Origin of the sequence: Gimesia alba (assembly GCF_007744675.1) — a bacterium.
GTDB lineage: Bacteria > Planctomycetota > Planctomycetia > Planctomycetales > Planctomycetaceae > Gimesia > Gimesia alba.
The window spans coordinates 3,319,364-3,434,706 of sequence record NZ_CP036269.1 but is presented as its reverse complement, the minus strand read 5'-3'; the positions used below and the strand labels follow the sequence as shown (position 1 = coordinate 3,434,706).

The 115,343-nt window shown below is 46.3% G+C and carries 89 protein-coding genes and 1 tRNA gene (1 of these 90 cut by a window edge); 51 read left to right on the top strand and 39 right to left on the bottom strand.

Going from position 1 to position 115,343, the window contains the following annotated elements; translation table 11 throughout:
• Nucleotides 1-307: 307 nt before the first annotated feature.
• Nucleotides 308-1,480 (bottom strand): prolyl oligopeptidase family serine peptidase, encoded by a 1,173-nt coding sequence (locus tag Pan241w_RS12830; protein ID WP_232107441.1) that lies wholly within the window; start codon nucleotides 1,478-1,480, stop codon nucleotides 308-310.
• Between the two features lie 194 nt (nucleotides 1,481-1,674).
• Between Pan241w_RS12830 and Pan241w_RS12825 the strand changes: the two genes are divergently transcribed.
• A complete protein-coding gene (locus Pan241w_RS12825) occupies nucleotides 1,675-2,592 on the top strand; it encodes an alpha/beta hydrolase (RefSeq protein WP_145216106.1) in 918 nt (305 codons plus the stop codon).
• A 78-nt stretch (nucleotides 2,593-2,670) separates the two neighbouring features.
• Here Pan241w_RS12825 and Pan241w_RS12820 read toward each other — a convergent pair whose 3' ends face one another.
• The gene (locus Pan241w_RS12820) at nucleotides 2,671-4,191 is read right to left on the bottom strand and encodes a hypothetical protein (RefSeq protein WP_145216103.1); all 1,521 of its coding nucleotides are present in this window, start codon (nucleotides 4,189-4,191) and stop codon (nucleotides 2,671-2,673) included.
• A gap of 159 nt (nucleotides 4,192-4,350) precedes the next feature.
• On the opposite strand from Pan241w_RS12820, the gene Pan241w_RS12815 reads away from it, so the two are divergent.
• Nucleotides 4,351-6,075, top strand: a complete 1,725-nt coding sequence (locus tag Pan241w_RS12815; protein ID WP_145216100.1) for an FAD-dependent oxidoreductase — start codon at nucleotides 4,351-4,353, stop codon at nucleotides 6,073-6,075.
• Nucleotides 6,076-6,084: 9 nt separating this feature from the next.
• On the opposite strand, the gene Pan241w_RS12810 is transcribed toward Pan241w_RS12815, so the two are convergent.
• Together Pan241w_RS12810 and Pan241w_RS12805 are read right to left on the bottom strand one after the other, a co-directional pair.
• Nucleotides 6,085-7,221, bottom strand: a complete 1,137-nt coding sequence (locus Pan241w_RS12810; RefSeq protein ID WP_145216097.1) for an NAD(P)/FAD-dependent oxidoreductase — start codon at nucleotides 7,219-7,221, stop codon at nucleotides 6,085-6,087.
• Complete coding sequence (locus Pan241w_RS12805) at nucleotides 7,218-8,564, bottom strand: SAM-dependent methyltransferase (protein WP_145216094.1); 1,347 nt, start codon at nucleotides 8,562-8,564, stop codon at nucleotides 7,218-7,220. Before Pan241w_RS12805 ends, Pan241w_RS12810 begins: the two co-directional genes overlap by 4 nt.
• Before the next feature lie 558 nt (nucleotides 8,565-9,122).
• On the opposite strand from Pan241w_RS12805, the gene Pan241w_RS12800 reads away from it, so the two are divergent.
• The 8 genes from Pan241w_RS12800 (at nucleotide 9,123) to Pan241w_RS12765 (ending at nucleotide 18,697) form a co-directional block, all read left to right on the top strand.
• A complete protein-coding gene (locus Pan241w_RS12800) occupies nucleotides 9,123-10,463 on the top strand; it encodes a DUF1501 domain-containing protein (RefSeq protein ID WP_145216091.1) in 1,341 nt (446 codons plus the stop codon).
• Between the two features lie 113 nt (nucleotides 10,464-10,576).
• Nucleotides 10,577-12,403 carry a DNA helicase RecQ gene (gene recQ, locus Pan241w_RS12795; RefSeq protein WP_232107440.1) on the top strand — a complete coding sequence of 609 codons (1,827 nt, stop codon included), beginning with the start codon at nucleotides 10,577-10,579 and terminating at the stop codon, nucleotides 12,401-12,403.
• Nucleotides 12,404-12,774: 371 nt separating this feature from the next.
• The gene (locus tag Pan241w_RS12790) at nucleotides 12,775-13,647 is read left to right on the top strand and encodes a DUF1559 domain-containing protein (RefSeq protein WP_145216086.1); all 873 of its coding nucleotides are present in this window, start codon (nucleotides 12,775-12,777) and stop codon (nucleotides 13,645-13,647) included.
• Between the two features lie 86 nt (nucleotides 13,648-13,733).
• Nucleotides 13,734-14,228: a hypothetical protein gene (locus Pan241w_RS12785; RefSeq protein WP_145216083.1), complete on the top strand. Its 495-nt coding sequence runs from the start codon at nucleotides 13,734-13,736 to the stop codon at nucleotides 14,226-14,228.
• A 40-nt stretch (nucleotides 14,229-14,268) separates the two neighbouring features.
• Nucleotides 14,269-15,051 (top strand): DUF3386 family protein, encoded by a 783-nt coding sequence (locus Pan241w_RS12780; protein WP_145216080.1) that lies wholly within the window; start codon nucleotides 14,269-14,271, stop codon nucleotides 15,049-15,051.
• 39 nt (nucleotides 15,052-15,090) lie between these two features.
• Nucleotides 15,091-16,740: a DUF4198 domain-containing protein gene (locus Pan241w_RS12775; RefSeq protein WP_145216077.1), complete on the top strand. Its 1,650-nt coding sequence runs from the start codon at nucleotides 15,091-15,093 to the stop codon at nucleotides 16,738-16,740.
• Nucleotides 16,741-16,911: 171 nt separating this feature from the next.
• Nucleotides 16,912-17,343 (top strand): RrF2 family transcriptional regulator, encoded by a 432-nt coding sequence (locus Pan241w_RS12770; RefSeq protein WP_145216074.1) that lies wholly within the window; start codon nucleotides 16,912-16,914, stop codon nucleotides 17,341-17,343.
• Nucleotides 17,330-18,697 (top strand): outer membrane protein assembly factor BamB family protein, encoded by a 1,368-nt coding sequence (locus Pan241w_RS12765; protein ID WP_145216072.1) that lies wholly within the window; start codon nucleotides 17,330-17,332, stop codon nucleotides 18,695-18,697. The genes Pan241w_RS12770 and Pan241w_RS12765 overlap by 14 nt, the downstream gene beginning before the upstream one ends.
• Before the next feature lie 553 nt (nucleotides 18,698-19,250).
• On the opposite strand, the gene Pan241w_RS12760 is transcribed toward Pan241w_RS12765, so the two are convergent.
• From Pan241w_RS12760 to Pan241w_RS12750, 3 genes are all read right to left on the bottom strand, one after another.
• Nucleotides 19,251-20,702 carry a hypothetical protein gene (locus tag Pan241w_RS12760; protein ID WP_145216069.1) on the bottom strand — a complete coding sequence of 484 codons (1,452 nt, stop codon included), beginning with the start codon at nucleotides 20,700-20,702 and terminating at the stop codon, nucleotides 19,251-19,253.
• 62 nt (nucleotides 20,703-20,764) lie between these two features.
• A complete protein-coding gene (locus Pan241w_RS12755; protein WP_145216066.1) occupies nucleotides 20,765-21,178 on the bottom strand; it encodes a hypothetical protein in 414 nt (137 codons plus the stop codon).
• Between the two features lie 72 nt (nucleotides 21,179-21,250).
• Nucleotides 21,251-22,219, bottom strand: a complete 969-nt coding sequence (locus tag Pan241w_RS12750; RefSeq protein WP_145216063.1) for a DUF1559 domain-containing protein — start codon at nucleotides 22,217-22,219, stop codon at nucleotides 21,251-21,253.
• Nucleotides 22,220-22,533: 314 nt separating this feature from the next.
• Between Pan241w_RS12750 and Pan241w_RS12745 the strand changes: the two genes are divergently transcribed.
• The 3 genes from Pan241w_RS12745 (at nucleotide 22,534) to Pan241w_RS12735 (ending at nucleotide 25,374) form a co-directional block, all read left to right on the top strand.
• Complete coding sequence (locus Pan241w_RS12745; RefSeq protein WP_145216060.1) at nucleotides 22,534-22,983, top strand: GNAT family N-acetyltransferase; 450 nt, start codon at nucleotides 22,534-22,536, stop codon at nucleotides 22,981-22,983.
• Between the two features lie 104 nt (nucleotides 22,984-23,087).
• Nucleotides 23,088-24,491, top strand: coding sequence for a 30S ribosomal protein S6--L-glutamate ligase (rimK, locus tag Pan241w_RS12740; RefSeq protein ID WP_145216057.1), 1,404 nt, complete (start codon nucleotides 23,088-23,090; stop codon nucleotides 24,489-24,491).
• Nucleotides 24,492-24,585: 94 nt separating this feature from the next.
• Nucleotides 24,586-25,374: a hypothetical protein gene (locus Pan241w_RS12735; protein ID WP_145216054.1), complete on the top strand. Its 789-nt coding sequence runs from the start codon at nucleotides 24,586-24,588 to the stop codon at nucleotides 25,372-25,374.
• 4 nt (nucleotides 25,375-25,378) lie between these two features.
• Here Pan241w_RS12735 and Pan241w_RS29395 read toward each other — a convergent pair whose 3' ends face one another.
• The 3 genes from Pan241w_RS29395 to Pan241w_RS12725 form a co-directional block, all read right to left on the bottom strand.
• Complete coding sequence (locus Pan241w_RS29395; protein WP_198000498.1) at nucleotides 25,379-26,125, bottom strand: outer membrane protein assembly factor BamB family protein; 747 nt, start codon at nucleotides 26,123-26,125, stop codon at nucleotides 25,379-25,381.
• Nucleotides 26,100-26,699: an outer membrane protein assembly factor BamB family protein gene (locus tag Pan241w_RS29390; protein ID WP_198000497.1), complete on the bottom strand. Its 600-nt coding sequence runs from the start codon at nucleotides 26,697-26,699 to the stop codon at nucleotides 26,100-26,102. The genes Pan241w_RS29395 and Pan241w_RS29390 overlap by 26 nt, the downstream gene beginning before the upstream one ends.
• Before the next feature lie 131 nt (nucleotides 26,700-26,830).
• On the bottom strand, nucleotides 26,831-27,580 hold the full coding sequence (locus Pan241w_RS12725; RefSeq protein ID WP_145216052.1) for a 3-keto-disaccharide hydrolase: 750 nt from the start codon (nucleotides 27,578-27,580) through the stop codon (nucleotides 26,831-26,833).
• Between the two features lie 286 nt (nucleotides 27,581-27,866).
• Between Pan241w_RS12725 and Pan241w_RS12720 the strand changes: the two genes are divergently transcribed.
• The 4 genes from Pan241w_RS12720 to treZ all read left to right on the top strand — a co-directional run bounded on the left by Pan241w_RS12720 (nucleotide 27,867) and on the right by treZ (nucleotide 34,962).
• Nucleotides 27,867-28,070 carry a hypothetical protein gene (locus Pan241w_RS12720; RefSeq protein WP_145216049.1) on the top strand — a complete coding sequence of 68 codons (204 nt, stop codon included), beginning with the start codon at nucleotides 27,867-27,869 and terminating at the stop codon, nucleotides 28,068-28,070.
• 73 nt (nucleotides 28,071-28,143) lie between these two features.
• A complete protein-coding gene (locus Pan241w_RS12715) occupies nucleotides 28,144-30,372 on the top strand; it encodes an HAD-IIB family hydrolase (RefSeq protein ID WP_145216046.1) in 2,229 nt (742 codons plus the stop codon).
• Entirely contained in the window at nucleotides 30,369-32,336 is a 1,968-nt protein-coding gene (locus tag Pan241w_RS12710; protein WP_145216043.1) for an alpha-amylase family glycosyl hydrolase, read from the top strand. Before Pan241w_RS12715 ends, Pan241w_RS12710 begins: the two co-directional genes overlap by 4 nt.
• Before the next feature lie 16 nt (nucleotides 32,337-32,352).
• Entirely contained in the window at nucleotides 32,353-34,962 is a 2,610-nt protein-coding gene (treZ, locus tag Pan241w_RS12705; protein ID WP_145216040.1) for a malto-oligosyltrehalose trehalohydrolase, read from the top strand.
• 158 nt (nucleotides 34,963-35,120) lie between these two features.
• On the opposite strand, the gene Pan241w_RS12700 is transcribed toward treZ, so the two are convergent.
• Nucleotides 35,121-35,519, bottom strand: a complete 399-nt coding sequence (locus Pan241w_RS12700; protein ID WP_198000496.1) for a DUF1353 domain-containing protein — start codon at nucleotides 35,517-35,519, stop codon at nucleotides 35,121-35,123.
• Between the two features lie 238 nt (nucleotides 35,520-35,757).
• On the opposite strand from Pan241w_RS12700, the gene Pan241w_RS12695 reads away from it, so the two are divergent.
• From Pan241w_RS12695 to Pan241w_RS12685, 3 genes are all read left to right on the top strand, one after another.
• Entirely contained in the window at nucleotides 35,758-36,378 is a 621-nt protein-coding gene (locus tag Pan241w_RS12695; protein ID WP_232107439.1) for an SOUL family heme-binding protein, read from the top strand.
• 40 nt (nucleotides 36,379-36,418) lie between these two features.
• Nucleotides 36,419-36,859 carry a hypothetical protein gene (locus tag Pan241w_RS12690; protein ID WP_145216034.1) on the top strand — a complete coding sequence of 147 codons (441 nt, stop codon included), beginning with the start codon at nucleotides 36,419-36,421 and terminating at the stop codon, nucleotides 36,857-36,859.
• A gap of 313 nt (nucleotides 36,860-37,172) precedes the next feature.
• Entirely contained in the window at nucleotides 37,173-38,105 is a 933-nt protein-coding gene (locus tag Pan241w_RS12685) for an alpha/beta hydrolase (protein ID WP_232107438.1), read from the top strand.
• Nucleotides 38,106-38,263: 158 nt separating this feature from the next.
• Here the strand turns inward: Pan241w_RS12685 and Pan241w_RS12680 are convergent, their stop codons facing one another.
• A complete protein-coding gene (locus Pan241w_RS12680; protein WP_145216030.1) occupies nucleotides 38,264-38,743 on the bottom strand; it encodes a transposase in 480 nt (159 codons plus the stop codon).
• Nucleotides 38,744-39,203: 460 nt separating this feature from the next.
• On the opposite strand from Pan241w_RS12680, the gene Pan241w_RS12675 reads away from it, so the two are divergent.
• Nucleotides 39,204-40,478 (top strand): carbohydrate porin, encoded by a 1,275-nt coding sequence (locus tag Pan241w_RS12675; RefSeq protein WP_198000495.1) that lies wholly within the window; start codon nucleotides 39,204-39,206, stop codon nucleotides 40,476-40,478.
• 199 nt (nucleotides 40,479-40,677) lie between these two features.
• Here Pan241w_RS12675 and Pan241w_RS12670 read toward each other — a convergent pair whose 3' ends face one another.
• Both Pan241w_RS12670 and Pan241w_RS12665 read right to left on the bottom strand, forming a co-directional pair.
• The gene (locus Pan241w_RS12670; protein WP_232107437.1) at nucleotides 40,678-45,798 is read right to left on the bottom strand and encodes a PVC-type heme-binding CxxCH protein; all 5,121 of its coding nucleotides are present in this window, start codon (nucleotides 45,796-45,798) and stop codon (nucleotides 40,678-40,680) included.
• Nucleotides 45,799-46,844: 1,046 nt separating this feature from the next.
• Nucleotides 46,845-47,549, bottom strand: a complete 705-nt coding sequence (locus Pan241w_RS12665) for a hypothetical protein (RefSeq protein ID WP_145216025.1) — start codon at nucleotides 47,547-47,549, stop codon at nucleotides 46,845-46,847.
• A 237-nt stretch (nucleotides 47,550-47,786) separates the two neighbouring features.
• Here Pan241w_RS12665 and Pan241w_RS12660 point away from each other — a divergent pair, with 237 nt between their 5' ends.
• Nucleotides 47,787-48,863: a tyrosine-type recombinase/integrase gene (locus tag Pan241w_RS12660; RefSeq protein ID WP_145216022.1), complete on the top strand. Its 1,077-nt coding sequence runs from the start codon at nucleotides 47,787-47,789 to the stop codon at nucleotides 48,861-48,863.
• Here the strand turns inward: Pan241w_RS12660 and Pan241w_RS30035 are convergent.
• From Pan241w_RS30035 to Pan241w_RS12620, 8 genes are all read right to left on the bottom strand, one after another.
• On the bottom strand, nucleotides 48,751-48,984 hold the full coding sequence (locus tag Pan241w_RS30035) for a helix-turn-helix domain-containing protein (RefSeq protein ID WP_145216020.1): 234 nt from the start codon (nucleotides 48,982-48,984) through the stop codon (nucleotides 48,751-48,753). The genes Pan241w_RS12660 and Pan241w_RS30035 overlap by 113 nt on opposite strands.
• 247 nt (nucleotides 48,985-49,231) lie before the next feature.
• The gene (locus tag Pan241w_RS12650) at nucleotides 49,232-49,630 is read right to left on the bottom strand and encodes a hypothetical protein (RefSeq protein WP_145216017.1); all 399 of its coding nucleotides are present in this window, start codon (nucleotides 49,628-49,630) and stop codon (nucleotides 49,232-49,234) included.
• A complete protein-coding gene (locus Pan241w_RS12645) occupies nucleotides 49,630-51,318 on the bottom strand; it encodes a serine-rich family protein (protein ID WP_145216014.1) in 1,689 nt (562 codons plus the stop codon). The genes Pan241w_RS12650 and Pan241w_RS12645 overlap by 1 nt, the downstream gene beginning before the upstream one ends.
• Before the next feature lie 622 nt (nucleotides 51,319-51,940).
• Nucleotides 51,941-52,165, bottom strand: coding sequence for a hypothetical protein (locus Pan241w_RS12640; protein WP_145216011.1), 225 nt, complete (start codon nucleotides 52,163-52,165; stop codon nucleotides 51,941-51,943).
• Nucleotides 52,166-52,179: 14 nt separating this feature from the next.
• Nucleotides 52,180-53,295 (bottom strand): HesA/MoeB/ThiF family protein, encoded by a 1,116-nt coding sequence (locus Pan241w_RS12635; RefSeq protein WP_198000494.1) that lies wholly within the window; start codon nucleotides 53,293-53,295, stop codon nucleotides 52,180-52,182.
• The gene (locus tag Pan241w_RS12630; RefSeq protein WP_145216006.1) at nucleotides 53,217-54,191 is read right to left on the bottom strand and encodes a hypothetical protein; all 975 of its coding nucleotides are present in this window, start codon (nucleotides 54,189-54,191) and stop codon (nucleotides 53,217-53,219) included. The genes Pan241w_RS12635 and Pan241w_RS12630 overlap by 79 nt, the downstream gene beginning before the upstream one ends.
• Nucleotides 54,192-54,193: 2 nt before the next feature.
• Complete coding sequence (locus tag Pan241w_RS12625; protein WP_145216003.1) at nucleotides 54,194-54,556, bottom strand: hypothetical protein; 363 nt, start codon at nucleotides 54,554-54,556, stop codon at nucleotides 54,194-54,196.
• A gap of 61 nt (nucleotides 54,557-54,617) precedes the next feature.
• Nucleotides 54,618-54,827, bottom strand: coding sequence for a hypothetical protein (locus Pan241w_RS12620; protein ID WP_145215999.1), 210 nt, complete (start codon nucleotides 54,825-54,827; stop codon nucleotides 54,618-54,620).
• A gap of 652 nt (nucleotides 54,828-55,479) precedes the next feature.
• Here Pan241w_RS12620 and Pan241w_RS12615 point away from each other — a divergent pair.
• Together Pan241w_RS12615 and Pan241w_RS12610 are read left to right on the top strand one after the other, a co-directional pair.
• Complete coding sequence (locus tag Pan241w_RS12615; protein WP_145215996.1) at nucleotides 55,480-56,763, top strand: RNA polymerase sigma factor; 1,284 nt, start codon at nucleotides 55,480-55,482, stop codon at nucleotides 56,761-56,763.
• Between the two features lie 125 nt (nucleotides 56,764-56,888).
• Nucleotides 56,889-57,437 carry a hypothetical protein gene (locus tag Pan241w_RS12610; RefSeq protein ID WP_145215993.1) on the top strand — a complete coding sequence of 183 codons (549 nt, stop codon included), beginning with the start codon at nucleotides 56,889-56,891 and terminating at the stop codon, nucleotides 57,435-57,437.
• Nucleotides 57,438-57,587: 150 nt separating this feature from the next.
• On the opposite strand, the gene Pan241w_RS12605 is transcribed toward Pan241w_RS12610, so the two are convergent.
• Nucleotides 57,588-57,920 (bottom strand): DUF2958 domain-containing protein, encoded by a 333-nt coding sequence (locus Pan241w_RS12605; RefSeq protein WP_145215990.1) that lies wholly within the window; start codon nucleotides 57,918-57,920, stop codon nucleotides 57,588-57,590.
• A gap of 277 nt (nucleotides 57,921-58,197) precedes the next feature.
• Between Pan241w_RS12605 and Pan241w_RS12600 the strand changes: the two genes are divergently transcribed.
• From Pan241w_RS12600 to Pan241w_RS12575, 6 genes are all read left to right on the top strand, one after another.
• The gene (locus tag Pan241w_RS12600) at nucleotides 58,198-59,148 is read left to right on the top strand and encodes a DUF4007 family protein (RefSeq protein ID WP_145215986.1); all 951 of its coding nucleotides are present in this window, start codon (nucleotides 58,198-58,200) and stop codon (nucleotides 59,146-59,148) included.
• 1 nt (nucleotide 59,149) lies between these two features.
• Nucleotides 59,150-62,641 carry a hypothetical protein gene (locus Pan241w_RS12595; protein ID WP_145215983.1) on the top strand — a complete coding sequence of 1,164 codons (3,492 nt, stop codon included), beginning with the start codon at nucleotides 59,150-59,152 and terminating at the stop codon, nucleotides 62,639-62,641.
• Nucleotides 62,642-62,674: 33 nt separating this feature from the next.
• Nucleotides 62,675-63,475 (top strand): phosphoadenosine phosphosulfate reductase family protein, encoded by an 801-nt coding sequence (locus Pan241w_RS12590; RefSeq protein ID WP_145215980.1) that lies wholly within the window; start codon nucleotides 62,675-62,677, stop codon nucleotides 63,473-63,475.
• 30 nt (nucleotides 63,476-63,505) lie between these two features.
• Nucleotides 63,506-65,914 carry a sensor histidine kinase gene (locus Pan241w_RS12585; RefSeq protein ID WP_145215977.1) on the top strand — a complete coding sequence of 803 codons (2,409 nt, stop codon included), beginning with the start codon at nucleotides 63,506-63,508 and terminating at the stop codon, nucleotides 65,912-65,914.
• Nucleotides 65,911-67,695 (top strand): hypothetical protein, encoded by a 1,785-nt coding sequence (locus Pan241w_RS12580; RefSeq protein WP_145215975.1) that lies wholly within the window; start codon nucleotides 65,911-65,913, stop codon nucleotides 67,693-67,695. The genes Pan241w_RS12585 and Pan241w_RS12580 overlap by 4 nt, the downstream gene beginning before the upstream one ends.
• 123 nt (nucleotides 67,696-67,818) lie before the next feature.
• On the top strand, nucleotides 67,819-68,964 hold the full coding sequence (locus Pan241w_RS12575; protein ID WP_145215972.1) for a cysteine desulfurase family protein: 1,146 nt from the start codon (nucleotides 67,819-67,821) through the stop codon (nucleotides 68,962-68,964).
• Nucleotides 68,965-68,986: 22 nt separating this feature from the next.
• Here the strand turns inward: Pan241w_RS12575 and Pan241w_RS12570 are convergent, their stop codons facing one another.
• Together Pan241w_RS12570 and Pan241w_RS12565 are read right to left on the bottom strand one after the other, a co-directional pair.
• Nucleotides 68,987-69,928: a DUF4365 domain-containing protein gene (locus Pan241w_RS12570; protein ID WP_145215969.1), complete on the bottom strand. Its 942-nt coding sequence runs from the start codon at nucleotides 69,926-69,928 to the stop codon at nucleotides 68,987-68,989.
• A gap of 123 nt (nucleotides 69,929-70,051) precedes the next feature.
• Nucleotides 70,052-70,276, bottom strand: a complete 225-nt coding sequence (locus Pan241w_RS12565) for a helix-turn-helix domain-containing protein (RefSeq protein ID WP_145215967.1) — start codon at nucleotides 70,274-70,276, stop codon at nucleotides 70,052-70,054.
• A gap of 213 nt (nucleotides 70,277-70,489) precedes the next feature.
• Between Pan241w_RS12565 and Pan241w_RS12560 the strand changes: the two genes are divergently transcribed.
• Nucleotides 70,490-71,983 (top strand): hypothetical protein, encoded by a 1,494-nt coding sequence (locus tag Pan241w_RS12560; protein WP_145215964.1) that lies wholly within the window; start codon nucleotides 70,490-70,492, stop codon nucleotides 71,981-71,983.
• 43 nt (nucleotides 71,984-72,026) lie between these two features.
• Nucleotides 72,027-72,596, top strand: a complete 570-nt coding sequence (locus Pan241w_RS12555; RefSeq protein ID WP_145215961.1) for a hypothetical protein — start codon at nucleotides 72,027-72,029, stop codon at nucleotides 72,594-72,596.
• Nucleotides 72,597-72,767: 171 nt separating this feature from the next.
• Here Pan241w_RS12555 and Pan241w_RS12550 read toward each other — a convergent pair whose 3' ends face one another.
• The gene (locus tag Pan241w_RS12550) at nucleotides 72,768-73,925 is read right to left on the bottom strand and encodes a site-specific integrase (RefSeq protein ID WP_145215958.1); all 1,158 of its coding nucleotides are present in this window, start codon (nucleotides 73,923-73,925) and stop codon (nucleotides 72,768-72,770) included.
• Between the two features lie 998 nt (nucleotides 73,926-74,923).
• Between Pan241w_RS12550 and Pan241w_RS12545 the strand changes: the two genes are divergently transcribed.
• From Pan241w_RS12545 to Pan241w_RS12535, 3 genes are read left to right on the top strand one after another with little or no spacing between them, the layout of a single operon-like run.
• Nucleotides 74,924-75,808 (top strand): zinc ribbon domain-containing protein, encoded by an 885-nt coding sequence (locus tag Pan241w_RS12545; RefSeq protein WP_145215955.1) that lies wholly within the window; start codon nucleotides 74,924-74,926, stop codon nucleotides 75,806-75,808.
• A complete protein-coding gene (locus Pan241w_RS12540) occupies nucleotides 75,808-77,307 on the top strand; it encodes a hypothetical protein (protein ID WP_145215952.1) in 1,500 nt (499 codons plus the stop codon). The genes Pan241w_RS12545 and Pan241w_RS12540 overlap by 1 nt, the downstream gene beginning before the upstream one ends.
• Nucleotides 77,304-81,134, top strand: a complete 3,831-nt coding sequence (locus Pan241w_RS12535; RefSeq protein ID WP_145215949.1) for a WD40 repeat domain-containing protein — start codon at nucleotides 77,304-77,306, stop codon at nucleotides 81,132-81,134. The genes Pan241w_RS12540 and Pan241w_RS12535 overlap by 4 nt, the downstream gene beginning before the upstream one ends.
• Here the strand turns inward: Pan241w_RS12535 and Pan241w_RS12530 are convergent.
• Both Pan241w_RS12530 and Pan241w_RS12525 read right to left on the bottom strand, forming a co-directional pair.
• Nucleotides 81,131-83,788, bottom strand: a complete 2,658-nt coding sequence (locus Pan241w_RS12530; RefSeq protein ID WP_145215946.1) for a tetratricopeptide repeat protein — start codon at nucleotides 83,786-83,788, stop codon at nucleotides 81,131-81,133. The two genes, Pan241w_RS12535 and Pan241w_RS12530, sit on opposite strands and share 4 nt — an antisense overlap.
• Nucleotides 83,789-84,111: 323 nt before the next feature.
• On the bottom strand, nucleotides 84,112-84,327 hold the full coding sequence (locus Pan241w_RS12525; protein WP_145215943.1) for an eL24 family ribosomal protein: 216 nt from the start codon (nucleotides 84,325-84,327) through the stop codon (nucleotides 84,112-84,114).
• A 171-nt stretch (nucleotides 84,328-84,498) separates the two neighbouring features.
• On the opposite strand from Pan241w_RS12525, the gene Pan241w_RS12520 reads away from it, so the two are divergent.
• The 9 genes from Pan241w_RS12520 (at nucleotide 84,499) to Pan241w_RS12485 (ending at nucleotide 93,475) form a co-directional block, all read left to right on the top strand.
• Nucleotides 84,499-84,879: a hypothetical protein gene (locus Pan241w_RS12520; protein WP_145215940.1), complete on the top strand. Its 381-nt coding sequence runs from the start codon at nucleotides 84,499-84,501 to the stop codon at nucleotides 84,877-84,879.
• A gap of 544 nt (nucleotides 84,880-85,423) precedes the next feature.
• The gene (locus Pan241w_RS30030; protein WP_390621010.1) at nucleotides 85,424-85,657 is read left to right on the top strand and encodes a YegP family protein; all 234 of its coding nucleotides are present in this window, start codon (nucleotides 85,424-85,426) and stop codon (nucleotides 85,655-85,657) included.
• 259 nt (nucleotides 85,658-85,916) lie between these two features.
• Complete coding sequence (locus Pan241w_RS12510) at nucleotides 85,917-86,315, top strand: hypothetical protein (RefSeq protein ID WP_145215934.1); 399 nt, start codon at nucleotides 85,917-85,919, stop codon at nucleotides 86,313-86,315.
• A 27-nt stretch (nucleotides 86,316-86,342) separates the two neighbouring features.
• A complete protein-coding gene (locus Pan241w_RS12505; protein WP_145215931.1) occupies nucleotides 86,343-87,020 on the top strand; it encodes a DUF6338 family protein in 678 nt (225 codons plus the stop codon).
• 529 nt (nucleotides 87,021-87,549) lie between these two features.
• Entirely contained in the window at nucleotides 87,550-87,705 is a 156-nt protein-coding gene (locus Pan241w_RS29385) for a hypothetical protein (protein ID WP_198000492.1), read from the top strand.
• 266 nt (nucleotides 87,706-87,971) lie between these two features.
• Complete coding sequence (locus Pan241w_RS12500) at nucleotides 87,972-88,166, top strand: YegP family protein (protein ID WP_145215928.1); 195 nt, start codon at nucleotides 87,972-87,974, stop codon at nucleotides 88,164-88,166.
• A 1,249-nt stretch (nucleotides 88,167-89,415) separates the two neighbouring features.
• Nucleotides 89,416-91,977 (top strand): ATP-binding protein, encoded by a 2,562-nt coding sequence (locus Pan241w_RS12495; protein ID WP_145215925.1) that lies wholly within the window; start codon nucleotides 89,416-89,418, stop codon nucleotides 91,975-91,977.
• 150 nt (nucleotides 91,978-92,127) lie between these two features.
• A complete protein-coding gene (locus tag Pan241w_RS12490; RefSeq protein ID WP_198000491.1) occupies nucleotides 92,128-93,249 on the top strand; it encodes a radical SAM protein in 1,122 nt (373 codons plus the stop codon).
• A 10-nt stretch (nucleotides 93,250-93,259) separates the two neighbouring features.
• On the top strand, nucleotides 93,260-93,475 hold the full coding sequence (locus Pan241w_RS12485; protein ID WP_145215919.1) for a hypothetical protein: 216 nt from the start codon (nucleotides 93,260-93,262) through the stop codon (nucleotides 93,473-93,475).
• Between the two features lie 201 nt (nucleotides 93,476-93,676).
• Here the strand turns inward: Pan241w_RS12485 and Pan241w_RS12480 are convergent, their stop codons facing one another.
• From Pan241w_RS12480 to Pan241w_RS12465, 4 genes are all read right to left on the bottom strand, one after another.
• Entirely contained in the window at nucleotides 93,677-94,591 is a 915-nt protein-coding gene (locus tag Pan241w_RS12480; RefSeq protein ID WP_145215916.1) for a hypothetical protein, read from the bottom strand.
• 575 nt (nucleotides 94,592-95,166) lie between these two features.
• Nucleotides 95,167-95,240 (bottom strand) — tRNA-Arg (locus Pan241w_RS12475).
• A 196-nt stretch (nucleotides 95,241-95,436) separates the two neighbouring features.
• Nucleotides 95,437-98,748: an outer membrane protein assembly factor BamB family protein gene (locus tag Pan241w_RS12470; protein WP_145215913.1), complete on the bottom strand. Its 3,312-nt coding sequence runs from the start codon at nucleotides 98,746-98,748 to the stop codon at nucleotides 95,437-95,439.
• Between the two features lie 59 nt (nucleotides 98,749-98,807).
• Nucleotides 98,808-100,202 carry a neutral/alkaline non-lysosomal ceramidase N-terminal domain-containing protein gene (locus Pan241w_RS12465; RefSeq protein ID WP_198000490.1) on the bottom strand — a complete coding sequence of 465 codons (1,395 nt, stop codon included), beginning with the start codon at nucleotides 100,200-100,202 and terminating at the stop codon, nucleotides 98,808-98,810.
• Between the two features lie 449 nt (nucleotides 100,203-100,651).
• Here Pan241w_RS12465 and Pan241w_RS12460 point away from each other — a divergent pair, with 449 nt between their 5' ends.
• Nucleotides 100,652-101,602, top strand: a complete 951-nt coding sequence (locus Pan241w_RS12460) for a zinc ribbon domain-containing protein (protein ID WP_145215907.1) — start codon at nucleotides 100,652-100,654, stop codon at nucleotides 101,600-101,602.
• Between the two features lie 13 nt (nucleotides 101,603-101,615).
• On the opposite strand, the gene Pan241w_RS12455 is transcribed toward Pan241w_RS12460, so the two are convergent.
• Nucleotides 101,616-102,638 (bottom strand): hypothetical protein, encoded by a 1,023-nt coding sequence (locus tag Pan241w_RS12455; protein WP_145215904.1) that lies wholly within the window; start codon nucleotides 102,636-102,638, stop codon nucleotides 101,616-101,618.
• A gap of 457 nt (nucleotides 102,639-103,095) precedes the next feature.
• Here Pan241w_RS12455 and Pan241w_RS12450 point away from each other — a divergent pair, with 457 nt between their 5' ends.
• Both Pan241w_RS12450 and Pan241w_RS12445 read left to right on the top strand, forming a co-directional pair.
• Nucleotides 103,096-103,980 (top strand): DUF1559 domain-containing protein, encoded by an 885-nt coding sequence (locus Pan241w_RS12450; protein WP_232107436.1) that lies wholly within the window; start codon nucleotides 103,096-103,098, stop codon nucleotides 103,978-103,980.
• 104 nt (nucleotides 103,981-104,084) lie between these two features.
• Complete coding sequence (locus Pan241w_RS12445; protein ID WP_145215901.1) at nucleotides 104,085-104,375, top strand: hypothetical protein; 291 nt, start codon at nucleotides 104,085-104,087, stop codon at nucleotides 104,373-104,375.
• Nucleotides 104,376-104,399: 24 nt separating this feature from the next.
• Here the strand turns inward: Pan241w_RS12445 and Pan241w_RS12440 are convergent, their stop codons facing one another.
• Nucleotides 104,400-105,407: a WD40 repeat domain-containing protein gene (locus Pan241w_RS12440; RefSeq protein ID WP_198000489.1), complete on the bottom strand. Its 1,008-nt coding sequence runs from the start codon at nucleotides 105,405-105,407 to the stop codon at nucleotides 104,400-104,402.
• Nucleotides 105,408-105,716: 309 nt separating this feature from the next.
• Here Pan241w_RS12440 and Pan241w_RS12435 point away from each other — a divergent pair, with 309 nt between their 5' ends.
• On the top strand, nucleotides 105,717-106,661 hold the full coding sequence (locus Pan241w_RS12435) for a dienelactone hydrolase family protein (RefSeq protein ID WP_145215896.1): 945 nt from the start codon (nucleotides 105,717-105,719) through the stop codon (nucleotides 106,659-106,661).
• 21 nt (nucleotides 106,662-106,682) lie between these two features.
• Complete coding sequence (locus tag Pan241w_RS12430; protein WP_145215892.1) at nucleotides 106,683-107,810, top strand: M20 family metallopeptidase; 1,128 nt, start codon at nucleotides 106,683-106,685, stop codon at nucleotides 107,808-107,810.
• Between the two features lie 15 nt (nucleotides 107,811-107,825).
• Here Pan241w_RS12430 and Pan241w_RS12425 read toward each other — a convergent pair whose 3' ends face one another.
• Nucleotides 107,826-108,800, bottom strand: coding sequence for a hypothetical protein (locus tag Pan241w_RS12425; RefSeq protein ID WP_232107435.1), 975 nt, complete (start codon nucleotides 108,798-108,800; stop codon nucleotides 107,826-107,828).
• A gap of 515 nt (nucleotides 108,801-109,315) precedes the next feature.
• Here Pan241w_RS12425 and Pan241w_RS12420 point away from each other — a divergent pair.
• Entirely contained in the window at nucleotides 109,316-109,591 is a 276-nt protein-coding gene (locus tag Pan241w_RS12420; protein WP_145215887.1) for a hypothetical protein, read from the top strand.
• Nucleotides 109,592-109,690: 99 nt separating this feature from the next.
• Here the strand turns inward: Pan241w_RS12420 and Pan241w_RS12415 are convergent, their stop codons facing one another.
• Nucleotides 109,691-111,016: a Gfo/Idh/MocA family protein gene (locus Pan241w_RS12415; RefSeq protein WP_145215884.1), complete on the bottom strand. Its 1,326-nt coding sequence runs from the start codon at nucleotides 111,014-111,016 to the stop codon at nucleotides 109,691-109,693.
• Nucleotides 111,017-111,340: 324 nt separating this feature from the next.
• On the opposite strand from Pan241w_RS12415, the gene Pan241w_RS12410 reads away from it, so the two are divergent.
• Nucleotides 111,341-112,945, top strand: a complete 1,605-nt coding sequence (locus tag Pan241w_RS12410; protein WP_145215882.1) for an N-acyl-D-amino-acid deacylase family protein — start codon at nucleotides 111,341-111,343, stop codon at nucleotides 112,943-112,945.
• On the opposite strand, the gene Pan241w_RS12405 is transcribed toward Pan241w_RS12410, so the two are convergent.
• From Pan241w_RS12405 to Pan241w_RS12395, 3 genes are all read right to left on the bottom strand, one after another.
• The gene (locus Pan241w_RS12405) at nucleotides 112,933-113,304 is read right to left on the bottom strand and encodes a response regulator (RefSeq protein WP_145215879.1); all 372 of its coding nucleotides are present in this window, start codon (nucleotides 113,302-113,304) and stop codon (nucleotides 112,933-112,935) included. The two genes, Pan241w_RS12410 and Pan241w_RS12405, sit on opposite strands and share 13 nt — an antisense overlap.
• 61 nt (nucleotides 113,305-113,365) lie before the next feature.
• Nucleotides 113,366-114,469, bottom strand: a complete 1,104-nt coding sequence (locus Pan241w_RS12400; RefSeq protein WP_145215877.1) for an HD domain-containing protein — start codon at nucleotides 114,467-114,469, stop codon at nucleotides 113,366-113,368.
• 136 nt (nucleotides 114,470-114,605) lie between these two features.
• Nucleotides 114,606-115,343 carry the final stretch of a prenyltransferase/squalene oxidase repeat-containing protein gene (locus Pan241w_RS12395; RefSeq protein ID WP_198000488.1) on the bottom strand. 1,413 nt of this gene lie beyond the right edge of the window, so only the last 738 of its 2,151 coding nucleotides appear in the window; the start codon falls outside the window, past its right edge; the stop codon is at nucleotides 114,606-114,608.

Genomic DNA, 115,343 nt, shown 5'->3' with positions numbered 1-115,343 from the left:
TCAGCTTCATTATTTGCCACAAGGATAACGAAAAGCAATTCTGATTTTCATGAAATCGCGACACACCTGAGCTGTATTCAAACAACAGCCTCTATTAGAACAGACGTCACTCAACGCCCAAATGTGTGTGACTTTTTCTGTGTTTCACTCATTTTTCCATTGATTTAGCGATAAAACCGCCCCAGAGATAACTACGTGTACATATACCCAACATATCACTTTCCACCAGGCAAGAGCGATCCTTTACCGCACTGGTAGTCATACTGAGCCACCAATGACCATTGACCCCAATCTGTATTGAGATGATTTAAGGCGTTGATGATTGCTTGAGTACGTTGGACTTCAACCAGTACTCAAAGAATCGATACATCTGCTCGTTTGATTCCGGATTGGGCGAGTGCTTTTCTCGATTGGTCATCGCCACCCGATTTTCATAACCCAGAAAGTGATTCACGGCGACACTATGATTCAGTGCCCGCCACTGCTTTGGACGATCTTCTGCTCCGCCGGAAACCAGAAACGGGCGGGGGGCCATCAATGCGTGCAGCTCATGCAGATCGTAGCCCTCTTTCACAAGTTGCTTATACAATCCGGTGCGCGGATTCTCGTTCGTCGGCAGCCCCCGCTTACGAAAATCAGGGCCGGCATAACCCAGGTACCAGGGTTCCCAGTAATTCACACTCGGCCTGCTTTCATCGAACACAATCCCGCCATCCGACCAGGCGGCACAAGCAAATTTATCATACAGGCAGGAAGCAAACATCGCCCATTTGCCCCCATACGAATGCCCGACGATTCCAATACGTTCCGGGTCAACCTCTTTTCGATTCGCTAGCACATGAAACGCATTCGCGGCCCCGTAAGCCAGCGCAGACAAAGGCTGAATCTCCGCTTTCTCCCGATTGGGATAGTAGAGAGAGTAATCGTGTCCAACCGAAAAAGTGACTAAACCACGTTTCGCTAACGCCAGCGCGAAATCGCGATCCTTGCCTTTCAAGCCCACGCCGGTCTCTGGTTCATAATAGACCACGAGCACAGCGGGCGTGTTATGATCGGGCTTAGCACCATCGGGAATCAACAGATAACCGGTATTCGGATGACCCGGCGCAATGTCAAATCGCACCGTGTACTGCGTGAAATTATCCCGGTGTTCCTGCTTCAGATACTCCACTTGGGGATGTTCATTCACGGGAGGCCACTCACCCATCATCGCATGCCAGGTTTTCAGAATTTCCTGACGCCGGGCCTGCCAGTCGCTGACTGTTTTGACCGGGCGACCATCATAGAACTTCAACGGCGTTTTATAGTTTCCCAGATCTTGCTTAAATTCATCCGGCGGCTCAAAAAACGGTGCAATCTGCTTCCAAAGTTTTTTTTGTGTTTCCGATGGAGCACTGTCTGCCTTTTCACCAGACCAGACAAAGGACAGAGATACCGTGAGAAATAGACTTAATATTCCGCAGGAAATCAGTTTTTTCATATTCATTCACTCCACGCAACGCTGTCGTAATCAATGTCGATTCTTCATCAAACCCGAAGTTCACATCATAACTTGTTGATACGTGTAAAGAAACTCCCCACAATAGATTCTTGATTTCGATCACAGAACAACTCATGATGAACCATTATTCTGAGTCACCACTATTTCTGAGCCTTCTTAAAGGAAAGACCCTCATGCAGCGCCGAATCCTCGCCGTTCTACTGACGTTCACGTTTCTCGCTTCCGCGTCCTTCGCGGCTGACAAACCGAAAACTCCGAAACCAACACACGCGAATGTCGCCTATGGACCGCACGATAAAACCAAACTGGATTTCTGGGAAGCTAAAGGAAAAGGCCCCCGACCACTGTTGGTTTACATTCATGGTGGCGGCTGGATTGGCGGCGACAAAGGACGGGTTTCCAGCAACATCCAGGCTTATCTCGATAAAGGCATTTCTTATGCGTCGATCAACTACCGTTTGACAGGCGAAGCATCACTGCCGGTTCCCGTGCATGACGCAGCCCGCGCGATTCAGTTCATCCGTTCCAAGGCCAAAGAATGGAATATCGATAAAAAGAAAATCGCTTTGACCGGAGGCAGTGCAGGGGCCTGTACTTCAATGTGGCTCTTATGCCATGATGATCTGGCCGATCCCAAATCTAAAGATCCCGTCGCCCGGGAATCGACGCGTGTCATCGCTGCTGCCGTTGGGGGAGGTCAGACCTCGATCGACCCTAAAGTCATCGAACCCTGGCTCGGCCCGAACGTGCTCAAACATAACATGATCCATAAAGCAGTCGGCGGCAAAAGCATGCAGGACGTGATGGACAACTATGAAAAACACGAAGCACTCTACAAAGAGTTCTCTCCCTACAACCACCTGACCGCCGACGATCCGCCACTCTTAATGACTTACGGCAATAACATGAAACTTCCTTCTGAAAACGCCAGTCACGGAATCCATCACCCCGTGTACGGCGTCAAAATGAAAGAGAAAGCCGACAAAGTCGGAACGGAATGTCATCTGCTGATTCCCGGAGTTTCCAAATCAAAACAATACTCCAACTCCAACGAATTCTTGATGGACAAGCTGTTAGGCAAAGATTCCTGATTCAATCTCAGATCTTTTATAATTCAAGAACACAGAGAACAGACTGTTTGATCTCTGTGTTCTTTTTTTATTTCCCGTTCATTGTTGAAACAGCTCAGGTGCCAGACGCGGGTCCGACAAATCCAGTTGATACATGATCTGGTTATAATCATAACGGGGCGTTTTAACATCATTCCCCGAAAACAGCGTTGTGTAAGTCCCTTCAAAATAGAGCAATCGTCCGTTTTCTTCCGCAAACATCGGGTGCTGTTTCGGATTATAAAAACTGTATTTGTGATGCGTCACAATCTTGCGAGCCCACTTCCAGGGACCAAGCGGGCTCTCTGCTTCTGAATACCAGATTTCTCCCAACACAGAGGTGCCGAACTTCTGCGACGCAATCATCGTCCATTTTTTGCGATAGGGATTCCAGGCAACGGAACTGTTATGAATCTGAATCGCCTGTTTCGTCTCAATGTCACGTAGATAAAAATAGCCTTCCTCTGCGGCAATTTCCCCTCGTTGAATCAACTTCTGCTCCAGATCATAACTCAATGGAGGCAGGTTTTTCCGCCACTGATATCGCAGTTGACCTTCCGCATCCCGATCCACGGCCCATTCTTCCGTACCTGCCCCCGGTTTCAAATAGGTATAGGTTTCATACTCAGGCAAATTCGTCAACGCATCAGGCGTAGCGGGCACCCGAGTCAGCGGAGCCGCCAGACCAAACAAGACATATTCGACTCCCTCCATTTTATATTTCACCGGATGCCCTACCGGATAGAGCGGAGCATCGAAATCAAAGACCTTCCGTTTTTCGAACTGCTTTAATGCATCGTTAAATTCCACCAGTCCGCGCTCATAAACAGTCAACGGTGCTTTGACTTTAACATACTTCGCAAACATCCGTTCTGTGCCAGACTCAACTTTCAACGTCACCAGCGCATCTATCCAGGTGGGCCCCTCTCCGGGCATAGCACAAGTTTTCTTAGCAAAGCCGGTTTCATCCAGAAAATATTTCAGATTGACGCCTTGCTGAATCCGCAGTCTTCCTCGTGCAGGCAATTCGGAAACGGCGCCGGGAACATCGAAATTGCCCAGCGGATATTCCGGTTTGTTGGTATCTCCCCAAAACCAGTACACCTTATTTTTAAACAGCGTATTGACCACGCTATCCGACCCCAGCACACGCCCATTCAACACAGGCTCTTTCAGAGGAAACGGCACTCCGACCAGCAGACTGTCTCGATATATGCCCCCGCCGGTCACACGATAGAGCCGCCGCGCCACATTCACACGCTGCATCTTGAGCACCGCTTTACCCCCCGGCGTCACCTTCAGTTTTTTGCCAGTGAATCCAAAACCGTCTTGAGGATAGGTATAACCGTGACTGCGAATATAAAAATAGACTTCCTGATTCATCAAGCCCGGCTCATCAAAGGCAACGATGCCGTTACTGTCAGTCACATGCAGAATCTGATTCACCGTCTCCAGTTCCACCAATGGAATGCCGCGTTCGGTTTCCGCATCGATCACATGTATCTGAAAATAATCCGCCGCTAATGAAAAATGGGGAGTACAGACCACCATGCTGAGCAACAGGGCGTAATATCTTACCATCAAATTTCCTTTGTTTTTCCATCAAGGACAACGTACTGAGATAAAAAGAATCACTATCAACAGGGCTGGTATTTCACTCGCGATACTGAAAGAATAAGTATTCGGTTATCATAATCATCTACGCGTTATTAATCTCTTTAAATTCTGAAATTCAAGATCATGCAACGACGACGATTTTTACAACAGTGTGGCATCTTTGGCTCAGGAATCTTTAGTCTTCCCTTTCTGCAGGCTCTGCAATCAAGACCATGCTATGCATCCAGCTCCGGTGAACTTAAAGCCGACGTGGTCATCATCGGTGCCGGTCTCGGAGGCTGTGCTGCCGTGTTAGCCGCTTGTCGCAATGGAGCCCGCGTGATTCTGACCGAGCCGACTGACTGGATCGGCGGTCAGATCTCACAACAAGCGGTCCCACCAGACGAACATAAGTGGATTGAATCATTCGGACGTACAGAATCGTATGCCAAACTGCGAACTCTGATTCGTGATTACTATAAACAACATTACCCTTTAACCAGCAAGGCTCAACAAATCGCAAATTTGAACCCCGGCAACGGCTCGGTCTCGCGCATCTGTCACGAACCCAAAGTCGGCATCGCGGCACTGCAATCGATGTTGGCGCCGCTAGTCAGCAGCGGTCAACTGACTCTACTCTTAAATACACATCCCGTCAGCGCCTCTCAGACGGGTGACCGAATTGAAACCGTGACCTGTCAGACACTTGGTTCGGAGAAACCGGTCACACTGCACGCTACCTACTTCATTGATGCCAGCGAAGAAGGGGACCTGCTGCCGTTAACTGGAACCGAATACGTTCTGGGTGCGGAATCACAGTCAGAAACCGGCGAACCACATGCACCTGCACAGGCCAACCCAGCCAACATCCAGGCGTTGACGCACTGTTTTGCCATTGATCATCAGGAAGGGGAAGACCACACAATCGAACGCCCCGCCATGTACGACTTCTGGAAAGATCATGTTCCCCCGTTAACGCCTGCCTGGTCGGGCAAAATTCTTTCACTCTATTATTCCCATCCCCGCACATTGAAACCCAAAGAACTTTCCTTCGTGCCCTGTGGCAAAGAGACTGCGCCTCCCAAAACCAAATCGTTGAATCTTTGGCTCTACCGCCGGATGATCGACCGCAACAACTTCACCCCCGGCTCCTATGCCAGTGATATCACCGTCATCAACTGGCCTCAGAATGACTATATGCTGGGCAACATCACTGATGTCACACCCGCCGAACGAGAGCAGCATCTTAACGCCGCCAAACAACTCAGCTTGTCGCTCCTTTATTGGCTGCAAATCGAAGCCCCCCGACCGGATGGCAAGCAGGGCTGGAAAGGGCTGCGTCTGCGCAAGGATATCGTTGGCACCGAAGACGGGCTGGCAAAGTATCCGTACATTCGCGAATCCCGCCGCATCAAAGCCGAGCTGACCATCAAAGAACAGGACCTGACCTACACCGAACGGCTCAAAGTCATGGGTAAGGATCATAAGCCACTACTCGCCCAACCGTTCGCTGATTCCGTCGGGATCGGCTATTACCATCTGGATCTGCATCCCAGCACGGGTGGCGACAATTACATCGATATGGGCAGTGTTCCGTTTCAGATTCCTCTCGGAGCGATGATTCCGCAGCGTGTCGAAAATCTGATCCCCGCTTGCAAGAATATCGGCACCACCCACATCTCAAACGGTTGTTATCGCCTGCATCCAGTCGAGTGGTCGATTGGTGAAGCAGCGGGTGCCTTATGTGCCCACGCAATTTCCCAAAAAACAACACCACGTCAAATTCGCAACGATCAGCGGCAGTTGCAGGATTTCCAGACCACACTCACAAAGCAGGGGATCGAACTGGAATGGTCCAAGCTGAGTTAGCCGCTCGGATCAACCATGAACCAGCGGTGATACATGCTGTTGTAAGAACCAGCGATCCAGCAGCACCTTGCGCGTAAACCATTGGGTCGACATTAATTTTCGTCCCAGAAATTGACGGAGGGTCGCTGGAATAAGGCTTGCTTCCGGATGGTCGGACCATTCCCCAAACCGCTGAAACAGCTTGTCCTGATACTCGGCCAATCGAACCTTCGTATAATCCTGCTGGCAGCCACGAATCACATCTGCAGCAATGAACCCTGTTTCGATCGCAGGGCGAATGCCTTCTCCACTTTGCGGCGACGCCATGCCGATCGCATCCCCCACCAGCAAGACCCTCTCATCAACAATCGTCCGTTTTTGTAAACCATACAGACGGTAAGCGTGTCCTTTGAACTTCCCGAGGATCTCCTTAGGCACGCGTCCCTCTCGATCCAGATAGTCAGTAAACTCATCACGGACCGCCGACAGTTGTTTTTCTCCTTCGCGTCCCATTCCAACATTTAAATAGCCGTCTTTATAAAAACACCAGCCATAGCCTTTTAAGTCGCGACAGAAATACAATTCCGGAGTATCCGGTTTCACATGGCAGAGACTCTGCTGTTCAGGAGTCAGTTCAAATTCCGTTTCCTGTGCTAGGACGACGGACTTTTCCGACGAATGGTCTTGGTTCAATTCGCGGGCCACCGGACAAAAATGGCCGCCTGCTCCCACGACCAGCTTTGCCTGCAGGGAACCATTAATCAGCCAGCCGTTCTCATTGCACTCCATCGTTTTCAGAGGCGTTCCCAATTGAGTCCGGGCGCCACAACGTTTGAGCAAGTAGTTATCAAACTCACAACGACGGATTCCATAACTGACCGTCTTCCCGTATTCAGTTTCAATGGTTGTACCGCCGATAATGCCGGTTCGAAAACGAGTGATCGGTTGCAGAGCATGATCCCGGGCATAATCTGCCAGATCCAAGTCCAACAAATCGACAACCGGTGGAGTGATCCAGCCCGCGCAGACTTTATCCCGCGGGAACGTCGCCTTATCCATGATCAGCACATCCAGACCGGAATCACGCAGCCCCCTGGCACAGGATGAACCGCCTGGACCGCCCCCCACAATCAGTACATCACACGTCTCACTCTCAGTCGCGGTCATGATTCACTCACTGTCTGTGAAGGCTCAGCCTGATACAAGCCAGCACGGGTCCAGGGAATTTCGTTATTCCCCCCGTTTGTGAAGACCACTTGAAATAACTGCAAAGAACCAGCTCGAAAGGCAGCAACGGACGCTGCCAGATACAGGCGCCAGGTTCGAATGAAATCCTCGTCAAACATTTCTGTAACCCGGTCGATATTCTGTTCATAGCGATGCAACCAGTGCTCCAGAGTCATCGCATAGTGCAGGCGGATATTTTCGACATCCAGAATTGAAAATTTCTGGGGTTCGAAAATCTGCATCATTTGACTTAGACTGGGAACATGCGCGCCAGGAAAAATGCGTTTGGTGGTCCAGCTATCCAGCATTCGCGGCGAGTTACAACCAATGGAATGAATCAAGCCGCGACCGCGGGGGCTTTGACAACCGGCGATGACTTTACCCAGCGTTTCATAATTCTTCAGGCCGACGTGTTCCAGCATCCCCACCGACACGAAAGAATCATAACTGCCGGTGATATTTCGCCAGTCATCTTCGACGAATTCAACGCGGTCACTCAATCCTTCCTGTTGGGCACGTTCACGGGCATAGACAATTTGTTCGTGGGAAATGTTGAACGCTCGCACCTTGGCACCATAAAATTTGGCCATATGCAACGCCAGCGCGCCCCAGCCACAACCGGCTTCAACAACCGTATCACCTGGTTTCAAACCGACTTTCCGACAAACATGATCCATCTTGGCGATCTGCGCGGCTTCGAGCGACATCTCCGGATCGGAAAAATACGCACACGTATAAGCCAATTGCTGATCCAGCCAGAGTTTATAGAAATCATTTCCTATATCATAATGATGATGAATATTGCTGCGGGCCGCGTCGATCGTATTTCGCTGTAACCAACCCAGGCAACTCCGAATCCCATCGCGATAAAAGTGTTTGGTATCGGCTGTATGAGTGCATTGATCGATGGCTTCATTGAAGGCAATCAATCCACCTTCCACTTCTACGATTCCTTGAGAATAACCATCGCCAAAAGCCAGACTGGGATCAATCAACATTTTATACAGCGTGCTGCGTTGATGGATGAAGAGTCGCACAGCAGGGGACGTCGGTGATGTTGTGATGCTGGTGTTATCCCATAACACCACCTCGACTTTTGGATTACCCGCTTTCTGCAGCATGGTTCGCATCAGCCATCGGTCTAAAGCAGTCGCTTTGCCAGATGTACGTTGCGGGTCTGGTAAACGCGTATGAATATCAGAAAGTGCAACGTTACTTTCTGTATCAGAAATTCCGCCCGGTTGAGCATGTTTGGGTGTGGAGTCAGACTTAGTTGGATTCACGATGATTCTCCCGAACTGCGACCAGATTCTCACTCGATTGAAATACGCGTTATAAATCCTCAAACAAAACTATTTCATAATTTAATACCGCCTCTTATTTTCACTGAAGCAATTGAAATTTCAATTCATTTTTGAATTTCTGATCACTAATCTCAAAATTAAAAATTTTGTGGGAAGTTCAATTTGCTTATTTTTCCAACTCTCGATCTTCAACGCACAAGGATACAGGTATCGACTTCATAGCTATCATAGCTACATGAAAACAAAGCTGTTCCCCCATCATTGTGTTGACATTTTTTCTGTCCCTAACCCAAAAATTCGCAAAGTACGAATCCTCGATCCCGTTTTTCCGTTCCAACTCCTTTTCCCAGAATAAAACTTGTTCCCATTTTTTTCTTGATCCGGGGAGAGACTTTGACAATTTGGACTTGGAATTCCGCTGAGTCAGATGCTACAATTGATCACATCAGTGATTTTTTATCATTGAATTCACACCTACAAAGCTCACCAACCGATAACTACACTAAACTCCTGCCATTCCTTGAGAAGGTTACACCTATGCTGTCAATCTGGGGACCAGAAACGAAGCTCTGTGATCGCATTTCACGTCGGGAAATCCTGAAAATTGGCGGATTGGGTCTGGGAGGACTCAGCCTGCCCCAACTGCTGCAAGCAGAATCTGCATCCGGCAAAAGCAAACGCCATAAAGCTGTCATCATGATTTACATGTGCGGTGCTCCCTCGCATCAAGACATGTATGATCTCAAAATGGATGCTCCTTCAGAAATCCGGGGTGAGTTTCGTCCGATTAATACGAAAGTCCCCGGCTTTCAAATTTGCGAACATATGCCACGATTAGGCAACATCGCCGAGAAAATCATTCCACTCCGTTCGGTGCATGGTTCACCCAATGGTGCCCACGATTCCTTTATCTGTTACACAGGACGCACCACCCGCAATCAGCCCGCTGGTGGCTGGCCATCCATAGGGTCGGTTGTCTCTAAACTCTCTGGTCCCGCTGATCCTGCGGTACCTCCTTTTGTCGGCCTGGCTCCTAATACGGGGCATCCTCCTTACGGTTCTCCCGGTCTCCCCGGCTTTCTGGGAGTCAGCCATTCCGCATTCCGGCCCTCCGGACCTTCCAGTAAAAACATGGTGCTGAACGGCATCGACGAAGCCCGGCTCAATAACCGGAAACAGCTCCTGGCAACCTTCGATCAATTTAAACGCGAGGCAGACGCCAGCGGATCGATGCAGGGCATGGATGACATGAACCAGCAGGTCTTCAACATCCTGACTTCCAATAAACTGGTCAATGCCTTAGATCTTTCACAGGAAGATCCCGCCATCCGGGAACGCTATGGGAAAGGGGACCCCAAAAACTACGGAGATGGTGCTCCCCGTAACCTCGAACACTTTCTCATGGCTCGACGCCTGGTCGAAGCTGGTGCCCGCATCGTCACATTGAATTTCGGACGCTGGGATTTCCACAGTAACAATTTCGGCGGTTTGAAAGAAACACATCTTCCGCAATTCGATCAAGGCTTAGCCACACTGATCGAAGATCTGCACGAACGCGGCATGGCAGACGATGTTGCCGTTGTTGCCTGGGGAGAATTTGGTCGTACACCCAAAATCAATAAAGATGGCGGACGCGATCACTGGCCTGCAGTCGGCGGCGGCTTACTTGCCGGCGGTGGTTTCAAAACCGGTCAGGTCATCGGAGCAACAGACCGACTAGGCGCTCAGATTGCCAATCGACCGATTCATTTCGGTGAAGTTTTTGCCACGCTCTACCATCACCTGGGAATTGATTATAATTCCGCTCCCATGCACGATCTGGCGGGCCGTCCTCAGTATCTGGTCGATGACTACGAACCACTGCACGAAGTGATTTAGTCGCTTTCTTCAAGACGGCAAAATCCATCCTTTAGCTTTTCTGCCTGACCCGCTACGATATGTGTCTGCCTTGAGAAATTGATCAAACGACAGACCTATTCTTATTGGGACCAATGATGGCTAAAGCAGGGATGGATGACGCTTTACTCGACGTACTGCACGAATACTGGGGATACGCGGAATTTCGTCCGCTCCAGCAGGAAGCGATGACCGCGGTCCTCGAAGGTCGAGATTCACTCGTCGTCCTTCCCACAGGCGGGGGAAAGTCGCTCTGTTATCAGGCCCCCGCACTCTGTATGGACGGCATGGCGGTCGTCGTCAGCCCGCTCATCTCCCTGATGAAAGACCAGGTCGATGCGCTTCGCGTCTGTGGCATTTCCGCGGCTTACCTGAATAGCTCGCTGGAGCAAGAAGAATCGCGCCAGGTCATGAGAGATGTCCGCAAAGGGGAAATCAAACTGCTCTACGTGGCTCCCGAACGTCTGATGCTGGAAGGCATGCTCAGCATGCTGACTGAAATCAAGTTGGCATACATTGTCATTGATGAGGCCCACTGTGTCAGTATGTGGGGTCACGATTTTCGCCCGCATTATCACGCGCTGCAGGAACTCAAAAACATTTATCCGCAATGTGGCATTCATGCTTATACCGCTACCGCTACCGAACAGGTCCGCGACGATATCGCAGTCCAACTGGCACTGAAAGAACCGGATGTCCTCATCGGTTCATTTGATCGCCCCAATCTGACGTACTCGGTAGCACGACGGTCAGATCGTTTCGCACAAGTGTCTGAAGTGTTGGAACGCCACCCAAATGAACCCGGCATCATCTATTGTATCTCGCGCGCAGACGTCGAATCACTGAGCGAATCGCTCAACAATGCCGGCTATGAAACGCGTCCTTATCATGCGGGGCTACCTGATGAAGAACGTGCCTCCAATCAGGAAGCCTTTATCCAGGACCGTGTTGACGTGATTGTCGCCACGATCGCGTTCGGCATGGGCATCGATAAACCCAACGTACGGTATGTCATTCATGCGGGCTTACCAAAGTCACTCGAAAATTATCAGCAGGAAAGCGGCAGAGCAGGGCGGGACGGCCTCGAAGCCGAGTGCGTCTTACTCTATTCCGAACAGGACGCGATGATCTGGAAACGCATTCTGGACGATCAACCCGATGAATCAAAGGCGACTTCGTTTCAATCACTGCAGGCGATGCAGAACTACTGCCACAGTTTTGACTGTCGTCACCGCTATCTGATGCGGCACTTCGGTCAGGACCTGGAACAGGATTGCGAAACCGGCTGTGATTTGTGTCGCGGCGATTTTGAACAAGTCGATGAGGCGCAGGAAATCGGTCAGAAAATCCTGTCTTCTATTTTCAGACAGGATCAGAACTTTGGCTCTACTTATACGGCCGCTGTGTTGAAAGGCTCGAAAGACAAGAAAGTACTCGCAAATCGACACGATGAGCTAAGCACGTACGGCCTGCTTAAACAGGAAAGCCTGTCTACCATTCGTCACTGGCTCAATCAATTGATGGCCCAGGGCTTCTTAACCAAAACCGCCGAGTATCAACAGCTACGCATCACCGACTCCGGCTGGCAGTTATTACGGGGCGAAGTCACACCTCAACTCATGCGCACGTCACAGGACACCAAAGCAGACAAGAAACGTCGCACGAAAAATGAATTGGCTGATCTGAACTGGAAGGGGGTGGACCAGGAGTTGTTCGAAGAATTACGCAGCCTGAGAAAACAGATCGCGGGCGACAAGGGCTTACAACCTTACATGGTGTTCGGTGATGCCACACTCCGCGAACTGGCCCGACACAAACCCCAGACACTATCCCAGTTCCTTGAAATCTGGGGGGTTGGACAGAAGAAATGCGATGATTTTGGACAGCAGTTTCTGGACTGTATCGCCAGCTTTAACAGCTGATCCTGTCCTGCCAAACAGCTCAAATGCCCCCTGAAAGTGCACATCCTCACGCTGCCTGATGTTTCCTATTCATCTCTTACATATCCCAGCCAGCATACCCATACGACATATATCACTACAGAATATAATGTTACGTCATCTCTGAATTGAATTTTTCTATTTTTCGCAAAATCTGTTGCGAGAAATCTTGCAGGGCAGTCGATGGAAGTATAATATCCCTCGTATTGAGATTGAGTTTCAATTTCAATCAGCCAGCCAGCAATCGTGGTTTTCCGCTAGTAGCAAGCCAGCCAGAACAATTGGCCATTGAATTGGGTTCGAGCCCATTCAATATTTTTATTCTGGTAACCCGCTACAACTCAGGAGAAACCATGTTATCCCGCCCCAAACCAAGACGCGCTTTCACGCTGATTGAACTTCTGGTGGTCATCGCCATCATCGCGATTTTGATCGCCTTACTACTCCCCGCCGTCCAGCAAGCCCGCGAAGCCGCCCGCCGCTCCAGTTGCAAAAACAACCTGAAACAAATCGGCCTGGCAATGCATAATTACCATGATGCGTATACCTCGCTCCCCATGGGAATGAACTCCCGAATCTATAGTCCCTTTGTCGCAATCTTGCCATTTCTGGATCAATCCAATTTACAGAATCTTTACGACTTTAATTTGGACTATGATGACCCTGTCAATCAGGACGCTCTTAACCAAACTTTAGCCATCTATCTCTGCCCTACAATGGTTCTACCTCGCGCTGTTCCGTTCTTACCATGCGACGAACCTGGTGGCCCCACAAGTTATGGTGCGTCGATGGGACTTCACTATGGTAGCTCCGGTGATCCAGATGGTATGTTTGCTGGATATAACTACAGCACTACAAAACCAACACTTTTTCGAGATGTAACTGATGGTCTCTCTAATACAATTATGTGTGGTGAATTCAATTACCGCCTTGAAGATTATACCTGGTCAAGTTACACGTGCGGTGACGCTTCATACCATGGAAATCCCCGCTGGGGCAGCTACCGTTGGGGTGGTAGTTACCCGGGAGTTGCCCTTGGAGACACCAGTGGTGACTTCAATGTCAACCTCAGTGCGAACCGATACACATGGCGTAGTGATCATGTCGGTGGTGCCCATTTCCTTTTAGGTGATGGTGCTGTCCGCTTTGTCAGTGAAAATATTGATGCCGGAACACTAGACGCACTGGCTACCAAATCAGGTGGCGAAGTCATCGGCGAATTCTAATCGGTTGTTCCTTTCATATAGATATTGTTATCTCCAGTGCCTTGCAGAAGTGTCACTGTTTCTGCAAGGCACTAGAGGAGTTAAAGATGATCACAAAAACAGCATTAATCAAATATTGTTCTCCCCGTTTATATTCAACGAAATCTTGTCTTTTCCTTGGTTTACTAGTTCTAAGCTGTGTTGGCTGTAGCGGAACAAAAGATGACCCGCGTGGCGAGCGTCTCAGTGTATCGGGCCTTGTCTATTACGATGGCGATCCCATCACCAGTGCCCGCATTTTATTTATCTCTGACACTCCTGAAGGAAAAGTCAAATCGGCGGGCATCGTACAACAAGGCATTTATCAGATCCCCGAAGAAGGGGGTCCGGTTCCGGGGAAGGCCCGTGTCGAGATCTATTCCACCATTCCAGAAATGGAAGAGATGACTCAATTACAGGCCGAAGCCAAAAAAGCAGGAAAACCATTTGTCGATCCTTCCGATGTTAAAATCCCAGCCTCTTATAACAAAAATTCGAAGTTGACCGCTGAAATTACCAAAGACGGAAAAAACACGTTCGACTTTAAAATTGAATCCAAATAACCCAAGACTCCTTTTCATCGACCACACATGGAGAAATCTCATGAAGTGCTATCAAACAGTTCAACGGGAACTGAAACAATGGGGACTGGCCGGGCTGATCGTCCTGCTCACGCTCTCGGCGACCATGCAATGGACGCCCGCGAAAGATCAGACGAAAACCGAAACAAACCAGGAAAAAACTGCTGCCACAAAGCTCTATCAGGCAGCCCGAGAAGCCCGCGCCGTCTGGCGTGATTTTCCGGGTTTCACCGCTGACGTTACTGTGAGCTTTAATGGAAAACAGACTCAAGGAAAACTTTCCGCTGACAAAGACTTCAAAATCAAACTTACTTTGAAAGATGAATCGCTGTCCGAATGGAGCCTGCCAAAACTGCGATCGGTCATCGGCCACCGCAAGTACCGTGTGCAAAAACCAATCCCCGCGACGTTCGCTGACCAGCAGGTCAACCATCCGCTGGGGCGTCTGGTGAATATCGATGACAAAAATGTCTCCTTCCGTCTCCAGGACAATGTCATGACTGAAGTACAACGTCGCTCCGATAAAATGTGGTTCACGATTTCCACCCTGGATGTCTGGCGTACCAAAGAAGGTTCTGTTCTGCCACGTGACACATCAGTCACCTATCGCAATCCCAAAACAGGAGCGATCACATCCAATCGCAGTAACACATTCGCATTCACACGTGTTGGAAATTATGACCTGCCAGCAACCATGCTGACGGTGGAGTGTGGCGAGAACTTCGAGAGAAACATTGGTTCGATCAAACTTTCCAACCATCGTTTGCTCTCTCCCGAATCACTTTCACAAACAGAATCAAAATAACACGCAAACAATTACAACATTCAATTTAAGAGTACACATATGAAAACATTTCAATGGACCGCAGCCATCATCTGCCTGATAGCTGCCACAATGACAAATCAGGCATTTGCCCATTTCCTCTGGCTCCTTCCACAGGCTGAAGGCAAAAACAACGCCGCGAAAGTTCAACTCTATTTTGGAGAAGCCGCAGAACCCGATGACCCGGACCTGCTCAAGAAACTCACAGACATCAAAGTTTGGGAAAAGACTTCAAAAGGTCAACTGGAAACTTACAAATTGACCGCCGGCGATGATTCACTGTTCATCACCCCCAAACCCAAAGGGGCGGGAAGAGCAGCCTATGGTCTCAACCATACTTACGGCGTCATCACTCGCGGCGAGAGCCAGTTTCTGCTGAAGTATTATGCCAAAGCGTTCCCTCAAAAGAGTCAGCGTGTCTGGACTAAAATTGACTGTTCCATGCAACTGCCGCTGGAAATCGTGCCTGTCCTCAAAGGGGAAGAAGTCACGCTACAGGTCAACTGGAATGGCAAACCACTGGCAGACGCCGAGCTCAAAATCATTGGGCCCAAAACCAGCAGTGAAACTGTTACCGCGACTACAAATGCCAAAGGTCAGTTCCAGACGAAATTAACCGACGGCGTCTATTCCATTCGAACCAAACATGTCGAAGAGAAAAAAGGCGAACACGAAGGCGACAAGTACGACAGCATCAGACACTACTCCACACTGACTCTGCCATTCGTCGCTCTGCCAGATAACAGTAAGACAACAGCCGCTGAAGTAAACAGTAAATACCCTCAGCTTCCCGATGCGATCTCCAGTTTCGGTGCCGCTGTCAGTGGAGATTATCTATACGTTTACAGTGGCCACATCGGCCGCGCCCACGCACACAGTGCTGAAAACCTTTCGCAGAAATTTCAGCGACTGAACCTGAAACAGCCAAAGGCATGGGAATCTCTGCCATTCAAAACACCTCTGCAGGGCTTAGCCATGGCCCCCCATGGTGACAGCGTCTACCGAGTGGGTGGTCTCTCGGTTACCAATAAGAAAAAAGAAGATTCCCTGATGGAATCACTGCCAACGGTGGAGCGTTTTGCACCGGAAAAGAAAGCCTGGGAAGCTGTCACCCCCATGCCCACCGGTCGCTCTTCACACGACTCTGTATTCCTGGGAGACCAGCTATACGTTGTTGGTGGCTGGACCATGCGAAAAGGGGATGAATCGATCTGGCAGGATGAAATGCTTGTTCTGGATGCATCTCAGGCAGCCCCCAAGTGGAATGCCATTAAACAACCATTTCAGCGTCGTGCCCTTTCTGCTGCCGCTCATCAGGGGCAGATCTTTGCCATGGGAGGCATTGATGCCGACGGCGATATCAGTCATGAAGTCGACATCTACACTCCCGCAACCGGCAAATGGACCAAAGGCCCTGAGCTGCCCGGCAGCACGATGAATGGCTTCGGGACAACAGCCTGGAGTATCGGCGGAAATCTGTATGTCAGTGGAATGGACGGCGACGTCTTTCAGCTGGATAAAGAAAACAATGCCTGGAAAAAAGCAGGGGCGCTCAACACGCCACGATTTTTCCATCGCCTGTTGCCCGACGGTAACGGCGGTCTGCTCGCCATTGGTGGTGCCTCTCGCAAAGGGCACCTCAAATCCATTGAGCAGGTCAATCTGAATTAAAAGCATGTTTCCGTTTGATGAGACAAGAGCTCTGTTCTGGATACGCCCCATTTCCGGGAGCTCTTGTCTCTCTTTTTTCGATGATCGATATTCTTTCCCCTCAGTGAGAATACCAGAAACGCCCCAAACACGCTGAACCAGGCTCATAGCGTGCCTGAAAGAGTAACCATCATGATCTCTCAAACCGAAGAATATGCATTACGGGCGATGACCTGCCTGGCATTTCGTCATCCTCACTTTACGACACGCGATCAAGTCTTCGAGGTGACTCAGGTCCCGCACGCTTATCTCCCCAAAATTATGTTGGAATTAAATCGAACCGGCCTCATTCGTTCGCAGCGTGGGCAAAACGGCGGCTATGCCTTGATTCAACCCCCGCACAATATTTCTCTTCTGGAGATTATTAAATCGGTCAGATCGGGGACTGCAAAAAATGCGCCCTTATATGCCACGTCAAATTCAACTGAAATCAATCAATTATACGAACATCTGAACCAGACGTTTTCCATGCTGGAAACCGCTCTCGATCAAACAACATTGGCAGATATCATGTCGCCTCCTGTAAAACAGAATTTAAAGGAACAGCACTGTGTTCAAAAATAAACTGACAATCTTTTTCGCTATCACGATCCTTGTTTGCGTTGCAACTGTGGAAGCCGCTGATGTCTGGTCCGGTTTTCGTGGCAATGGTTCCAATATTTCACCGGCCGTGAATCTGCCTGTCAAATGGTCTCCCGAACAGGGAATTCGCTGGAAACAAACCGTCCCCGGTTACGGGCAATCCTCGCCGGTCGTCTGGAAAAACCAGGTTTTTGTTACATCCATCGAAGGGCCACAACAGGAAACCTGCTTGCTCCACGTGTACGACCTGACGAACGGACAGCCAGTCTGGTCGAAAGAATTCAAAGCCAGTCAGACCAAGAAAACCTCTTCAATGGTCTCCCGCGCTGCTCCGACGCCGGTGGTTGATGAAAACGGAATCTATGCCTTTTACGAAAGTGGTGATGTCGTCGCTTATACGCATTCCGGGACTCCACTCTGGCAGCGTTCTTTAGTCAAAGATTACGGTGCGTTTGTCAGCAATCACGGCATCGGCAATTCACTCGCACAAACTGCAGATCAGATCATCGTGTTAACCGCTCATGAAGGTCCTTCTTACCTGTTGTCTTTGGATAAAAAAACCGGCAAAACAAACTGGAAAACCGATCGCGAATCAGGTGTCGCCTGGACTTCTCCTACGATTGCCGATCGAGACGGCACTCCGGAAATCATCGTCAGTTCACGTGGTACCGTGAATGGATACCAGGGTCTCACCGGCAAGCTGCTCTGGACACACTCCGGCATCAGCGGCAATACCATCCCTTCTGCCTCCGTCTATCAAGATACGATTCTGATTGGCGCTTCAATGGATCGCAGAAATCCAAACGCCGCCAAAGCCAGTGCTTCCAACTGCTGTTTGAAACTGGTCACCAAAGAGGGAAAACCAACATTTGAAGTCCTCTGGAAAGCGAACAAAGCGGTTTCTTATTACTGTACTCCGCTCGCCTACGAAGGTTGTGCTTACTTTGTCAATAAGGTCGGCGTCGTCTACTGTCTCGACCTGCAGACAGGTAAACAACACTACGCCCAACGCCTCACTGGTCCCTGCTGGAGTTCCCCACTCGCTGCTGGAAACCAAATCTACTTCTTTACGAAAAAAGGAACGACCGACGTCCTCCGCCCGGGATCCGAATATAAATTACTGGCTTCCAATCCTCTCATTGCTGAAAAGGAGGAGCAACCGGAAACAGAAAAAACCGCAAAACCGGATACGAAAGCAAAGTCTGACAGTCGCGGCGCCGGCAGAAGCGGCTATCCTCAACTGGGGGCCACCGTGTATGGCACCGCCGCCGTCGATCAGTCCCTCCTGATTCGCACTGGAACGGAACTCTACTGCATCGGATCAACTGAAAAATAAAATCTCTCAAAAGAGTTTCCTCTCCAAATCAGTTTGATTGAAATTCAATGCCTCCGAATTCATTTCGGAGGCATTGTTGTTTGATGGGATATGTTTTTCACTGACCATTCCGAGCTTGACAGCATCCCGCCCTTGTGAATACTCCCTGTTATGCGTCGCGCGCGAGTGAAACGGTTTATGCACTGCTTATCTTCGCGTACTGAACCGATTCCCTCAATTTCTGACTGGTCATCCAACACATTTTCTTCGAACATGCAATTCACTGCCCCATTTTTTATGCGTATCGACACACTTCGACACGCTTCGACACACTTTGGATCAGCTTCGCCCGCGTACGAAAGCTTCTCGCGCCGGTACCAAACCATTTCTTTTGTCGCTTCCTCTTGACCTGCTGACGCCTTTGAGAAAAATACACGGAACATTTTGATTCTTTCCAGAAACAACTCTGATTCATAAAAACACAGGTGGTCGCACAGCACTCCGCCGCACGACCACCTGTTTTACTCGATCTGTTCCGATTGATGTTAGATAAAAACGCAGCACCGCTGCGCATTCAGTCACGTCGATCCTGCTGTCCCACAGCAATCACCTTTGTCGGCGTGCCAGACACCGTAAAAGATTCAACCGGTTCCAGACTTTTCAGAGAAAATGCCTGGATCATTCCCGCCCCCGGTTCTGTCCAGAAAGCATAACGGCCCGCTTGATCAAAGGTGACCGCATGATGCCCGTAATGTCCCTCCACTTTGCTCGGTCCCACCTTAATCTGTTTTAAAACTCGCGCATCCTGAAAATCCAGATCTGCATTCGGATCCAGATCGATCAGACTCAGATACTCATTTTGTTCCAGTTCCTGCGGATGATTATGAAAAACAAATGCCAGCCGCTTGCCCCATGCTGTTTTGACCACTTCCAGACCGGCGGGCGAATTGCCTTCTGCCATTTTTAAAGGAACTGAGATCAGAGCAGGCTCATCTAATCTGGCATTTAACAAACCCAGCCGCGCCGTATCACCCGTTCCTGAAACGAACAGGACATAATTTCGCTGGCTCGTAAAAGCTCCTGTTCGTCCCGCCTTTTTCGTCTCAGGATCTTCTCCCAGTGACAGATGTCGTACGTTTACTTTCGACTGTGAGCCGGGCAGGGGATTCAGATCTGCCTCACACCAGCAGATTCCGTCTGCCGGCGCAAAAAAGACCTTTCTCTCGCAGACAATCGCCCCATGAATGGCCCCCGACGGTAAGACAAACGAATAGGCAATCTGCTCATTCCCGTTGGGAAGAATTCGCGTCACGTCGACCATCCCTTTCTGTGGTCCGCCTCCATCGATCCAGGTAGAGTATCCGGTCTTTCCTGCAGCTACCGCCAGCGTAATATGATTTCCTCCTCCTCGATGAAAGCCGGTTTTGATGTTTGCCTGGGAATGATCTCGATACCATTGAGGGTCCAGACGCGTATAACCGGAATTGCGATCGTTGGCCAGATAGAATACCCCCTGATAACAATACAGATGAGCCGGATTCCCCTGAGCCGAATCCAGGCGTGACTCAATCACCTTTGGCTGTTTTTTAAAGTACCAGTGCGAATGATTACCGTGCGATTCTTCTTTTACTCCAGAATCCATAAAGACCCAGCCACTCTGATCCTGTCCCCCTTCCTGATCACGCACTCCCACCAGTAGTGTCCCCAGACTCTGCTCCATCTGCACCAGATTCTGCGCTTTCGCATCCAGTTCAGGAAATCCGTCAATCACTGTCGGCGTCTCCAGCCTGAGCGTTTTTGCCTTACGCACGTCGGCCCATTTCACCGTTTGCGTGGCGCGATCCTGAAAAAACAGGCGGCAAACAGTTCGTTTTCTGGATGTAGATTTCGATGCGTTTGACTGACTGTGAGACTTTGATTTCTTGAGTCCTTTTGTCTCAGCCTGCACTTTCAACGGCAGTAGCTCTAATAGCACCAGAACAAGCAATAAACTCAGTTTCGTGTGATGTAGGCGCAAAATCCCCATTTTGTTTCTCCTCAGTTGAAAAATGAATGAATGGAACGGCTTCTACAACAACTGTAGAGCCCTTACGTTGAATGGTCTCGCCAGGGTAATCCCGTACCTTCCAGAAACTGGAAGCGCCCCTGGTTGAATTGCAAACAGACCCAGGTTCGTCTCTCGCTGCTCCCCTGAATCCAGTAAAACCGGCGGCGATTTCGTGTGCCGTGATAAACGGCAGGGAGGCCCTGAAACGCAGGGCTGTCCGCCAGACTCGGATTAGCTTTAAAATAACGTGTCAATAACCGACTGTCGGAAGGTCCCAGGTTCTGCTCCCGGGTCCAGTTGACACCGGCGGCAGTAAACGTCTCCGGGTACTCCACTTCAGGCGGCTTTCGTTGTTCCCCACTTTCAGAAGCACAACCGCAAACACTTGCCAGACAGTAGAAGAACGAAAAAGAAAGTCCCCGTCGTATCCAGGCTTTGATCTCACAAGCCGACATGCTGCTTTCCTCTATTTTTGTGTGAATACTCTCAAACAATCAGGAAATTCCGTTTTCAAATCCGAACTGAAATCAAAATTCACCAATGACTTCGCCATCGGCTCTGCTAAAAAGATGACGCAGCGTCAGTAAATCGATATTTTCACCAACAAACCTCACACTGCCATCACACAACAATGCATTGACGCCGCCGGGGTGCAAACTTCGTGCTCCGGAAATCACTTCACCATGATGGGCAACATCCGGTTCTGTTGAATTGGGAGGATAGTAGCCATGCACCAGAGTGCTATAGCCCAACGTTCGAATCCAGGAGCCTGCGCGGCGACCTTCGTATCTGGTTGCCGATCGAGCTGCCAGATCATCCGAAGAGGCAGAGCAGGGACCGCCGCCACTCACCCGTTTCATCTGCCGGTCCGGATTCACTAACAACGTCGTGTCCGGCCCCCGGTCTCCAAACAGAGTTTCTGCCATGAAAATCGTATTCGTTGTACCATCGGTAATATCACGAAACTGAGTCGAGGAACCCCGCCAGAACAGGCCATCATTTTCAGAGGAACAATAATTCGTACTGAGTCCGGAACCGCCGTTAACCATATAATTCGAACCAGCCCAGACCGTTCCATTGTCATCCGTGTAATACACGTCTCCCGCATCACTGGGACAGAGAAAGACCGGCAGCACCTGTCGGGCCACAACTTCCAATGACGGATTGATCGTTGCCGCCCAGGCGGGCCCTGTCAGTAACGGCTCCCGAAAATCAATCAAATTCTGCAAATTAGCCTGATCGAGGTAGGGAAGCAGCTGCGCGGAAGGCGAATAACCATATAAGGAGTCAGAAGCCATCAGCGGGAGCCGGGAATGCGTTTCGTGATAATTGTGTAATGCCAGCCCCAACTGCTTGAGATGATTCTTACACTGCACACGACGTGCCGCTTCGCGCGCCATCTGAACCGCCGGTAATAACAGAGCGATTAAAATCGCAATGATGGCAATCACCACTAGTAATTCAATTAACGTAAAACCGCGTCGTCTCTTCATCATTCGCTCCCTTACTCGGATCAATAATCAATAAAGAATGCAATCGTCGTGGCAAATCGACACAAACCAATACCGCAACTCATTTCGTGTTGACGATTCGATCTTACCACATGCATTAATTATGTAAATACAATTTGTTTGCATTTACATAATTATTTTGATCATTAATTTTTCATGAACCTGTAAAGGCTGCTGGCTGTCATCGATAAAATGAATCCACGAAATACTTTGACTCAGGTCGTGGACAAGCATCAAATCAGACACTATTTTACGCATTCTTATTCATAACCATTCCCTCAATGACTTTTGTGTGAACCATGAACCAAATCACTGTCAGACAAGCCGTTCTCGCCGATATGGATCTTCTCGTGCCTCTGTTTGACAGCTACCGTCAGTTCTACGGACGCACCAGCGATCTTGCTGCCGCGCGAGAATTTCTCTCAGCACGATTTCAACATGGGGAATCAACCCTCTTTCTCGCCTTTGAGTCGGAGACTCCTGTTGGGTTCATGCAACTCTATCCCAGCTTCTCCTCGGTCTCTCTTGCCAGAACATTTATTTTGAATGATCTGTTCGTGAGTCCCTCAGGTCGTCGCAAAGGCATTGGCACTCAACTGCTGACCGCTGCCATTGATTATGCGAAATCCTTGCAGGCAGTTCGGCTCTCACTCGCAACAGAAATTACCAACGAGACGGCTCAAGCCTTGTATCAGTCGTCTGGCTGGAAGCGAGATGAGCAGTTTTATGCCTACCACTTTACACTGTAGCTCTGAGAGTAGTCTGAAAAAGCAATCGCGCAACACCTCACCACAGAGAGAGACTCCAAACGTACTACGCCCCAATCAGGTACCAGGAAAGATAACCAAAGACAATGAAAGAGACTGACCCCAAACTGATTGTTGGCAGTGAAGAATGGTGTGCTTTTCCCGATCTGGGAATTCCTGCCATGAAAGCACGTGTGGACTCCGGTGCCAAAACGTCCTCGATCCATGCCTTTAATGTCCAGAAATTTCGTAGACAGGGGGAAACCTGGGTCAGTTTTGAAGTCCATCCGCTGCAGAATAACCGGCGGGTCGTTGTGCGATGTGAGCGTCCGATTGTCGACAAACGCGTTGTCAAAAGCTCCAGCGGGATCTCGGAAACACGTTTTGTCGTGCTGGCCACGCTCAAGATAGGCACGGTCGCCTGGGAAATTGAACTCACGCTGGCCAACCGGGATTCCATGGGTTTTCGCATGCTCTTGGGCCGTGAAGCTATGAGCGGACGCATGCTGGTCGATCCTTCGATCAGCTTCTGCATGGGTCAGGTCTCCAGTGACACACTCGACAAACATTATGGCAAACGGGAACAAATCCGCAGCGGACTCAAAATTGCACTGCTCGCCAGTAACCAGGAACTCTATAGCAACCAGCGTATTCTGGAAGCTGGTGAAGAGCGCGGACATGAGATGGAGTTTCTCGACATTAAACAATGTTATATGAAACTCGATGCCGTCGAACCGGAAGCACACTACCGTGGAGGCAAGACGCTCGACGATCTGGATGCAGTCATTACGCGGATTCGTCCCAGTATCACTTATTACGGCTGTGCTCTGGCACGTCAGTTTGAAAGTATGAATGTACTGACTGCAAACACATCAACGGCCATCACACAATCCCGCGACAAACTCTATTCACTGCAATTGATGCTGAAAAGCGACATTAACATCCCCACCACCGGTTTTGCAAACTCTCCGATGGACACGAACGACCTGATCGAAATGGTTGGCGGGGCGCCCCTGATCGTCAAGCTGCTGGAAGGCTCACAGGGGCGCGGCGTTGTCTTGGCTGAAACCAGAAAAGCAGCCGAGAGTGTGATCAACGCCTTTAAAGCACTCCGCGCGAATCTGCTGGTTCAGGAATTTGTCAAAGAAGCAGACGGCAAAGACCTGCGCTGCTTCGTGATTGACGGCAAAGTCGTCGCCTCGATCCAACGCGAAGCGGCCCCAGGTGAATTCCGGGCCAACATTCATCAGGGGGGCACGGCTTCCATCGTCAAAATCACTCCCACGGAACGGAAACTCGCCGTCAAAGCCACCAAGGCCCTCGGATTAATGATCGCCGGCGTCGATATCATTCGCTCCAAAAACGGACCGCTTCTGCTGGAAGTCAACTCGTCCCCCGGTCTGGAAGGTATCGAAGCCGCCACCGGCAAAGACATCGCCGGCATGATGATCGCCGCGATCGAGAAGAAGCTCAAATGGAAACGCGAACTGAGCAGCAAACGAACGAAATAATTAAATGTTCTAGGAGTTCTCTGGAAATTCCGTTAAAATTGCACTCTGTCAGTTTAACGTTGCAGAATCGTTCGACTTCCAGGGAGGAGGACACATGCAAGATGGATTGTCCAGACGGATCACCGGACCGCAGCTGTTAGTTCTATTATTGCTCGTAACGCAAGCAACACTTCTCCCGGCACAGGAAGCCTTGGAAGCAAAGAAACCTCAGCGGGAACAAATCGGCACCGCCCTCGGCAAGCCTGTCTATCGCGATCAGCTTAATACTGAATCCACAGATAAACTCACGCACTCACTTCAGTCTCATTTCTCTGCAGTACTAGAGGAAGCTTATTTTGAAAAACACCGAATCCGGCTTGCACCAACCCAGCAGGAATTTGATGCGTATACAGAAGACGACCCCGACTTGAAGAAATTTAGTGTCACCCAGATTTCTTTGAGGCAAGCGAAATTGCGTCAGTTGGAACGCAGCCTGAAAACACCTGATCTCTCCGATCAACAACGCCAGAAACTTGAGAAAGTACGCAAAACTCTCGAGGATCAGCAGCAATTGGATCTCGCCTCGTTTGTATACGATCTGCTGATATACTGGAAAATGGAGGTGGAGATTTACCAGCGCTATGGCGGTGGCCGAGTCCGATCACACATGTTTGGTTTTGAGCCCCTTGATGCCAATCATCGCTGGTTGAAAGAGGAAGAGAAAAAAGGCCGTTTCAAAATCTCAGATCCGAAATTGCGTACGTTATTCTACGTTTACTGGACTGACACCTTCAGCGACGGATTTCTCATGCAGGATCAGGAAGAAATTCGCCGGGACTTCCTCGAACCAAACTGGTTGCGCCAGGCTCTTTCAGAAACGCCAGTCACGGCTAAAAAGCCCTGACCGCTCACTCAGCAGGTTGATCCGCACCGATACACACCAGCTCTTCCTGGCGTTTTCCACCCGACTGTGTGCCGACTCTCAAAAACAGTTCCCCATCGGCGACAGCGGGACTCGCATAGCAGTCACTTCCCAGCTGGTTCACGGCGACTTCCTCAAAACCGTCTTTCTGCGCCTTAAACACAAACGTTTCTCCTGACAGATTCGGCACATAGATCAGCCCGTTACACAAAATTGGCGAAGCGCTGAATGAACCACGCAGGCGATGTTTCCAGAGCACGTCGCCCGTCTCGGTTGACCAGCAGAAGACGATCCCGTCGTCCGTGATCCCGTAGAGCTGTTCTCCCTCAACCAGCATGGATGGTTCATAGATTTTGGTTTTATCAGACCAGAGCAGTTTCCCCTCGGCAGATAAACCCACCGTTTCACGTTTGGGATAACCACCACTGGCGAAAATTTTGTCATCCGTTGTGACAATCGTGCCGCACGTCGCTTCGGCCAGACAGGGAGTGCTCCAGTTTTCTTTCCCTGTCGCAGGATCAAAACTGGCAACCTGATCACAGCCGCTGATCAGCAATTGATCGCGGCCCCCGACATGCGCCACCACCGGACTGGAATACGTACTGACCGCAGGCCGCGAAACCCGCCAGGCAATCTTGCCCGATTTCCGATCCAGTGCGGCAATATAACCGCCGCCCCGGTTATCGGCGGCGATAATCACAAAGGATTTATAGAGCAGGGGGGGAAGGGGCATAACCGAATTTTGAGTTGAAGGCGCCCAGCTCTTTCTGCCAGAGTTGCTTGCCGTCTAAATCAAACGCCGTTGCGATGATCTTTCCTGAATTTAGAAAGACCGCATAAATGCGTTCTCCATCACACAACAACGTCCCGTTTGCATTCGTCCCTTTTTTGTGTAGTTCTCCCGGTGAAGGAAAGCCCCCTTTATGCAAGACTTTTTCCCAACGAACCGTTCCATCGGTACGATTAAAGGCCATGATCATCTGCTCCTGATTCTGGTCATCGGCAGTCGCCAGCAATACCAGATCATTCACAATCACAGGCGAGCCATGCCCGCGCCCGGGAAGAAACGTCCTCCACTTTACATTTTTCGTCTCATCCCACTCTGTTGGCAGTGCTTGATCAGGAGCGTGGCCGTTTCGCTGCGGTCCGCGCCAACCAGGCCAGACTGTGGAAAGATCCGGAATATCGGAATCACTTAATGAGACGCCACTCGACTGGACGGAGATTTCTTCTACCGGAGTCGTCTTCGTACAACCGGCAACCAATAGAACACCGACCAGGAACAAACGGCTGAAAAATGTAACCATCTCGAATCACTCCTCCTTGAAGTTTCTATTTTGAAAAGTCGATGGCGGGACATTTTTGATTCACAAAACTGGCACTGATTCTATGGGATTGACAGAATCAGTGCCAAGTTCAAAACACGATTCTTAATCGATTATAACTTTTTCAGAAAGACATTCTTAAAGCGAATTTCGCCGCCGTGAGTCTGTAACTGAATCGGGCCGGTCTCGTAGATGGGCTGATCTTTTTCATAATAGTTATCCATCTTTTTGTTGTCGACAACCAGCTTGTCGTTCATATAAACGGTGACCTTATCACCTTTCATAATGATGCGGAAATGATTCCATTCCCCAAACGGTTTATCGGCATGCACGAGTGGATATTTGCCTTCCCCCTTATTATTAAACAACCCACCGGAACCAAGATTCGCTTTGCGATCCCATTTGCCGCCTTCTTTCGTGGTGTCCCAGATCTGTACCTGAGGCACGCCACGCAGATAGATACCGCTGTCAGCTTTGGCGACGGTTTTATAATCGAGCAGTAATTCAAAATCACCAAAGTCTTCCGCCGTCGTCAGATAAACGCCTTTCCCGTCGTTGACGAGCTCACCATCTTCAACTGACCAGTGCTCTAAAACATCTTCCCAGTTCTTTTTCAGCAGTTCCTTGCGTTCGGCTTCCGACATTTTCTTGACAGCCAGAGGACTTCTGCCTTTGACTTTATGGTAATTCATCCCGATCCAGCCCGACAGATCCTTCCCGTTAAACAGGGCAATAAAACCTTCAGGCGGCTGATTCAGTTTGGAGTCCGCTTTTTTTTCGCCCGCGGATAACACGGAAGTCCCCACAAGTGCGAGAACCAGAAACGAACAAAGACGCTTTTGGAAACTGATCTTTGTATCCATAAATCATTCCTCTTACTGTCAAAGGTGTGAATTAATACTCTGGGGAAGATTCAGTAACCTTCCTAACTAATTACTCTAATTTCACATTCGAGGAAATACAATGTGCCCGCGCGAAAGTCATGCAGAATTCAAGAAAAGGGAACCGTCCTGTTACGGAAGTTCTGTTGTCACTTGATGCCTCAAGTCATTTATACAGTGGAATTTAGCCTGTAAATCCTTTTTTTCTATTCGGTACATCGTTTGCTGCCTTATATTCTCACAATGAATCAGGTACGATCAGTTCAGGATGAGCCAGTTTTACACGCCAGTAAACAACAACGCGCAGAAATGCGTTACGCGACAGTGGTCGCTCATCGATCACGGTGGTCGCTCAGCGACCGGTCTCTCTCAGGATCGTGCCATCCGATTCTTTTTCGCCGGTTCGTACGCGCTGTTACGAACCATGCTTTGTCGAAATTTTGCTCCGCTCTTCGCGCAGGACGGACTCTAACTACAAATTCATTTTCCCAGGATGCCGGAAAGTGTCACTCTCTTAAAGACCTCAAAGGAACAGGATGAAGAAAATGGCCCGAGATGTTTTAAAAAAATCATCCAAGCAGAAATCAAAATCAACCACTAAAACAAAAGCCGCGGCGTTTCCCGCCAAAAAACCGGATGACCTGAAAATCACACTCATCAGCCTGCACGGTTTGATTCGCGCCCACAACCCTGAATTAGGCCGCGATGCTGATACGGGAGGTCAGGTCAAATACGTACTGGAACTCGCACGCGAACTGGCCGCACATACGCACGTCCGGGAAGTCGAATTGCTCACCCGACAGATTATCGATCCCAAAGTGGACGATGATTATGCCCAAGTTGAAGAACAAATTTCCGAAAACGCCAAGATCGTCAGAATTCCCTTCGGCCCCAAACGTTATCTGCGCAAAGAATCATTGTGGCCTTACCTCGAATTATTCATCGACCAGACACTGCAACATTTTAAGCGAACCGGCCTGCCAGACATCATTCACGGTCACTATGCCGATGCCGGCGTTGCCGGTGCCCAGTTGGCACGTCTGCTGCACATTCCCTATGTCTTCACCGGTCACTCACTCGGTCGTGTGAAACGACAACGTCTGTCACTCAGTAAAACCGATATCGACGCACTCGAAAACAAATATAAGTTCACGACGCGCATCGAAGCCGAAGAGCTCGCTCTCGAAACCGCATCCATGGTCGTCACCAGCACCAATCAGGAAGTTGAACAGCAATACCAACTGTACGATCATTACGAACCCTCGCGGATGGAAGTCATTCCTCCCGGCGTCGATTTAGACTCATTCGCACCAGCAGATAAAAACTGGAAGCTGCCTCATATCGCCAGCGACCTGGGACGCTTCCTGCGTGAACCCGACAAGCCCATGATTCTCACCATGGCACGCCCCGATGAACGCAAAAACCTGGAAATGCTCGTCCGCGTTTATGGCGAGAGCGAACAACTGCAGGAAATGGCCAACCTGGTCATGGTTATGGGAGCCCGTGATGATCTGCGCGAATTACCAAAAGGGCAACGTTCGATCATCGAAAACGTGCTCTATCTGATCGATAAGTACAACCTGTATGGAAAAGTTGCTTACCCGAAAAAACATCAGCCAGATGACGTTCCCGAATTGTATCGGCTCGCGACATCAACCAAGGGAGTTTTCATCAATCCCGCGCTCACCGAACCCTTCGGTCTGACTCTGTTGGAAGCCGGTGCTACCGGCTTGCCCATTGTCGCCACCAATGATGGGGGACCGCGAGATATCATCGCCAACTGTCAAAACGGCCTGCTGGTGGACCCGTTAGATCAATCTGCCATCGAACATGCACTGCTCCGCGTGCTCACAGAACCGGAACAGTGGACCGACTGGTCAGCAAACGGGATCAAAGGCACACGCGAATTCTATTCCTGGAATAATCATGCCAATCGTTATCTGCGTGACCTGGATGACATTCTCGAACATTCGCCGGCCCCCGTGCTCGCAGACAAATCGACTAACAGACGACTTCCCGATTTTGACCGGTTGATTATCACCGATCTGGACAATACACTGACGGGCGACGATGACGCATTAAAGGAATTCATCGAACTGATCCGTGAAAATGAACATATCGGTTTTGGTATCGCAACAGGCAGACGTCTGGATAGTGCCATGGCCTTAATTAAGGAATTGGGACTTCCCCAACCAGACCTGATTGACACCGACGCTGGTACACAAATACACTACGGTGAGCACCTCACTCCCGACCTCAGTTGGCGCAAATCAATCGACTATGCCTGGAAGCCGGAAGAGATTCGAAAAACGCTCGATCCACTCCCGGGTTTCTTTCCTCAGGAAGACGAACATCAGTCAGAATTTAAAGTCAGTTACGAAATCGATACCAGCCTCAGCCCCAGTATCACAGCCATTAAAAAAATTCTCCGGGAAGCCGGTTTGCGTGCTAAGGTTATTATGTCCCTCGGCATGTATCTTGATATCATCCCCGTACGGGGTGGAAGCGACCTTTCCATGCGGCATGTTCTCTGGAAATGGGGCTTCGCTCCGGAACATGTTCTCGTCTCAGGCGACTCGGGTAACGATGCCGGCATGCTGTTGGGACGGACGCTGGGCGTCGTTGTCGGCAACCATAGTGAAGAGCTGGAAAAGCTCCGTAATCGTCCCCGCGTCTACTTCGCGAAAGCCTCGCATGCTGCAGGCATTCTCGAAGGCATCAAATACTACAACTTTTTAGACAAGATAACTATTCCCAATGATCGGATCGAATGAGCACGGCGCAGGATGAGATTGACTTCAAAGCGGATCTGACACTGCAACGCTTGCAACCGCAGCTCGAAGCAGTCTGGCAAACCAGCCAAATCAGTGATGGCAAACGACACGAATTCGAATTAAGACTGAAGGAACATTGGCGCCCTCTGTTTGCGCTACTCTTTCGTCTATATCACTCCCGGTACGACTTCTTCTATCATATCGAACAGGTCCTGATCACCGCTGCAAAAGCCTGGGCCGAACGTCCCGAAGCCCTCTGCAAACTCGATCGCCACCGCATCAACGAACCCAACTGGTTTCAGTCGGAAAAGATCTCTGGCGGTGCCTTATACGTCGATCTGTTCGGCGATAATTTAAGCAAACTTCGCGAGAATGTAGGCTACTTCAAGGACCTCGGCCTGACTTACTTACACTTTATGCCGCTGTTCGCCGTCCGTCCCGGCAATAATGACGGGGGATACGCCATCAGCACGTATCGCTCAGTAGACCCCCGGCTTGGTACCATCGACGACCTGCGTCTGCTCGCCGCTGACCTGCGCGAAGCCGGCATTTCACTGGTCCTCGATTTTGTCTTCAATCATACGTCCGATGACCACGAATGGGCACAACTCGCCCAATCCGGAAATCGTGAGTACCAGGATTTCTATTACATTTACCCCGATCGCACGGAACCCGAAAAATACGAACGCACGCTCCGGGAAATTTTTCCCACCGTCCGCCGCGGCAACTTCACCTGGCACGACGGCATGCAACAATGGGTCTGGACCACCTTTAACAGCTTTCAATGGGACCTGAATTACACGAACCCCGCTGTCTTCCGTGCCATGCTCGATGAAATGTTTTTCATCGCCAACACCGGCATCGATATCCTGCGCCTCGACGCCGTCGCTTTTATCTGGAAACAGATGGGGACAAGCTGCGAAAATCTGCCCGAAGCACACACCCTCATTCAGGCCTTCAACCGCCTGGCACGCATCGCCACGCCAGGCCTGTTGTTCAAGTCCGAAGCCATCGTCCATCCCGACGATGTTGTCAAATATATCAGCGAGGAAGAATGCCAGATCTCGTACAACCCCACACTGATGGCGCTGCTCTGGGAATCGCTGGCGACACGCAAAGTCAACCTGCTGACACAAACACTCAAACACCGCTATAAGCTTCCCCCCAATACAGCCTGGGTCAATTATCTGCGCTGTCATGATGACATCGGCTGGACCTTCGATGATGCCGATGCCGAAGCCATCGGTATCAACGCCTATGATCATCGTAACTTCCTCAATGAATTCTATACCGGCCAGTTCCCGGGCTCGTTCGCGCGTGGCGTTCCTTTTCAGGAAAACTTCGAAACAGGCGACATGCGCATCTCCGGAACGATGGCGTCTCTCGCTGGTCTGGAACAGGCCATCGAAGAAGACGATGACGAAAAGAAAAAAATCGCCATCAGCCGCATGCTTCTTCTGCATGGCGTTTCACTCAGCATCGGCGGCATTCCACTTCTCTATCTGGGAGAGGAATGGGGCATGCTCAACGATTACGACTTCGTCAAAGATCCCGCCAAAGCCGGCGATTCCCGCTGGATTCATCGTCCCAAAATGCAATGGGAATACCTCGACGAACTCGATGACCATATCGGCACTGAAAACGGTTCAATCCGCAAACAGATTTATCGATCCACACAAAAATTGATCGCCTTAAGAAAATCACTGCCCGCACTCGCCGGCCAGGACATGGAGCTGATCGCAACGGCAAATGACCACATTCTCGGTTATGTGCGCTTACATGATGGCAATCGCTTAATCGTCCTCGCGAATTTTTCTGAAGAAACCCAGGAAATCGACGGTAACAAACTCCGTACTGCCGGACTGGGACGATTCTTCCAGGATATGATCGAAGATAAAACCTACGCGACCTCAGAGAAACTGGTGCTCGCACCGTACCAGATCCTCTGGCTCAATCGCGTCTAACCGACGGAACGATCTGATGTCCCCGATGAAACCGAATCAACCAGCCGTCTCCTCTCGAGGGCACGTCCTGGCTACCGATCTCGACGGCACCTTCATCCCCCTCGAAGGCAACACACAAAACCGGTCCGACCTGCAAACACTCACCAGCCAGTTCGCCGCTCATGACATCTCCCTGATCTTCGTCACCGGCCGTCACTTCGAATCGGTCGTTGCAGCCATCACCGAATTCCAACTCCCTGAACCAGAGTGGATCATCTGCGATGTCGGCACCTCAATCTTCCAGCGACAGACATCCGGTGAATTCACCCCCGTCTCCGCGTATCAGGATTATCAAGATCAGATCATCGCCGCCATGCCTATCGCCACACTCCGTGAACGGCTGCAGTCGATTCCGGGTTTGCGTCTGCAGGAAGAAGAAAAGCAGGGGCCTTTCAAACTCAGCTTTTACGCCGACGCTACAGAACTCGATAAACTCGTCGAACAGATCCAGGCCGATCTTGACCAGACACAGGCTCCATACTCCATTATCCACAGCGTCGACCCCTTCAATGGTGATGGCCTGATCGATCTCCTGCCGGCCACCGTCTCCAAAGCACACGCGCTCCAGTGGTGGTTCGCCGAGTACAACCTCAACTCGGAAGACATCGTCTTCTCGGGCGATTCCGGCAACGACCTCGCCGCACTTACCGCCGGCTATCGCACGATTCTGGTCGGCAACGCCAGTCGCACACTCGCGCAGCGCGTCCATCGACTGCATCAGGAATCCGGCTGGAAGAACAGACTCTACCTCGCACAAAGCGCCGCCACCAGCGGCGTCCTCGAAGGCTGTCGTTGGTTTGGACTCGCAGAAACCCCAGCCACTCCCATTGAACGCCTCGGAGCCACTCCCGTCACTGCCAACAAAACCCATTTTCGTGTCTGGGCTCCCAAGCGAGACAATGTCACTGTCGAAATTCAAGATAGCGACACCACCATCGAACACGACTTGCACCGCGACGAACACAGTTTCTTCTCTGGCACTGTTCAGAACGCCCGGCCCGGCTCCCAGTATCAATATCGCCTCGATAATAACGTCGCACGTCCCGATCCCACGTCGCACTATCAACCACAGGGCGTTCACGGCCCTTCCCAAATTGTCGACCACCGCGACTTTGCCTGGACCGACCAAAACTGGCAAGGCATTGAAAAACGCGCGTTGATCATCTACGAACTCCACCTCGGTACCTTCACCGAAGACGGCACCTTCCGCGCCGCCATCGAACGCCTGCCCGCCTTGCTCGATCTGGGAATCACCGCCGTCGAACTCATGCCCGTCGCTCAGTCGCCCGGACATTGGAACTGGGGTTATGACGGTGTCGATCTGTTCGCCGTTCGCAATACGTATGGCACTGTTGACGACTTCAAAGCCTTCGTCGACGCCTGCCATTCCGCGGGCCTCGCCGTGTTACTAGACGTCGTTTATAACCATCTGGGACCGGAAGGTAACTACCTCTCCGAATTCGGCCCTTACTTTTCCGACAACCACCACACCCCCTGGGGCGACGCCGTCAACTACGACGGCCCCGATGCCGCACACGTCCGACAGTTCATCACCGACAACGCGATCTACTGGCTCGAAGAATTTCATCTCGACGGTTTAAGACTCGACGCCGTCCACTGCATGTACGATGACAGTTCGTTTACCATTCTCGATCAAATCCGTCAGACCGTCACAACGTTTGCGGCGTCCCGGAACCATCCCATTCACCTCATCGCCGAATCCAACGTCTACAACCACGAAATGCTGACCGCCGACCAGAGCAGGGGCGCCTATGATGCCATCTGGTGCGACTGCCTGATGTATTCGCTCTACTCGCACGCACTCCCCGAACTGTCACTGACCCATCGCCAGTACAAAGGGACGCGCGATCTTGTAGAAACACTCGCGCACGGCTATGTCTACGCCGGTAAGGATTCCCAGCGCGTGTCTGAAAACCAGCGCAAAAGCCGGCATTTTGAGTCACTCGTAATCGCTCTGCAAACCCATGACAGCGTCGGCAATCACCCACACGGCAAACGAATTCACCACCTGACTTCCAAAGAATTCCAGAAAGCCGCCGCCGCCCTCGTCCTGCTCTATCCCGGAATCCCGCTGATATTCATGGGTGAAGAATGTGCGACCGAAGCCCCATTCCCGTTTTTCGTCGATTTCGAAGACCAACAGCTCCGCACAGCCGTTGACCTTGGTCGCAAAGGAGAATACCCGGAGCATATCTGGCAGGACGCCTATCTCCCCTCGAATGCAGACGCCTTTTATCATGCCAAATGGAACAACGCTACCGGGCGCGACCATGATATGCACGAGTGGTATCGCCGTCTGCTCCAGCTCCGCAAGCAAGGCCTCCAAGTCGGCTGGCTCACACCAGCCCACATGAAAACCGAATGTAACCCGGATCACAATCTCTTCACCATACACTACCAGCACACTACTATCACCACTCGACTGACGCCCCCGGCGATTACCGACGCCAAACCCATCGCCGTCCCCCTCAAGGGAAAACTTCTACTGTCCTCCGACCCCGATCCCGTCATCGAAAACAACCAGATCGAACTCGCCCCCAACCACGCCATCATCACCCAACAATAGCTCCCAAGTAAGGGAAAACCCGGTGGCACTGTTGGCTTGCCAACAGTGATTACCAATCATCCCAAAACCACGAAAAGCAGGAGTCGCCTTGCCGCGAGACGTCGCAATAGTTCAGACCACAATGAAACCTCTCAAAACGTCAACACCCGGATAAAATTTCACGACAATCGATTCTTCTTCCGCTCACGATCCCAGGCAAACCGGGCCCCCAGCCGAATCAGAAACCACCCCCACCACGCCTGTAACCAATTCGCCCGGCTCGAACCTGACCGAGCCACTAACCGCCAGATTGTATCTGTTTCACAGCGCGTAAATTGACCGGTCTCATACAGCCGGTCATGAATCACTCCCGCCAGATCCACGCGGGAACAATCGATCATCAACTGACTTAAACGGGGCAGGGAACGGGAGTCCACAATGAAATTCGCCGGGACTACAATCTCTTTACCGCGCACATTCACAACCAAATCACAAAGTAACCGGCGACTGCCATCCGAAAGGCGTTCCGTCCGCAGTGGTCCGCTCATAATCGTGACGGTCTGGTCTGTCTCAGCCATTAACATGCCCTTCATCTAAAAAATCATTCAGAAAGAACCTGTTCAATAAACGTTTCATAACTAGAGTCTCTATAGTCAGCATGAGGGCTTCTTGTAGTGAATAAACCGCCTGTTTACTCATTTTTAGACTCAGAAAGAAAGCTATCGCATGAACTTCCCAACCAACGGTTCAGAACAGACAATGAACAAATCTGCGTCACAACTGCTTGAATTTAGGCCAAACGGGAAGGGGAAACGCATGATTTACCTTGCTCTGACTGCAATACTGCTGGTTTTGTTCTTCTTTAGCTGGAAGTTGACCGCCAGAAGTGCATACGAATCAGCCCCGTATACCGTTGTCGAATCCGCGGACTCTTTTGAAATCCGTGACTATCCTGATTTAATGCTGGTGATGACAGACAGCAAAGCACAGCCTGCTGACAAAGACAAACGCTTCATGAAACTGTTCCGTTATATTCAAGGTGCAAACCAGCAGGAACAAAAGGTCTCCATGACAACGCCGGTATTCATGGATCCCGAAACACAGAACGCCAGTGGAAAAATGGCGTTTGTGATTCCTGAAAAAACCAGAGCAGCGGGCATACCAGAGCCAACGGGCGCTGACGTCAGCATTCAAAAACGCAAAGGGGGACGCTTTGCCGTCTATCGCTTTAATGGACGTTTAAATAAAGAAACCACTATGAAAGCAGAGCAGAAATTACGCACATGGATCAAAGAAAAAGGCCTGACTCAATCAGGCAGTATGGAAGCAGCCGGTTACGATCCCCCTTGGACACCGGGCCCTCTCAGGCGTAACGAAATTCTGATTCGCCTGGAACAACCCGCTGATATGAATTCGAAAAAACAGGATTCCATATAACACACGAATTCCGCGCCATGCACCGAGAGCATCAGACATCTTGAAAACACTGTTCCTGCTACAACTGGTTTCCACCTTCTACATGGTTGGATTGATCTGGTTCGTCCAAATCGTACATTACCCCCTGTTCGCGTTGGTCGGGCGACCCGGGTTCACCCGCTATCAGCAGGCGCATCAAATCAGAACCACTTACGCCGTCGGCCCCATGATGCTCACCGAAGCAGCCACAACCGTCGCCATCGTCTATTGGCCTCCTCCCGGCATGGGTCCCGCTTTTACCTGGACCGGCGTCGGCTTGTTGTTTATCGTCTGGATCTCAACAGCCGTGCTACAAGTCCCCCGGCACCACGTCCTCGCGGCTCGGTTTTCTCCCCGACACATCCGAGGGCTGGTCTTTTCCAACCAGGTCCGCACCTTCGCCTGGACGTGCCGCGGACTTCTGCTGCTGATCTACCTCTTCCAGATCTTCCCCGACAAATAAATATTCTGTCAGTCCGACTGGCTCACGCCACCATCCAACACCAGCGCCCAACCACACGATCATCATAAACAACATCCGAGTCTCTATAAAAATGTAGGGGGAGCCCTATGTGGCTGCCCACCGTACGACATCACCACCATCTCCACCCCACATTGGCAATACGGAGAACCTCCCTTCGCCAAACCGCAAAAACGCCAACCCCACGGGCGGACACATGGGTCCGCCCCTACTTTTGTTGCATCCAAACTGTCATTCCATCACTTACCACATTACAATAAATGAATTCTCGTACGACACCGGAGGGGTGGCACTGTTGGCTTGCCCAACAGTGAGAGGAAAAACGAACCTAACACCGAGAGAAACACCGATGAAACATCACTGGTGGAGTCTAACACTGATGCTATTACTAATCTCCCTCTCGAACAAAAGCGATGCCGTGGAATCAATCCAGCGGATCAATGACATCGAATACGCGACCACCCCCGAGCAGCGTCTGCTCCTCGATCTCTATCTACCGGAAGGCGTTAAACACCCGCCGCTGCTCGTCTGGATTCACGGCGGTGCCTGGCGTGCCGGCTCGAAAGACAACATGCCGCTCACCGACCTCGTCCAGAACGGCTTCGCCGTCGCCAGTGTGGAATACCGGCTCTCTCCGGTCGCGAAATTCCCCGCCCAGATTCACGACATCAAAGCCGCCATCCGCTTCCTGCGCGGCTCCGCAGAAAAATACGGCTATAACGCCGACAAAATCGGCATCCTCGGTTCCTCCGCCGGCGGGCATCTTGTGGCACTCATGGGTGTCACCAACGGACATCCACAACTCGAAGGAGACCTCGGCGATTTCGACGACGAATCATCCAGCGTCCAGGCCATCGTCGATTATTATGGCCCCACGAATTTCATGACGATTCTCCCGCAATCCACGCCGCACGGATTGAGCGTCCGCGTCCCCGCACTGCAACTGCTGCTTGGCGACCGCCCCGAACGAACCCCGGACCTCGCTAAACTCGCCAGTCCCGTGTTTCATATTGACGATCAAGACCCGCCGCTGCTGATCATCCACGGCGATCAGGACCCGCAGGTCCCCATCAACCAATCCCACGAACTCCACGGCAAATATAAACAGCACAAACGCAAAGTCACCTTCGAAGTCATCCACGGCGCCGCCCACGGCGGTCCTGAGTTCTTCGACGCCGAACGCATGCAACTCGTCGAAACATTTCTGAAAAAACACCTCAAAAAGTAGGGGTCGACCCATGTGTCGACCCGCCGCGCGACGATCCCACCGGTTCACACACACATCGGCACCACGCAAAACATCCCCACGCCGCAGCACAAACACACCAACCCCACGGGCGGACACATGGGTCCGCCCCTACATCACATATAATATTTGTCTTTCCCTCAATTCTGGGGATTGGTTCTGATGTATTCTACGATTTCGAAATACGCTTCTTCGTCGCGAATGATGTGTTCGTAATAATTCCGTTTCCACAATCGTTTGGAAAACTGCAACCAACCCTTTTGCTTCACTCCTCGCATATACTCATTGATCGACATCGTTTTAAACCATTGAACAACTTTTGCGACAGTCGGCGAATCATCCTTGTTCATGTCATGATCCCTCCGATTAATCTGAACAATTCCATGTAGATGATTCGGCATCACAACAAACTCATGAAATGTTATCTCTGAGAATTTTTCATCTACTTTGTTCCACCATTTTTGAACCATCTCTCCTGCATGGTTGAGGTTCATGACTCCATCTTGAACCGAACCAAACAGGCACAGAGAACTTTGTGTGCAGATTGTAAGAAAATAAAAACCGGCCTGCGAATAATCATACCCCGGCATTCGAATTTCCTTCCGCCGAGGTGAATTCATTTCTGGTCTCTTTCGTTAGTTGATACTTATGTCCCCCATACATCAAATCAATAACATCGCAACAGGTCAAACAAAAAACGTAGGGGTCGACCCCACCGGTTCACACCCACATCGGCACCACGCAAAACATCCCCACGCCGCAACACAAACACACCAACCCCACGGGCGGACACACGGGTCCGTCCCTACAATATCCCCCACGTAGGGGCAGGCCTATGTGCCTGCCCGCCTTGCGACACCCCATTCGATTTATGCCCACAACGTAATACAAAACAGACTTCCGTGTGCCACTGTTTGCTCCTCAAACAGTGCCAAATCAGCGTCAACTTCACCGTCAATCTCACCCTAAATTAACCATTCATCCAAACTGGATCCATCCGTTAAATCTGCCGAAAATAGAATAGGGGACTCGGCATATTTTTCGTCATCAATGCGTAGCGTGAACAGGGAGCGTGAGACAGTGAGGCTTAAGGACTTCGTTCCCATTCTGATCCTGCTGCTGGTCTTCCCGGCATATCAGGCGGCCGGAGCAGAAACGGGCGATGAAGGAGCAGGGGAGCCGCAGACGAATGCCAAGCCTGAGGTGATTCCCCCCGACCAGTTCAAACCAGACCAGCTACCGATAGCCGACCTGCACGTCGCACAACCAGACGACCGTCTGCTGAGCCCCTGGCTGAACAAGGATAACGGCATCACAGTCACCCCCATCTATTACGGCGAACTCTTTACGAACGCCCACGGCGGCATCGCCACGAACGGCTCGACCCAGTACGAAGGCCTGCTCGATCTGTCGCTCGATTTTGATTTTGAAAAAATGAACCTCGCCATCCCGGGCCGCGCTGCGTTACTCTTTCAAAATACACATGGACGGGGGCTCGATCAGTTTGTCGGTGCCACACAGCTCATCAGCAGCATCGACTCTTACGACAACATCACCCAGATCAGCGAACTCTGGTGGCAACTCGATTTCTTCGACGAAGCGCTCACCTTCCGCATTGGTCGACAGGATATCAGCACTGAATTCATCACCATGGAGACCGCCGGCGATTTTATTAACTCCGCGTTCGGCCTCTCCCCCTCAGCCGGTCTCCCGTCGTTTCCGGCTCCCAGTCCGGCGATTATCCTGATGACCGATCTCAGCGATTCTGTCACCTTCAAAGCCGGCATGTGGGACGCCTATCGCAGTAATGAACGGGGAATCTTCTCTCAAAACGGTTCCATCCTTTACATTGCTGAATTCGAATACCGCTACACGACTGCGCGGAATCAACTCCCCGGCATACTCTCATTCGGCGTCACCTATGAAACCCCGGGTGAAGTCCCCGCTGGTGCCATCCCCCGATCGTTCGGCTATTACCTGCAGATCGAACAAATGCTGTATCGCGAAGCCGACAGCACAGACGACAACCCGCAGGGGCTCTCAATCTTTGCACAACACTATCCAACCGAGACCAACGGCTATTCCCCATTTCCCGAGATTCCCCAAGACGGCCTGGCCGGCTTTGCTTACACGGGACTGCTTCGCGGCCGCGATGAAGACGTCGTCGGTGCCGGCATCGGCTGGGTCGAACTCAACCAGGGAGGCACCGATGAGGAATTGATGGTCGAAGTCTTCTACAAAGCCCAGATCAACGACAATTTGAGCATCCAACCCGACCTGCAATACATCAACACCCCCAGCGGCCTCTACCCCAACGCCCTCGCAGCCGGCATCCGCTTCCAGCTCGATCTGTAAAACGGGCGGGTGGCACCGTTGGCTTGCCCAACGGTGATAAGAACCAGATTCCAACAATACAGCTTTTCGTGCGTTTCGTGGTAGCAAAAACAGATATCCGTGTCGCCCCCTCGTATTGCCGGTAATCCAGCACGAGCCAGGCCCGAATCAACTTCGGACCCAGCACGGATTTGGAAAAAAACGGAAACGCTGACAGCCATCAATGATGATGATGGAAGGCCGCGTCTTTTTCATTTCCACCTGAGATCACATACGCCAGCAGATCCAGAATCTGTTCTTTGTCCAACGTGTTCAGCAAGTTGGCCGGCATGATCGAGACAGGCGAGGAACGTTGAAACTCGATTGCGCTCTTTAGAATCTTCTGCTCCTTCACTTGCGGAGGCCCTGTCACGAGTGTCAACGAAGTCTTATCTTCAGCGACAATATTTCCATTCAGACTTCGGCCATCTTCCAGCAGGAGCAGTACCGTTTTGTACTTATCCTCAATTTTGCGGGAAGGCTCAAGAATTTCTGCCAAGATTGCTTTGGCGTCGTGCTTATGCTTCTTCACCACTTCATCAAGATTCGGACCGATGGAGAGATTCTTGCCAAGAGTCACGCTGTTCTTATCTAATTTGTGACACTGAGCACAAGCAAGCTTAGTAAAGATTTCCTTACCTCGCATAAAATTCCGATGTTGTCCTACACGTTTCACATCTTTATCCAGATCGGCCAGTTTCCATTCTGTAACCTTCGTAACCTGTTCCGGATTTTTTTCGAGAAACTCTTTGAGGTCGTTGGTCACATACATCGTTCCCCGCATCAGCAGGTGGTGTCCGGGGAACGAGCAGATGTAAGGGTAGGCCCCCTCTTTTGTCGGAGCGACGAACTCGATTACCTCTTCCTGACCATGGTCGACCAGTTTGCTGTGCCAGAGAATTTCCTTGCTCTCGGGAATAAATCCGACTGAGAATCCATGGGCTCCCAAAGCAATCGCCGCCAGACCCACTTCATCGGCTTTCCCGGGATTGACCAGCATAATGTTGTGAGGCATATAATCCGGGTTGGCAAACGTGAGTTTCACCTTCTTACCCGGCTTCACAGTCAGTTTCGTCACGTCGTATCGCATCCGCTCGCGGACCGTCCCGATGCGAATTGTCGTGAGTTCAGGAGTATCACTGAGAATGCCTGACTTTTGTGTCGCTGCTTCTTCCGATTCTGCGATCACACCGCCACGCATGGTACTTTCGACATTAAACCACAAATGCTTCACCGTGTTTGCAGCAATCCGCGCGTGCGGCTCGGGAGATTTCAACAGCAGCCCCAGTAATTCCAGATTGCGATCATTGTGCTGCTGATGCAACCAGAGTGCTTCGAGCAGATGGTGTGCGTCTTCTTTTTTGTTCGGATCAAATTGCTTGACCCATTCTTTTGTGGCAGCGATCACGTCAGCGGAATCGCGTTCACTCAATTCGACGCGCGTTCGGTGACGAATGCCATCGATGGGCGATTTCAGATTGTCGAGCAATTTAGCAATCGGCTGGCCGTCAATGGCAACCGGTTTTTGCAGCGGACGCCCCTTAGCGGTCATTCGGTAAATACGACCATGTTGATGGTCACGATTGGGATCACGAACATTGTGCTGCATATGGCCGATGATCACATTGTGCCAGTCGCAGAAATATAATGAACCATCGGGAGCAAAAATCGCATCCGCGGGGCGGAAATTCTTGTCTCCGCTCATCATCAGACCCTTTGACTTGTCTTCCGTTTTGGAGCCGTCCGCATTGACCCGCATCACCGTCAGATCATCACCGGCAGGCTCGCCCCACACAGTACCTTTCTCACCATCCCGCGCCAGGTCATAGTGCTTGATACCCAGAAAACCAATCACGTTACAGATCAAAAAGTCGCCTTGCATGGACTCAGGGAAGTGAGCACTGCTGACCACTTCACTGGCGGTCACAGGCCGCACTTCTTTCTTGAGCAGTTCGTGCATTTTGAACCCGGCCTTATCCGGACGCACCTGATAGGCCCGGCCACCGGTTCCATCGGTCGCATAGTGATAACCCCAGTAGTCAAACGAGATCCCATGCGGGTTCGGCGAATTGACGGCATGCATCGAAATGGTGAACCGTCGCGGATCAAAACGATACATGGCCGATTCACCAGCCTGCAGTGAAGGGCCCCAGGGATGTTCGTGGTTATGCACCATGAACACGCCGCTCTGCCAGTAAATCGCACCATCAGGGCCATAGATCAAGTTGTTCGCTGCGTGATGGGTGTCCGAAGAATCCAGGCCTTGCAGCAACACGGTACGGACATCGGCCACGTCATCACCGTCAGTATCTTTCAGGAACACAATTTCCGGCGCGGAAGCGACCAGTACGCCACCATTCCAGAATTCAAAGCCGAGCGGATTCTGAATCCGCGCAAACTCAGTCACGCGATCCGCTTTGCCATCATTATTATCATCGTGCACGATCAGCAACGCATCGTTCATCTCTTTCAGCGGTTCCCACTTGGGATACGTCGGCCAGACAGCCGCCCACAGGCGACCTTTCGTATCGAACTGCATCTGCACCGGGTTAACCAGTTCGGGAAACTGTTTTTCATCGGCAAACAGGCTGACTTCAAACCCGTCAGCGACCGCCATATGTTTGATGCCTTCCTCGCCGCTGATGTAGTTCAGGTTCCCCTCTTTCACCGCACTGGAACTCTTGCTGCCGCCGCCAACATTCGAGATCACCTTGACCGGCTGGGGCACGTTGCTGTCGTCGACTTTGAGATCCTGTCCTTTGGCGACCGCCCAGATCCGGGCATCGCGATTGTTCGTCATCACATCCAGCATCGACAGCTCGTGCTGCAACACAACGGCGTTGGTTTGATCGTTCGTAAATTTCAGAATGGACCGACCGCCCCAGACATCATTCCCATCACGGGCGCGATAGCGGTTATTCCACTTATAAGCCTTATCCAGTACAGCCGACCGTAGCGGCTCCATCGTCTGTGACGCGGTGACCTGATGACCAAACAGTGCGGATGAAATCACTTCAGCCAGCTGTTTGTTCCCTTCTGCCGTCAGATGCACGCCGTTGATGGTCAGAGGCGTACTCGACTCTTTGAACATCTGCAGAGAAGGGTGGAACAGATCCACATACGCGACTCCCGCTTCGCGGGCAGCGGCTGCCGTTGCCTTGGTGTAGGCGGCCAGTTGAACGTTGTGCGATTTGCCGTCAGGTACGTTTTTGCTGCCGGTGTCTTCATGTGCGATCGGGCTGAACAATACAATCCGCGGGAACGATTTTCCGTTGGCCTTCGAACCACGGGTCTTTTTGACAAAATCAATGAGTTTTCTCTGATACTCGTCCGCTTTTTTTACGCCTTCAAATGATTCGTTATAGCCGAAGAATGCGAACACAACGTCTGCCTTCACATGCCGCAGATATTCGGTAATAGTGGCGGCACCCTTGCTGCGCGGGTATGAATCCACTCGATCGCCGCTCACGCTCATATTACGAAAACGAACCTCTTTCCCCTGCAGTTCACTCTGCAACAGTGTTTCCAGCCACCCGTCATGCTGCATCCGATCAGGCAGTCCATTACCGAGAATGGCAACGACATCGCCATTTTGAAAGGCAAACGGAATCGGATCGCGGTAGTTGGCCGGCACGTCAACCAGCGTCGGATCCGTAGCTTGACTGTGTGACTCCGCACCGACCGACTTCGAAGTCGACTTATAAGGCACACCCGGTTTTCCAGCGAAGGTCAGGTATTCCAGATTTCCCTTGTTCTTGACATCGATCTCCATCGTAAAGGGAGCGGCCACATTCGTGACTCGGAACACCGGTTTGCGATTCACATCCAGCAGCGTCAGTGTGAAATCTTCCATACGGCCCTCGAATCCTTCACGATTCCAGATGCCTACCTTTTCCACGTCGACAGCGCGACCGAGATCGACTTCCCACCAGGGATTCTTTGTTCCCGCATTGGCGGTATGTGTCTGCCCGCCTTTGCCCCAGTCAGCGCTTTTATTACCATCGAGTGCCTTGGCGGCGACTCCGGAACCCATCGTGCTTGACTGTGTCGCCTTGCCTCCCTTTGCGATATTTTTTCCACCGCTGATCACTTCAACTTCCGCCAGCGTCAGAATGCGTTTATTGCCCGGCAGTTCGATGCGTACAAAACGTGCCGGCTTACCGGTCACGAGCGATGCGGTTGATTTCTTGGACTTTTTTGCCTTCGCGTTTTTCTTTTTGGGAGCGGGTTTCTTTGGGGAATCGGTTCGCTTCGTATTGTGGTTGGCAGGAATCGGACTTGTAAACCCGGCATACGCTTCCGGCTTGATCCCGTGCGCGTAAGTGGCAAAACCAAATGTATTGGGCTTGAACGGCCCGACGAAGGCCACGTTGGCGTCCGCTTTGATCGCGTCTTCCATGCCCAGCGCCCAGAAACACGCGTTGACCAGCATTCGGCGGTAGCCATCGTTCAACAGATCCTCAGGCGTTCCATACAGCGTCGTAAACACGCGGCCCTTCTTTCCGGAAGGAGAGGTATAAGTGCGCGTCCACTCCGAAGGCATCGGCGGCTTCGTTTCGTCAGCTGGAGAATCCTGCTTCATGCCGTTCAGAGGTTGAGCCATCGTCAATACTTCCCCATCGGTCGGCTTGCCGACATAACCGCCCGCCTGCACCCAGATATCTTTCACGCCGCGCAAAATCGGATGCTGCTTTTTATCGTCAATAATGCTGATGCGTGTGCTCTGCTTATGGTTGGTTCCATAGTGCCCCACCCAGGTCTGCCCCAACACCTGATGTCCAAAACCCTTCTCGTAGTTTTTGTCTTTACTGTTATAGGAATATTCAGAGAAGGGAGCAGAGGCAGGCATATTGAAGGCGTGCGTCGCCGTTCGCATGCCGACCACCGGGCCACCCCGTTTAAGATAATCCACGAGATGCTGCATCTGTTCTTTGGGAAGATTCTGAAACCGCAGAAAGACCACCGCCAGATCCGCCGAATCGAGTGCTTCCATGCCGGGAATATTGGAATTGCCCGCTACAATTTCACCCGTTTCCGGATCGATATTAAACAGCACGGTACACTTGAATCCGTGATGCTTCGCCAGAATACGCGCCAGTTCCGGCAGCGATTCTTCAGACCGGTATTCATGATCGCCGGCCAGGAACACGATATGCTTCCCCTTACCAGGACCATCAGTCCCTTCGTAAACCAGCGGTGCCGCACTGGCCAGGTTAGTCACGCAGAGTGACAGGCAGAGAGCAAGAAGCCAATAAGCGGATTTCAGGGGGGAGTCTGCAATGAGGAAGGAAAGATGTTTCATTGTTCGAGCGTAATCCGTAAAAAGAGCAAAGAGTATCCGGGTGTGAATTTAACTGAATACTCCCAGTTTAGTTACGAACAGAGGCAGAAGCTAGGCTTTCGCTCCCCTCCACAAGAAAAAAACAGGCTGACAAATGAATCCGCCCCGCCATGTCTCCTCTCGTAGGGGTCGACCCATGTGGCTGCCCGCCGTTAGACATCCCCACCATTTCACACTCACATCGGCAACACGCAAAACATCCGCGTGTGCCACTGACCGGCTTGCCCGGCAGTGATTCTATTAGCCTCCTAAAACACCCTCACGCCCCCCCTACAAAACATCTCAACCCTGCGGGCTGACACATGGGTCAGCCCCTACATTTTGTCTAGATTGTTGTTCGTGATGTTCATCTAAGTTGCTGCTGGTGATATCTGGTAGGATTTGTTTGCCGGTGGTTGTTTTCCTGGAACTGGGTTCTATCGGCGGCTGGGTGCGTTTTTTTTATTCGCACTGGTGTTACACAAAATAGAGGAACCGGGGCGAAGGCCCTGCGGCTGATGAGATGGAACAAAACCGGCGGCTGGCGCCGTTCCGCTCACTTTTTTACTGGTTCCATTTGATCTGTTGTCAGTATTTGTATGTCGTGAGGCGGGCGAGCACATGGGTTCGCTCCTACAGGAGAACGTATCATGATTGTGAAATGGATTGTTGTGAATGGCGGCTGCCGGTCAAGGGAATATGGGAATGGTTCTGTGGAGAAGTGCGTCGGGAGGTGCCGGGTGAGTGGCAGGGCGGGTTGTTATGCGGCCATTATGCGTTGGTATGTGTCGACCCGCATAACTTTTTGGGGGTATTTTTTTTCAATGTGGCTGAAACAAGGGACTTTTATGGTGCTGGTTTTCGCAGCGGTGCCGGTTCTCTACCTGAACCAGTACTGTTCTCGCGCGCGACGCATAACTAGAGATCATGCCGATCGGCGTGAGGCAGTCAAGTCCGGTTTCTGCACTGGTCGGCTGTGGAAGTTCAGTCGTGAAGAAGTGGAAAGGAGTCGTATTTGTGGACTGTGATCATTCGAGGGGGCTGTTCATAATTTCGTTGATCTCTTCAGGGCTGAGATACCGCGGGCCGAGCATCCATTTTCTGCTGATCTCACTGATACTTGCTTCAGAAAGCGAGAGCACGGTCGCAGAGGTGGTGCTCTGTTTCAAATGCTCGTAGAGGGTGTTGTTCATTTTACGGAGTTCGAGAAGATGTTCACCGCCACGCCCCTCGGTGAAGCTTAGAAAGTCGCTCATGTCATCGAGATTTTCGGGGCCGGTGAGCCTGAAAGAGGATTCGGCTTCATACTTGCTGGTTGCCGTCGACAGGATTGTGCTGTAGAAATAGGAATGCGGATAGGCGGGCAGCGGCTGCGATAAACAGGACTGATATTCGGCGTTGTTTCTGAAGCGGTTGACGAAGGACATCGATTCATCAGAAAGCGAGCCGGTGCGATAGTTTCGATTTTCTTTGAGCAAATACGTGCCATCGTCCCAGACGGCAAAGGTAATTTCGGGTTGAAACAGATCGTCAGGATAAGGTGCAAAACGATATTGAAAAACGGCAATCACGGGCTCGCGGAACCATTCAGCGGGGATCTCGGACGTCTCTGTCAGTTCGGGTAATTCTTCGGTCGGCCTGGAGGAGCCGGTCGTGATTCCAGAGGAACAACTGGAAAAACAGGCAGACAGGAATACAAACAGGACGGGTATTAAGACGTAGCGGAAATCCATTCCACACCTCTGCTTAAGAGCACTTTTATCGATTCAGAATCACAGGAGCAGAACGCGTCAACAGTAGCAGAGCAGAAGAGGTAAGGAGAAAAAAATACGCCCGAGTGGATTCGAACCACTGACCTACGGATTAGAAGTAGAATGGTATTGCCAATACACGCCTGTAATATAGTATGAATTATTGTCGCGACACTAAACGCGACACTAAATCAAATTTTGTTATGGGGGCGACACCAAATGGCAAGACCGAACAAACTCTGGTACTGGAAAGCTCAGAAAACCTACTGTGTAACTATCGATGGAAAACGGCATCGACTGGGGAAAGATAAAAAAGCCGCTCAAGATGAGTTCTACAGACTCATGCTTCAAAGCGCGCCCGCTCTCTCTGATTCTATCGCTGTGATCCTGGACGATTTCCTGACATGGACTTTAGAGAACAGAGAAGAACGGACTTACAAAGGGTATAAGGATTACTGCCAGTCTTTTGTGAAGGAATATCCGCGGCTCAGAGTGGGAGAATTGATGCCAACACACGTCACCAAATGGCTTGCCAATAAGAAGACTTGGAACGGCACTACCAAACGGAATGCAATCACTGCCATTCAACGTGGACTGAACTGGGCAGTGAAGAATAGAGGATTGGTTAGCAATCCAATTAAGGGGATGGAGAAACCAGAAGCTAAACCAAGATTACAAATCATCTCTCTGGACGAGTTCAAAGAAATTCTCAAAAATACGCCGGACCGAAATTTCAGAAATCTTCTGCGTTTTTGCTGGGAATGTGGTTGCCGTCCTCAGGAAGCAAAAAATCTGGAAGCAAAACATATTGAGTTTGAAAAGCACCGATTCATTTATGAAACCAAAGACAGCAAGGGTAAGAAATCGGCTAGAGTTGTTTATCTGACTGAAAAGGCAGAAGTGATACTTCGTAGAATTCTCAATCCAGAAGGAAAACTCTTTCTTAATACCTTGGGCAATCCCTGGACGGGATATGCTGTGAAGTGCCGTTTTGCCAGACTGGAAGAAAAAATCGGAAAACGATACACCCAGTATGCTTTCCGACATACATGGGTCACGAGGAAATTAAAGGGAGGAGTTGATAGTCACATCGTTGCAACTTTGGCAGGTCACAAGGACACAAACATGATTCATAAGGTTTACTCAGCCGTTTCTGACGATCACGAATTTCTCACAGAACAAGCTAGGATAAATCCAGATGTTTTAATCGCACAGGGGCAGGGGATTCCCGTTTCTTCTTCTCGCAAGACCGGCAAGAGGAAAGGTAAAGCTCAAGGTCATCAAGCGAAATCGTAATTTTACCTCGACCATTCCCAAAACGGTGGCATCGCAGCTTTCCGCTCTCTATTAAAGAATAGACAAGGCTCTCTGAAATGCGAAGCATCTCAGCAACTTCAGATACAACAAAAAACTTCATTGTTGTTCATTTCCTGCTTTCGTCGCAGATTTGACTTGAGTGGCTCGTTCGTTTTTTTGGCCATTCTCCCGGTTTTTCAAGAAATCCCAGAAGTGCTTCCTGCAAAGAAATATCTTATTTGTGTCAGTCTGAATCTCTGCACCATCTTTAGTGGCGTTGCACCAAAAGCAGTTACTTGAAGCATGGCGAATTACGTGCAACATTACTTTTATCCTTTCACAAAGAGTTTGATAGTTGACTTATCTTTTTATTTTTCTTCTCGCAACGCCTGAAAAGAAAAAGGAATTAAATTCGCAACCATAGACAGTGCTTGACCATAGGTCAGAATTTTAAACGATTCATTTTCAGGCAATTCAATCAATCTGATAAACCGACGAGCAGTCTCTTGAATCGAAGCCGTTGGAACCACGATCCACAAGAGGGCAGCAGTGAGTTCTTTTTTCACATAATCATTCGAAATGCGTTTAATATCTTGCTCAACTTCAACACAAAGTTTTGCTCCAGTTTTGTCCTCGATGAAGAGATCAACAAAACCGACAAAATTACCATCTCTGACATGAACCTGAGTTTCTGTTAGAAATCCTTTTTTCTCAAAAGCATCTTTAAGAGCCTGAATCATGAGTTCATGCTGATCGTTACCCCTCATCAGCATTCTCCCTGCAACGCTGAAACTGCATCGTGTGCCAATGACGTTGGTACTACAATATTTGAAGGTCTCCCTCTTCCAGGACTCTGCTGCACTTTTTCAAGTTTGATAAAGCCTTTACTTATTAATGCCTTCCTGATTTTAAGTGCATGTCCCGTTCCCATCTGAATTCGAGGAGGATAATACGAAATTGGTTTTTTGGGCGTTTTCACAACTTCTTTCAAATAGCGAATTTCGTCTGGACTTAGAGTCAATTGAGTGGCGTCCGTTCCCTCACTTTGTCGTTCCAGCGGTGAACTGGTTGTTTCTACAACAACTTCTGGTTGTGCAAATGTGGTCCAATTTGAAAATTCTGGTGCAGGAACAATAGGCAAGCGATCTAGTTCAGGAAATGACCTATCTACTGTAAAGTCAGATTGCTTAAAATTGAGATTGGGGACAGTAAACAAAAACGGATGCACTGCTTGCCCTAAACTGGCAAGAAACATGCCTGGCTTTTTGAGATGAATTTTGAGCCATTGTTTCTGTTCAGCAGTAAGCCCCATACTTGCCCCCATCACATCATAATCGGTAGCTGAAGCGCATCGCCCCAAAATCTTGTTGGGAGTATTTGACAAAATCGAGCGGGAAATATCCGCCGTTTGGTTTGATAGATTCAGCCCGATACCCGTCCCACGAATAAGACCAATAAATTGGCTGACACTGGTGTCAGAGCTATTCACCAGGCGACTAGCTTCATCACAATAGATGAGTAAGTTCATCTTCGCATTGGATCGAGACTGAGCAACACGGGACATGAAGGCATGTAAGAGCAATACGCTTAAAAACAAATTCTGATCTTTTTCCGTAATATCATTGAATTGAAAATTAATGCTGAGTTTTGAAAGTTCATGAACATCCCATCCTTTACGGTACGCCAAAACATTTCCTACACTAATCAAAAGAGTTTCCAAACGGACAAGTACCGCATTTCTTGCTTGTGAATTCGATCCTGTGTTTTTACGGATTACACTATGTAAATCAAACATTGTCGGATAGTGTTGCCCTCCATCCAGCACGCCAAAAGTGCGATATAACTGAATGATGGACTGAGACAATAATAAAGAAGCAACGGGAGGAACTTCCCATACTCGAACCAATGCGTCTGAAAGATTTGAAGCATAGGAAATGGGTTCAACAGAGCAGGGGACTTGCAGAGGATTTAATTTCATCTTTCGCCCCGTAATGATATTCAGGTGTTTTTCTAGACGAGCCAGATAGGGCTGCAATGCTCCAAATTCCGTTTTTCTAAAATCAAAGAGCCAGGCAGATAACTTTCCCAAAGAAAAAAATGGCGCGAGCATCAATATTTCATAGCGAGCTAAGGTAGTTTTCCCGCTGCCTGTGGTTCCTATCGTTAATTTTGGTTCATTCAACCAATCCACTGGGAATCTGATTTCTTGCCCCTTGATATCAAATCCCTGATAAAAATCTCCCTGCGTTAGTTTTCGTGGACGATGAAAAGGACCATGTTTTTCCATTTCAAGGACATGATTATGAATCCTGCCTTTTAGTAGATCACGAGTAAAGTCGTCAGTAACTCCACAGCGATAGACCAAATCAAGAGATTGCCCGAGAGGGTCCTCTAAGAGACCCGCATCAATGGCGTATAGATGGTCACGCATGTTTTCAGACAGTTTTTTATTCATATATCAACCAAACCGGATAAATCCTGAAATAAGACTTCGAAACAATTTTCGACGTTTAACTTTTCCATAGCAAGCAGCACAAAAGAAGAGTTCTTCATCATTGGCAGTATGAATGGTACGAAAACAACACGGTCCAAGAGGACAATGGCACAAGAGACAAGCAGTGAAACATTGAGGGCAACTTGTGCGATAGCATTGAGAACATGTCCCGCCTGCAGGAGCAAGATGCCCGCAATGCATCGGTTGTAAATGTACCGTTGTGTGGCTTTCTATCCCTCCCTCTTCATTCAGATAATGATGCGTCTCTGTTCCACCGGTAAGATGTACAATCGATTCCCAGGGCACATGTAGTTTTGTCTCAGTGAATTCGGTTCTGATTGGACGATTCATAATGCGGTCCCCCTAAAAAACATTTTGCTACCAAGGTTGAGCAAACCAGGTCCGTTCCAACAGTTCATGAAGATGCATCAAAAAATCATAAACGAAAAATATTGAAAAAATGGAAAGCATTGCCGCATTGATAGTGATCGCAGTCCAAAGCATAAAGCGAATAACTTGTTTCAACGTATCAAAGAGGGACAACTTCCAGGGATTACTCATAGCGCATACTTTCGATTTAGACTTAATCTTCAAATACTTCGCCATATTGATTCACGCGGTAAGAAGATTGCCGGCCATTCTTTCGAACAACCATCCGCTTTTTTATTCGATCAGGTGAAGCAGTATTATTTTGGGATTTTCCGGTACGTCTTTCTGTATGCCTGCTTGATGAATTCACTCCACGATCACCGCAGACTATGCTAAAAAAAACAAAGGCCAAAAAAGCAATACAAACAAAAGCTGCCATAAGGTATTTCCTCCCTAATGAGTTGTTTTTTGACATAATGAACACGATTTACGGGGGCCGTTAAATGGCTGAAAAAACGTATGAAACGGTCCCTTGAACCGATAAAAATTGTTTGAGAAAGCATTGCCCAACAGCAGGTAGTTACTTTGTGTTGTCAATACCAAAGATAATTGGCAATCAGGCATCCCGCGTAACAATAACGCTAAAGAAATCTGCACTGCCGCCATTGCGATACTTTTTGTGACTGCATCAAGGCCGGGTTCTCCTTTAAAATCATCTGGACCTTGTGCCGTGCTGTAATCAATAGTGCGACTTTTGGGAGGCTGGGCCATTCCTTCACGAAGACACCAATAGCAAGGTTCTTTGACGTCTGGAATATGCCAGAACACTTCTCCGCCGCGTCCTTCTTCAAAACATCCAGCATGAACAACTGGCTTATGTAATTCATACCCGAGACTGGCCGTTGTGAGACGTGCTGAGGGTCGGTCAGTCGAGTCAATCACAACAGAAACATTTTCCAGAAGGTTTTCAAGTTGTGCCGAAGGCCACTGGAAAATATTTTCTGCCATTGTTTTCAAAGACAGTTGCGGATTGATTTGCAACAAGGATTGTGCCAGGGCAGTAACTTTATATCTTCCGACATCCAGCATGGAACATTCATGCCGGAACACATTCGTCAAACTGAGACGATCAGGATCTATAAGCAATATGTTTTCAACACCGGCACGCACAAGGCTCTTGGCAATGGCACTTCCAATACTGCCAACACCAAACAAGGCAACACAGCTCTTTTTAAGCTGCTGAATATGTTCCCCTGAAAACGGTGTCCTTAAAAATACATCAGCGAATAACAAAAGTTGCACCGAAGCCGGTTGATTAAGAGGTGCGCCTTGTGCCAACAATCCCTGCTTTGTCTCGATGACCGATAAGCCTTTCTCAAAATTGGTTTCTTGGAAATGAAACCAGCCAAGAAATTTTACGCCCGGTGGAGCCTGGTCTTCGCAAAAAAGAATCATTACTCTTTCGTGTTGATGAATAACTCCTGACAGAGCTATTTTCTTGCAAGCGTGAAGACGCTCTTGACTTTGGACAATAAGCGTGATGTGCCAGTCTGATTCTTTGTGTGCCATAACAGATTCTCCTGTTGCAGAGGATTGCATAAAGGGCTGATAAAAATTTGCCCGTACTGTTCAATGATGGCGGCAATACACCGATCTGAATTCCATTGCATAAGGGCATGAAGGCCCAGTACTTCAAAACCGGCAAGGTCATAAATACGTGGCGGATTCAATGGAAATTCAGGCGGAAGCATGACAAGAAACTGCCGGGTATCACGATGCAAACTGAGTATCAGTTTTTTCGTTTTGGCTTTTCTGATGGTTTGGACTTTCCAACCTTGCTTCCGCAGTGTTGCCAGCTCATTTCTGATTCTCTCCCGACCAACAGAGTTATGATAAAACTGAAACTGTGTATCCTCCCAGAACCCATTGATCGACTGTTCTGGAAATACTGGTGCATCCTTCAAAGCACCAGCCACACGCGAATCAGAAGGAGTAACAATGTCGTATCCTACAGGTGTGAGACGCCCGTTTTCAGACTCCAAAATATAAAGAAACAAATGAGGTTCAGGCCCTCGCACAGCTTCGGCCCATATGCCGATGAGGACCGGTTTGCCATCTCCATTCTGCATGAAGATTTCTTGCGCTTGCTGATTATCCTGCGAACTGAACCAGTGCATGCCGGAGGGGTGCTTATGAAAGCCTCCCAGGATTGCTATTTTTTGTCCATGTTTTTGACGCTGCTCCTGCAAGCATTTCTGATCTTCAGCAGGATCATGCACAAAACGAACAGCTTCCTGAATAGAGTTTTCTCCCGGTTTACCGACAGCCATAACCACAATATGCTCTGCAATGACCCCCAGCAAAATACTCCCGATCTCAACCGGGGAAGATTTGACTGTTGCCAGCATTTGATCAAAAGCAGAGCGAACAATTAGGATAGGATGCCTCATAATTTTCCCCTTCATTTTTAGGTCCAAGAGCCCGTGTCCAAGAATCGTTCGTATTCTGAAACCCACTTAATCGTCCAGTCGAGATAAACCTTTCCGGTAATGTGCGGCCCGACATCAGACCGGTGATAGATGCAAAGTTCACCGCACCCAAATGTATGAGGATTGGGCTGAATTTTCGGAGAAGTGATGAATGCTTCAACCGGATATTCAGGAAACCTGTGAGGGTAGACCAGCTCTGCATTGTAATTAGCTTTTCTCCCTCGAATCGTGATACGGATTCGTAGGAGTTCATTGAGCTTGACAATCTGTGCTCGCGGATGTTCCTGCTTTAGCAACTGTTTCTCTATTTCAAGTCTCGCTGGATCACGTTGATACCACATGCAAAATCTCCCTTATCTAGTGATGTATGAATGAATTTGAAACAGTCTTTACCAAGTCAGATTATCCAAAAACCCACGGTTTGACCGACTCGTCGCGCTGACTGTCAAGGTCAATGATTTCTATGTCCTCAGGGATATTCTGAGCCACATTCGTTGGCACGAATCGAGGCTGCGTGCCCGGATGCTGTGGCAGATTCATCCCTTGCAGAAGTTGTGCAATGGTTTCAGCAGTGAATGGCCGTGAAATAAGCTGTGACTGTTTTTTACTCATAGTAATTTCTCCGTTCGTCTCTTCTTTCAGTAGTGTTTGATTTCAAAATTAGAAAGCGAGCAATGCCCGCGACAGTGAGGCATACAAATCCCAGGGCAATGAGCCCCGTCCATTGGACTCCTGGTGGATGTCCCGGCCCAATATGGGCAATGCACGAGAGTGCAAAAAAGATTTCTTCAAACATGACCAATAAGACTCCTAATCCGAAAACAAATAAAACGGTAGCAAAAAAGTTATCCCACAAGATTCTCATTGCGATTGTTTCTATTACATGAAGTCTGTGTTTGAGAAAAACTCGGCATTTACTCCTGTCTGTTTAATAAACAAACTCCTCTAGCAAAATGTGACAAAATCTATTTTGCTGTAAGTGACTTGCTATCTAATGTTTAGAGGAAATGTCCCATTTTTTTACTTTTGAAAGGTTCAAATATGGCGGGAGGAAACGAGGTTGAAAAAAAAGATAGAAGTTCTGCTGAGACGCAACTAAAATTTATCTACGAAACGAACTTATAACTTGGAGAAGGGGAGCGTACTTTAGATTTTTTAAACCAAACCGTGGGCATCCACTGATTCAACTCGTACTTGTCATGGATCTAAGACGTCCTACCAGTATGACGAGAGGATGCCATAAACGATGGAAGGTTGAGTTGATATGAACATCGAGGAGTTCAACTGCTTATTCCTGCAAAAGAGAGAACAGCTTCTGTCATATGCTGGTAGTATTTTAAAAAATCAGCCCGATGCAGAGGATATTGTTCAAAGAGCCTATCTCAATATTTCAAAGCTCGTTACCAGAGAAGTAAAGGATATCCGACCGGCTTATCTATTTCGAACGGTCCAGAATCTTTGCCTGAACCATTTGGAAAAAACAAACACGCAAGTTCAAGGCATCCCCTTCGACCTTAGTTGCTCAGAGACATATTCGAGCACCAGGCCGGAATTCAATGAAACTTACCACGACTCTTTGTTTGTAGATTGCTCTCCGTTAGAAGAATCTGTATTCAGACAACGTTTGGAAGATGGTGAGTCCTACCAAATCGTTGGGGATAAATTCGGCATCTCTTATGGAAATACTCGTCAGCTCTACCATAGAGCAAAGTCAAAAGTCGAACTTAGATTGATTTGTAATTACTTTCGCGAAGGACAGTTTAGTACCTTCAATTCCTTTCCCCTGCTGAATGAGGAACAAGCAAGCAAGATCGCTGAATTTATTGGCTCCGCGCATTGGTCCGAAGAAGCCTTGTTTGCTGCATTGGAAAATCGAGTGTTAAACAACACGATTAAAAACACAGTGATGATTTTGAGAAGCCTGCTCCCTAAACAAGGAGCAGAACCGAATTCAACAGAAAAGGTTCTAATTCAACTATTGGGTTCAGGACGGCTCTATCGCGGACAAAATATGTATATTGCCGAGGCATTGATTGACCACGACTACCGACGGCACATTCATCGATTCCGCAGGTCATTCCTGGAACGTATTCATGAAATGGATGATAGACCTGCCACAAGGCAGTTGACACGTAAAGAGAAAAAATCTCGTAAATTTATATGTCTGCATGACCTTAAGAGCATTCGAAATATTGGCCAGCATATTTCTGAAGCCAAAGTAAGAGAATTCGCAAGGCAATATGAAACAGGTACAGGATCAGTAGATATTAACCGGTGTTTGAGCCTCCAGTTAACTCGCTTACATCCTGATAATGAAGATGTGATACGGACTGTTGTTAACAAGCTATACGATGAGCCAGACCAAACCAATGCATGCTATGTCATAAGTTATTTGCGAACCCTTGGCCCACGAGATCACCCAAGCCTTTACACATCAGATTTATTAAAAGTTGCGGAAAAGACAGCAGATCAATGGAGCGGAAACGCTTATTTAGAAGCATCCGTACGACATCTACATCAACTGGTAAATCGTGTAACCGCAGGATAGGTCAGATTTATTAATGGCTTTACCGTGCTCAATGGATGGGTAAGATAAATATCTCGGGCGAGTCATTAGTGAGAATGGTGAGATCCAGGGCTTTTGAATTTCAGCTCATAAATGCAGTAAACTGGATGGCGGAAGAAAATAGTAGCGTAGCTTTTTCCGCATATCGAAAACTGGAACAATCAGTTTATACTTATTCCCCGCTACTCATAGCTAATAGTGAAATCTCATTAGAAAACTGGTTGGCAAATGATTTCAAAAACGTAAATACTCAGAATTTCTTTACAGTGCTTCATGTCTCTCTGGCAACTACATCAGACACAATTTCAACCCATATCTGTCATCCTGTTTTTCTCCAAGATGAAATGTATCCACATAATCGACCGATTATGGCCTCAGGACATTTCAATCAGAGCGCTTACGGAAACTTATTGCTAATACAAAAAACTGAGACGGTTTCTTCTGAAGGTAATCCAGCTAAGGCAAAAGAGCTTGTGGAGGTGATTGAGGAATATCCAACAATGCCGGTAAATACGGCACTTCGCAGATTACAAATTCCTGGGTACTCAAAGTGTGATCATTTAAAGTTTAAGGTCACACAACAAAAAGAGAGATTAAGGGTCCTCAATCCTGCAACTTTAGCATCCTTCGGATATTCATTTGATTTGAATTATTAGTCCCCGAGATATGATGTTATGAGTTCAATCTAAAAAAGTTATCCGCCTTTAACAATCTGAAAGAGGTGGGGCACTAAAAACATGCATTATTCATTTTTTTATGTATTTCAATCTGATAATAATTTACGAAATTCATCTGTGACAGGCCCCTCATTTCCATCCTTCGCCCAAGCAAATCTGTTCAATCTCACTCGCTTTCTTTGGCTTCCAAAATAGATCGCGATCCACTTCAAATCCGTTGACATTGATTGATTCAAGTTCTGGAAGACTGAAGTATCCCCACTCCGCCATTTGGTAATCGCCGTTTAATATTGCGTATCCAAAAAACAATTGCTCTTCTAAACCAAACTCTGCTGCGAACCAGTCGCAATTCCCGATGAAGAGATGCTCATGAATAATTTTGTCCTGGGGTGAAACAGATTCAGTTTCATAGAGCTTAGGAAGCTTTGAAGCGTAGTATTCAGGAGATTCATGATTCCACATACACAAAATGATGCAGGAGTCATTTATAAAATCTTCTAAGGCATTGAAGCATATGCAGGGGGACTGAATATGTCTTTCATCAGTATAGAAGTGTCAGCCTTTAGTCTTTCAGGACAGTTGAAGCTGAAATACTTGGTAAATTGAGGGACAACAATGCATAAACGCCAGTGCATGCGTTCTTGGATGGCTCGTTTAATACAGTAAATAGACAAGAGAGGGAACTCTAGGTACACTACCAAATCACCGATTTGAGTGCACAATCTTACGTTTTCTTTAGATGTTTAAGTCCTTAATGAATCTACAAATACGCGAAAACATAGTAACCCGTTTCTCAGGGCACGAGACATTTACCTTGAGATATACCTGGTTACCTAAAGCGGTCCACCACATAAAATCTGATCCCGAGCTTTTTTCAAGAGAAGATGCAATGGTCTCTTTGGGGGTTGGTAAAAATATGGTGCGATCTATACGGCATTGGGCTTTAGCATTCGGGGTTTTGGAAGATGATCCAAATATTCCAAATAACCGAGGGAGAACCCTCCGACTTAGCCAGCTAGGGGAAGCATTATTCGGTGATGATGGGATAGATCCATATTTAGAGAATATGAGCACCCTCTGGTTACTTCATTATAATTTAGTCAGCAAACCAGATTCTCCAACAACTTGGTTTTATGCATTCAACCTTTTTCCACGCATGGAATTCTCCAGCAAGCAATTGCTTGATGAATTGCAAAACTTAAACAACGAAACTGAGAATAAAAAAGTATCAAGCTCAATAATTCAACGTGACATCAATTGCTTCATCAGAACCTATGTCCCACCAAAGAAGTCAAAAAACGAAGTAATTGAAGATACCTTAGATTGCCCCTTTGTTGAATTAGCACTACTTCGAGAAACTACTACACCGAATAGTTTTTGCTTTTGCAGAGGAACTCATTCTTCACTCCCGACTGAAATTCTAGTATTTGCCCTTCTTGACTTTTGGGACACCTATAATCCTGGGATTAACTCTCTAAAATTTGAAGACATCGCATACGAAGTAGGCAGTCCTGGCCGAGTATTTAAACTTTCAGAGGTCGCTCTTTCCGAACATTTACACAAACTCGATACAGTGACTAAAGGTGCTTTGCGTTTTGATTCAACAGCAGGTTTGAGCCAGGTATATCGTTCTAGAGATTATGCCCCACAAGATGCTCTCAAAAACCTTCGATCCAGCAGGAGTAAGTAACGTGAAAAGGACTCAATCACGTACAAAAAAAGAAGGTCAATCCCGCTTTCTTCGTTCAGTTAACCTTGAGCATGACTGTAATCTACAGGATGCTACAACAGGTTACGTTTTGACGAGTACCGGATGTAATGTATTACGCCGAATTGCGCCATCAATTCAAGATAAATCAACCACGCGAGCCTGGTCTTTAACCGGACCTTATGGAACTGGAAAATCTGCATTTGCAGTCTTCATGTCTAACTTATTGATGAGTTCCAATTCTATTCAGGCTCGAAATGCAAAAAAACTATTAAAAGAAACAGATGGCGATCTGTTAAAACAGCTTGCTCCTGGGACTCGTACGAAAAACAATGGCTTAATGCCCATTGCCGTGACAAGTACCCACGAATCAATTCAGAATGCGGTATTGCGAGGGCTAGAGCGGACTGTAAAAGCAAGTTTGAATGGCTCTGGTAGGAAAATCGAGCGTGCAATAAAAGATGCACAAGCCGAGCACAAAAAAGGTAAGAGCATAAGTTCGAGTAGAGTTATCGAACTACTGGATGATGCAAGCGGTAGGATATGTAGTCAGAAAGGTGGCCCCAATGGGACCTTTCTGATTTTGGATGAACTTGGTCGCCTTTTAGAGTACGCCAACCATCGTCCAGAAGATTCAGACTTAGCAATCTTACAAGATTTAGCAGAATATGCTTCACGTTCTGATCGACCATTCTTGTTTATGACAATCCTTCACCAAAGCTTTGGAGCTTATGCTTCAAAACTTTCAATAGAGCGTCGAACCGAATGGCAAAAAATCCAAGGACGTTTCGAGGATCTTGCATTTGAAGAATCGTCTGATGAAATACTCAGATTAATCTCTCGTGCGATGCAATCAAATGTTAAGTATAGCATCTCCCAAAAAGAAACTCGTGATTTTACAAAACTATTAACAAGGGCTTGGGAACTAGGAGTCGCTCCAGGGAGCATGGACAAGAAAGAGTTTCTCGAAGTCCTCAAAAAGTGCTACCCACTACATCCATTGGTTGCATTAACTCTAGGGACTGTCTTTCGTCGATTTGGACAAAACGAACGCTCCGCATTTTCGTTTTTGAATTCTCATGAGCCATATGGTCTGCAGGACTTTTTGTCCAATGGCAACTCCCAAAACGCGAAATTATATTGCATAGATCAATTATATGACTATTTAGACCAATCACTTCGAGAGGGAATATATAGTTCACCTCTAGCTAAGAAGTGGTCAGAGCTTGAAGCAATACTTTCAAATGCACATAAAGCATCTGCACCTGAAATCAATCTAATTAAAGTGATTGGATTCATAAACGCGATTGGAATTGATGGTAGCATAAACGCTACTCCAGAAATCATCAAATACGCGACTGAAAAAGCATCAAAGACACAAATACCTGAAAATTCTATTAAGAATCTAATCAAAAAAAGTATCGTTGTAGAACGACGATATAACAACACGCTAGCTCTTTGGGAAGGAAGCGATGTCGATATTGAAGCTGAGATCATTGAGGCTCAAGAAAACTTCAACGATGAGCTTTCATTGGCAGAAATTGCATCTGATTATTTCCCGCTTCGGCCAATTGTTGCCAAGCGACATTCATTTATATCGGGAACCTTAAGGTATTTTCCCATACAGTTCCTCTCCCCCAAAAGCCTTAGTCTCGAAGACAAACATTCATTTCCTACTCTTTCAATAGAACTAGTACCAACTGATAATCAGGCAGAATATAATCAAGTCATCAGGAAGCTAAAAGAGAGTCACTCCAAATCCCTCAAGGGAAATATCTTTTGTGTATTCAATGGCGGGGGAGAGTTTCGAACTAATCTTCGTAGTCTTGCATCACTCGAATGGATTCAAAAAAACGTAAAAACCCTTGAAGGGGATTCTGCCGCCAGAAAAGAAATAGATATTCGAATACAGGCTATTCATCAAATATTAGATTCACAAATTGAATTACTCATCTACCCCGATGCTAATTCACCAGTAACATCTCGCTGGATTCAAAACGGAAAAGTAATTCGTTTCTCCAAAAACAAACGTCTTCAAAACATCTTGTCTGAAACATGTGACGACATATTTCATAAAACTCCTCATATCCAAAATGAACTGTTGAATCGAAGGAAGATTTCTTCCGCAGCAGCTGCTGCACGAAGAAACTTAATCCAGAATATGTTTCAGAACAGTTCTATCCCTAACTTGGGAATGGAAGGGAATCCGCCTGAAAAGAGCATGTACCTTTCATTGCTACACCAAAGTGGGATTCATACAAGTAAAAATGGAAATTGGGAATTTCAAAAGCCGGTATCAAATGATGTGACAAAGCTATCACCGACATGGAAAGCGATACTGGATTTCTTCAAAGAAACAGAATCTGGTGCAAAAACCGTCGCTGACCTGTTTGATAAACTATCTGCTCCACCATACGGAATTGTTGAAGGCCCACTGCCTGTAATATTATGTGCTGCATTATTGGTTCATGATCATGAGGTGGCACTTTATAAAGATGGTACTTTCATACCCAATCCAGGGACTCCTGATTTTGAACTCCTGATGAAACACCCAGAGAGATACACGATTCAACGTTGGCGTATCAGTGGAGTCAGGTCATCAGTTTTCCAAAAACTGGCAATGCTTATTGGTCGAGAGTTGCCAGACCAAACATCTGGAAAGTCAGCGATTCTTCAACTAGTGAAACCATTATTGCATTTTTATAGAAATCTCAACGATTATGCTCTTTTCACACAATCTGTTTCTGAAACTGCATCGAACATACGTCGTGTTTTAGAAAAAGCCAATGAGCCAGATTCATTGCTTTTTATTGATTTACCAAAGGCGTGTGGATTAGCTCCATTTTCTGTCAACAAGCGTTCGACATCTAAGCGCGTCGACCAATTCATAGAAATACTCCAGGGTGGTCTCAGAGAATTACAAGGAGCATATGAACGTCTTTTAAATGACATTCTCAGTATCCTGAGTTCCTCTTTTGGAATCGATAGTGACATCTCGGAAATCCGTGCACAATTAACGAAAAGAGGAACTCCTTTACTCGACAAATGCGGAGATCCAACTCTCAAGAATTTTCTGACACGTGTGCTACAAACTGAGCTTGCAGATCAAGAATGGCTAGAAGCAACTGCAGGTGTAGTCGTAGTTAAGCTTCCTGCAGTATGGAGAGACAATGATTTATCCCGATTTCAGCAAGAAATGTTATCGATTTCTCGCCGATTCAAACACTTCGAATCACTAATTCTGAAAATCCCCAAGCAGGGAATTAAAAAAGATACAGAACTTGTGCGGATTGGTATCACGACATCCGATGCTGGGGATTATGAACAAGTCATACAATTGAACAAACAACAGACCAAACGTGTCGACCAGCTCGAAAAAACACTCGAAAATGTGTTGAAAAACAAGAAATATACCGATACAAATGATCTCGTCCTGGCTGCATTAGCACGTATTGCCAAACAACGTCTTACCTGATCATCAATATCCCAATATTGAAAAAGGCTTCAAATGTCTCAAGCACGACATATTCTCGCGCTTTCCGGGGGAAAAGACTCTACTGCCCTTGCAATTTATCTTCGTGATCGAATTCCAGAAATGGAATATGTATTTTGCGATACAAAAAAAGAACTACCTGAAATCTACGAGTACCTCGACCGAATTGAAGCTTTTTTAGGGAAGAAGATCAAACGCCTATGTGATGACCGAGGCTTTGACCATTGGCTTGAAGTCTTCGGCGGATTCCTCCCATCTTCCCAAATGAGATGGTGCACCAAAATTCTCAAGATCAAACCATTCGAGGATTACATTGGAGATGATGAAGTAAAGATGTATGTCGGAATTCGCGCTGATGAAAATCGCCAGGCATACGTCTCCACGAAACCCAACATCACTCCTGTCCTACCTTTCAAAGATGATGGTTTAGTACGAGATGATATCTTTCGGATTCTAAAAGAGAGTGGAGTAGGACTACCAAAATATTATAGCTGGAGAACACGATCGGGATGCTATTTTTGTTTCTTTCAACGAAAACAGGAATGGGCAGGCTTACTCAAGAATCATCCGGACCTTTTCGAGAAATCAATTGAATACGAAAAGGTTGACAAGGAAGGTAATGGCTACACCTGGGGACAAAACGAATCTCTAGTTCAACTATCTGATCCAGACAGGATTAAGGAAATTGAAGAACGACATCATATTTCGTTGAATAAAATACAGCAAAATAATTCAAAACGTCCTCTTCACGAAATATTAGAAGAAATTAATGACGACGATTCTGATGATACTCCTTGTTCGTTTTGTCATATTTAACAATCTCTAGAAATTGAGATTTATAGTTTTATGTCCTTAAAGATAACAGCGCGGGTAATTTCTCAACTAGGAACAGAGCTTATTAGCTCTGATGACGTAGCAATATTTGAGCTCGTTAAAAATGGTTTCGATGCAGGTGCTTCTCATGTAAGCGTTCATTTCAACTATGTCATTGATCAAAAGATAATACGAGAGCTAGAGAGCGCAATAGATAGTAAAGCTCTTGCCTTGAAAGGCAAAAGGCTTTCAAAAATATGTTCTATCATTCGCGATAAATTAATTAGTCTTTCCGATAGTCCAACATATTTTTGTTCGTTGAACAAAAATGAAATTGAGGAATTCACTTCAATTATTTCAACTTATAAGCATGCAGAGTTAATCAAAGAAAAACTTCGAAGTCTGAATTACATTGAAGTAATTGACTTTGGGAGTGGCATGTCAAAATTTGATATTGAAAAATATTTTCTGACGATAGGAACAACGCATAGAAAAGGCCAGCACGAAGATTTTATATCAAAGGGAACTTTATATCCTAATACGAATGAAATTCCTGTTGCAGGTGAAAAAGGTATTGGTCGTCTATCATCTATGCGACTAGGTAAGAAACTGCAAATTGAAACGTGGCAAGCTAATAAAAGAGAACAATATCGTTTGTCAATCAACTGGAGATGGTTTGAAGAGAACCCTGAGTCAAATCCAGAAAATCATATTATAAAGACAGAGACAGTTTCTCGTAGTGAATCTCTCGAATCACACGGTACTCGATTAATAATTTCTGACTTAAATTCTGATTGGTCGTATGATAAATCTAGATCTTTATCACTACAACGGCTGTCAAAGTTTATAGATCCTTTTACGAAACCACAAAAACGACGTATTAAAATACGTTGGAATAATGAGCATATTGATCTTGATACTATCACCAAGATATTTCTCAATGCTGCTCATAATGGAATGAAAGGAAAGGTAAGTTTCACTGAGGATTCAAAATTCAAATTAAAAATCAATTATTGGTTTAATAATTTCAGTGATTCAGATTCTCAACTAAAGTTTGAAAGGACCTATACATCGGCAGATTTTTCGGGATTGTCTGACAATAACTTAAAAATGGTTGGGCCATTTGAGTTTGAATTATATCAATACAATCGACGGAATCTATCGGCAATTCCCGGGCATGCAGATAGAAATGAATTTAAAAAATGGTTGGACAATTGGTCTGGTGGGCTAATGTTATATCGTGATGGTCTTAGAGTTCTGCCATATGGTCAGCACCCTGATGATTGGCTTGAATTAGACCAGAGAGCTTTAAGGGCAAAAGGGTTTCGTGTTAATAGGATTCAAGTCGTTGGGTGTGTAAAAATCTCACGTCCACTCAATCCATTATTACAGGATCAGACTAATCGCGAAGGACTTCAATCAAACGATGCATATCTCGTATTTCAGGAGCTTTTACGCAGAATAATCGATGAATGTTTTGTTTCTTTCTATCGAAACTTTTCGGAAAAGAAAATAACTGATGACGATTTCGTCCCACGAGTCGAGACAATAGAGGGTGAATTAGAGTCTTCTATTGAAGAAATTGTAAATGCCATTGAATTAAATGACACAAAAAAAATAAAAAGTTCTGTTTCAAAATTAAAAAGAGAAATACCTAAGATAAAAGAACTTGTTACAGATTTTGAAAGCGTGGCAGCTAAAGAGAGATTGAATCAGGTGGAAGTTGTGGAACTGGCAGCAAAAGGATTAGCCGCCGAATCAATAGCTCATGATGTGGAAGCAGTATTGGATAACTCAATTTCTGAAGCAGGAATTGTGCTAAAGCAGAAGAGCCTAAGCGATCGAATTCGTTCCACACTTAGCCACCTAATTATTGTGCTTAAGTCTGCAAGAGTCCAGATAGATTCTCTCAAACCAGGGCAATCTAATCGTCGTCTCCGACGAACTGATGTTAATCTAAACCGAATTATCGAAGACCTACAAAAGATTTATCAGCCACGATTTGATAGGCATGGGATTCATTTTAAAGTCAAAGACTATCCTCCCAAAGGTAAATTAATGGTTTATGCAATAGAGAGTCATTTAAGACAGATACTCGAAAATATACTGAGAAACTCTATTTATTGGGTAACAGATTCAAAGGAAAATCGAGCCGATTCTCCAGCCTCAGAGATTTCTATTTTCTGTGACTCACGATCAAAAACAGTTTCTATTTATGATTCAGGTGTTGGATTTGCTCAAGAAGAGACAGAATGGGTTTTTACAAGATTCAATTCTCACAGAAAAGATGGTCATGGATTAGGGCTAAGTATTGCCAGGGAATTGGGTGACTTTAATGGAGTCCAAATCAGTATCGATACGAAAAAGAAAAATTACTTAGATAGACATCCAGGTGTCATCCTAGATTTTAGTAATTGTGTAAAAAAAATAGGTAATACATGATACAGTCAAATACTGAACTTATTGACCGCCTAAAATCCCAATTGCAGACGCTAAATATTAATAGTGTTGTAATCGTTGATAATCAACTAGTCAAATCTTTACGACATGATGTCTGGTTAAAGATCCTTGCGAAACTACGTGAAGAGGATGAAGGAACATTAGAGCAAATTCAAAGCTTAGTAGAAGATCAAGGGATCACTCCTCTTGAAAGTCAGCAACCTGATGCGATCCACAATGAAATTCTCGAATTGATTTCACAATCAGAATCACCTCACGTTGTCGAACTGATTGAGGACTTACCATTTGGCGAATCGGAGCTTGATTCTCTAGTTAAATATATCAATGAACTAGGCCTTCAAGCAAAGAAGTTTTATTCCATTGATAATGTTCCTCTAACTGAATCACTCTATTTTGTTGATTACTCTATTAATGAAACAGAAGAAATGTCTGGTCAAAAAGCCAGTCTGCTTTTAGAGAGAATTGTAGAAAAAGTTAGCAAGGATAAGTTACCTCCACCTGCAATTATTCTTATGTCAAGAAATCAGCCGCCAAAAAGTACTTGGGAAAAAGTTGCTGAGAATGGTGGCTTCTTACGTTTTTGTTTCCGATATGTAGACAAACCAATTTTAGCAAAATCTATTGAGTTGCATTCACATTATCTTGAGGAGGTTTTAGAGTGTTTGCCGATTGGGCGTGCTTATTTTGCTCAAGTTGGTGCGTTTCAAGAATCTATTACGTCTGCGGCAAAAAGTGTTATGAAAGAACTATTTCAATTATCCCCTGCAGATTTTAGACATTTTGCAATCAGACGTCTTCATGACAAGGATAGTACTCAATCAGCTCGACATCTACGTTATTTATTTGTAAGACTATTAGAATCTGAGTTGGAAAATTCAGCTGCTGTAGAATCGTCATTAAAAGAATATGCAAGAGTTTTGTCTGACAAAAATCTAAGAGTCCACGGTGACCTTAGTGATTCAATGCTACACCAACTCCAGGCAAAAATATTATACGAACGATCAGAGTTAGTGAAAACATCACCAATTACTTTCGGTGACGTATTTGAAGAAATTCAAGAGGTTGAGACAAAATACTATCTTTGCATTACACCCGAATGTGATCTGGAAATACGAAATGAAGGAAAAGCTAAGGCAGAGTTTCTGCTTTTGCTTGAGGGAATACCTGTCTCGAAGAAAGCGGAATACGATTATCTAGAGTATACCCCATTACTAATTACAAACAACTCGATAGGGACCCAGTGGCTCGAATGGAATTTTCGCCGACCTAAAGTAGTTCCATATGAAGAAGCGGCTGAGGAGAAGAATAATCTCAAGAGATGGGGAAGAATGAGACATGAATTTGCTGAGAGAGTTCAGCAACGCTTTGCTTCTGATTTATTAGAAGTTGGTACAGAGGAAACCGTAAGTGGAATTGAGGTGTTTCCAACAGCGTTAATGGGAGGAAAAAATGGATTAGATAATAAGGGGGAAATTAAAATCATTCGATACCATGTAAATGACCAAGAGTTGTATGCTATCACGGAAGAGATCGATGACTTATTTGATGATAATCCTAAGAGATCTTTTATCCCAATAAATAATCTTAAAGAGTTTCGAGTACTCCAGCCCAAAGATGCTTTTTGTACACTCTGCCGAGAGCATAAACTATTTATTATTCAGAAATCAGATCAAATGGCTATGGTATGGAGAGGAGGAGGCTCATTGAATGATTGGCAGCCCCCAGAAGAATGGAAAGGTTATAAACTGATTTCATCTGATTAGATCCTGGTGTTAAAAATGCTATCTCTCTTAGAGCTCTAAATTAGTTAGTATTTTCTCATAAATTATAGGCATCTAAATAAATTTTATGATATACCATCATGTTCAATTTCGAATTGCATTGAGATGACGTTAACAGTTTATATGGACTGCCATTCTACTACTCCTGTAGATCCTCGAGTAATCGAATCGATGCACCCCTGGTGGCATGATCAACCAGGAAACTCATCCAGTAAAACACATGAGTATGGAAGAAAAGCTCAGTCTGAACTGGAAGAATCGCGTGCAAAAGTAGCAAGCATCATTGGGGCACATTCTGATAAAATCACATTCACAAGCGGCTCTACGGAATCTAGCAATACTGTCCTTTTTGGACTCTTGCATCAAGAAAACAACGATCATCTCATTGTTACAACGACAGAGCATAAAGCAATCCTCGACCCATCTGCTGTGATTGCTGAATCAGGAATCGCGGCCACACTGGTGCCAGTTGACCAACATGGGCAAACAGATTTAGAGGGTATCGAGAAAGCGATTTCTCCATCTACAAAACTCATTTCTGTTATCTACGCTAATAACGAGGTCGGTTCCATCAATCCAATCAAAGAGATTGGGGCTTTTTGTCGTGAACGAAAGATCCTGTTTCACACAGATGCCACACAAGCTGTAGGAAAGATTCCCTTAGATGTTTCTAATCTACCCATTGACTTGATGAGTTTTTCGGCCCATAAGCTTTACGGTCCTCAAGGGATTGGAGCTTTATATGTTCGAAACGAAGAAATTAGGAGACAAATTCGGCCTTTAATCTACGGAGGTGGTCACGAACGTGGCTTACGCAGTGGCACTGTTCCGGTACCTCTCGTAGCAGGTTTTGGAAAAGCATGTGAACTAAGCCAGGATCTAATGCAGACAGACGCTCAAAAGATTGGGGCTATGCGTGATCGGCTTTGGCAACGATTTCAGACTGAGATACCGAATGTCATTCTCAATGGTCATCCTACAGAACGACTTTACAACAACTTAAATGTCAGTTTTATAGGAATTCCCAGTGAAGCATTTATCATCAAGTTACGCGACATAGTAGCTGTCAGTGCCGGCTCAGCATGTACATCGGCAAACCCTGAACCGAGCCATGTTCTCAAGGCAATGAATGTCGGACATGCGCGATTGGAATCAGCAATCCGATTTGGTTTAGGCCGGTTTAACACAATGGATGAAGTCGAATTCGTTGCTGATAAAGTAAGAGATGCCGTGCGAGAACTTCGGGGCTAACTGAGAACACTAATTTCAAAAACTAGAAATCGTGTTCACCCCTTTGTTTCCAGACTAGATACTTAAGGGAATTGTCATTTGCTGTCGAGAGAGCAGAAGACAAACGATTTTCTGTATGGGAAAGTACAAATTTGATCGACATCTCAGCAATGTCTAATTCAACTGTTTCGTCGTTCATCAAACGCAAAGCATCATCAGTGAGTTCCGTACCTACCGACCGAACTTCTTCAACTGTAAAAGGCCCGCCCCTTAATAGTAATTCTGCAGCTTTGATGGCTGGATCAATTGTGATTATTTTCTGTAATTGCCCCGGGGCATAAGGGGGATCGCCAAAAATTGCATCTAGTTCTAGTGCCTTTTCTAATAGCCTTTTGGCTTCGGCAATCTCAGCTTTTGACCAATCCCCAACATCATTACTCCAGAATACTTGCTTGAACTCGTGGAGAATCGCTCCAAGCCGTTTCCAATCAGAAACACGTCGGAGATGATTGGCAATATAGCTGAGATGCTTTTCATTTCCTGGCATACTGTTTTGAATGGGAACTTTAATACGAACGGTGCTCCTGTTGAGTCTCCATTCAGGATTTTCCTTTTCCAAAACGACCTGAATATAATCTTGCAGCCAAACATAGTAAAACATAGGTGTGGGGCGGTTAACAGGACAGATCACCAATAGAACAGGATAATGATGGTTTTCGATATACCGCAAACTTTTAACTGGCATGTCAAAATCATAGACATCTTCTTTGTCATCAATTAGCTTTTCAGTCCCTTTTATTTGTAGCTCAAGCTGATTTCCTGTGGAGCAACCTTCTTTGAAGATTTCGATTGTCATGTCGATTCCATAATCTCGCCCAGTACTTTCACGATGTTCCCAGGCATCAGGAAGAGCAGTAGGAACCTTTCTTCGTGCTGCAGTATCAATTTCATGGGATCTCGGGCGACATTTATTGTCTTTCTCCATTTGGCTCTTTTCCTTTTGGCTCTGCCGTACGTACTCTCAAAAGCATGGGGAGTCAGATCTGAAATATGGCATGAACACCGCCTGTCCAGCCAGGTAGAGCAGGGATCAGAGCTAGTTTTTAGTCTACGGTTGCTGCTCTATTTCTACCCAAATTACGCTTAACGGTGTCTTAAGCGTGTCGGCCAGTTTTTGAGCAATATTAATGCTGACTTGAACTTTTCCAAGTTCAATTGAGCTCATATAGGTGCGATGGATTCCAGCACAATCGGCAAATGCTTCCTGTGAGAGCCCCATTTCTTTTCGCCGTCGTCGAACAACGAGTCCAAATAATTTTTCAATTTCTTTCATGGTGCCAATTTTGGCACTTGCACTCGATTTATCTACAGACTATATCTATACAGACGATGGTCTACATATTGGTGATTATTTACGACCGAACACCTACAAGAAGTGCTCATAAGTCATCTACTTAACCCCTTGTTTTGTATGCACTTGTCCTTTCTGAGAAGGATTTCGTTTGGACCAATTTGTTAACCCCAGATTTCAACGGAAAGGTCTATCATGAACTACTCAAAAATGCCCCCATGCCTGTCTTGTAAAAGCTCGTTTAACCGACCAGGTCTCACTTGGATTCTCGTCTTGCTGGCTTTTCTCCTCATTGAAAATCAAAACGCAACTGCTGAGGTGATTTTGCCTGGAGACCCCATTTATGTAATTCGGAGTACTCCACTGAAAGTAAAAACAGATACGACTGCCAACGTCCCTGCGGGCACGAAGCTTGAAGCTGGAGACATCAATGGAAAATGGGTTTGGATTAGATACCCTGACCCTACCAACGGATTCAGACTTAAAGAAGGCTGGATTGATAGTGCTAATATTCTTAAGAGGCCAAAGGGCAAATCAGAAGCCTCTCCAGCAATTGCAAAGAGATTAAATCCCAAACAATACGTTTGGTACTCAATTCCCAAAGGTCAGTCAATTGAATTTCAATTTGATTGTGACCACTCACAACTCGATTTCTTCGTGTTCTCAGAAGAGGATTTAGAAGCTTATAAAAAGCTACTTGATACAGGAGATGGAAAAGTCTCAAGCTCTAGTTATGTTCTGAATAAACAAAAGGGAACACTCGACTGGACTCCAAAAGATAACGATCAGTATTACCTACTTATTGATAACACAATTTTTCCGAGCAAAGGCGCTGATGGAAAGCATTCTGTGAATGTGACAACATTCTTCTGGAAGGAAGTCGTTCAGCCTCCAGAGCCAAAAGATGACAAGGGGTTAATCATTGGAAAAGTCCGTATTAAATTTGATAACTTCAAAGAAAAGAATGAGGTTTATGAGGGACCACTAACTGCAGTCATTGGATATAAAGACAAAGTCGAATCCGGAGAAAAACCAAAACCTGATGGAGAGATTGAAGCAAAAGTTGATAAGAATGGATTCTTCTTTGCTGGAAACGTTCCAAAGGATCGATTTTACTGGATTCAATCAATTAAAACTCCTACATTTGAATCTCCTGTTCCTTTCAAATTTTACAGCCAGGTAGACTATGAGAAGGATGAACCTACTTTTGTTGACTTCGGACCTGCCTGTATAACCTCTGGAATGGAACCAAAGCAAACTGGAGTACTTGATATAGGATATTATGATTTGAAGGTTGTTTCAGATGGCTCTATTGTCATTATGCTGACAATTCCTTTGGATCAGTTTTCAAATGAAAAAAGCATCAATATCTTTGGGACTGGTAAAAACTTGGAGACTGAACTCTCTCGGCATGCCTGGTTCAAATCAAGTTTCTCAAGTAGTGGATGGACAGAAAAAGTTGTAGCAGATTTGAAATGGATTCAGGATGAAAGAGCAAGAATGAGGAAAAGAAAGACTGGTTCGAAGAATCCGTTTGCTCCAGATCCGCCCAAGAAGGCTCCAGCTCCAAAGAAAGATTCATCTTCTAAAAAAGCTCCTGTTCCTGCTCCAAAGAAGGAGCCTAAGAGTGCGCCAGCCCCTGCTCCGTCTCCTAAACGGGCACCAGCTCCCGCTCCGAAAAAGAACTAAGACCTTACACAACCATTCACAGGTTTAAATGAGGAGATAAATCATGAGACCTTATGTTCTTATCCTTCTGCTTTTAATCAGTTTGTTTGCCCCGATCTCTACTTCCGCCGGTGAACTAACCGAATTCCAGAAATGGTACATGATACAAAACATGTCAAAAGATATGATGCGACTTGGCGAACATTTGAAACGTCAGGAAATGGAAAAGATTAATCGACAAAGACCTCAAAATCCAGATTTGATCCCCCAAACATTTTTATGCAACTACCGCAAAGATTTTAATAACGACGGAATATGCGGCATCACAGAATATGTGGGGCTCAATAAGTCCAGATATATAAGTTCAAATCCATTTATGATTGGAATGTATCTTCCGGTGAAAGGAATTATCGGAAAGAGTTATGAAATTAAAGTCTATTCCCCACAGGGAAATATAGTCTACAAATACAGCGGATTTTTCAAAGAAGAGTGGAAAGCTTTTGACTGGAAATGGGATCTAAATGCAGTGGTTAAAAAATACGGGGCAGGGACCTACTCATTTGTATTTTATTATAATGGAGGGCATTGGGATACTAAGAAAGCAACTTTTTTGCTTGGAGATTCCAGTCCCTGACCTTCTGTTTTTCAAAAATTGATCCAGTTGAAATGAAGGTTCTTAGCCTCCCTTTGACAAGCAGGACACCGTACTCCAAGGGTATGTGGGAGCAGAGTTTTGCTGTCTTATTTTATTGGAAACTCCCTTAACAAATGGATCAAGCTAACGGAGGGAGGCCAAAGAAAAAAGTCATGCCACTTGTTTTTCGAGTTCAATCGTCAACTTGTCAATGATCGATAAACTCTTCTCCACATTTTCCAGCTTTTCTTTCAGCAATTGACTTTCTCGTTCAAGCTTAATCATTCGCTGTTCCAATTCAGTTTTGGTGACATCAACGAGTAGATCCTCTTCGGCTATCGTGTCTCTCATTCCCAGAAACTCTGAGTAGTAATGAATCTTGTCTGACTTCTTCCAACCGAATCGATATTTTAAAGCGCTCTCAGATTTATACCGAGGAAGCCAATAACAGCAGGCAATATGCCTCAAATCATACATGCTGATTTCACTGAATTTCTTTCCTGCTTCACTTACTTCATCACCAAACAACTTTACCGTCAACCTCTTTAGATATTTATTGACGGACTGAGGTCGGATGTCAAAAAGATAATCATTTGATTCTAACTGATTTCTCTGGATATGCTCCTGGAGCAACTCCGAAGACAGCATCAATTTGATTCGTCTGCCAAATGAACCTTTCTTGGCTGCCTCATGTCTGATCTCAACTTCCTTGCACTGTTTGTATAAATCAGAAACTTTGACATTGATTAACTCAGTCGGCGATCTGATTCCAGAATCAACCTGGAATGAAAATAATGCTCGATAATCGTACCTCGCCGAGTTAATCACTTTCCATACTTGTTGCTCATTTAGATAGACCCATTTTGGCTTTTCATAAAATGAATCGAGATCCGCTGTCACGTCGGGAACGATAATTCCTTGTTTTTTACTTCTCTTCTGATGCCAATGCCAAAAGGCTTTGATGATCTTAGAGTAGGTAACAATCGAGAGGTATTTCTTACCAGATTTGTTCAAAATCGATCCGCTATTAAGATCAGCAAACAAACACAATAGCTGCTCTTCAGACAACTGTGTTAGATCATACAGTTCAAATCGCTCTTCAAAATGCTTGACAAGGAAAATTAATTTCTCCCGAAGAGTATTCAATCTAATGGGAGATCGCGGGCCTTTTGAACTAACCGAAGAAACGTTTAACCCCATCTCCATGTCAAGCAGATACTGTAATATGATTTTGGAATTTGTAGAGCTGACACCACTAATTTCATTTTGACAGGCTTTTGTCTTCCAGCTTTCCCAGCGTTCTTTGTGATTGTATGGATCGCGTTTCATTGAGGTAGGGAACAATGACAGTTTTTAAGGAATCAACTGCATTGTCAGAAAAACGTCCCACCAAATTGGACAAAAAGTCCTATGCCCCGACCGAGCAGAATACTTTTTGTCTCTTTCCTGGAGACGTTTTTTCAATGCCCAACATGTTCGATCAGAATGGCTTTAGCTGCTATAAGGCAAATATCTTTTATTCGAATTAGTAGGCTGATTTAATTATGAAACTAAAGATGATGAACTATAAAAGTTTTTCGGAACAATCCTTGCAAAACGCAACTTACCAGCAATTTTTGAGAGCTGTACTGCTCCAGCACCAATCGCACAATAAGCCAAGAAACAGTCTAATAGAATTTTATCGCTCAGGGCGAGATTGCGTTTGAATGACCTAGCCCTATCCCTATACCTTGGGTATTCAGTTTCATTTTGTATGAAAATTGCTGAGAACTATTTAATTTCTCTATTGAATTGTGCGCACAATCAAATCGGAAGGGCTCTAAAGTAAAATTGTTATAACCCCGGGGAGAAAGAACCATTCTGTGCTGATTCCCTTAATCTCTGATTGAAATCTAACAAAATACAAAATGGAACAAACTATTTAAATTATTCCGTTCTCGTCAGTTTCAACAGAACAGGGTCATTCAGGGAACACATCGAAGATTATTTTGCGTCGCACTAAGATAAATTTCTCAAGAGCGTTTGGGCACCATTTTGTTGACTATCTTATTGCAATCACAGATAATCGTATATACACCAGTGTTTTTTAGGCCCTGCATCCTGCCTAAATCATTTCGTGATTTTGAGTATATTACTGACTTAGTAACGAGCCCCTATTCTACTGAAATAGGTAGTACCAGTAATAATTGTTATTGATGAGTAATTGGGCTCTAGTGAGAAATAAACTTCACTCATCGCCTAAGTGTAATGGAACCGATGGACCAGGTGTTGAGGTGGACCAATTTTGAGCCATTTGTGAAGAACATTCCACTCTTAGGAAGAAATATATGAGTGAGCAAGATACTTGTGGTCACTGCAATGAACAGATACCCCTCGAATATACATTCTGCCCGCACTGTGGCATTCAGCTTATTTGCCCCAATATTCGTACGGCAAACTTTCCTCATGAACAGGAAGCATTGGAAAACGCTTATCTAAAAGCGAAAGAGAGAGCAATTCAACGAGGCTGTTCACAAGCTATTGATTTACTAGAAGATCAACTGAATACAAGCAAATCTATCCTTGCATGCCCTATATCAAAGCTGATTGCCATAGCCCAAAAACCTGGAACATTTGCCAATTATTACGACTTAATGAGTCTTCAGTTTCTAGGTCCGCCAAGCATTGATGGCCCTGACTGGAACAAACTGAGACCGCAAGTTGAGATTGAGTTCATGGGAAGCCACAAAAATATTGACCAGCTTCACTATGCATGCCTATCCACCAACAGAACAAGTTTATCACATTATGGAGAATGTAGGATCATTTTGAGAGACCATATGATTGAACATCGATCTTCGGTATTCATGGAAAATTCGGCTTTTTATTTCTTTAGAAATGGACCTCCTATTCCACCTGGAATGAGAAGTACTTGGGCTAATCGTTCGAAACTAGGCACTGTAAAATTAGCAGATAAGATTACAGTCAGCACAACAGTGGAAGATATCGCAACATTGATCTTGCGGAGCGGTGAGACGAGGCTGGATGATGACTTCATCGAAGTTCAGGTCTTCGGTGAAATGACAATTCACACTTTTGAACGCGTTATTATAACACAAAAACCAGAAGAGAGGCTTTCTCGAAAAAGAAAGAGGGAACTTCGCGGTACAGCCGGGGAGCAATCTGTTAAAGACCTTTGTAACGAAGCTGGTGTTGACTGGGAGATCAGCTGATGCATGCGTATCTATCAGCCAGGCTCTCTCTTGCAGTGATTGTGGAGGACCAGGATTGGCACTTGTTATTATACGACGACTTAGACAAATTGCACTCAACGAGTGCAGAAGAAGTCGCTGTGTTGTTCCGCCAAACATCGGACGTACAAGAGTTGCCCAACACAACTATAGAACATGTAAGGGACAGATTGGAAGATGCCGTTGATTCGATTGAAGCATTCGATTTAGTACTGTTATTGCTTGACGATAAACTCACAAAGAACACACAACGCCTTGTGGCATTGGAATTAGAAGAACTCTTAGTCTATCCTGAAATCGTAGAAAGCATAGAAAATGTCTTATTTGCATCTCCACTCCCAATAAGCTCGGTACGCCAGGAAACACTGGCAATGGTTTCTGAGATATCTTGTGTAGCGGTATCAAATTTCCTCCAACGCCTGATCCAAATGCAACCAATAATCAAAGTAGTTTGTAATGCATGGAATGAGATGGCTTCAAACCGATTTACTTCAAAAGACAAGCGGAAATGGATTTGTGGGCTATATGTGCGGCATGGACTTTTTCGACGTATGGTTTACGAAGTAAAAAAAACTGGAACCGTAGCCCCGTTTGATAAACAAGTTATGTTAGAACCATCGATTTCTAAATCGATACCATCATTTAAAGATATCTGGAATGAAGTCGCAATCTACCTTCATGAGCCAAATATTCATCCATCTCACAAGCGAGCCAGATATAAACAATTTACATCTAAAAAATCAGTTTCACTACTTCTTAGTTTAACTCTGTTGATAAGCTTTCTTGGTTGGTTGTTCTACTTCTATATTCCCGAAAGTACTTTTGCTGATACGGACAAAGGCCAGGAACGGATTTTAGTATATCGAGATGGCCGTGTTAAAAATTTGCCTGAGGGACCAAGTCAAGTACGAGAAAAAGCAAAATCTATACTGCGTACCAAAAACATTGAGATTGCTTCAGTTCTTTCTCCACTGAAGTTGCGGGGAACATCAGAACGAGGTGTCTTGCTATATCCGTTGGCGACGGCCATTATCAACCCGCAACCGGAATTCTCCTGGAAGCGCATACCGGGAGCTATGTCATATCGTGTCGAACTTTTTGCATCGGGTAGCGACTTAGACTTAAATCTAGGTGGTGAGACATATTCTACAACATGGACTCCGAATGCGGAATTGAAACGAGGTACTACGTATCTGTGGCGAGTTATAGCAGTGACAAAATCGGGAGAATTAGTTTCCCCCCCCTGGAATGCGCCAGCAGGAGGATTTTTTCTGCTTGATGCTAAATCAGTAGAGAAGCTTACCGAAATGGAACAAAGTCTTGGTTCAAGTCGCATACTTAAAGTTGCTTTATATAGTCAGTTCGGAATGCTTGCAGATGCCGAGAAGCTACTTGAGGAACTTCTGGAAGCGAATCCCAAAGAAAGTCTGCTGGAGGAGTTGTACCAAAACCTGGTCAGCAAACGGAGTGCCTTGAGATGAACTGGAAATACCAGGCTTTTGCTGCATTGTTGGCCATTGGCCTTTCGATTTTTATTGTGTGGAATATTCTGTTTAAAGACAACCAGGATAACCTGGATAACCTGGAAAAGGTATTGAATCATAGAGCTGATGTCAGTGAGCGCCCTAAGCAAGGCCGAAATCTGGCGATTATCTTTGGGATCGATGACTACCAGGATAATAAATTTGTTGATTTAGGTCTTGCCACAAGCGATGCACTGGCTTTTCACGACATTCTTGTTGCTAATTTTGGTTATCAGGAAAAGCACATATTTTTTCGGACAAATTCTGACGCAAACAAGAATCAAATCGATACTGCATTTGATAACTGGTTATCCGCTTTTTATCCAAAACTGAATAAAAATGATTCTCTGATTTTCTTTTTTGCGGGACACGGAGAAGTAGTTGATACAGACTTGAGTAATCGAAATGCTGATGAACCCACTACATATCTAGCTTTTGTCAATTCAACGAAAAATGGTATCAGGGACAATGGTATCTCTGTTCGTGAGGTCCGCAATCAACTTCAACGCATTCCCTGCAATCAACGCGCTATTATTTTATCGTGTTGCTATTCCGGCGCTCTATTTGAAGAAACTGGTCCAACGATCGAGATGGTTCAAACAAATACCCCAACGAACAACAAAGCATTTTGGGGATTAACATCAGGTATGAACACCCCTGTTCCAGACTTGGGAATTAAAAATCATTCAGTCTTAATATCCGCCCTGCTTGAGGAAATGCAAGATTGCTGTAATTCGGATTTCCCGGATAAACGCTTTACTTTTGAAGAATTGGCAATCAGGGTTAAACGCCGCGTCAAACGACAGGTATGGGCGATTGGTGGACAGAGTCCTGTAAGTGGCCGTTTAAAAGAGAGGGATGGAGGCATCTCCACTGCTGACTTTATCTTCGTTCCCACAGTCCCTTGTTTGACGCCTCGCGAACGTGAGAAACTAATCACACAACGTTTGGAAAGTGCCGATTCCGTTGTGCAGCAACTAGAGTACTTCTCACTGTTTGAAAGGGCATACAATCTGTACTTAGATGGTCAATTGGATAGAGCCCGTCGCGACTTATCTCTGTGCAGCCCACAGCACCGCAACTGGGAATGGCATTGGCTGAATCATATTCTACATAATCTTATGCCCCATAGTACTCTACCTCAATCAAGTGTAGCATTATCAATTTCGTCTAAGGGAGTGATTGCAATTGGCATGGGCCATTCAGCGATTGATGGTAAACTCAAAATCATAAATACAAAAACGGGCAATATTTTCTCAAAAAACACTTTCGCTCCAGGAGTGACTGTTGTTCAATTCTCTCCAAAACAAGATTTTTTAGTTGTTGGTGACAGAGAGGGGCATCTCACAGTATGGAATTCTCATTGCGAGTTAACTACGCGATTAGACTCAACAGAATCTGCCATAACAGCCATCCAGTTTACTGCTAAGGGCGATAAACTGGCTATTGGTAGAGAAAATGGCAGTGTGGATATCTGGGATGTATCCTCTCAAGGTGAATTCCAATTGATTAGCTCAATGCCAACTGTTCTTGGATCTATCAAAGAAATTACATTCTCGAGTAACGGCCAGGGGATTGCATGTGTATCCATCGATGGAGAAATAGCATACACTTCTCTCACAAACCTCGATTCATCCCAATCAATAGCAGAAATTCCCAATGTGCATTCGCTTGGATTTCTCAATTCAAGCACTGTAATCGCAGTAACGGATAAAGAACTTTTACAGGTATCATGCGTTACTGGGAAAATCAATTCACGCTTGAGAATAAATGATTGCACAAACGCATGGTTCAATCACAGATCTGGTTACATAATCTGTCTAGAGAAGTCGGCATTTGTTTTTCGTGAAATACATCAAGGAAATATTTTAGATCGTTTAATCACTCAAGCCGGCCCATACCACGCAGTGGAATTTAGCTCACCAGCAGGGAAGTTCGCAACCATCAATGATATTGGACATTTACTCCTTCAAGATGTTCCACTTCTTAAAGCACCAAAGAACATCAATGTGATGGGAATGAATTCTCAAGGTACTTTGGCTCTTGCTTCTGACAGCTCTGGTCTTCTAGATATCTACTCTCCCAAGAGTCTCGCACGGGCCAAAATACCCTTTTCTGTGAGTAAGAAACAGATCTCTGCATTCGCCTTTAGTTTTGGCAAAAGAGAGCTGATTTCTTTAGTCACAAAGTCAGGTCACGTTTCAGTATGGGATTTAGAAGAGGCTACGCAAATCAACTCATGGTCATCCACACTCAATAATATTTCAGCATGCGCTTGGCATCCAAACGATGAAATTCTCGTTCTTGCCAATCAGGATGGCCTGATTGAATTTTGGGACGTCGCGCTCGGTAAACAATGTCGGCCCAAACTCCGCACCGGGGGCTCTGGTATTACAGACCTCACTGTTTCGCCCAATGGTGCCTTTTTGGCAGCTGCGATGAAGGAGTACATGGCTACTCCAAGTAAGTCCATTGTTTGGGACATGTCTTCAGATCAGCGAATTGTCGAGTTTGTCCCCAGGCATCGCGGTCCGTCACGAAACAGTGAAATAGTTGCTGTCTCTTTTGCAGAAGATTCTCAATACGTAGTTTCTGCGACCCGAGGGGAAGGTCTAGCCGTCGTTTACCTCGACGCACCAAAATCGATTATCCAACTACCTGGTGAAAGAAGTGAGGTTAAAGATGTTATTGCATTTGGAAATCGGATTGTCTCAGTCGGAGATCAAATTACAATTCGAGATACTAAAACAGGCCATTCTGTTATTCAGATTGAGCAGAAAGCCCAGTCAGTGGCAAGGAATGGCGATAATATTCAGATTATGACCGACAATCGTGGTATCATTTCGTTTAATGGATCAGATCCATTGGAGATAGCTTCAATTCCAATTGAAGCTTATGACGCAGTGCCACTCTCTGATGGCACCTTGTTAATCGCAAGTTTACAAACTATCGATTTTCAATGGGGCGTTGCAGTGTGGAATATTCAGCGTAATAAACTTGAAAAAACAATCGCTTTAAGTGACTTCGCTGTGCGATCCATTGCAATATCTCCGGTATCACCAACAATGATTTTAGCGAGGGATGGTGGTGAACTTGCGTCTTATAACATTACATCTGGGAAAAAAATATGGTCAACGAAGGTAGGAAGCAGTAGCCTTTCTTCTTGCACATTCAACAGAAGCGGTACAAAAGTTGTCGTTGGCAGTGAAGATGGCCAAATAAAAATATACAATATTTCCGGCGAGCTAGTACATGGGCCAATTCAAATATCTGACAAGCCAATATCACGAATTCTCTGTCCACAAGATGTGGATGAACTGCTAGTGGCTTCAGGCACTGGAAGATTAAGCAAGTGGGACTGTGAAAATGCAGAATTAACTTGGGATATCAATGCGTATAAAAATAGTATCAATGATATTACCTTTGATTCTGACGAAAACATTGTCTGGTCAGTGGGTGATAACGGCGACGTTATCTCTTGGTCTTTCACTACGGCTAAACAGTTATCCAAAATAACAAGCTATTACCAGGACATTCACTCAATTGTAATCACCCCAACTGAAGACTCTATGATGGTGGGCTACAGTTGGGACTGTAATGTTCTATTCTGGTCAACATCACAACCTTTATCTTTCAAAACATACAACACTGGCACCCAGGGAGGTTGTCGCGTCCGTCTTTCGGAAGATAATGCAAAAGTGATTGCTGTTGCGAGTGATACACACGGCGTAAGGCTGTTTGACACACAGGCACTAATTTCGAAGCTGAAAATGTCTATAGATTAATTTCCACGAGCATCGGCATTTTTCTGAGAATTTTCTCTGAATGGCTTCTTTAATCTATAAAGATCAAGTCTGCTTTGAAAGTCGTCTGATTGTGTTTCAGGTGCCAGTTTGATGGCCTCACGCTGCCATTTCTCAGCCATTTCGAAGTTTGCATGATCTGCATAAGCAGCGGCGAGCGTATCAAGATACATATACGACTTCCATTTTGTGAGTTCACAAGCTTTAGTTGCTAGCCCTATTGCAGTCTTGCCATCGCGTACATCAGGATCTGACGAAGTCGACATCAACCATGCCACGGAATTCAGTAGATTTGCTTCTTGAGATAATAATAATGAGTGATGTTCGTTTTGATTTTTAATGGCTTCCAGATAAGTATTCTTCGCACGCATATAGTGTTTCATTTCCAAAAGCAAATCAGCCTTTGCAAATAATGCCTTTGCTTTCTCATACTTCTTAGAGTGACGAACTGCTAACGAAACATCCTGATACGCACCACGGGAGTTTCCTTGAACACGCGAGACTGTAGCACGTAAAAGATAAGCACTTGCATAAGTAGGAGCTAGCCGAATGATTTTATTTAATCGGTTCTGTACTTCTGAAAGAGCCTTGGCTCGATTATCATCAGTCTTACGCATGCTATTGTAAAAATCACTTCTGACTCTTCTAATCTCATCGAGTGCGAATAGATGATTAACTTCGGTCCCATAGATCATTGCTATGCGTTGTAATTTCTTAAAGTCTGCAGATGGTAATATCTCTTGAAAAAACGTTCGTTTCCAGTCTTTATCACCACTTATGCTAGACTGAACTAAAAACACAATATCAGGATACACTCGTGCTTGATACTCGGAATAGAAATGCCTTGGCGACCCGAGATAAGAAATCAATCTTTCAATAATTAACTTTTCTTGTTTATCAGATAATGACAAAAGAGTGTCTGTCGTCAATTCGTTTCCTATAGTGCGCGAAAACCACTCTTTATGATCCAGTGCTGTAGCGATACGGGATGGTCGACTGTGTGGTTGCTGTTTCATCTGGAACTCTGCTTGCCACCAATCGAGAACTGAACGACCAAATGCAAAATTGATCTTGAGATATTCTCCACCACTAACAGAAACAGTAATCTTGGCATCATGTCCATTTTTTACTGCATATCTAAGCATTTCTCTTTTTCGAGAGAGTGATTTTGCAAGGCTTAATGTTGGGTAATGATCTGATTGCTCCCTAAATCGCTTGATGTTTGAATTGGCTGAAAGAATATCGAAATATATTGGACGATACACCAACTGAACAGCAGGAGTCTTTTTTAGTTTACCATCATACTGTTTAATAATCTTTTGTATGGCTAATCTCCCGGAATCATCTATTCCGCCGATAATAAGATCCTCTTTCCAAGCCAGATGCAACACTGTATCGAACATGAATGGAGACGAATAATAATAGAACCCAGTTGAATTGTCGTGTTTGCTACTAATAGATTCGTTCGGCGCCAGATTGCGTAACTCTTTCTCCATGAAGTCAACAATCGCAGGCAAATTTGCATTACGATAACCAAAAGCAAATCCAGGCTTATCTCCTTCCGGTCCTCCTGATACTGCAATAACACATGACATCAATTCTGTATCTGACTTGGGCAGTGTCCGAAACCGTTCATTCATCCTGTTTATAAATGTTGCATATTTGGGATCAGCTACAAACATCAAAAACTGACCAATGCCATCAAATTCCTTCATCATTTCTTGGAATGATAGCTCATCCTGTCCCTCACCTGCATCTTTTGCAGAGGAAAAAGATGTGGAGGCTATCACAACATCATCGTTTGTAAAAAGAGTGCTAAAAGATGATTTGGTATTTGAAGCCCAATTGTATGCATTCATATGCTTCTTATCTGGCTGTAGCGTAATCGCAAACTTGAATACATCCGTTCCAAGCGGACCAGCATCAAATTGTACAAATTCATGTCCACGAATAAATTCTCGAATTGATTTTGTCAAATCCGCGAACATTAAAGTCAAAACCCACCGTGAGACTCCTACGGATTCTTCTAGAATATTTCCGAGCTTATTATTAAGTTTACCCAGCCACATTTTTATTAAAGGTTCAGGAACACGCTTAAAATTAAGTCGAACTAGTACCGACTTTCGTGCGGGAAGTGAATGAAATCCTGATGCGATATTCGAAATTTCGAATTCATTCACAGAAAGTGACTTTGCAGGCATACAGAACAACCATTCGTCATGTTGTATGCCGACAAGGTTGTGATTATTAGGTGTCTGAATTAGATAATGTGATGGGGCTTTATGGGGGGAAATCTTCCACTCTTTGCTACCAGCCAGTTTGTTATCAAGTTTAACCACTCGAACAATGTGAGCAGCTAAATCTTCAGGAGGCTGGTCTTTCAAATCAATCAGAATCCGACAATTTTCTTGCTTGGACACTCCTGGCATTGAAGACCAGTCTTCCCAGATCCATGCTTGATCCTCAAAAAACCAATTATCAACATGGGCAATTTGCGCCGGTGCCTGAATGCACTTCTGAAGTGACTGCAAAGACTCCGCTTGAATTGTTATAAGCTGTGCCTCAGATCGCTCACCCACAAAAATGTGAAGGAATAATATAATTACAAGATAGGACCGAAGTTGCATAGGCGTCATTTCAAATACCTTTTATCCAAGAACTAAATAGCTTGTAAGGTAAAATATAACACATTGATACGCTTGCATTATACACATGGCCACATGTGGGTTCAAACATGTATATTTGATTCTATACAGTATTTCTGTTTTCCGGGATTGGACGAACCATTTGTAATCTTTCAAAAAGTTGTTTTCTCAATACATTGTCGCAGCTAGTTGTTTTCGTTTTTTCAAGAAATATTTTTCAGTATATGGCGAATTCGTTTCAACCTTCGAATAACCTCTTCCGGATCAACCTCTTGTTCAAGCAGATTTTCTTCAGATTCATTCTCCATCTCCTCTCAATAAGGAGCCCGAAAAAAGTTCACCCCAGGAGTATTTTCAAACTCACGATAATAATCGGAAATGCAATTCTCACTACAAAAATACTTCACTCCTCCAAGAGGTATGATCTGATCTCCTCTCACTGCTCGCTCTACTGTCAACACATCGCCTGAGAAATAAATCTCCTGCTTACAATTCTGGCACTCAATTTTTTTATCCTCTTTTTCTTCCATGCATCCTTCACCTCCTTTCAACCGTTTGGAGCGAATCTGAAAATCTTAAAGAGTTGAAAAAAACTCAGCTGAATTGCATGTTTTGAAAAGCATATATCTGCAAAGTTAGTTTGTGTTAAACATGTCCCAGAAACACTATTCATAAAAAAGAGGTTTCTTTTTGAAATTTCCATGACAGAAGATTCAGAAGAACTTCGACATAAGTTTTCCATAGAATTGCGAAATAGAATAGCAGAACTCCATAAGCGCCTGACTGAAGAAGAACAGATCTCCCAATCAAAAACGATTGAAAGTAAGGACTTGAAACGAGAGCTTGCAACAGTGTGCCTGCAAGTAATTAATCAAGCAGAAAAAGAAGGAATTCCAATCAAAGCAACGGCTTGTCTACTTGGTGGATTTCCGTTTTATCAGTATGGAGATTCCCTCGATCATGTATTTAGATTACTGCACGAAATCGACATGCAGGATGAATTTTTCTCAGAAGTGAGAGAAAGATCGCTGCTAGAAAAGGCAAAAGAAAATTTTGTCCGCTATATTGACTCAACTGTCTAATAATCTTGGACTTCACGGCGCAATTCTTAAAAACAGAGCTGCAGTTCTCATTGTTACCCGCACTCAAAGTGGGTTTATCAGATACAGCAGTTGACTGAAACCACCGCTACCGGCAGACCTACTGATAAGCATGCAGAGCATCGGATTATTCGCAAACCGCCAGCGCGAAGACTAGCGGGTATCAGATTGAATTCCCCATTCACTGGTCTTATAAATTAGAATGGAAAATCTCTTTTCCGAGGGATAAGAAGGTTTATTTTGAAGATGAGGGATGATTCTGGTCACTAAGACTGGATGAGTTTCACCATTATTAAACTGTTAGTCTTGTACAACTTCTTGAAGAATGGTATAAAATTGCTCGCTAGAAATACCTGGGCTCTGACCATATTTGGTTGGGGCCCTTTTTTGTGAAATGTGTATATTCCTGTTGACTATTAATTTAGAAAATGTACACTCAACTTTATTGTTAGGGATAATCTAGCACGGAAGTGGTATTTCTAGCGACCTACCATAGACCGCTCTGGTACATCTCTCTTATCAGATCATGTCATCTTTCTATTCATATGATGACAGTACCCCAAACAACTTAAGGAATGGGGCTATGGCTTATTACATCTACAAAGACATCTCTGGACAATGGCGTTGGAGATATGTGGCTGGAAATAACAGGATTATCGCTGTTTCCAGTGAGTCTTATTTCAACAAAGCTGATTGTCAAAATGCGGTTGAAATAATGCGAAGAAGTTGGGAATCAGAGGTTTTCTATCTATCTCCCTAATCTTCATCAGTCATTTCTATTCTCTCTATAGACTCTGGCGGTCCATACCCCCACCGAACATTAGAGAGAATAGTTTGACAGCGCCTTAATTGTACTTTTAACCGAGTGTCGAGGACCGGAGTCAAGGCTTCACAGAATTGAGGTAGGATCCTATCCAGTTCTGCGAGGTCATCTTCAGAGATCTGATGTAATTTGCTCATGCGCGTGTTTTAACAAAAAATACTTGGTAACGCGAGATCAAATTTTTGGGGGTCAAATCATGCACGTAACAGAATCTCAGCACGTAAAAGGTTATAAAAACCTGATGCACAAGTGGAGCGAATATCTCTCAGACTTCAAGGACTATGCAAATATTCGATGCGAAGGCTGTTTTTTTGAAAATGACAGTGAAGAAGAAAAGAAAGAGAACAAATTAAGGAATCAATTTACTTTCTTTCTTTATGGTTATCAATGTTCGATACAACTTAGAACAAAACTGGAATCAGTTGAGTTCATTGTAAAAAATATCTGTCTTAATAGAGAGAAAATATTTCAACTAAATATTCACCTTTATTTTGATCACAATGAAAAAGAATATTCGCTTCAGCATGGCCTTCATGAAAATGACAGTGTTTCATTTTTAATTATTAATATGATCGAAGAAACAATTAATCAATAATCTAATTCTACTTAGAAAAGAGTAGAGATGAGTTTTCCGAGTGCAGATTTAGTTTCCGCTGTTTACCAGCTATTACCTGGATTTATCACTGCATGGATTTTTTATAGCCTAACAGCTCATCCGAAAAAGTCGCCTTTTGAACGCACCATTCAAGCACTGATATTTACTGCAATAATTAAACTCTTGGTACTTCCACTTAGTTGGTCTTTTATTTGGCTGGGATCATATGGGTGGACTATTGGTGTTTGGAATCAGGACACTTCATTTATTGTTTCTGCGTTCTTCGCAATAGCATTGGGTTTTCTGTTTTCTTATTTTGCTAATACTGGGATATTACATGCGAACCTTTTCCCTCTAATCAGTGCAACAAAAAGAACATCACATCCGTCAGAATGGTTTAGCGCATTCAATGAAGATAAGTGTTTTATCTACCTCCATTTTAAAGACGGTAGGCGCCTTTTTGGTTGGCCTTATGAATGGCCTGATCACCCTGATGAAGGGCACTTTGTTATTCTAAGACCCGAATGGATTTTAGAAGATAACCAACGGGCTCCTCTTTCACTTACTCTGAAAATGCTAATTCCAGCCAAGCAGGTAAGAATGGTGGAATTTGAGAAAGACGAAAATGATCCAACTTACGACCTTGACCAACTGCAGAAATCAACAGAGCTCTTACTGAATCTTAGAAAAGATGATGATGAATAGAATTAGAATCAGTTCATACTAATTAAATGAAAAGTGAAGAACTAAAATTATTTAGTTTGAATCAAGATAAGATTGCAATATTCAGAGAGTCATCAAATGGGGCTTCTCCAGGATATTTTAATCAACTTGTGACAGTGAATTCGATCCTAGCATGCCTTCATTTACTAAAGAAATATAAAGGAGATTTTAATGGGAAGTAAAAAGCCAACACCTCCACCACCACCACCTAAAGAGAATATGACTCAGTCTGGTGATGGGCAATCAAAAGCAGGAAGAAATGGTGGACCACCCAAAAATGTAACTAATGAAGCGCGACCAACCTCACCACCGCCACCGCCACCACCAAAAGATAAGTAGGAGTTAAGATGAGCGAAAAACAACAACCAAATCCGGCAGAAAACGCTCATGAGGGGCACGATGGTCCTCAGTTTGTAGAGAATGGATATAATGGGCCACCACCTAGTCCTAGGGCAGATATGAGACCAGTCTCTCCACCTCCTCCACCACCTAAAGATAAGGGAAATTCACAATGACAAATAATGAATCTGAAAGAAATATTAACGATATTCAAGCAGTTCCAGACCCTTCTAGAGATATAAGAACCGGATATAATGGGCCACCTCCAGAGACAACAAATGAGGCTAAGCCAGCATCTCCACCACCTCCTCCCGTAAAAGATAAATAATCTTTTTACAGGAGAAATCTAGCAAGACAGATCTCTTGAAATATGCGCTGGTTATTACGATGTTTGCGACGGAGAAGGTATGCCTAAGCTGTTTAATCTCACTGATTCAAATGTTGGAAATAACATCATAACCTAAGAAAAAATCAAGCAGGCCAGAATTGTTTTGAAGTGTATGTTTTGTATTGCAAATTGGTTCGACTTCTTGAATCTCGAAGTCTAATCAATAGATATTTAGCTGAACGCATAATTATTTGAGGAAATTTGAAATGGCAGAAGTAACCTATCCCTGTTATTGGCAGAAAAAAGACAACAAAAAGCAGTGGTACTGGGTTTACTACGCAAAAAATGGAGAAGCAATTTCACGAAGCAGTGAAAGTTATGTCAAACGTTCAGACTGCTTACATTCAATTGAATTAATGAAGAACTCATCGGATGACTCAGTTTATTATGACAAGGATTAATAAATAAACATTCCAGGAAAAACTGGTATCCCTTCTGTTAATTTATCTGAATCATCGTCGCAAGGCAGTAGCAGTTTTCAACTGGTCCTTAATTTTCTCCATGCTGAAAAGTGAATGCTGATCTTTGCACGGTACAACAGATTGTTTGAAATGCAGGGTATTTATTTGCCCGGATTGTTTCTGAGACAAGTTCTGCGGGATGGATCGCGATCACAGGTCCGTTGAGCGAACACACACTATTCAGCGTAACCGTTTTTAAACTCGCCATGTACTCTGTCCTTAGAAAAGAGGTAAACCAAGAATCGCATCCATTCTTAATTCAGATTTAGCAAGAAAATTTCTGATTCACTGGCAGCAACCACTCACTCCTGCCCAGTTAAGCTACCAGGCCGGCTTAGAAACCAAGCGGTGCGCAGATTTAGTCAGAAGCCTTTCTCGAAAAGAGTTACTTTATTGCATCAATCCTGAAGCCAGAATTGGCCGCCTCTATTGGCTCACAAATCCTGGCTGTACACTTCAAAACAGAAACCGAAAAGAACAGAAGCTTTCCCTGTTCAATCACTCTCTCCCATCAATCAACTGGTCTCTTTATGGCAAACTTTGTTTTAACCATCGTTCTGCTGTTATCAAAACGCTTTCAATTCCGTTGCAGCCAGCCGAAATCAAACGCAAATTAAGAATTGAATATCCAAGCATTCATATTAACGCAGACAACGTGCGTGACATCATCCGGTTTTTCAAAGATCAAAAAATCGTTCAAGCAGTCTACTTTAAAAAGAAAACCTATCCGAAGTACGAACTGACACAAATGGGAAAACAGTTTAAAGAACTCTTGAGACGAGCGGAGGTGAAAATTCGAAACTGAAAGCAGGCTTGAACAGCTATGTAAAGACATCATTAAAAACATTGATAGACATAGTGATGAGCCAAGCAATTTTGTAGCTGCGGAAATAGAACTCGTTTTAGAACATCTCAATCGTTCCAGAAAAACAACTTCAAGCCTAATTGATCGACTGGAACTGGTGCGTGAACCAATTGATAATCGGCTGTTAAATCTTAAAAGACAGCCAACTGAATACTCACATTCCATCTGGATTGACCGGGACAAAATTCGCGGGCAGCTGATGCACACCAAAGTCAGACTGGAAACTCAAAGGCAAAGAGTGATTAAAGAGCATGAAAAGGAAGTTCAGCATTTTGAAGAGCGACTACTTTCACTGCTTCATCAACATGAACAACTACGATAAGAATGACAGAGATTGAAATACTACTTAGAAAACTGGAACCACTCATACCAGAACGAGTAAAAAAATGGCGAAAGACCTTGGACTTTGCAAATCCTGAATTAAGGGATTTAGTACATCGCCAGATACTTCACACTGCTCACTCCGTTTTGGGAGATTATCAAAAGAAACTTTTGCTCTCACTCCCTCCGGAAAAAATAGCAAAAGGCAATCTCCATCTTGGCACTGTTATTTATGAGCAACCAAAATGGCAGTTTGCTCTTTCTAAAAATGAACTGAACCAAAATCTTTCAATATTTGGTCGTTCAGGTGCGGGAAAAACAAACGTTGTATTTCACATTTTAAAGCAACTTGTCTCTCAAAAAATCCCATTCCTCTTTTTGGACTGGAAGAGAACCGCCCGCCATCTTCTTCCATTGTTTTCTGATAACGTTGAAGTTTTCACGCCAGGAAGAAATCTTTCTCCCTTTCCCTTTAATCCTTTGATTGTTCCCTCTGGTTTAGAAAAGTCCGTTTATTTAAATCAGGTCGTTGATGTGCTGGCTTCAGCCTATGTGCTAGGTGAAGGAGCCAAAAGCATTGTACATAAAGCACTCATTGCCAGTTTTAAAAAAGAAAAAGCTCCTTCGTTTAAGACTGTCTTGGAAGCAATTGAATCCATGCAAACAAAAGAACGGGCAACAGGCTGGAAATTAACTGCCAAAAGAGCCATCGAAAGCGTTGCTGCATCTTTTAAATCCGTTGATGCAGAAGCGCAAGAGCAGTTCACGAAATCGCTGCTCAAACAGAATACGATAATTGAACTCGATGGTTTGTCGCAAAGTGCCAAGAAATTTTTAATCCCATTATTGTGTTCCTGGGTTTATTCCGTACAGATGACAAACCAGAATCGAGAACAACTGCAATTTGTTGTGGTCTTCGAAGAAGCTCATCATGTATTGTACAGGCAAGAGCACAGAAGTAGCGAAACTCTTATGAACCAGCTTTTACGGCAAGGACGAGAGCTAGGAATTGGCTGTATTGTCGTTGAACAGCATCCACATTTAATTTCCAGTGCTGCGTTAGGAAACTGCTACACGACTATCTGCTTAAACCAAAAAGATCCAACCGACATTAATAAAGCGGCAGGTCTGTCGTTAGTGCATGATTCAGATAAACACCATTTTAGCATGCTGCCTGTTGGTCAGGGAATTGTGAAATTACAGGATCGCTTCCGCCAGCCATTTCTTTTGCAATTTCCCTTGGTTGACGTGACAAAGGGAGTCATGACTGATTCAGTGCTAAAAGAGTACATAAAAAATGCCAAGAGTTTCCGAGAGCGTAGATTTTTTACACAGGATTTGGCGAGCAATTCCCGAGAGCGTAAAATCACTGCTTCCGTCGATAAAAGACGGTTTTTCTTGAATGATATAGGTATGGAAAATAGTCCGTTTCAATTATTAGAAGATGTTGTTCAGTTCCCTGAAGATGGTCTGAATAAACGATATAAACGATTGAAACTGAGTGCTGAAAACGGTCACGCATTCAAAAAGAAATTACTTGAGATGAATCTTGTGACGCAAGGTTCAGTAAAGACTGGGAAAACATCCAAGCTCGTTCTTTCTCCGACGACAAATGCCAAGAAACTATTACTTGGTACAGAAGGCATTGATGGACGCGCATCACTCCAACATGAGTATTGGAAAAAGTGGTGTGCCAAAATTTTTGAATCGTTTGGCTACTTCACTCAGTTTGAGTGGCTGAGAACAGCAGGTGACAATTCTGGTCGAATGGATGTTTTAGCCTGGAAAGCGTCCGAGAGCGTTAAATCTATTGCTCTTGAGATTGAGACCGGTAAATCTGATGTTGTTTCAAACGTGAAAAGAGATCTGCTTGAAGGGATGCAAAAAGTAGTTGTTGTTGCAACGGATGAAAAAGCATATCAGAAAGTAGAACAGGCACTAAATTCTGCTGGTTTGTTGATGCCAGGTATAGTTGAAATCATCCTACGAAATTCATTTGATGATTTTCACCTATTAACTCGACATGTGCCAAACCTTCAAAAAGAAATATTTAGTGGTGATGTCATTAGGCTACTCAAAGATATTGTTCAGTTTCCCGATGATGGAGTTTTTGCACGCTATCAGCGTCTGGGTTTTGATACGAAGAAAGGCAATCGACTGAAAAACTTATTGATTGAGAATAGTCTGGTTGAGCCTCAAAAAGTGCAATCGGGCAACGCTTTCATACTTCTACTTCAATTAACTGACACTGCTAAAAAGCTGCTCAGTCAGTGTGAAGAGAAAAGTGGCACAATTAGAGACAAAGCTACAGAAATGATTCCATCCAGAAAGAGGCTAGGCAGAAGGGAATGGCTTGCTGCAGGAGTGCCACAGCCTGACACATGTATTGAGATGCTGCAAGACTCAACCGATGTTGTTTCTAGGGTGCGGAATGATTTGGCAGAAGGATATAAGAAAATAGTTGTAGTTGTTCCTGATAAAAAAATATTGGAGAAAGTTCGTGAGGAGCTAAGTGAAATCGGATTGTTGAAACGTATTAGAGTTTTGGTAAGTGGACAATTTTGAAAAAAGCTATTGCAAGGAACCAATATGCACTAGAAACCACAAAAAACAGTGGACACAAAATCATTGTAGTTTAGAATACGTTTACATTGTTAAATGCTGGTAGTGCTGTGGCTCAAGTTATCTCCAATTAGAAGAGTGGATATTAGGTACATGAAACATAGTCCACAATTTGGAATTGGTGCATCAGTTTTACAACCCACTACTTTTTGCAATTTAGACTGTAGTTATTGTTACTTAACTGAGAAACACAAAAAAATATTGATGAAACCTGATATACCTCAGAGGCTATCAGATTTCATTCAAAGAAATATAACTTCTGAAGAGTTTAAGATAATTTGGCATGCTTCTGAACCACTTGCAATGCCATTGGATCAATTTAAAAAATTGCATAAACCCCTGGCTTGCGAAAAATTTAACATTAGAGTTCGACACAATATCCAAACAAATGCAACCTTGCTCAATTCGTCATGGTGTGAATTTTTAAAAAACGAAAATTTTGAAATTGGAGTTAGTGTCGATGGTCCTTTGGAACTGAATAGAAAAAGAAAATATAGGAGCGGAAAAGAATCTTTTAATTCAACCATGCGGGGTATTGATCTCTTAAAACATTTTGAAATACCTTTTGCAACCATCTCAGTAATCGGAAATGATTCATTGAAACATGCAGCAAAGATTTATCATTTTGTCAAAGGAATTGGCAGTCGCTGCATGTGCATAAATGTGGAAGAAAAAGAAGGGGCTAATAAAGGAAATTTAACTCCAAGTGTAAGGGTCGAGAATTTTTGGAAAGAATTAGTAGAAATATGGATGTCAGATGATAAGCCTATCAAAGTCCGTGAGATCCAAAACAATTTGGAAGCGATGTCATCAATGTTGGCTGGTGATTCAGCGAATGGAGTCACTATTGGAAAGAAAATTGACTTATTCCCCTCTATTGCTGTTAACGGCGATGTAGTCCTTTTATCACCAGAGTTGCTGAATGCAGAAAGAAAGAACACAACTAATGAATTTATAGTTGGAAATCTACTTTCTTCAGATTTAAGTGATATTTTAGCAGTTGGAATGAACTCACGTTACGTTAAAGAATATTTAGAAGGTATTCAGAAATGTTCAAGAGGATGTGACTATTTTCAAGTATGTGGTGGCGGTCAGGCTAGTAATAAATATTTTGAAAATGGCAATCTAAATACATCAGAAACAGCGTATTGCAAAAATCATAAACAGACCGTGATTGAAGCTATTTTAGACTCCATCGTAACTAAAAATGAATGAAAGACAAAAAATGAAAAAGCTAATAAATCGAATTAAAGAGTCTGAAAAAGAAATTGAAAAGTGTCGAACAAGGATAGGGCATGGAAATGATTTTGCAGAGAAAATTACTGATCTTGACACTGGTCAGTCTGCAGGTGAAAGGCTTATAGAGTTATTTCCTAATGATTGGCCTAACAGCACTTTCAAAAATGTTTGGAATGATTTTTCGAATGTTGACTTTCCATGATGCAGATTACAGTGGATTTCTGTCATTAATTACTTTGAGTTATTGAGTTTTTTTGATGGATTGAAATGTGAAACGCATGACTTATTTCTCTACACGTAACTACCGGTCCATCTGGCCTGTATTCACAGGTGATCAACATTATTCGAGCGCCAATGAGCGTGTGGACCTTTCAAGAATAGCGTCGTTTAAAGTCTAATAAAACTACATTTCTCTTAGTATCGAGAGTGCTTCTAACGTAATTCTAGGATCACTTAAGCAAAAGACTATTTTTCGATCTCTTATTCTTTTAATTAACTGATTTGTATGATTGTTTAGTTGAGATGTAGGATTTTGAATTGGTCTCTTTATAAGTCCTGATTCCATAGCAAGAATTCCACACGGAAATCCGCCCCTCACAAGCATCTCGCTAACTTCATTTCGCTCGCTTGCTGATGCTTTTTGAAAGGATAAAGTCTCATCTACAACTTTTCGAGCTGGATTAAAGGCAGAATCAAGTAGTAAATGAGATATCTCATGAAATAGTACTCCTAAATCAGTCTTATTCAGCTTGGTGCTCATTTTAGGGAAATTAGTAGCTCTTAAAACAATCAAAGGTTTCTCATTCATGAATGCTGTTCCACTACTAATGTTTAATCCAAAATTAGGAGTGACTGAAATATTCAAGGTTGAAATCTTTTTTCCTTGGCAATAGCTCTTTTTAATAAGAGACAAGCAATTTTTAAACATCTTCTGTTTTTTAAGAGATGTCAGAGTTTCAATTTTTTTCTTTAAGCAATGTTGTATTAGAGCATATTCATCCTGAAAAGAATTCCAAAACTGCTTAGTGGTTATCCAAGCCAAATTACGTAATTCTGCTGAATCGATATTTTTTAATTTCAATTTGACTTCTTGAATTGAATGAGAGTTGTGAAAAATATGCTCAAGCTCCCCCCATTTAAAATCGGAACTCGCTCTTCCAAATTCATTGAGAATTATCCTGTCTTGTTTGGTTTGGACACATTTAGAAATGAACCATTCAGCATTGTCGGAAAGATGATATCCCGGAAGATTGCTAATTGAAGAGAGAAGGAGATCTAAAAAAATACCGCTCTGTGACAAATTGAAATTGATTTCCACATAACAGTATATTTTTTTTGTTATTAAATGTTTCTTCTAACTTAAGGTATAAGTATTTGTCTTCACGTCATGACTCATCAAATGTGAAGTGCAATTATCCAATTATGCTGGTAAGAGGTTGTTCATGACACAGGTTAGATATAGGAGCATCACAAAGTCTAAAATCACAAATACTATCGTATTATATGCATAGGGAAAAAACTGACATCGTCTGAGGGGGAAATAATATTTGAGCAAGAACTTCATATAAATCTGCAGTTTACAAAATTAACATCATTGAAGTTCGAACATCAACCTGACAGATGGAAATCAGTTTTACGAAATGATATAACATCCCCTCCATTAATTATATTGGCGTCACAGGTTCCTAGTGGCATAGACTATAGAGATCTTTTGATCCGAGAGAATATTGTGGAATGCTTTTTCGATCAGCCAAATAATGTCTTTATCCATGACACTAAACTCGACACCAAACCCATCATAAAAGACACTAAACGACACTAAACCGTGGGGTATTTTGAAAAAGCCAGAAAAAAACAAAAGCCGCAACCCAATATGAGTTACGGCTTTAAAAATACGCCCGGGTGGATTCGAACCACCGACCTACGGATTAGAAGTCCGTTGCTCTATCCAGCTGAGCTACGGGCGCTTGTGTTTCTAAAGGACCCTTTTGAGGCGAAATCAGTTCGCTTTTTGAGTCCTCTTGAACTGGTGGGCGATTTTAACTTGAAAGTGCTTTCATTCTCAATACTTACAACGCCGATTGCAGGGCCGGATTTCAAAAAAACTGGAGAGTTCTTTCTCCCAGTCCTGCAAAAGGGGCGAAATGTCAGACTGGGTTGACTCTATTTCCCCGGTTTTGCGGGAATTTTCGGCGTGAGCAGGGTCTGTGCATCACGCAGCTGTTTGACGTCGATCGGGTCCTCGGTCGTCCATTGACTGACTTCCGGCATATGCACCATCGCAAACGAGGTCTGCAGCGGGTAATTGCAGATGCAGCCGGTGGAAAAACAGGGGATGCTGAGCAAGCCGTTGGCGGCGACCAGACTGTTGCTGCACCCCGAACGCAAGTTTCGCAGACTGAATTCCTTCTTCTTGTCCATATCGACATACGCGGCACAGTTATTTCGTAAGAACAAGAGATTCTGATTGCCCACCGTATAATTACAGCCACTGCGCTTGAAGAGGGGGGACGATGAAAGCTGTTTGCCGTCCAAGAGGTCGTATTTGATACCCGCCTGATTGATAAACGAATCATCGTACAACAACAGCGGTTGCAGGCCAATCGGCTTCTCCCAGACCTTTTCGCCCGTGGCTGCGTTGATCGCCTGCATCTCTTTCAGCTTTCCTGTGTAAAGAAACTTCGATTGATACGAGTAAGCGGCCCAGTCATCATAGGGACGAATCGCCAGCGGGCCGCGACCGGTCATTACTCGATGTCCATATTCACGCTGGTACTTCCATTTGACCGATCCATCGGCGGCATCGAGGGCCAGAATTTCGGATGGGAATTTCTCCGGAGCGGTGCCACGTCGCTGCAACTGATCGGCCTTCAAGGGGGCCATTGAATCGATACAGAACACGAGCCCTTCGCCAATCACGAGCGAATGGATATTGAACCGTTCCTTTGCGATTTTCGACCAGAGTTGTTTTCCGGTCGTGCGATCAAAGGCGACAATCGTTTTCGCATCCCACAATCCGGTTTCGATCGCAGGGTGACTATGACCTTGGGGCAGATCAAATCCGACGGCGATCAGAATCAGGGGATCGGAGACGCGTACATCGACTACACCCGGTACGCCGGTCAGTTTTGGATCGAGTTGACAGGGGAGCGTCTTGATCACGGAACCATCTTCCGGGTTGAGTATCAGACATTCGGCATTACGGCCGACAATGATGGCATCGGGTAGCGTCGCATAGCGGACGATGGTCGTATCGGTATCGAATTTCCAGAGCAAGCGTCCGGTATAGGCGTCGATTGCCGTGAGTCGTTTAGCCCGATCATCAAAGGCAACCAGACGACCGCCGGCAACCTGCGGTTTCACACCGCGACCGTAATCTTTGAATTTGTGAAAGCCGTAACCGGGGCCATCGCCGTACCAGAGAATTCCCAGCGGCGATTTGACCAGCTTGTCACGCGAAAAATAGGAGCGAGCAGCATCCGAACATTCGTGCGTCCAGTCAGACGAACCGGGCAGAGCCCCCTGACGTTTGAGAATGACCAGATCGTTCTGTCGTTGCACTTTCCAATGTGTCTGGTCCAGACTGTCGGTCGTCTTTTCAATTACATCCCGATTGGCATCATTCACCGTCAGGCAGGCGACGCCCCCATATGGACGAACTACATTCAGCTTCTCTGTCAGCGCAACGGCATTCTTTGCGACAGGCGTCTGATCAATGACCAGATCGGCCAGGTAGTGCGGTAGCGGGAAGGTGTCGGGATCGGCATGAATGATCTGGATGTCCCTGCCATACATGTCAACATCAAGGAATTTCTTTCGCAGTCGACTGACTCGCGCGACGTCGTCTTCAATCACGATCAGGCGCGCCCTGGCAACCTGCAGTAATGCTTCCGGCAGCGACTCGGACTCCAAGCCTCGTATCACAATATAACCCGGTTTCACAGAACCATCAAAACCCAATTTGACAGAACTCGCATCCAGATATTTGAATGCAAGGTGGTTATCTTCCTCTGAAACTCTCGGTAGAGGCACATGCACTCGTTTGTACCACTTATTTTTCGGTGGTTGTGTCTGAAAGCAGTGCAGATCTCCATTGAGACAAGTAACGATGAGCCGTTGATTCGCGGCGATCAACGAGCCGACCGTCTGTGTCAGTTTGTGTTGCCAAACGATTTTGGCCGATTTTCCGTCAGATGCGATCTCAGCTGCGAAGAGGATTGGACCGACATGCCCATACAACGTATTGCCCGCTTTAATGACGGAATGCGTATCGCCTTTACCCAGTTTCGTGTCCAGTTTCCAGAGCAGGGGGGCTTCCCATTTGGCCGGCTTGACGGTTTGCGCGCCATGTTTTTTCTCATACAGACGTTTCTGTGCTTTCGATAAATCGTAAGCGTACACGATGCCCTTTTCGACGCCGTAGCAGATGCCCTGGTCATAAACAGAACGGTAGCTGCAGCCGGGCATCATCTTGTAGGCATCGAAGGGACCTTCGAACTGATCCCGTTTCGGCGTGCTCCAGGATTGCGGTGCGTCTTTGCCGGCATCGACCCAGCGATTACCCACTTCTCGTCCGTCGGCCAGATTGACGACGCCGGAATGTCCGACCAGCAGCACATCACCGGCTGCCATCACGCGCGAATCACCGTTGCGATATCCCTGCACGTAATAGTGCATCTTCCCGGTTTCAGGATCAATGCGGGCAGGCATGGAGCGTCCGTTGGGTACGATCAGTTTTTCGTCGGCAATCAGACAATAACCTTGAGGCGAGAGGCCGGCTTCGTGCAGGTAGTTATGATCGATGCGGACATTTTTCAAAAACTGAATTCGCTGATTGATCCATTTCCGTTTGCCGGTTTCAATCTCTACCGCGCTCAAGTAGGTACCCATGGAAGGCCAGATTCCGGCACCGAAAAACACAATACCGTCCTTTACAACCGGCGCCCCGCGGACGGGCCAATAGGAAATCAAACGATCATTGCCCAGATGCCAGCGTTGTTGATGTGTGTCAGGGGCGCCACTGATCTTCCAGCGGAGCATACCATCGGTCAGTTTCAGACAATACAGATTGCCGTCATCGGAGCCAAAGATCACATTTTCGCCTGATACCACTGGTGCAAACCGGATGGGGCCGTTGCTGAAATATTTCCAGGACTCCTCACCTGTCTGCGCATCAAAGGCAGTCAGACTTCCATCCCGGGGCGATCCGATCAGAATCCGATCACCCACAGAAACCGGTTCATAAGCCAGATCGTACTGCAGCCGTTCTTCATTCGGCCAGGCCACCTGATGCTTCGGCAGGTGACGCGACCAGCTTAATTGCAGCTCCGCCGGTAAGACTTCCTCAATCACCGCTGTTCGCTCGACATTTCCCCGCCACATCGGCCAATCGGCGGCTTCGGCGCGACTGTTACCAATACTAATCAGACAGGCGAAGAGGCAAAATGTAATTTGTTTTTTGAGTTGGTTTATCATGCTTCTTTTTCGGATGAAAGTAATCGATGATTGGCAGGTCGAATCTTTTTTTCAGTCCCTCATCGGGCCTGTTTCACTAGTTCATGAATCCGGTGGATCAGAAGTTCTTCAGTCCCTTTGGCCCAGGGGCCCGGTTGATTGTAATAAATCATGGAGAAATCATATTCATAGCCGCCTTCCTCCCGCATGCGTTCTGATGCCACATAACCAAACACATCATTGGCATACGCGGTCACCCAGACGGAATCGGTTTTGATTTCCTGCTTGAGCCGCAACGCATAGTCGACGACAACTTCGCCTCCGAGGAAAACCATGGTCAGCTGCTTCCCGAATTTCCAGACCTGAACCGGAGCCGGGTACGTTTCAGGCAATTCACCTGCCGTTTTAATAATCGCCAGCATATTTTTCGCATGTTGTCTGACCTGAGGTCGCGGATGCTCTAAAGCCTGTTTCAAAGCACTTTCCAGAGGCGCATCGATGGGCAAGTTGGCAAAGCCAAATGCGGTCTTTAGTTCCGCCTTCAATTCTTCTGCCGGCTGTTTCAGGAGCCGATTGACTTCCAATGCAATTGCACGCCCATGACCAATTGCCAAATCTTTCGCAACGTCTCTTTTCCCTCGCACAGGATTTTGATCAGCGCCACAACCAATCGTACAGACGGCAACGATATCCCCGTGCTGTTCTTCAATGTATTTCGCTGCATAGCCGGCCCAGTCTCCGTTCAGGCGATTGTAATCGCTCCCAAACGTTGTGCAGTGGCAGGCGTAGTTGAAGATCAGACCACGCAACTTACCGGCTTCGTCGGTTACCTTGAGGACCGGCAGACTATGATCGACAGGGCCATCCGGATTCACACCAAAGCCGGTCCACTTTCCGTCCTTCAACACACGCCGATTCTGCGCGAAGCCGACTTTCCCCGTGACCAGCGACATTGTTCCCGGACGCAGATTTTGAATCGCTTCGCCCACCGTCTTTACAACGCGTGCTTCAACGCTGTTCCAGTATTTCTGCGCCGCCTGTTGTTCTGCTTCGGTCATCGGCGTTGAAAATATATTTGACAACCCTTCCATCGGCTGTGGTGAAGTATGTGAATGCGTACTGCAAACCATGAGCTGATCGCGGTTCATGCCATGCTTCTGTTTGAGTTGCTGCGCGATACGATCAACAAACGAGGCGGCAAAGCCAATCGAATCGAGCGAGACCAGCGAACAGATCTTTTGATCGGGCGTCTGAATGGCAATCGCACGAATATAAAGCGGTTCATCAACGCCCTCGTAGACTTCGGCACGATTTCCATAACCAGACAGTCGCAAGGGAACTTCCGGTGTGATGTCTGTTTTCGCAAAGCCATACGAATAAGGGGCATCAGCGGCCTGAAGCTGAGAGACAAGCCCCATTCCTGAAACGAAAACAAGCAGACAGCATAGAACGCATTTTTGCATCAACAAAAGCATGGGAATCTCCTGGAAGCCAGACACAATTCTCGACAAGACGACCTTGAAGGGGTCTTTCATTCAATTATGGCATAAATATTTGCCGATGTGAACCAGCTTGTAGCATGTTCGTTCGCAGCTTCCCGAATTTTCACTCACACAATTTTAAAGAACAAAGCCCATCGATGCTATGTCGTCGCGCCAGCAAAACACAGATCAACGGGCTTTGTCATACAGCAGACCTTTGAATCCCTCTTTTTTGTCTGCTCTATCGTTTTGATTTATGAATTTTTCAAATACAGAATTCACAATTGATTCTTTTAGCAGATCTTGAATTCTCTTGCGGTTCTGTATATCTGTATTACATACCGTTATTTGAGGCTTAGGAATACACTTTGATTCAAGCGGTCACTCTTACTGCCGAGTAATTTGAGCTGCTTGTTGAAACTGCTTAAAGGGAGTCTGAAATCGTGCCCGAAGTGATCGCAACTTGTCCGCACTGTCAGAAAAAATTGAAGCTCAAGAGTGAAAAAATGCTCGGCAAAAAAGTGAACTGTCGCAATTGCGATACGCCTTTTGTTCTGAAAGCAGAGAGCTCCCAAAAAACAAAGTCATCACGTAAAAGACAACCATCGGCGTCCGAATCAGACTTTGACGATGCTTACGATTCATCACAGATTCGAGCACGTCGTTTACGAAAACGCAAAGGCAGTTCCAGCACAAAAAGTAAACCGCAAGAGTCTTCGAAAAAAAAGACAGCCTCCAAGGAGGGAGATGCGAAACTGCCGCTTCCGCTGCTGATTGGCGGGAGTATTTTGGGCATGGCGATCATGGCGGGACTGGGCTACTTCGTCTATTCAAAGGGAAGTACTTTGAATCCGGGGGGCGCTGCCAACAATAATGTTGTGGCACCGGCAAAATTTGTCAAATTTGAACCCGAAGTCGGCGATTTTGGCTGTGAATACCCCGAAGGCTGGACAGAGAAAAGCGGGGGCGGTCAGGGAGGCGTCCAAAGCTGGGCCAAGTTTATTTCTCCAGATGAAAGCACCACGATTTCCATTCGCGGAAATATGACAGGATCTGCTCTGGGAGGTGCAGGGCTGGCAATGAATCAGGGTGCGGACGACGACATCGAACCGCCGGTTGTTGATATCCATCGTTTGATGAAGCGAAAGTTTTCCGATGATTACTCTAACTATGAAGAGATCGGCAACTTCCAGTTGTTTAAAAGCAAGATGGGGGATACGTGCAGTTCGATTTTCACGACCAAAAGCTTTCTCGGCGGCAAACAAAAAGGATTACGTGTCACATTCCTCACCGGCCGCGTCCAGTTCAATCTGATCTGTCTTTGCGACGAAGGCCTGTTTGACAAGATGCGTCCTGCCTTTGACCAGGTCGTGCAGACCATTCACGAGAAGTAAGTCACGTCGATCGCTAACCCCAGTTCCAGGCAAACCGTTTTTTGAAGTGGTGATAATACAGGCCGATCATGCGCAGCGCCACAATTTCCATATACATAATGACCGGAAGCATAAAAATAAGTCCAACGATCCCAAGTTCTGGTGCAGTGTAAACAGTAAAGTAATAGACTGCCGCGGTGAGAAACATTGCGCCTGCTGTAAAGAAATAGGCAGCTATCGTCTTGAAAATTGTCACGATCATCAGATCGATACGGAAAACGGTCTCGAATCCTCCCACAGCCACACATAAGGCGAGAATGGGCCAGAAAAACAGACCGGCACTATAGAGAACGACCAACACTCCCAATTGAGTCGCGCTTAATAATTCTGATAGTTCCCGGATGTCAAACCCCAACAGAGCAACTTTCAAAAGCACTGTCAATTCAAAATTCACGGCGAAAGCCAGGAACAAAATCGCCGGAAAATGGACGAGCAACCAGGTCGCCATCCACTGCAGCATCGGAATAAAGTAGCCCTCTTCAGGAGCCAGCTCCGGCAATTCCTTCCGTCCCGTGGCCGCTTCATAAATCACGCTAAATCGATAATTGCTATACCAACCCAGGATAATCAGCCTGCCAATGGCCCCTAAACCTGCTGCAAAAGGCAAAATAATATCCTTGGCAAACAGCAGCCCCCAAATCATCATAAATGTAAACAAATTGGCAGGATCCAAGAGAAACAGAAACGTCTGCATCAGGTCTTGCGTGTAGTTATTTTCCTTTTTCTTAGCCACGGGGCTATCTTCATCCCCTTGGTATTTTTCCGCTTTGACCATCGGTTTACGGACGGGCCGTCGAATGGATTTTGATTTCGATTCCAGTTCGACCGCATCGGCGAGCAGATTGGAGAAGCCGTCGTCGTCATCCCCATACTCAACTTCCGGCTCCGGAATTTTGATCGATTCCCCACACTCTTTGCAGCGCAACTTCTTCCCTGCTGCTTTATCAGGGGCTTTGTAGTTCTTCCCGCACATCCCACAGCTTACTTTGATCGTCATCCTGCTCACTCAGAAAAGGGGGTAACTCGGCCAATATGCTCAGGTGGACTCTGTCACAACGCTCAAACAAGGCCGATGGTTCAAACCGATTTGCAAAATTCGTTTGTATAGAGGGTACTCAATGCCACGCCTGAGTGCGATCGTTTTCACTCCCGAAAAACCGAGTTCACACAAAGTCCTGTCCGATTTCTGTTCTACATCATGAAGTGACACAGATCCTATTTTAAAGAGATCAAAAACAATTTTGCCAACAATTAATATTTCGACAATACAATTTTTAAACAAGCCTGATAAAAAGCACCACAACTTGACTCAAAACAACTTCCCCTTCCGGTGCGATGCATGTGTTTGATGTCTTCCTCCAGCCTGAGCTGTGCCAAATTCGTGAAATGAGAATTCGTTTCACCCGCCAAAATGTCCTCACTTTTAACAATCAATCCTCCAGGGAGAGAAACTCGTGCTGTTTAAACATCGAAGAAGAAACGGATTTACTCTGATCGAACTACTGGTCGTCATCGCTATCATTGCGATTCTGATCGCGCTCCTGCTGCCCGCAGTGCAACAGGCCAGGGAAGCCGCCCGCCGCAGTTCCTGCAAAAACAACCTGAAACAGATTGGGATCGCCATGCACAACTACCATGACGTGCATAATACGCTGCCTCCCGGTTACCTGGACGATGACCCGGCCGCCAATGTGACAAACCACAATCTGCTCGGTTGGGGAACATTCATTCTGCCCTACATCGAGCAAAGTGCCCTTTATAATTCGATCGCTGAAGTCGGTGCGCTGGATAACAACTGGACTACCATCAGCGAGATGACCACCGCCAGTGCGACTGTACCCACTCCCTATTCCAAAGTGGTTTTGAAGGCCTACATTTGCCCTTCCGATCCCATGGGCGGCATCAATACGGACGTCGGCAATTATGGAAAATCCAACTACACTGGTGTCGCCGGGAATACTTACAAGAGTTCCGGCTCCTCCAAACCAACCGGTTCATTTTATGATAACTCCAGTGTGCGATTCCGCGATTACCGCGACGGGCTCAGCAATACGATCATCATCGGTGAGCGTGGAACCGAAGGCACCAAAAACGGCACGATCTGGATCGGCAACTATTCCGATGCCGCCTACTACACACAAAATGCGATCGCGACCAACAGTGCCTACTATGGAATCAACGGCACTGCGGGCTCCTGGAACTTCACCAGTTCACACACGGGAGGCTGCCACTTCCTGCTGGGTGATGGTGCCGTCCGCTTCCTCAGCGAAAACATCGATCTTAACAAGTATCGCGACCTGGGATTTATCGCAGATGGCAACGTAGTGGAACTGCCATAATCCACTTTTCCATTCCGAACCTGTTCAACCAGTTGCGTCGACTTTGACAAACGGCGCAGCTGGTTCTTTCCTGATCCTCCTCCCCCAAGTCTGAAATGACACCTATGAAAACCATTGCACTCTGTTTACTGACACTCACACTCATCGGCTGCACCAATAGTACTCCCGCTGCACCTGAAGTCAGCCCCGGCCTTACCGAAGCCCAACTAGTTCCCACACTCCAGAAAATCGCCGAGACCGGCAAATATGATGACGTCTTGCAAGACCTGACCGTCGGTCTGGAAAACGCCGGCCACATGCAACAGGCGGTCTCCGTACAGAGCTTTCAAGAACTGTCTGATCCGGAAGAAGTCAAGAAATTGGCTGCGAAAGTGGTGAAGACGCTGGAGAAGTGAGATTATTGAATCGTGTCGCTTCTGTTATTTTTTCTCGATCAGTTTTTCGAAAACCGAAAGTGTAATCTTATTTTTTTCTGTCAAGGCGATCAACTTTCCATCTGGAGTAATAGCCATTTTATTTCCAGGCTGTGAAAGATCGATAGTCTGTTTTGTAGACAGTTTCAACAATTTCGCTTTTCCTCCCCGTGAAGCAGTCCCCAGCCAGTGGTTATCGGGCGAGAAGATTACAGAATCGAGTGGTTCTCCTGAACCGTTTTGCTGCAACTTCAATTTTCCTGTTTTTGTATTCCAGACTTGGAACTGCCATTTTCGAATTCCAAAGAGACCACCCCCGGCGGCAACCAGGTGACCATCATGTGAGAAACCAACTGAGAGAATTAGCATTTGATCCTGCTGGGTGAGAATTCGATTGGTTCCAGCCTCGATATCCCAGAGTCGCACTGTCCTGTCCATTCCCGCACTCACCAGCAATTGACCGTCTGGAGAATATTGCACGCACATTACCGAATCAGTATGCCCCTTCAAACCCGTAACTTTTTGACCTGTAGTCACTCGATAGAGACTGATTAAGGACTGCTTGCTTTCTTCATTCCCCTGTAATACTCCGACAGCAAGAACAGAACCATCAGGCGAAAAGTGCAACGCTCTGACAGGCCCCTGAATGACTTTTATATTTACTTGACGCGACCAGTCAGAAACACGCCATATTTGAACAGTCCCATCATAGCTACCTGTGGCCAGCAATTTACCATCTCCAGAAAAGTCTACACTACTGACACCATCCTGATAGCTATTGAAGGTTACAAGCTGTTTTCCATTTGAGACATCCCATACAATCGACTGGCCCGGATCAGGATCCTGAAGTAAACCACGAAACCTGCCATAGGCAACTGCTAACATCTTTCCGTCAGGTGAGAAGGCTAAATCACTGATTATGTTATTATTAGCATTTGGATCTGCGGGAATCACCAGGCACTTCGCATGGCCATCATGCACACGACATAAACCCGCCTGATCATCAGCAAACACCCGGGCAATGCTGACAGTCAGCCACAACGCGACTTGTAAGTGGAGTTTCAACATTCTGATACATCCCTTGAAAGTAGTACTCCTCATGGATCATGAGAATCCTGGAAACACTTAACATCAATTTTAAAAAGGTTGAAACCAGGCATACAAATTGAATTCTCAAAAAAAATCTCAAACAAGCAGATAAATGAAAAGGACTTGGATCGAATCTTTTATTCACACTTCTTTGCTTTATTGCTGGACCCCAAGAGGTTATAAAAGAAAGCATTCCATCAGAATCGATTCTCCCTTATGACTGGAGCACTGTTCATGCCCCCCGCTGATTTTCAAAAGAAGCTGTTACAAGGTCTAGGCGGTGAATGGCCTGAGCCGCCGGCGCTGAATGTCAAACACCGTGAGACAATCCAGAAGGATGGTTACCGGATTGAATCGCTGACTTATGAAGCTGAGCCCGGCGATGCGATTCCCGCGATGCTGCTGATTCCCGATATGGTTTCGCCCGCGCATCCTGCTCCGGCAGTCGCGGTCTGGCATCAACATGCCGGGCAGTATCATCTGGGCAAAAGCGAACCGGCGGGGCTGGCCGGCAATCCGATGCATCACACCGGGGCCGCCCTCGCGAAAGAGGGGTTCGTGGTGCTCTGTCCCGATGCGCTCTGTTTTGAAGAGCGCCAGGATCCGACCGAAAAACTGAAAGCCGGAAAATTTGAGCGGTTTGAATTTCTGCGGTATGTCGTCACCGGAAAATGTATGGCCTGGAAAAATATACTGGACATGAAACGGGCCATCGATTTTCTGCAGAGCCGCCCCGAAGTCATCGACGAGAACATCGGCTGCTATGGTCATTCGATGGGTTCCACCCACACCTGGCTGGTCGGCCCGTGGGAACCACGCATCAAATGCCTGGTCGGAAACTGCTGTCTGCCGACTTACAAAGGCATTCATCGCGAACACATGCTGCACTGTTTTCCCAATTTTATTCCGGGAATTTATGAATACGGAGACACACCCGATATCGCCGCTTTGATTGCACCGCGACCGTTGCATCTGAATTTCGGAGAACTGGACGGAGGCAGCCCGATCGACGAAGTGCGGAATGGTGTCAAAATAATTGCAAACAACTACGCCGCCAAGCATGCAGAAAAGAATTTCACTTATTATATTGAAGAGGGGTCAGGACATGTCCTTTCTCCCATCATGTGGGACAAAACCTTATCCCACTTCCAGCGCCATTTAAAGCCTCAACAATCATAAATAGGAACTCGGAATTCTCTCATGGATGCACTTAATTATACAAAGGAACTTGTGGCGTTTGAGTCTACCAGTAACCTTTCCAATCTGGCAGTCAGCGATTATGTCGAAGCGGCTTTGAAAAGCCTGGGATTTGAAATCGAACGACTGGAATACGACGATGCCAAAGGTGTTCGCAAAGCCAATATCATCGGACGCCGCGGGCAAGGGCCGGGGGGGATGGCCTATTTCGCACACACCGACGTCGTGCCCGCCGATCCCTGGTTCACAGACGAATTCGGTCCTTTCACCCCCACGCTGAAAGACGACAAGCTTTATGGACGCGGCAGTTGTGATATGAAAGGTTCGATCGCCTGCATGCTGGCTGCTGCCAAACAGTATGTCGATCGTGACTTGAAGCATCCACTCTACATCACCTGTACCGCCGATGAAGAAGTCGGATATCACGGTGCCCGGAACGTCGCTGAAAAATCGAGCATGTACCGCGAAATGATAGATGGCGAAGCGCATGGTATTATCGGCGAGCCAACAATGCTGAACGTGGTCTATGCCCACAAAGGGACCTACGGCTTCCAAGCCATCTCACACGGTCGGGCCGCCCATTCCAGCTTGAGCACCGGCATTAATGCGAACCTCGCCATGATTCCGTTCCTCGTCGAAATGAAAAAACTGTACGAGGAATGCATGACCGATCCCCGCTGGCAGAATGCCGAATTTGATCCTCCCACCAATGGCTGGAACATCGGCATCAATGACCGGACCAATGCCGTCAACATTACACCCCCTCAAAGCATCTGCACCGTCTACTTCCGCCCCATGCCGGGACAAGATCCCGAAGAACTGGTCTCACGCGCCCGCGAAGCCGCTGAAAAATGCGGCATTGAATTTCAGTTCAAGTGCGGTGGTCAGCCGGTCTATACCGAACCGGGTTCCCCCTTTGTCAAAGAAGTCCTGCAGATTGCCGGTAAGGAACAGGCTAAAACAGTTTCTTACGGGACGGACGGCAGCCAGTTCACTGAGATGAAAAATATGGTGGTATTCGGCCCCGGTGATATCGGACAGGCGCATACGCACGATGAATTCATCGAACTCGAACAACTGGAGCGGGGGACCGAGAAGTTTGCTCAACTGATTGAAAACTGGTGCTGTTAAGACACCCGAATTTCCTTATGGCTTTTCCGGGGGCAAAGCACTATTAAACAAAGCCGGATCGAAGGGATCAGTTGGCTTCTCTTTTACCAGTTCATTGATCTGTTGGTCTGACAATTTTTTCGGTTCAAAACCGCTGATCAGAGAAATGTCGCCTTTCAGAAGAACGGGATCAACTTCCATCGCAGCCTGCTGTACGTCACTCTTTGACTGGATCGCAGCCGCCTGCTCCAACAGATTTTCTCTTGCCTGTCCCTTGCGGCGTTGTGCACGACGCGTCAAACGGTCTGCGCGAAGTTGATCCTGCTTCAAACGATCGGCTACCACTTCACCGACCCACTTTTGGATCAGCTGCCTCTGCTTTCGACCGGCATATCCGGAAAATACCACCATTCCCTGCTGTGGATGTTCCTGTTCTGGCTTGACGAGTAACTGGCTCCGCGCCACTTCGTCCAGATCAATCCATTTCATGACCTCGGCCAGATTTTTCTCTGCATAAATCCGATGATTTCCATAACGGCGACTCACCTGGGTCAAACGAAATTCCGATTTCGCAGCACTCCCGTGGCAGTTTGCGTTACCACATTTATTCAAGAGAATTGGTTGAATTTTTCTCACAAAAATCGCCGATTGCTCGCGTGAGATTCCCGTTAAAGATGTCGCCTCTTCAGACTGCGACAACTGTTTCTTCAGAATCGCCTCTTTGATTTTTTCTTCGACCGTGAGCTGATTATTGGCAGAAGGTTGTGTTAATCGTCGCAGCATCAGCTGTGGTTCTGTCCGCTTGGGTTCTAAGCGGATTGCATCTCTTAATTCCGTTTTGGCTTCATCGTACAACTGATTTGTAACACACCAGCGTGCCAGTTCGATGTGGGAGTTCGCAGTCGGAAATTTCATGGAATTCCGCTGTTTGACATATATCTCATGCAGGTCCTTGGCTTCGAACAGCACACTGTCGTAAGGTACCAGGATATTGCCAGCCGGGTTTTTCACAAAATAGCCCCCCGCGCTTTCGCCAATCTCTCCAGAAAGGATTCTGCCGGTTGTCATCAATAGCACAGAGGATTTGCTTGTTTGAGTTGTCTCCTGAGCAGAAAGCAAAGCAGGAATCATCAGGCTAAGTAAGATCAGGCAAGAGGAGAACGGCTTCACCAGAAGAGAGAATCTGATTGCAGAGAGATAATTCATCATTGGAAATCGCTGACTGATGTGAAAAAACAGGAATACGGCAGCCTCAGCCGTACGGCATGAGACTCACCTAAGTAAATATTTCATCGTAACTTATAATGTTTTATTAGAGCTAGAAACGCGGAGAGGCACAGAGAGGAAAGTTTGAGGCTTGTCTCATATTCGATTTATCAATTTGGGTCAACCCGGGTTTCCACCGGGCACCTGGTAAGGTCGGCCTGGCTTCGGTTGCTTTCTAGTGAAAACAGGTCAGAATAGGCTTGGATTTTCCGGAGTGCGACTGTCCTGAATTCAATTCACCTTTGATCGCGGATTCCTTCATGAGTGATGCCCCCTATTTTGACGAACTCATCGGCAAGACGATCGTAGTCGATCTATCCAGCCTGTACGTCATCGCCGGTACCTTAATCGGGCAAGACCAGCATTATCTGGTTCTCGAAGATGCAGACGTCCATGACCTGCGAGACACAACGACAACCCGCGAGTTATACGTCCACGAAATGGGCATGCACGGCGTTGCCGCCAATCGAAAACGAATTCTGGTTTCCCGAACGGAAGTCGTCTCGCTCTCTTCGCTGGACGATATTATTCGTTAGCACAGACCAAACAAAAAAATAGCCTGTAAAAAGCAAAAACCCCGCAGAGCATTCACTCTGCGGGGATGAGATACATCATTTTCAACCAGTGATACTGACTTAGAGAGACCAGCCATCACGGTAATCACGGCTCAGAAACTTATTAGCTTCAGGAGCGTTCGTGAATTCCATTTTCTTGGGATTCCATTCCAGCTTCTTGCCGGCACGAATGGCCACATTACCGAGTAATGTAGTTTCCGTCAGGCGGCTGGCGTAATTGAAGTTGGACATCGCAGGATCGCCGCCTTTACAGGCAACCACGAACTCTTCAAAGTGGCCAGGTGAGCGAGGTAAGCTTTGCTCAGGCTTTTTGAAGTCACTAAATTTGTCCCGAGGCAGCAGAACGTATTCTGCACCGTAGTCATCGGGGGTGTAAAGATTTCCTTCATCACCAACCAGAACCACGCCGCTGGACTTCATTTTTTCGCCCATCAACAGTTCTTCAGGTGGCTTATTACCACCATCGTACCAGGTCAATTTCAGCGGGCAAAGTTTTTTACCTTCACCACGTTCGCCGAACTGATACGTAATCGTGGTCGACTTGGGATAAGTCTCGTTTTCAATCATCCCTTTCTGTTCTGCTACGATCGATTCCGGATCATACAGATCAAGGGCCATCACGTGCATGTTCATCGTGTGACAGGCCATGTCCCCCAGGGCACCGGTTCCAAAATCGAGCCAGCCACGCCATTCAAATGGATGATACAGCGTACTGAATTCACGATAAGGAGCAGGTCCCAGGAACAGATCCCAGTGGATGTGCTTGGGAACTGGCTCGCCTTCAGGTGGACGATCGACGCCTTTTCCCCAGACAGGGCGGTTCGTCCAGACGTGGGCTTCGCGAACATTCCCCAGAACTCCGGAACGGATCACTTCAACGGCTTCACGGAACCCATTTTTGGCGGTTCCCTGATTTCCCATCTGGGTGGCGACACCGTGCTCGTTGGCAGTTTCACGCATCACGCGTGCTTCACTCACAGACCAGGTCAAAGGCTTCTGTGTAAAACAGTGCTTTCCTTTTTTCATCGCCATCACACTGGCAGGAGCATGCGAGTGGTCGGGAGTACTCACAGTGACGGCGTCAATCTTTCCGTCCATTTCCGTGAGCATTTCGCGATAATCATTAAACTTTTTCGCTTTGGGATAACGGGCGGCCGCTTTCATCAGGCGTTTGTCGTCGATATCACAAATGGCAATCAGATTACCATGCTTAGCGGCACTCGCTGAGTCGCTGGAACCTTTTCCCCCCACACCAATGGAAGCGAAATTCAGCTTTTCCATGGGAGATTTTTCTGCTGCCAGCAGACTTTGACCACCCACCCAGAAGGCTGCGCCTAATGCCGATGATTGCTTAATGAACTCGCGGCGAGTTGAACGTTGACTCATGAAGTGCTCCTGTTTGAATGTTCTAAAGTAATCTTCTTACGTCATTTTACTTTAGTCGGTTAAAACGTTTCTTAACTTTTACGAAACTTACATCAGGAAAGTTCTATTTATTGTAGTTACTGCCTGAACGAAAGAAAACAGAATTAGGCCGGAAATGGGAATGATCAGTAAATCGGGACGGTGCCCCTTTCTTCGGGCGAGGTCTTAATTATTTTAAAATATTTTCTAAAGAGGCTTTTCTCCCAGCCCGGAAAATGTCAAAGTAAACTGGAAATCCCGCGTTCTCTCCCCGTGTCACTCCTCATACTGAAATTGACGTGATCCATGAACACCAACGATTCTTCCCCTCAAAACCCTGATTTTGATGTCCTGATTCAAGGCGGTACTGTCATTGATGGCACCGGTGCTCCCCGATATCGAGCGGACGTCGGCATTAAAGGGGATCAAGTCACAGCATTGGGAGATCTGCAGAATGCCACCGGATCGCAGACGATTGATGCTCAAGGTAAAATCGTCTGCCCCGGCTTTGTTGATGTACACAACCACTCTGACAGCTGGCTGCTGAATACGCCCAACTTTATCTCGAAAACATCTCAGGGCTTTACCACCGAAGTGATCATGGCAGACGGGATCTCCTACGCGCCCGTCGATCGCTGCACCGCACAAGACTGGATCCATTACCTGCTGTCACTGGACGGGCTCTATCCTGAAGAATATACGGGCTGGGAATCTCTGGAAGACTATATGAATCTCATCGACGGCAGGAATGTGCAGAATGTGATGACACACATTCCGTATGCCAATCTGCGTGCGATGAACTGTGGTTTCAGCCGCCAGCGCGTCGATGATTTCCAGATGAAACAGATCTGCAGCGAAGTCCATAAAGGAATGGAAGCAGGAGCAGTGGGGATTTCCACCGGCCTCGATTATGTCGCGCAATGTTTCTCGACAACGGATGAACTCGTGGAAGCCTGCCAGGCAATGGCAGAGTACGACGGCCTGTATGTTTCCCACATTCGCTATAAAAAAACCTTAATGCCTGCGATCAAGGAGTTGGTCGAAATCGGCAAACGGGCAGGGGTCAAAGTACACATTTCACACATGAAAGGCCAGCACCCGGGTCAGGCTGAGGAAGCCCTGGAATATATTGATCAAATCGCACGCCACGAAGTCGATATCTCGTTCGACGTCTATCCCTACCAGCCCGGCTCGACCATGCTGCACTTCCTTCTGCCTTACGAAGTGTTTGAAGATGGCCCCCGCAAAGCTATCGAAAAATTAAAACAACCGGAAATGCAGCAGCGTTTCAAGTACGGCCTGGAAAACTATCTGCTGAATATCTCGGCAATTCAGATCGCCTGGGTTCTTACGGAGAAAAACAAACATCACCAAGGCAAGTCACTGAGCCAGTATGTCGAAGAGAGCGGCCTCCCCAAAGAAGAAGCCTTAATCAATCTGCTCATCGAAGAACAGATGGCCGTGCTGCTCGTATTCAATATGGGCGATGATCGTCTGGTCGATCCCGTTCTGAAACATGACCTGTATATGATGGGCACCGACGGCATTTATATGGAGGGGGGCATGATCCATCCGCGGCAGTTCGGCTCGGCGGCACGCCTGCTTGGCCCGTGTGTCAGAGATCACCAACTCTTCTCACTGGAAGATGCCGTTTTTAAACTGTCCGGATCAGCTGCCCAACGGTTCGGACTCGGCAAACGTAGTCAGTTAAAAGAAGGTTACTTTGCTGACGTTGTGGTGTTTGATCCAGAAACCGTGCAAGACAACGCAACCTACGACAATCCACAACAATTCTCGACCGGCATTGAATACGTACTGTCGAACGGCGTACCGATCGTGCACAATAACCAGCCCCTTGAAATCAATTCGGAAAAACTCCCCGGTCGCTACGTCCGTTATCAGCCCAGATAAGGCGCTAATCGCGTCACGGTCTCCGGGTTCCGATATTCGTTTTTCCCGATGCCGTATTCTGCGCCGGCCTGAACCGCTTGTTCCTGGTACTCCGGATAATTGGAAACCAGCATCAGGCGGCACGGTTTCACATCAGAGGATTGTTTGATCTTCTGTATCAGCTCAATCCCATCACTGTAGTCAGCATCCAGTTTCCGATTGATCATCACCAGGTCGTAAGACTGCTGTTTAAGTTTTTCCATCGTATCGAATTCAAGGTCGGATTCTTCAATCGCTACATCGAAGTGGGTCGTCAGAAAACGAGCGATCGCATTTGCATCCGGCATACATTGTCCCACACTCAGTACACGCTTCGCCATCAAGGTAATCCTCTCAGAGATATCATTATATTAGTATTTAATAATTCAATCGTGCTCTGTTTCAGTCACAAAGCCGGGCCAGCTCACGAACCGCTTCCAGTGCATCGTCGACGTCAGGCACTTCAACGCCGGGCTCTCGACCGGCCTGATCACATTCTTCCAGCAGCAACAGGTCTTCAAAATTTTCATTCGCCATCAGCCGCCGCCGGGCACGTGCCCCAATCCTTCCGTCTTTGATGGCATGGGCATCCATGTGATGTCGAATCAACCAGGCTGTTCTCTCTGTAATCAAACCTTCCAAAGCCTGCAAGCCTGCTTCGACATGATCTTTGGGATCGATGGCTTTTCCGACATCATGTAACAGAGCCGCCAGTTGAAATTCCTCATCGTACGGCAGTTCATCACAGGCCAGATCATAAACCTGGAGACTGTGATACAAGGCGTCCCCTTCGGGATGATACTTTCGTGATTGCTTGACCCCGGCCAATGGTAACAGCAATATACGATAAATCTGAAATCGATCCATGCTTTGCTCTATCTCTGCCAGTCGCTGATCCAGATCAATGCCCGGGTATTCTTTCTGCAGAAGCTGTTCGAATTCCGGCAGGGTCGCCCGTTCAATCTGTTTCCCGGTAATCGAACATTTAAATCCATAACTCGATTTTTCTGTCGAATAAACAGTCAATTCAACAGGATATTCATCCTGCACATGGATGTGGGTAAAAATGCGTTCTTCACCATGTTTTCTCACGTTCTTATGCTCGACACGATAGGGAATCCCTTCGTCATCCAGTCGCGCAGTCACCGCTTCACAGCTATGTGAGAAGACATGAATGTCAATATCCGACCCCTTGCGAATATGGCCGGTCAGCGTGCTGCCAATCAGCTTGGGGTGAAAGGGGGCAAATAACCGTAAAAAACGGAGTGCCTGCAGGCGCATCGAAAGCAGATTCTCAGTGCGTGCATCTCCTTCGAATGTGCAGGCGAAGCGTTGGATTTCGTCGCGAATTTCACGATTACTGGGGAGGTCGGCCGGCTTTACCCACCCCTGGCAGACTTTGCGGGCGGCCTTCATTTTAGCTCGATAATATTCGGTCTCTTGCCGGGAATACATCAGTCGTGCCGCCTCGAATATAATCTGGCGGCGCAATTTACTGGCGTTCATTCAAATAGCGGTGAACTTTCTCACCGTCGAAGCGAAGATAGAAAAGAAAGCTTTCAGGGACGCCCCTGAAAGCCAGACGCACTGGAATTCTAGCGGAATCGAACAAAAAATCAATTCCGACCTGATGGAAAGCGGATCACTTGGCTTCGGCCACCTGTTTCTGTTTCCATTCGTTATACAGAATACTGCTGCGAAATCGGCTGAATCCCAGACCGGCTCCCACATTGAATGACTTGACTCCCAGATCATACTGCCGCGCAGCAACCTTGGAATCTTCAGACAATTCCCAATCCTCAGGTTTATACCGATGATTAAAGGAATTATTGGGACGGCGCTGCACGAACGAAATCGTTTCCTCTAAAGAGTCGTCATCCGTATTACCCCAGAATCGACTCCAGCTTTTAATATCGGTCACACCAGGATCTGCTTTACCGCTCATCCCCAGCCATTTATCGACATCATAAACATTTCCATCACCTTCAAAAGAACGATTTTCTTTTGAAGACTTCAAAGACAACATCGATAATCCCAGGTTATCAACTTTATAGGCGGTATGGTCGCTCTTCACATGGATGTTTTTGACAAAGCGTTCGAAGTCAAAGACATCCTCACCCTGAATCGTGCTATGCGAAATGTTCAGATTGATATCTCCACCTGCCGATGCACCGGAACTCTTGAGAATAGAAAATATTTTTCGCGAGAATAATACGGAACCATCCACCAGCACAGTCTGTTTCCCGGTTCCTTCAATTTCAATCGCAGCCCGTCCGCCGACGAAAAAGCAGTTCGTAATGGAAGAATCAGTTGGCTTTAGAAACTGAATGGCGGCCATACCTTTATCATTCTGCTCTGAGATAGTGCAGTTCAGCATTTT

Excerpts from the sequence above, each read along its gene's own strand:
- Pan241w_RS12815 (WP_145216100.1), top strand. The coding sequence starts at position 4,351 with ATGCAACGACGACGATTTTTACAACAGTGTGGCATCTTTGGCTCAGGA.
- Pan241w_RS12635 (WP_198000494.1), bottom strand. The coding sequence starts at position 53,295 with ATGGCACACAAAGAATCAGACTGGCACATCACGCTTATTGTCCAAAGT.
- Pan241w_RS12470 (WP_145215913.1), bottom strand. The coding sequence starts at position 98,748 with ATGATAAACCAACTCAAAAAACAAATTACATTTTGCCTCTTCGCCTGT.
- Pan241w_RS12400 (WP_145215877.1), bottom strand. The coding sequence starts at position 114,469 with ATGAACGCCAGTAAATTGCGCCGCCAGATTATATTCGAGGCGGCACGA.
- Pan241w_RS12650 (WP_145216017.1), bottom strand. The coding sequence starts at position 49,630 with ATGAGGGGTAACGATCAGCATGAACTCATGATTCAGGCTCTTAAAGAT.
- Pan241w_RS12720 (WP_145216049.1), top strand. The coding sequence starts at position 27,867 with ATGAGCCAGTTTTACACGCCAGTAAACAACAACGCGCAGAAATGCGTT.
- Pan241w_RS12545 (WP_145215955.1), top strand. The coding sequence starts at position 74,924 with ATGAGTGAGCAAGATACTTGTGGTCACTGCAATGAACAGATACCCCTC.
- Pan241w_RS12695 (WP_232107439.1), top strand. The coding sequence starts at position 35,758 with ATGATTTACCTTGCTCTGACTGCAATACTGCTGGTTTTGTTCTTCTTT.
- Pan241w_RS12645 (WP_145216014.1), bottom strand. The coding sequence starts at position 51,318 with ATGAATAAAAAACTGTCTGAAAACATGCGTGACCATCTATACGCCATT.
- Pan241w_RS29395 (WP_198000498.1), bottom strand. The coding sequence starts at position 26,125 with ATGCCCCTTCCCCCCCTGCTCTATAAATCCTTTGTGATTATCGCCGCC.
- Pan241w_RS29390 (WP_198000497.1), bottom strand. The coding sequence starts at position 26,699 with ATGGTTACATTTTTCAGCCGTTTGTTCCTGGTCGGTGTTCTATTGGTT.
- Pan241w_RS12605 (WP_145215990.1), bottom strand. The coding sequence starts at position 57,920 with ATGTGGAATCATGAATCTCCTGAATACTACGCTTCAAAGCTTCCTAAG.
- Pan241w_RS12725 (WP_145216052.1), bottom strand. The coding sequence starts at position 27,580 with ATGGATACAAAGATCAGTTTCCAAAAGCGTCTTTGTTCGTTTCTGGTT.
- Pan241w_RS12660 (WP_145216022.1), top strand. The coding sequence starts at position 47,787 with ATGGCAAGACCGAACAAACTCTGGTACTGGAAAGCTCAGAAAACCTAC.
- Pan241w_RS12620 (WP_145215999.1), bottom strand. The coding sequence starts at position 54,827 with ATGAGTAAAAAACAGTCACAGCTTATTTCACGGCCATTCACTGCTGAA.
- Pan241w_RS12525 (WP_145215943.1), bottom strand. The coding sequence starts at position 84,327 with ATGGAAGAAAAAGAGGATAAAAAAATTGAGTGCCAGAATTGTAAGCAG.
- Pan241w_RS12750 (WP_145216063.1), bottom strand. The coding sequence starts at position 22,219 with ATGATGAAGAGACGACGCGGTTTTACGTTAATTGAATTACTAGTGGTG.
- Pan241w_RS12415 (WP_145215884.1), bottom strand. The coding sequence starts at position 111,016 with ATGAGTCAACGTTCAACTCGCCGCGAGTTCATTAAGCAATCATCGGCA.
- Pan241w_RS12770 (WP_145216074.1), top strand. The coding sequence starts at position 16,912 with ATGATCTCTCAAACCGAAGAATATGCATTACGGGCGATGACCTGCCTG.
- Pan241w_RS12715 (WP_145216046.1), top strand. The coding sequence starts at position 28,144 with ATGGCCCGAGATGTTTTAAAAAAATCATCCAAGCAGAAATCAAAATCA.
- Pan241w_RS12800 (WP_145216091.1), top strand. The coding sequence starts at position 9,123 with ATGCTGTCAATCTGGGGACCAGAAACGAAGCTCTGTGATCGCATTTCA.
- Pan241w_RS12430 (WP_145215892.1), top strand. The coding sequence starts at position 106,683 with ATGGATGCACTTAATTATACAAAGGAACTTGTGGCGTTTGAGTCTACC.
- Pan241w_RS12500 (WP_145215928.1), top strand. The coding sequence starts at position 87,972 with ATGGCAGAAGTAACCTATCCCTGTTATTGGCAGAAAAAAGACAACAAA.
- Pan241w_RS12610 (WP_145215993.1), top strand. The coding sequence starts at position 56,889 with ATGGCGGAAGAAAATAGTAGCGTAGCTTTTTCCGCATATCGAAAACTG.
- Pan241w_RS12575 (WP_145215972.1), top strand. The coding sequence starts at position 67,819 with ATGACGTTAACAGTTTATATGGACTGCCATTCTACTACTCCTGTAGAT.
- Pan241w_RS12820 (WP_145216103.1), bottom strand. The coding sequence starts at position 4,191 with ATGGTAAGATATTACGCCCTGTTGCTCAGCATGGTGGTCTGTACTCCC.
- Pan241w_RS12435 (WP_145215896.1), top strand. The coding sequence starts at position 105,717 with ATGCCCCCCGCTGATTTTCAAAAGAAGCTGTTACAAGGTCTAGGCGGT.
- Pan241w_RS12560 (WP_145215964.1), top strand. The coding sequence starts at position 70,490 with ATGAACTACTCAAAAATGCCCCCATGCCTGTCTTGTAAAAGCTCGTTT.
- Pan241w_RS12680 (WP_145216030.1), bottom strand. The coding sequence starts at position 38,743 with ATGAATTCACCTCGGCGGAAGGAAATTCGAATGCCGGGGTATGATTAT.
- Pan241w_RS12670 (WP_232107437.1), bottom strand. The coding sequence starts at position 45,798 with ATGAAACATCTTTCCTTCCTCATTGCAGACTCCCCCCTGAAATCCGCT.
- Pan241w_RS12790 (WP_145216086.1), top strand. The coding sequence starts at position 12,775 with ATGTTATCCCGCCCCAAACCAAGACGCGCTTTCACGCTGATTGAACTT.
- Pan241w_RS12615 (WP_145215996.1), top strand. The coding sequence starts at position 55,480 with ATGAACATCGAGGAGTTCAACTGCTTATTCCTGCAAAAGAGAGAACAG.
- Pan241w_RS30030 (WP_390621010.1), top strand. The coding sequence starts at position 85,424 with ATGTCATCTTTCTATTCATATGATGACAGTACCCCAAACAACTTAAGG.
- Pan241w_RS12455 (WP_145215904.1), bottom strand. The coding sequence starts at position 102,638 with ATGACGATCAAAGTAAGCTGTGGGATGTGCGGGAAGAACTACAAAGCC.
- Pan241w_RS12825 (WP_145216106.1), top strand. The coding sequence starts at position 1,675 with ATGCAGCGCCGAATCCTCGCCGTTCTACTGACGTTCACGTTTCTCGCT.
- Pan241w_RS30035 (WP_145216020.1), bottom strand. The coding sequence starts at position 48,984 with ATGAAGTTTTTTGTTGTATCTGAAGTTGCTGAGATGCTTCGCATTTCA.
- recQ (WP_232107440.1), top strand. The coding sequence starts at position 10,577 with ATGATGGCTAAAGCAGGGATGGATGACGCTTTACTCGACGTACTGCAC.
- Pan241w_RS12640 (WP_145216011.1), bottom strand. The coding sequence starts at position 52,165 with ATGGCAGCTTTTGTTTGTATTGCTTTTTTGGCCTTTGTTTTTTTTAGC.
- Pan241w_RS12585 (WP_145215977.1), top strand. The coding sequence starts at position 63,506 with ATGTCCTTAAAGATAACAGCGCGGGTAATTTCTCAACTAGGAACAGAG.
- Pan241w_RS12485 (WP_145215919.1), top strand. The coding sequence starts at position 93,260 with ATGAAAAAGCTAATAAATCGAATTAAAGAGTCTGAAAAAGAAATTGAA.
- Pan241w_RS12570 (WP_145215969.1), bottom strand. The coding sequence starts at position 69,928 with ATGGAGAAAGACAATAAATGTCGCCCGAGATCCCATGAAATTGATACT.
- Pan241w_RS12520 (WP_145215940.1), top strand. The coding sequence starts at position 84,499 with ATGACAGAAGATTCAGAAGAACTTCGACATAAGTTTTCCATAGAATTG.
- Pan241w_RS12510 (WP_145215934.1), top strand. The coding sequence starts at position 85,917 with ATGCACGTAACAGAATCTCAGCACGTAAAAGGTTATAAAAACCTGATG.
- Pan241w_RS12700 (WP_198000496.1), bottom strand. The coding sequence starts at position 35,519 with ATGGCTGAGACAGACCAGACCGTCACGATTATGAGCGGACCACTGCGG.
- Pan241w_RS12600 (WP_145215986.1), top strand. The coding sequence starts at position 58,198 with ATGTTTAAGTCCTTAATGAATCTACAAATACGCGAAAACATAGTAACC.
- Pan241w_RS12745 (WP_145216060.1), top strand. The coding sequence starts at position 22,534 with ATGAACCAAATCACTGTCAGACAAGCCGTTCTCGCCGATATGGATCTT.
- Pan241w_RS12630 (WP_145216006.1), bottom strand. The coding sequence starts at position 54,191 with ATGAAGGGGAAAATTATGAGGCATCCTATCCTAATTGTTCGCTCTGCT.
- Pan241w_RS12555 (WP_145215961.1), top strand. The coding sequence starts at position 72,027 with ATGAGACCTTATGTTCTTATCCTTCTGCTTTTAATCAGTTTGTTTGCC.
- Pan241w_RS12495 (WP_145215925.1), top strand. The coding sequence starts at position 89,416 with ATGACAGAGATTGAAATACTACTTAGAAAACTGGAACCACTCATACCA.
- Pan241w_RS12755 (WP_145216066.1), bottom strand. The coding sequence starts at position 21,178 with ATGTCGGCTTGTGAGATCAAAGCCTGGATACGACGGGGACTTTCTTTT.
- Pan241w_RS12780 (WP_145216080.1), top strand. The coding sequence starts at position 14,269 with ATGAAGTGCTATCAAACAGTTCAACGGGAACTGAAACAATGGGGACTG.
- Pan241w_RS12420 (WP_145215887.1), top strand. The coding sequence starts at position 109,316 with ATGAGTGATGCCCCCTATTTTGACGAACTCATCGGCAAGACGATCGTA.
- Pan241w_RS12625 (WP_145216003.1), bottom strand. The coding sequence starts at position 54,556 with ATGTGGTATCAACGTGATCCAGCGAGACTTGAAATAGAGAAACAGTTG.
- Pan241w_RS12665 (WP_145216025.1), bottom strand. The coding sequence starts at position 47,549 with ATGGATTTCCGCTACGTCTTAATACCCGTCCTGTTTGTATTCCTGTCT.
- Pan241w_RS12830 (WP_232107441.1), bottom strand. The coding sequence starts at position 1,480 with ATGAAAAAACTGATTTCCTGCGGAATATTAAGTCTATTTCTCACGGTA.
- Pan241w_RS12465 (WP_198000490.1), bottom strand. The coding sequence starts at position 100,202 with ATGCTTTTGTTGATGCAAAAATGCGTTCTATGCTGTCTGCTTGTTTTC.
- Pan241w_RS29385 (WP_198000492.1), top strand. The coding sequence starts at position 87,550 with ATGACAAATAATGAATCTGAAAGAAATATTAACGATATTCAAGCAGTT.
- rimK (WP_145216057.1), top strand. The coding sequence starts at position 23,088 with ATGAAAGAGACTGACCCCAAACTGATTGTTGGCAGTGAAGAATGGTGT.
- Pan241w_RS12580 (WP_145215975.1), top strand. The coding sequence starts at position 65,911 with ATGATACAGTCAAATACTGAACTTATTGACCGCCTAAAATCCCAATTG.
- Pan241w_RS12445 (WP_145215901.1), top strand. The coding sequence starts at position 104,085 with ATGAAAACCATTGCACTCTGTTTACTGACACTCACACTCATCGGCTGC.
- treZ (WP_145216040.1), top strand. The coding sequence starts at position 32,353 with ATGTCCCCGATGAAACCGAATCAACCAGCCGTCTCCTCTCGAGGGCAC.
- Pan241w_RS12540 (WP_145215952.1), top strand. The coding sequence starts at position 75,808 with ATGCATGCGTATCTATCAGCCAGGCTCTCTCTTGCAGTGATTGTGGAG.
- Pan241w_RS12490 (WP_198000491.1), top strand. The coding sequence starts at position 92,128 with ATGAAACATAGTCCACAATTTGGAATTGGTGCATCAGTTTTACAACCC.
- Pan241w_RS12410 (WP_145215882.1), top strand. The coding sequence starts at position 111,341 with ATGAACACCAACGATTCTTCCCCTCAAAACCCTGATTTTGATGTCCTG.
- Pan241w_RS12710 (WP_145216043.1), top strand. The coding sequence starts at position 30,369 with ATGAGCACGGCGCAGGATGAGATTGACTTCAAAGCGGATCTGACACTG.
- Pan241w_RS12735 (WP_145216054.1), top strand. The coding sequence starts at position 24,586 with ATGCAAGATGGATTGTCCAGACGGATCACCGGACCGCAGCTGTTAGTT.
- Pan241w_RS12760 (WP_145216069.1), bottom strand. The coding sequence starts at position 20,702 with ATGGGGATTTTGCGCCTACATCACACGAAACTGAGTTTATTGCTTGTT.
- Pan241w_RS12505 (WP_145215931.1), top strand. The coding sequence starts at position 86,343 with ATGAGTTTTCCGAGTGCAGATTTAGTTTCCGCTGTTTACCAGCTATTA.
- Pan241w_RS12590 (WP_145215980.1), top strand. The coding sequence starts at position 62,675 with ATGTCTCAAGCACGACATATTCTCGCGCTTTCCGGGGGAAAAGACTCT.
- Pan241w_RS12565 (WP_145215967.1), bottom strand. The coding sequence starts at position 70,276 with ATGAAAGAAATTGAAAAATTATTTGGACTCGTTGTTCGACGACGGCGA.
- Pan241w_RS12405 (WP_145215879.1), bottom strand. The coding sequence starts at position 113,304 with ATGGCGAAGCGTGTACTGAGTGTGGGACAATGTATGCCGGATGCAAAT.
- Pan241w_RS12530 (WP_145215946.1), bottom strand. The coding sequence starts at position 83,788 with ATGACGCCTATGCAACTTCGGTCCTATCTTGTAATTATATTATTCCTT.
- Pan241w_RS12810 (WP_145216097.1), bottom strand. The coding sequence starts at position 7,221 with ATGACCGCGACTGAGAGTGAGACGTGTGATGTACTGATTGTGGGGGGC.
- Pan241w_RS12775 (WP_145216077.1), top strand. The coding sequence starts at position 15,091 with ATGAAAACATTTCAATGGACCGCAGCCATCATCTGCCTGATAGCTGCC.
- Pan241w_RS12550 (WP_145215958.1), bottom strand. The coding sequence starts at position 73,925 with ATGAAACGCGATCCATACAATCACAAAGAACGCTGGGAAAGCTGGAAG.
- Pan241w_RS12785 (WP_145216083.1), top strand. The coding sequence starts at position 13,734 with ATGATCACAAAAACAGCATTAATCAAATATTGTTCTCCCCGTTTATAT.
- Pan241w_RS12535 (WP_145215949.1), top strand. The coding sequence starts at position 77,304 with ATGAACTGGAAATACCAGGCTTTTGCTGCATTGTTGGCCATTGGCCTT.